A 114588-nucleotide genomic window follows, 5' to 3' on the forward strand; every position below is an offset into this window, starting at 1 on the left:
CGAACGTTGCGCGGCGAGGCCCTGAATGAATTGCACGCCGTCCATGCCCGGCATCAGCAGGTCGGTGAGCACCAGATCGAAGTCGCGTTGTTTCAGGCAGTCCAGTGCTTCTTCGCCGTCCCTCGCACAGGCCAGATCGAAGTCGCCCAACTCGCTGAACAGGTTCTGCAAGTACAGGTGCTGGAAGGGGTGATCTTCGACAATCAAAATGCTACAGGGCTTCATGGGCGACTCGTTCGTAGGGAGCCAGGACAGCGAACAAGGCTCGTAGCGTAAAAGGTTTGACCAGGCAGTGATTCATGCCGGCAGCCAGACACAGCGCATCCTCACCACGCAGGGCGTTGGCGGTCGCGCCGATGATCGGAATGCTGCAACCGAGGCGCCGCAGGGCTTTGGCCAGTTCGTAACCGTTGAGGCGGGGCATGTTGACGTCGGTCAGGACGATGTCGAACGCAGCGTCGGGCCACAGCGACAAAGCCTCTTCGCCATCGCTGGCCAGCGCTACGGTGCAGCCCAGTTCTTCGAGCTGATCGCGCAGGATCAGTTGATTGATGATGTTGTCCTCGGCCACCAGGATGTGCAGGCGTAACGGGCGCAGGGCATGGGATTCAGTGTCTTGCGGGCGTTGAACGATCTGGCCGCTCTGGGCCTGGCGAACGGCGCGTTGAATCGCCAGCAGATCATTCAGATTGACCTGCCAGCCGTCGCCGCTGAACTGCGGCTCATGGGCGCCGTCACCGCTGGCCAGTACGCGCGGCCCATGCCATACGAGGTTCGGGCGCTGTCCGAAGGCTGCGGGATAGAGTTCCAGCAGCACCGCCGTCGCATCCGGCTCGATGCCATCCGGTGCGCCGATATGCGCGCGGGCGCCCCAACGCCGCAGCCAGCCGCTGATGCTGTCGGCCAGTTCGCGGATCGGTGAGACCACATAAACGATGTCCGCTGCCAATGGCGGCAAAGCGGCGGTTGGTGCGTCGCAGGAACGTTGCTCCAGCGGCACGCTGAGGGAAAAACTGCTGCCCAGGCCCGGCTCGCTGACCATGCGCAGAGTGCCGTTCATCAAGTGCGTCAGACGTTGGCAAATGGGCAGACCGAGGCCCGTGCCGGCGACCACATTGGTGTTGCCGGCGGTCTGGTAGAACGGCTCGAAAATAAACGCCTGATCGTCATGGGCGATGCCTTTGCCGGTGTCGGAAACCTGCCATTGCAGGCACACGCGTTCGCCTTCGCGGGCGAGCAGTTTGACCCGCAATACCACCCGCCCGGAATCGGTGAACTTGACCGCGTTGCTCAGCAGATTGTTGAGGATCTGCCGTACGCGGCTGACATCGCCCAGCAGGCAATCGGGCAGTTGCGGATCGAGGCAGGCATAGAGTTGCAGGCCTTTGCTTTGCGCGGCGGCGGCATAGCCTTGCACCACTTCGTGCACCAGTCCCGGGACGGAAAACTCGCTCAGCTCCAGCGCCAGTTGTCCGGCCTCGATCTTCGATACATCGAGCACGTCGCAAATCAACTGCAGCAACGTAGCTGATGATCCTTCGATCGCGCGCAGGTAACTTTTCTGCTGAGTGTCCAGTTGCGTGCGCGCGAGCAACTCCAGGGTGCCCAGCACGCCGTAGAGCGGGGTGCGTATTTCGTGGCTCATGGTCGCCAGAAACAAAGTCTTGGCTTCGTTGGCGGCATCGGCCGATTGGCGTGCCTGTTCCAGTGCTGCTTCGATTTGTCGCCGAGCGCTGATGTCACTGAAGGCACAGAGCAAGACGTCTTCACCTTTGTAGCGGGTGGGTGAGCAGCTCAGGTACAGGTGACGACCGTCGGCGGTCTCGAAGTAGTCAGTCAGGCAGGGCGTGTTGTCGTCAAACGCATCGCGGATCCAGCCAGCCCCCAGTTGCTCGCTGCACTGGCCCAGCCATTGCCGCGCGAGGGTGTTATCCAGCACCACTTGACCGTCACTGCGGCGCAACACGCACAGCGCCACGGGGGCGGTCTGAATCACGTCGCGGCTGAACAGTTCGCTCTCCACCAGCGCCTGAATGCGCTGGATCGCCGGGGTGATGAAACGATGCTCCAGACGGCGGACCAACAGGCACACCAGGCTGATACTCAACACGCAGAACAGCAGCGCGCCGAGCATTTGCGGCCACAACGCGCGCAGCACCGCCAGCAAGTCAATGGAGTAGGTGAGCTGCCAATCCGACGATTTCAGTTGCTTGCGCAACACCAATTGCTCGGGCAACCAGCCATTGCCGACGAAGCCGAAGAAATCCTGTTGTCGCAGCAACGGCAGGTGCTGTTCTGGCGGTGGTTTGTGGCTGTTGCTGAACAGCGGTTTGCCTTGGGAGTTGAACATGGTGAACTCGCCGGCACTGTGGTCGCTAAGGGCATTGGAGACTTCACGGTCGTCCATTTCCAGACCGAGCCAGCCGGAGTGGACGTCGCGTTCATCCAGGCGGATGAAGATGTACAGCCGCGAGTGGCCGTCTGCGGCATGGGTCAGCCACAGTTCCGACAAGGTCGCCGTGAGCTTGAGCGCTTCCAGCTGATCCAGCGTGGCCTGTGGCAAACCGGCGACCAGTGGTGTCGCGTTGTATAGACGCAATACATGACCACCGTTGCTGATATACAGCAGATTGAGCTGCTTGGCTTTCAGGTAATCGCGCATGCGCTGGGTCAGCCAGATGCTCCATTGCTTGCCCGGCGTTTGCCCCAGCAGCAGACGGATTTCTTCTTCGGACACCGGCACGTTTATTTTCGCCTTGCGTGTGGCCGACAGGCTCAGGCTTTCCAGCAGCGCTTCACGGGTGGTGAAAAAGGTATGCGCTTCGGCGATGGCGCTGCTCATGTAGCTGCGCCGTTGGGAAATCTCATTGTTGAAGGTAAACAGCAGGAAGCTGTAGACGCCGCCGAGAATGCCCACCAGCAGCACCAGGGCAAAAATGCGCAGCAGACGCCGCGCCGCATCGGGCGAGGACAGGAGCGGGCTGATCTGATGGAGGTAGTTCTTCAATCTCATCCCGGCACTCTAGGGAGGGCCGGGAGCGGGGGAAATCAGACGATCCTTAGAGTGCTACAAGTAGTTCACGACGAAGGTGACTTCGGTGTTGGCGCTGCCAGCCTTGAGTTCGCCCGTGGGCAGACGGTAGTACGCGGCGGTTAACGGGATCTTGAAATCGGTGCCGGTGGTGGTAAAGGCGTTGAACGGGTAGGTGGTATCGAAGGCGATCGGCTGCCCGACGTCGTTCATCAATTGCAGGCCGATGCCGCTGGCGGTGGAGGTGCTGTTGAGCGCGACGATGCCCTTGGTCGCGTCGATGACGGGCGTGGTGGCTTTGAGCGAATAGGTGACTTTCTTGATGCCGGTCTGGCACTGGTTCAAGGCGATATCAAAGCGCACGGTGCGGGGTCTGGCGCCCGCGTCGCTAAACTCCTGGAGTTGATAGTCATCGCCCATGGCGACCGGGACGGAAGGGGTCTGGCAGGAGGCCGCATTCAACACCAGCGCATTGGTCAAATTGAAGTTATTCAGAATCAGCTCGCCGGCTTTCAGGCTGGCCAGGTTGCCGGCCGGTATCGTGATCTGCGCCGCCAATGGGCCTGACTTGACGATTTCCAGGCGGATCGAGCCTGACATCACGCCGTAGCCTTTTGGGGCGACCGAAAAGAGCGAGGGCTCATAGCGATCCAGCATACCCATCCAGATACGGAACGACAGCCCGGTCTTGCCAAGGGGGAAGGTCCTTACGGTACCGGTCGGGGTGCCAAACGCGGGATTGACCGCTATTCCGTAGAACGAGCTCGCATTGCACGACCAACTGTGCGAGCTCGATTGCTGCGCGGTTTCCTGATAAACCACCGTGCCATCCGGTGTGTCGGCGGGGATGGTCAGGCCGCCATTGGCCAGGCTGCCGCCGTAACTGAGCGTTTGCGTGGAAGGGGAACCGTTGAAGCTACAATTCGCCGCCATCGCGTCCGCCGCGCAGGTCAGCAACGTCGCCGCGACAAGGGTGAGCAGGGGGCGCTGCAGAGTTATTCGCTTCATGAAAAGGGCTATACGTGTCGGCCAAAGAGCGGCGTACGTTAAACACGCCGTTTGCCGATGGACATCAGGCGATTCTTAGAACACGTTCCCGCGCCTGCGCAAACGCGGCGATGTATTAGACTCACCACAGCCTGAAAACCGTGCAGGTTGTGCGGCCCCCGGTTCACCAGAGAGGTCATATGATCCGCTTGAGTATGGTCTTGCTCGGTCACGAATTCGTCCGCAAGCGTTGGTCTGCGCTGGCGCTGACGGGCATCGTCTGGGGCGCGGCCGGTGTGGGCATCTTCATTGATGCGCTGGACGGCGTGCTGTATTTCCCGCTGCATCTCTTCGGCTATCTGTTGTTGCTCGAAGCGCTGATCCTGCTGCTGGTGCCGGCACCGCAAGCCGGAACTGCTGCGGCCCTGCGCAGAGCGCGCGGACTGGCTTTTCTCTTGCTGGGGCTGCTGATTGTCGACCGGCAACATGCCGCCGGGCTGATTCTGGCGGTGCTGTTTGGTGGGGCTTTTCTGCTCGATGGCGGCTTTCGGTTGGCGGCGGCGCTGGTGGTGCGCTTTGTCGGTTGGCAGGTGTCGTTGCTGGCGGGGTTGTTCGAAATCGGCTTTGGCGTGTTTATCCTCGAGCCGTATCCGACGCTGTATAAGGGCACGGTGCCGTTTTGCATTGGCATGAGCCTTTTCCTGACCGGTTGCGCCTTGTTGCGGCAAGCCGTGCGCTTCAAAAACCAGCTGCCGCTGACAAGCCCTTTGTCGGTCAGTGCGCCGGCCAGCAGCGATGCGTTGGTGATTCACGTCTGGACCCCCAGTGGCACCGTCGACGACACCTTGGTGCGCAATCGCCTGCTCAACCGCTACATCGCGGCGGTCGATATCAACGGCGTGATCTCCGCCGGTCATGCGGCGCTGGAATGTGGCCCGGACATTTACATCAGCCATTACCCACAGGACGACATCGATCGTTCGGCGGGGGATTTTGTGCGATTGCTGCGGGCGACGCCGAACAACGATGTCGCCGGCAGATTTTTACCGGATTATGCGGGGGAGGTGGCTGACTGGTGTCCGTCTTCGGTGCAGGTCAGTTTTGCCCACTATGACGCCCGGCGCCTGCATGCGTTCTGGACTGAGTATCGGCAGAACAGCACTTACAACCTGACCAGTCGCAACTGTTCCAGCGCCGTCGCCCATAGCCTCGAAGCGGCCTTGGAAGGGGCGATGAACCGGGGGCATTCGAGCATGCTGGATTTCGCCCGGATCATTTTCAGTCCCGAGTTCTGGGTTGCCGCGCAAGTGCGCAAACGGGCAGAGGCGATGGCGTGGACGCCCGGACTGGTGCTCGATTATGCGCGGGCGTTGCATGCCGCCATCGAGCCGGCACCGCCGGGTTGGCACAGCATTTATGCGGTGAGCAAGCGTGCGTTTGGGTATGTGGGCACTGCGTTGCGGGGGCGTGAGGTACATCCTGTGCAGCCGCCACCTGTGCATCCTTCCGACGATTCCTGACCGACGTTACACCAAGTTGCCCCCATCGCTGGCAAGCCAGCTCCCACAGGTTTCTGCGGCGTGCATGAATTTCGTGTGCGACACGGACCCTGTGGGAGCTGGCTTGCCAGCGATGGCGTCTATGTGGGCACCACAAACCCCAGCCCATTGGTCAACAATTGCAAAGCAACCTAACTATTGCGTTGACATTCGCTGCCTAGGCAGTAACATCTCGACATACATTCACTGCCTAGGCAGTTATTAGGTGAGCAAATGAAGCATTTCACCCCGGACGAATTCAAACATTGCCATCTCGGCCTGTTGCTGGGCCGTGCGGCGCTGCTCAAGGACCGGATCATCGACACCCACATGGAACCCCACGGCATCACCGCCGCGCAGTTCAAGGTGTTGATCATCATGGCCCAGTTCGGCGTCGATACCCCGGCCGAGCTGTGCCGGCATCTGTCGCTCGACAGCGGTTCGATGACACGCATGCTCGATCGTCTGGAGCAGAAAGGCTTTCTGGCTCGCCAGCGCAGCGAAGGCGATCGCCGTCAGGTGCAACTCAAGCTGACCGAGCAAGGCCAGCAACTGGCCGATCGTCTGCCGCATATCGGCGCCGATGCGATGAATGAACTGGCCGGCGCCGTCACCCCGGACGAGTTGAAGACCCTGGAATACATCCTCAAGAAAATTCTGCTGGCAGCCGGTGACCCGATCACCATCCAGCGGTTAGGTGAACACAATGAGCGGTAAAACCTTGCGCAGCAGCCTGACGCTGGTGCTGTCGGCGATGATCCTCGCCGGTTGCGCCAACTACAGCGGCCTCGACACTTCGGGCGCGAGCCTCGATGCGAAGAACCTGAAAGTCGGCCAATCTCTCAACGGCGTGACCCTGTCGCCGGCCGCGTGGCCGAAAAGCGACTGGTGGACCAGCCTCGGCGATCCGCAACTCGACGGCTTGATCCGCGAAGCCCTGCACGACAGCCCGGACATGCAAATCGCCGAAGCGCGCGCCCATCAGGCCAGCGCCGCCGCGTATGCCGCCGACGCCGAACGCTATCCGACCCTCGACGCCAGCGCCGGCATCAGCCGTTCGCGTCTGGCCAAGGATCAGGACCCGCGAGGGCAGGGCGATGCCTACGCCACCGTGCGTAACGTCAGCGCCGGTTTCAATTACAACTTCGACCTCTGGGGCGGCCAGCGTGATGCGTGGGAAGCCGCACTGGGCCAGGCTCGCGCCGCTGAGGTCGATCGTCAGGCTGCACAACTGACCCTCGCCGCCGACGTCGCTCGCGCTTACAGCGATCTCGGTCAGGCACACATCGTTTATGACCTGGCCAACGAAGACCTCAAACGCACCAAGCAGATGCTCGACCTGAGCCAGCGTCGCCTGAGTTCCGGGATCGACAGCCAGTACCAGTTCCAGCAAACCCAGAGTCTGGAAGCCAGTTCCGAAGCCAGCCTGATCGACGCAGAAAAACGCTTGAACAGCGCCAAGATCGCCTTGGCCGTACTGCTCGGCAAAGGCCCGGATCGCGGCAACGAAATTGCCCGACCGAAAGTCCTGCAAGCCAGCGCTGTCGCCGTACCGTCGGTGTTGCCCGCTGAACTGCTCGGTCGTCGTCCGGATCTGGTCGCCGCACGTTGGCGCGTTGAAGCGGCGAGCAAGGATATCGACTCGGCGAAAACCCGCTTCTATCCCAACTTGAACCTGTCGGCCTCGGCCGGTGCCGAGTCTTTGTTGGGTGACGCGATGTTCGGTTCGGCCAGTCGCTTCTTCAACATTGCCCCGACCATTTCGGTGCCGATCTTCGACGGCGGACGCCTGCGCGCCAACCTCGATGCGCGCGACGCCGATTACGACCTGGCGGTGGCGCAGTACAACAAAAGTCTGGTGAAGGCACTGGGCGACGTCAGCGACACGCTCAACCAGTCGCGTGACATCGGCCGGCAGATCGGTGCGCAGCAACACGCCACCGACATTGCCCAGGACTCTTACAACACCGTCGTCCAGCGTTACGGTTCCGGCATCGGCAACTACCTGGACGTGCTCAGCATTGAGCAGCAATTGCTGCAGGCCCAGCGTCAACTGGCCAACCTCAATGCCGAGCAGATCGACCTGTCGATTCAACTGATGCAAGCGCTGGGCGGCGGCTTCCAGGGTGACACCCTGACCGCAGCCAACGCCAGCCCAGCCACGCCGCACAACTAATTCAAGGTACTTGTCATGGCCACTGCCGAAAACACCCAAGCTCAAGGCAACACCCCGGACACCGGTAACCCGCGCAAACGCAAAGTGATGCTGCTGGTGCTGGCCGTTGTCGTCGCGCTCGCCTGCGCCGGCGTCTGGGCGTATCACGAATTCATCGGGCGCTTTAACGAAAGCACTGACGACGCCTACGTCAACGGCAACGTTGTCGAAATCACCCCCCTGGTGACCGGCACCGTGGTCAGCATTGGTGCTGACGATGGTGATCTGGTTCACGAAGGTCAGGTGCTGATCAACTTCGACCCGAACGACGCTGAAGTCGGTCTGCAAAGTGCCCAGGCGAAACTGGCGCGCACCGTGCGTCAGGTACGCGGCCTCTACAGCAACGTTGACGGCATGAAAGCCCAGGTCAATGCGCAACAGGCCGAAGTACAGAAGGCGCAGGACAACTACAACCGCCGGAAAAACCTAGCGCAGGGCGGGGCGATTTCCCAGGAAGAACTGTCCCACGCTCGCGACGACCTGACCTCGGCGCAGAACGCCCTGGCCAACGCCAAGCAGCAGCTGAAAACCACCAGCGCGCTGGTCGATGACACCGTGGTGTCGTCGCATCCGGACGTGATGTCGGCGGCTGCAGATCTGCGTCAGGCCTACCTGACCAATGCTCGTAGCACTTTGATCGCGCCGGTCACCGGTTACGTCGCCAAACGCACCGTGCAACTCGGTCAGCGTGTGCAGCCGGGCACCGCGTTGATGGCGGTGATTCCGCTGGATCAGCTGTGGATTGACGCCAACTTCAAAGAAACCCAACTGCGTGACATGCGCATCGGCCAGCCGGTCGACATCGAATCCGACATCTACGGCAGCGACGTGAAATACAGCGGCACCGTCGACAGCCTTGGCGCCGGTACCGGTAGCGCGTTTGCTCTGCTGCCGGCGCAGAACGCTACCGGTAACTGGATCAAGATCGTTCAGCGTGTGCCGGTGCGGATTCACATCAACGCTGAAGAACTGGCCAAGCATCCGCTGCGCGTTGGCCTGTCGACCAATGTTGAAGTGAACCTGCACGACCAGAGCGGCCCGGTATTGGCACAGCAGCCTCCACAAAAGGCTTCGTTCAGCACCAACGTCTACGATCGCCAGCTGGCCGAAGCCGACGCGATGATTGCGCAGCTGATCCACGACAACAGCGCAGCGGTGAGCAAAACCGCGCAACGCTGATCCCTCACCCTGTGGGAGCGAGCCTGCTCGCGAAAGCGGTGGGTCATTCAGCATTTATTTGTCTGAAAGGCCGCCTTCGCGGGCAGGCTCACTCCTACAGAGAGCCCGGCGCTAATCAGGTTTCATAGGATTCACAATGAGCAATAACGCCTCTTTCACGCCGCCCAGCCTGTTGCTCAGCACCATCGGCCTGTCGCTGGCGACGTTCATGCAAGTGCTCGACACCACCATCGCCAACGTGGCGCTGCCGACGATATCCGGCAACCTCGGGGTGAGTTCGGAGCAGGGCACCTGGGTGATCACCTCGTTCGCCGTGAGCAACGCGATTGCGCTGCCGCTGACCGGTTGGCTCAGCCGCCGTTTCGGCGAGGTGAAGCTGTTTCTCTGGGCCACCATTCTGTTTGTGCTGGCCTCGTTTCTCTGCGGTATCTCAACATCGATGCCGGAACTGATCGGCTTCCGCGTGCTGCAAGGTCTGGTCGCCGGGCCGCTGTACCCGATGACGCAAACCCTGCTGATCGCGGTCTATCCGCCCGCGAAGCGAGGCATGGCCCTGGCGTTACTGGCGATGGTCACGGTGGTTGCGCCAATTGCCGGGCCGATCCTCGGTGGCTGGATTACCGACAGTTACAGCTGGCCGTGGATCTTCTTCATCAACGTGCCGATCGGCATCTTTGCGGTGATGGTAGTGCGCTCGCAACTGGCCAAACGTCCGGTGGAAACCAGCCGTCAGCCGATGGATTACGTCGGCCTGATCACGCTGATCATTGGTGTTGGCGCGTTGCAGGTGATCCTCGACAAGGGCAATGACCTGGATTGGTTCGAGTCGAACTTCATCATCATCGGCGCGGCGATTTCGGTGATCGCGCTGGCGGTGTTCGTTATCTGGGAAATGACCGACCAGCATCCGGTGGTCAACCTGCGGCTGTTCGCCTACCGCAACTTCCGCATCGGCACGCTAGTGTTGGTGCTCGGTTACGCCGGGTTCTTCGGCATCAACCTGATCCTGCCGCAGTGGTTGCAGACACAAATGGGCTACACCGCGACCTGGGCCGGTCTGGCCGTAGCGCCGATCGGCATTCTGCCGGTGCTGCTGTCGCCATTTGTCGGCAAGTACGCTAACAAGTTCGACCTGCGTTTGCTGGCCGGACTGGCGTTTCTGGCGATTGGCTTGAGTTGCTTTATGCGCGCCGGATTTACCAATGAAGTGGATTTCCAGCACATTGCGCTGGTGCAGTTGTTCATGGGCATTGGTGTGGCGCTGTTCTTTATGCCGACCTTGAGCATTCTGATGTCGGACCTGCCGCCGAGCCAGATTGCCGATGGTGCTGGTCTTGCGACTTTTCTGCGGACGTTGGGCGGTAGCTTTGCGGCGTCGCTGACCACGTGGATCTGGATTCGCCGCGCGGATCAGCATCATGCGTATATGAGTGAGAGCATCAGCACTTTCGAACCGGCGACTCGCGAGACCTTGAATCATTTGGGCGGGGCGAGCCAGTCGGCTTATGCGCAGATGGATCAGATTTTGACGAGCCAGGCGTACATGCTCTCCACCGTGGATTACTTCACGCTGCTGGGCTGGGGGTTTATGGGGTTGATTCTGATTGTGTGGCTGGCGAAGCCGCCGTTTGCTGCGAAGGCGGGGCCTGCGGCTTCAGGGCACTAAGGTCAAAAGCCCCTCACCCTAACCCTCTCCCGGGGGGAGAGGGGACTGACCGTGGTGTGCTTTCGAGGTACGCCGACCTGAGTCACCGATTTGAACTCCGGTTTGGGGAAAGCGTGATTTGAGATCGGGAGTCGAGCGCGGGTTTTGAGCTGCACTCGGTCGGCTCCCTTTCCCCCTCGCCCCCTGGGGGAGAGGGCTGGGGTGAGGGGGAAGCGATCTTCAGCCGTGCGGCAAAGCCAGCGGCGGGGCGAAGTCGAACGGCGCCAAGGCGTAACCGCTTTCATCCACCTGCAACGCCCACCCCTGACGATCCCAATCCCCCAACACAATCCGCTTCGCCGCTTGTTCACCAAGCTGCAACTTGTGAATCGCCGGGCGGTGGGTGTGGCCATGAATCAAGGTTTTCACGCCAAACGCCTGCATGATCCGCGGAATCTCTTCAGGCGTGACATCGACAATGTCATTGGCCTTCATCCGCGTCTGTGCACGGCTTTCACTGCGCAGCTTGCGCGCCAGTTTATGGCGGCTGCTCAAGGGCAGGTTACGCAGGATGAACAGCGTGATCGGATTACGCAGATAACGCCGCAGCTTCATGTAGCCGACGTCGCGGGTGCAGAGGCTATCGCCGTGCATCAACAGCACCGGCTCGCCGTAAAACTGCACGACACTCGGGTCCTTCAACAACGTACAGCCGGCCTGCTTGCAGAAGGCCTTGCCGAGCATGAAGTCGCGATTGCCGTGCATCAGAAAAATTGCCGTGCCGCTGTCGCTCAGTTCGCGCAGGGCCTGGCAGATGGAACGCTGGAAGGGCGTCATGGCGTCGTCGCCAATCCACGCCTCGAAGAAGTCGCCGAGGATGTACAGCGCACTCGCCGAGCGGGCGCGTCCGGCGAGTAAATCCAGAAACGCCCGGGTAATGTCCGGGCGCTCCTCTTCCAGATGCAAGTCTGAAATCAGCAATATCACGCTTCGATGATCTCGGCTTTCTCGATGATCACGTCGTCTGCTGGTACGTCCTGATGGCCGGCCTTGGAGGTAGTCGCCACGCCTTCGATCTTGTCGACAACGTCAGTGCCTGCAACGACTTTACCGAACACTGCATAACCCCAGCCCTGAGCGGTTTTGGCGGTGTGGTTGAGGAAACTGTTGTTGGTGGCGTTGATGAAGAATTGCGCCGATGCCGAATGCGGGTCCATGGTGCGAGCCATGGCCAGGGTGTACTTCTCGTTCTTCAGGCCGTTGTCGGCTTCGTTCTGGATGCTTGGACGCTTGTCTTTCTTTTCCTGCATGCCAGGCTGGAAACCACCGCCCTGGATCATGAAACCCTTGATCACACGGTGGAAAACCACGTTCTCGTAGTGACCGGCTTTAACATATTCGAGAAAGTTGGCAACGGTGATTGGCGCTTTTTCCGCGTCCAGTTCGATGACGATGTCGCCGAAGTTGGTGGTCAGTTTGACTTGAGTCATGATCGCTACTCTTTATAAGGAATTCGTGGGCAATGGGACATTTCTGCCCGTTACCGGTTCAGCCCGTAGGCCAAGGTGCGCAGTTTAGCGTGACAGGCGCGAATTTCGAGGCTGTTTTTCCAAATCCCTGCGATTAAATGCGCTCCTTTATAGGCCGTGCTCTGTCAGCCCCTTGACAGCATCGGCTATGATAGCGGCTTTGTTTTGTCTGGCCCCCTCTGCGGCCGCGCACATGTAAGTCAAGGATCCTATGAGCAAGCCCACTGTCGACCCTACCTCGAATGCCAAGTCCGGCCCTGCCGTGCCGGTCAATTTCCTGCGGCCGATCATCCAGGCAGACCTGGACTCGGGCAAGCACACCCAGATCGTCACCCGTTTCCCGCCGGAGCCCAACGGCTACCTGCACATCGGCCACGCCAAGTCGATCTGCGTGAACTTCGGCCTGGCCCAGGAGTTCGGCGGCGTCACGCACCTGCGTTTCGACGACACCAACCCGGCCAAGGAAGACCAGGAATACATCGACGCGATCGAAAGCGACGTCAAATGGCTGGGCTTCGAGTGGTCCGGTGAAGTGCGCTACGCCTCGCAGTATTTTGACCAGTTGCACGATTGGGCCGTCGAGCTGATCAAGGCCGGCAAGGCTTACGTCGACGACCTGACCCCTGAGCAGGCCAAGGAATACCGTGGCAGCCTGACCGAGCCGGGCAAGAACAGCCCGTTCCGCGACCGTTCGGTAGAAGAGAACCTCGACTGGTTTGCGCGTATGCGTGCCGGTGAGTTCCCGGACGGCGCCCGCGTGCTGCGTGCCAAAATCGACATGGCCTCGCCGAACATGAACCTGCGCGACCCGATCATGTATCGCATCCGTCACGCGCATCACCACCAGACTGGCGACAAGTGGTGCATCTACCCGAACTACGACTTCACCCACGGTCAGTCGGACGCCATCGAAGGCATCACCCACTCGATCTGCACCCTGGAATTCGAAAGCCATCGTCCGCTGTACGAGTGGTTCCTCGACGCACTGCCAGTGCCGGCGCACCCGCGTCAGTACGAGTTCAGCCGTCTGAACCTCAACTACACCATCACCAGCAAGCGCAAGCTCAAGCAACTGGTCGATGAAAAGCACGTCAATGGCTGGGACGATCCGCGCATGTCCACGCTGTCGGGCTTCCGCCGCCGTGGCTATACGCCGAAATCGATCCGCAACTTCTGCGAAATGATCGGCACCAACCGTTCCGACGGCGTGGTCGACTTCGGCATGCTCGAATTCAGCATCCGTGACGACCTCGACCAGACCGCGCCACGCGCCATGTGCGTACTGCGTCCGCTGAAAGTCGTCATCACCAATTACCCGGAAGGCCAGGTCGAGAACCTCGAACTGCCGCGCCACCCGAAAGAAGACATGGGCGTACGCGCGCTGCCATTCGCCCGGGAAATCTACATCGACCGTGACGACTTCATGGAAGAGCCGCCGAAGGGCTACAAGCGCCTGGAACCGGCCGGTGAAGTGCGTCTGCGCGGCAGCTACGTGATCCGTGCCGACGAAGCGATCAAGGACGCCGATGGCAACATCGTCGAACTGCGTTGCTCGTACGACCCGGAAACCCTCGGCAAGAACCCTGAAGGCCGCAAGGTCAAAGGCGTGATCCACTGGGTGCCGGCCGCGGCCAGCGTCGAGTGCGAAGTGCGTCTGTACGATCGTCTGTTCCGTTCGGCCAACCCTGAGAAGGCTGAAGACAGCGCGAGTTTCCTCGACAACATCAACCCTGATTCGCTGCAGGTACTCACCGGTTGTCGTGCTGAGCCATCGCTTGGCAATGCACAGCCGGAAGACCGTTTCCAGTTCGAGCGCGAAGGCTACTTCGTTGCGGATTTGAAGGACTCGAAACCAGGTCAGCCGGTATTCAACCGTACCGTGACCCTGCGTGATTCGTGGGGCCAGTGATTCAGCGTCAAGGGAAATAACGTGCTAACGATCTACAACACGCTCACCAAGAGCAAAGAAGTCTTCAAGCCGCTGGATGGCAACAAGGTGCGCATGTACGTCTGCGGGATGACCGTGTACGACTACTGCCACCTTGGCCACGGCCGCAGCATGGTCGCGTTCGACCTGGTGACCCGCTGGTTGCGGTTCAGCGGTTACGACCTGACCTACGTGCGCAACATCACCGACATCGACGACAAGATCATCAACCGGGCCAACGAGAACGGCGAATCGTTCGAAGCGTTGACCGAGCGTATGATCGCGGCGATGCACGAAGATGAAGCGCGCCTGAACATCAAGAAGCCGGACATGGAACCGCGCGCTACGGATCACATTCCGGGCATGCACGCGATGATCCAGACCTTGATCGACAAGGGTTACGCCTACGCCCCGGGCAACGGTGACGTGTACTACCGCGTCGCCAAGTTCATGGGCTACGGCAAGCTGTCGCGCAAGAAAATCGAAGACCTGCGCATAGGCGCGCGCATCGAAGTCGACGAGTCGAAACAGGACCCGCTGGATTTCGTGCTTTGGAAAGCCGCCAAGCCGGGCGAGCCAAGCTGGGAATCGCCGTGGGGCGCCGGGCGTCCGGGCTGGCACATCGAGTGCTCGGTGATGTCCACCTGCTGCCTCGGCGAGACGTTCGACATTCATGGCGGCGGCAGCGACCTCGAGTTCCCGCACCACGAAAACGAAATCGCCCAGAGCGAAGCGGCCACCGGCAAGACCTACGCCAACGCGTGGATGCATTGCGGCATGATTCGCATCAATGGCGAGAAGATGTCCAAGTCCTTGAACAACTTCTTCACCATTCGCGACGTGCTGGAAAAGTATCACCCGGAAGTCGTGCGTTACCTGCTGGTGTCGAGCCACTACCGTAGCGCGATCAACTATTCGGAAGACAACCTCAAGGACGCCAAAGGCGCACTCGAGCGTTTCTACCACGCGTTGAAAGGCCTGCCGACCGTGGCGCCGGCGGGCGGCGAAGCCTTCGTCGAGCGTTTCACCACGGTGATGAACGACGACTTCGGCACGCCGGAAGCTTGTGCTGTGCTGTTTGAGATGGTGCGTGAGATCAACCGTCTGCGTGAGAGCGATCTTGATGCAGCGGCAGGTCTGGCGGCGCGTCTGAAAGAGCTGGCGAGCGTGTTGGGTGTGTTGCAGTTGGAGGCGGATGACTTCCTGCAGGCGGGCGCTGAAGGGCGTGTCGATGCGGCAGAGGTTGATGCACTGATTGCGGCGCGTCTGGCGGCGCGGGCCGGGAAGGATTGGGCTGAGTCGGATCGGATTCGTGATCAGCTGACGGCGATGGGTGTTGTGCTGGAAGACGGCAAGGGTGGGACTACCTGGCGTCTGGCTGACTGAGATCAGGAACGCGGAGCGTCCCAGGCTGCATTCCCACGCGGAGCGTGGGAACGATCAACAAAACCCGCCTTGTGCGGGTTTTTGTTTGGCCGCCAGAAAAGCCCCTCACCCTAACCCTCTCCCAGAGGGAGAGGGGACCGAATGGGGGATGTTTAGGAAATACGCCGACTTGAACGTGCTGCTTTGAATCCATAATCGACTGTTTTTTTCAGGTCGATGCACAACGCCAGACACTTCGGTCAGCTCCCTCTCCCCCTGGGAGAGGGCTGGGGTGAGGGTTGCTTTTGACGTTCGCGTAGGTCTTGATGTCGGCAACGCCTTCAGCCGGATGCTGAGCGGCGACGAATATCGAATGGAGACACCATGGCCAATCACTACCGCGAACTGCTAACCACCCCCGGCGCCACCGGGCTAGTGCTCGCGAGTTCCATTGCACGCTTGCCGCAGGCAATGATCGGCATCGGCATCATCACCATGCTGGTGCAGCAAACCGGGGTGTACTGGCTGGCCGGCGCAGTCGCCGGTACTTTCACCCTGGCCAATGCGTTGCTCGGCCCGCACATCTCGCGACTGGTCGATCAACATGGCCAGAGTCGCGTACTGCCCATCGTCACCGCGTTCAGCATTGCCATGCTGCTGGCGCTGATCACCGCCGTTTACCTGAGAGCGCCCGCCGCGGTGTTCTTTGTACTGTCGGCCTTGGCGGGGACGATGCCGAGCATGCCATCGATGATCCGCGCGCGATGGTCGCAGTTGTTCCGGGGCAAGCCGCAGTTGCACACGGCGTTCTCGCTGGACACCGTATTGACCGAACTCGCCTACATCATCGGCCCGCCACTGGCGATCGGTCTGAGCGTGAGCTTTTTCGCCGAAGCCGGGCCGCTGGTTGCGGTCGGGCTGTTGGCTGTCGGGGTCACGGCGTTTCTGCTGCAACGCCAGACAGAGCCGAAGGTTGTCGTCGGTCACGCCAGCCATAGCGGCTCAACCTTGCTGATCCCCGGCGTGCGCACCATTGTCCTCGCGTTGTTAGCGATGGGGGTCATTGGCGGAGCAATCGATGTCGCTGTTGTCGCCTTCGCCAATGCGCAAGGCTGGCCGGGGGCGGCGACCTTCATCCTCGCGGCCTATGCGTTCGGCTCACTGGTGGCGGGCCTGACGTTTGGCGCGATGAGGGTTTCCCTGGCGATCGAAAAACAGTTCCTGATCGGGATATTGGTCACGGCGTTCACTGGCGTGCTGCCCATTTTTGCCACGGACGTTTATGTCCTTTCAGCGACGCTGTTTATTGCCGGCATCTCGTTTGCGCCGACGATGGTGGTGGTCATGAAGCTGGGGACGATCATCATCCCGCCGTCGCGGATCACCGAAGGGCTGACGTGGATGACCACCGGTATCAGCATTGGCGTTGCGCTGGGCGGCATGCTGGCGGGGCTGGTGATTGATGCGTGGGGCGCGCGGGCGGGGTTTGGCGTGGCCATTGGCGCTGGGATCATGATGGTGGTTGTTGTGATGGTGGGATTGCGCACATTGGAGGCGGCTTCGGTTGCGCATGTTGAGCCGGAATTTTCGCCCTCACCCTAGCCCTCTCCCCCAGGAGAGGGGACTGAATGGGGGATGTTCAGGAAATACACCGACCTGAGCGATTTGCGCCGAATCCATAATCGCCACGATCTTTCAGGTCGATGTCCGGCGCCATACACCTCGGTCAGCTCCCTCTCCTGGGGGAGAGGGCTGGGGTGAGGGGAACCGGATTCACTCAACCCTCAATCTGCCGCAACCGCTTGTAAAGCGTATTCCGACTCACCCCCAACCGTCGCGCCAGGTGCGAAATATTCCCCCCGGCCGCTTTCAACTCCCGGTTCAACGCTTCCAAATCATTCAAATCAACCCCCAGCGGCGCCGCGCTCTCCACCGGCTCCATCTCCAGATCAACAAAAAAATCATCCGGCAAATGCTCCAGCCTCACCGGCTGCTCCTCAGCCATCGCCAACGCCACCTGCATCACGCTACTGACCTGACGTAAATTCCCCGGCCACGGATGACGGCTGAACAACTCCAGCACCTCCTGACTCAATCCCGCCCACTGCGTCGGCTCGCGATGCTGTTCCCACAACCGTTTAAACAACGCCTCTTTATCACTGCGCTCTCGCAATGGCGGCAGCTCCAGCGTCAATCCACCAATGCGGTAATACAAATCCTCACGAAACCGCCCCAACTGCACTTGTTCACGCAAAGAGCGGTTAGTCGCCGAAATGATCCGCAAATCCACCGCAAACAACTCGCTGCTGCCCACCGGTTGCACGCAACGCTCCTGCAGCACCCGCAACAACCGCGCCTGCGTCGGCAACGGCATATCGCCGATTTCATCGAGGAATAACGTGCCTCTGTCAGCCTTGCGAATCAGTCCGATGCTGCCTTTCTGATTCGCGCCGGTGAACGCGCCTTTCTCGTAACCGAATAATTCGGATTCCACCAGTTCGGCGGGGATCGCCGCGCAGTTGACGGCGATAAACGCCTGTTTGCTGCGCGAGCTGGCCTGATGCAGAGCTTTGACGAAGACCTCTTTGCCGACACCGGTTTCGCCATGGATCAGCAGCGGAATGTCTTTCTCCAGCAAACGCTCAGCCTGGCGCACAGCTTTCTCCACGCGACTGTCGCCGAAGTGCAGGGTGCTGAGGCTGATAGCGCCCGCGGGTGGTTTTAATGGCACTTCAATGCTTTTCGGTTCGGCAAACACCCGAGGCTGAATTGGCGCCTGTTTCGGCCGCTTCAACAAACATTGAAAACGGTTACGCCCGGACGTCTGCAAGGCAAACGGCAACCCGTCGGGCTGATTGATCAACTCCAGCAGTGACACCTTGAACAGGCTTTCAACGCTGACCCGCGACAAGCGCACGCCGAGCAAATTGTCCGCCCGGCGATTGGCCGACAGCACCTGACCGCTCTCATCAAAGATCAACAACCCGGCCCACTGACTGTCGAGGTTGTTCAACCCGGTGTTGAAGGTCAGTTGAAAGTGCTGGCCATGGAACAGGTTGAGGATCAGCCGGTTCTCCACGGTCTGGCTCATCATCTTGACCATGCCCAAAGTGTGCGAGGGCGGCAGGTAGCTGTCGCTGGACACATCGAGCACCGCGATCACCTTGCGTTCGGCGTCGAAAATCGGCGCGGCGGAACCGGTCATGAAACGGTTGGCTTTCAGGAAGTGTTCATCGTGTTCGATGTGCACCGCTTGTTCACACGCCAGCGCCGTGCCGATCGCATTGGTGCCGCTGCAGCGCTCCATCCAGCTCGCCCCAGCCTGAAACCCCCGGGCCAGATTCGGCTCGATAAAGCGTTGCGTGCCCCACGAGGTCAGCACCTGGCCCTGATTGTCGGCAAGCATGATCAGGCAGTTGGAATTGCTGAGGATGTTTTCGTAATAGGGCAGGACTTCCTGGTGCGTGGTCTGCACCAGTGAATGGTGGCTGTCGAGCAACTGCGCGATGCCGGCGGCGGGCAGTTGATCGAAGGCTGGGGTGCTTTGGTGGTCGAGACCGAACGCGCGGCAACGTTGCCAGGAAGTCTGGACGATCGCGTCGTGGGACAGCGGCGGGGCAGGTGCGGCCATGGCAGTGGGCCTCTGATGCAGCGATTTTTATTGTTGTTATGAACCCGATCTTCGAAACCTGCACAGATCCCTGTAGGAGTGAGCCTGCTCGCGATAGCGGTCTATCAGACGGATTTGCATTGACTGACACACCGCTATCGCGAGCAGGCTCACTCCTACAGGGATCTTCCGTGTTTACGAGATCGGGCAAAAAGCGTTCATAGAGTGTTGTTCACTATTGTTCATTGTCAATCGCTCAACTGTTCAAATGTGTTCAGCAATGAACGCCTGTTCTCCGCGCTTTCAACGATTTTCGCGACAAATCAATCACTTGCCATTTCTGGCACGAAACTCGCTCCCGTGCACAGGTCGCTTGACTCCAATAATAAAAAGGCCGAGCCATGTCACTCACCCTGGAGCACGTCAGCCGTACCGTCGAGGGCCAGATCTGGATCGACGATGCGTGCCTGAAATTCGAACCTGGTTCTTTCAACGTTTTGCTCGGCCGCACGCTGTCCGGCAAAACCAGCCTCATGCGTTTAATGGCCGGTCTGGACAAACCGGACAGCGGCCGAATCCTGATGAACGGCGTCGACGTTACCCAACGTCCGGTGCGTCTGCGCAACGTGTCGATGGTCTATCAGCAGTTCATCAACTACCCGACGATGACCGTGTTCGAAAACATCGCCTCGCCGCTGCGCCAGGCCGGCGTTTCCAAAGAGATCATCCACAGCAAAGTGCAGGAAACCGCGAAGATGCTGCGCATCGAGAAGTTTCTGCAGCGCTATCCGCTGGAGCTGTCCGGCGGTCAACAGCAACGCACCGCCATGGCCCGTGCGCTGGTCAAGGATGCCGAGCTGATCCTGTTCGATGAGCCGCTGGTCAACCTCGACTACAAACTGCGCGAAGAGCTGCGCCAGGAAATGCGCGAGCTGTTCAAGGCGCGCCACACCATCGCGATCTACGCCACTACCGAACCCAACGAAGCGCTGGCACTCGGCGGCACCACGACCATTCTTCACGAGGGCCGGGTGATTCAGAGCGGCCCGTCGACCTCGGTGTATCACCAGCCACAAAGCGTGCTCGCCGCCGAGTTGTTCTCCGAGCCGCCGATCAACCTGATGCCTGGGCGTATTGCCGGTAATGAAGTCAGTTTCGCCAATTTCGTGCACTTCCCGTTGAACGTCGATCTACGCCCGGTGGGTGAGGGCGAGTTTCGTTTTGGCGTGCGCCCCAGCCATATCTCGCTGGTGCCGAGCAACGATGACGATCTGGAATTGGCAGTGACCGTCGAAGTCGCCGAGATCAGCGGTTCGGAAACCTTCCTGCACGTGCGCAACGAGCATTTCCTGCTGGTGCTGCACCTGCCCGGCGTTCACGAATACGACGTCGATGCGCCGATCCGCATTTACATCCCGACCCACAAACTGTTTGTTTTCGATGCGCAGGGCCGGCTGGTGCAAGCACCGGGCCGGCGTGTCGCGAGGGTTGCCTGATGGCCGAAATCCGTTTGCAGCACCTCGCCCACAGTTACAGCAAAACCCCCAGCGGCGCCGAGGATTACGCGATCCGTGAGATGGATCACGTCTGGGAGCAGGGCGGTGCCTACGCCTTGCTCGGGCCGTCGGGTTGCGGCAAGTCGACCTTGCTCAACATCATTTCCGGCCTGCTCAGCCCTTCGCAGGGCCACGTGTTGTTCGACGGCAAAGCGGTCAACGACCTGACGCCGGAGAAGCGCAACATCGCCCAGGTTTTCCAGTTCCCGGTGGTCTACGACACCATGACCGTGTTCGATAACCTCGCTTTTCCCCTGCGCAATCAGGGCATGGCCGAGGCGAAAGTGCACAGCAAGGTGCAGGAAATCGCCGAAGTCCTCGACCTGCAAAACCTCCTGAGCAAGAAGGCGCGCAACCTCACCGCTGACGAAAAACAGAAAGTCTCGATGGGCCGGGGTCTGGTCCGCGACGACGTTTCGGCGATCCTCTTCGACGAACCGCTGACGGTGATCGACCCGCACCTGAAATGGAAATTGCGACGCAAGCTCAAGCAGATCCACGAGCAGTTCAACATCACCATGGTCTACGTCACCCACGATCAGCTGGAGGCCTCGACCTTCGCCGATAAGATTGCGGTGATGTACGGCGGCCAGATCGTCCAGTTCGGCACGCCTCGGGAACTGTTTGAGCGGCCGAGCCATACTTTTGTCGGTTATTTCATCGGCAGCCCCGGGATGAACCTGATCGACGTGCAGCCACAACCCGGCGGCGTCGGTTTCGCCTCGACGCATCTGCCGCTGTCTGACGCGATGCAGCGACATATCGAACACGGCCAGTGGAAAAATCTGAAGGTCGGCATCCGCCCCGAGTTTATTCACGTGTGGGACGAGCCGTTTGATGACGCGATGCAGGCAAAGGTCGTACACGTCGAAGACCTCGGCACCTACAAGATCATGACCCTCGACCTCGACGGTGCACCGCTGAAAGTGCGTCTGGCCGAAGACAAACCGGTGCCCCAGGGTACGGCGTACATCAGTTTTCCGGCGCAGTGGCTGATGGTCTATGCCGATGAGTTTCTGCTTGAAGCCGATGAAGAGGTGCAGCCATGAACAAGGTGCAGAACAACAAGGCCTGGTGGCTGGTATTGCCGGTGTTCCTACTGGTGGCGTTCAGTGCGGTGATCCCGATGATGACCGTAGTCAACTATTCGGTGCAGGACATCTTCGACCAGTCCAGCCGCTACTTCGTCGGCGCCGACTGGTACAAGCAAGTGCTGCTCGATCCGCGTTTGCACGACTCATTGCTGCGCCAGTTCATCTATTCGGCGTGCGTGTTGCTGATTGAAATTCCGCTGGGTATTGCCGTTGCGCTGACGATGCCAACCAAGGGCCGCTGGTCGTCGGTGGTGCTGATCATTCTGGCGATTCCGCTGCTGATCCCGTGGAACGTGGTCGGCACCATCTGGCAGATTTTCGGCCGTGCCGACATCGGTCTACTGGGTTCGAGCCTCAACGCGATGGGCATCAGCTACAACTACGCGGCAAACACCATGGACGCCTGGGTGACGGTGCTGGTGATGGACGTCTGGCACTGGACTTCATTGGTGGCGCTGCTGTGTTTCTCCGGTTTGCGCGCAATTCCCGACGTGTATTACCAGGCCGCGCGCATCGACCGCGCCTCGGCCTGGGCGGTGTTCAGGCACATTCAGTTGCCCAAGCTGAAGAGCGTGCTGCTGATCGCGGTGATGCTGCGCTTCATGGACAGCTTCATGATTTACACCGAGCCGTTCGTGCTCACCGGCGGCGGGCCGGGTAACGCCACGACCTTCCTGAGTCAGACGCTGACCCAGATGGCCGTAGGGCAATTCGACCTCGGTCCGGCAGCGGCGTTTTCGCTGGTGTACTTCCTGATCATCCTGTTGGTGTCCTGGCTGTTCTACACCGCCATGACGCACTCCGACGCCAACCGCTGAGGCCCGGCCATGAGCAAAAGAAAGCTTATTCCGTTGCTGGTCTACATCCTGTTCCTGCTGGTGCCGATCTACTGGCTGCTGAACATGTCCTTCAAGAGCAACACCGAAATCCTCGGCGGCCTGACGCTTTTCCCACAGGATTTCACGCTGGCGAACTACAAGGTGATCTTCACCGATCCGAGCTGGTACACCGGTTATCTGAACTCGCTGTACTACGTGAGCCTGAACACGGTGATCTCGCTGAGCGTGGCGTTGCCGGCGGCCTATGCGTTTTCGCGCTACCGTTTTCTCGGCGACAAGCACCTGTTCTTCTGGCTGCTGACCAACCGCATGGCGCCGCCGGCGGTGTTTCTGCTGCCGTTCTTTCAGTTGTATTCGTCGATTGGTCTGTTCGACACGCACATCGCCGTAGCCTTGGCGCATTGCCTGTTCAACGTGCCGCTGGCGGTGTGGATTCTGGAGGGCTTCATGTCCGGCGTGCCGAAGGAAATCGACGAAACCGCCTACATCGACGGCTACAGTTTTCCCAAGTTCTTCGTAAAGATTTTCATCCCGCTGATCGGTTCCGGCATTGGCGTCACGGCGTTTTTCTGCTTCATGTTTTCCTGGGTCGAATTGCTGCTCGCGCGCACGTTGACCTCGGTAAACGCCAAGCCGATTGCGGCGGTGATGACGCGTACGGTGTCCGCTTCGGGCATCGACTGGGGCGTGCTGGCAGCGGCGGGGGTGTTGACCATCCTGCCGGGCATGCTGGTGATCTGGTTTGTTCGCAACCACGTGGCCAAGGGCTTTGCCCTCGGTCGGGTCTGAGGAGCTGATGATGGAATGGATGAGCTGGACCACGCCTACCGCAGCATTCTTCATCGTCATCGGCCTGATTCTGGTCGGCATGACGACGTGGGAATTGCGCTCGCCGAGCATCCTGCGGCGAGGTTTTCTGCCGATTGCCACCACCCGTGGCGATCGTTTGTTTATCGGTCTTCTCGGCAGCGCCTACCTGCATTTGCTGGTGATCGGCGCCACCGACTGGAGCATCTGGGTAGCGTCCGCGTTGTCCCTGGTGTGGCTGTTGGCTGTGATGCGTTGGGGCTAGTCGAGTCGTTCGGCAACGCGGCTCCACAACTTAAACAGGAGGTCTCTATGTTCGACAAAAACAATAAGCTGCGACATAGCATTTCATTGGCAGCCATGCTGGCACTCAGCGGTTTGAGCGCCGCCGCGTGGGCGGATGCCTACGAAGACGCGGCGAAAAAATGGATCGGCAGTGAATTCAAACCGTCGACCCTGACGGCCGAGCAGCAACTCGAAGAGTTGAAGTGGTTCATCAAAGCGGCCGAGCCGTTTCGCGGCATGGACATCAAGGTCGTTTCCGAGACCCTGACCACCCACGAGTACGAGTCGAAAGTGCTGGCCAAGGCGTTCAGCGAAATCACCGGGATCAAACTCACCCACGACCTGCTGCAAGAAGGCGACGTGGTCGAGAAAATGCAGACGGTGATGCAGTCGGACAAGAATATCTATGACGGCTGGGTCAACGACTCGGACCTGATCGGTACGCACTTTCGCTACGGCAAAACCGAATCGATCACCGACCTGATGGCCAACGAAGGCAAGAACTTCACCTCGCCAACCCTCGACATCAAGGACTTCATCGGCATCTCGTTCACCACCGCGCCGGACGGCAAGATCTATCAACTTCCCGACCAGCAATTCGCCAACCTCTATTGGTTCCGCGCCGACTGGTTCGAACGCGCCGATCTGAAAGCCAAGTTCAAGGAAAAGTACGGCTACGAATTGGGCGTGCCGGTGAACTGGTCGGCTTATGAAGACATCGCCAAATTCTTCAGCGAAGACGTCAAGGAGATCGACGGTAAACGCGTTTACGGGCACATGGACTACGGCAAGAAAGACCCGTCGCTGGGCTGGCGCTTCACCGATGCCTGGTTCTCCATGGCCGGTGGCGGCGACAAAGGGTTGCCCAACGGTTTGCCGGTGGACGAGTGGGGGATTCGCGTCGAGGACTGCCACCCGGTCGGCTCCAGCGTGACCCGTGGCGGCGACACCAACGGCCCGGCGGCGGTGTTCGCCACCACCAAGTATGTCGACTGGCTGAAGAAGTACGCGCCACCGGAAGCGGCGGGCATGACCTTCTCCGAATCCGGTCCGGTGCCGTCGCAGGGCAACATTGCGCAGCAAATCTTCTGGTACACCGCGTTCACCGCCGACATGACCAAGCCGGGCCTGCCGGTGGTCAACGCCGACGGCACGCCGAAATGGCGCATGGCACCGTCACCGCGCGGGCCGTATTGGGAAGAGGGCATGAAGCTTGGTTATCAGGACGTGGGTTCGTGGACGTTCATGAAGTCCACGCCTGAGAAACAGAAACTCGCGGCGTGGCTGTACGCGCAGTTCGTGACTTCCAAAACCGTATCGCTGAAGAAAACCATCGTCGGCCTGACGCCGATTCGTGAGTCGGACATCAACTCGCAAGCGATGACTGACCTGGCGCCGAAACTTGGCGGTCTGGTCGAGTTCTATCGCAGCCCGGCCCGCGTGCAATGGACCCCGACCGGCACCAACGTTCCGGACTATCCGCGTCTGGCGCAATTGTGGTGGAGCCACATCGCCGAAGCGGCCAGCGGCGAGAAGACTCCGCAGCAAGCGCTGGATGGGTTGGCGAAAGATCAGGACGCGATCATGACGCGCCTCGAACGCTCCAAGGTCCAGGCCACTTGCGCGCCGAAGATGAATCCGGAGCGCGATGCTCAGTACTGGTTCGATCAACCGGGCGCACCGAAGCCGAAACTGGCGAACGAGAAGCCGAAGGGCGAGACCGTGAGCTACAACGAACTGCTGAAATCGTGGGCGGATGCGCGTAAGTAAAAGCTGAAATGTGAAAGGCGAACGGCACCGGAAGGTGCCGTTTTTTTTTGCTGCCTTTGCCATTGCTATCGCGAGCAGGCGAAGGCCTACAGTTTTTTGCATCGTTCACAGATGCGGTGTACGCCGCAAACCTCTGTAGGCCTTCGCCTGCTCGCGATAGCGGTGTGTCATACGAAAAAGATATCGACTGACCCGCCGCCGTCGTCAGCAGGCTGGTTCCCACAGGTTCAGGGGAGGTGATTAGACTAAAACAGCCAGATCGGTGTACCGAGCAACCAAAGCATCGGCTGTGAGCAACTTCATCGGTTCGGTCATTGCTGTGGCCACGATAATGCGGTCAAACGGATCGCGATGATGGTGCTCAAGATCCTTCACGGCGATGGCGTGCTCTGCAGTCACTGGCAGTTCGATAAAGCCACTGTCGAGACAATATTGGCGGACTTCTTCCAGATCAACATTCAGCTTGCCGAGTCCGACCTTGATCGCCATTTCCCAGAAGGTGGCGGCGCTGATGTAGATTTCGGCGGCGTTCTCAATCAGTTTTCTGGCTTTGCCGGACAGTCTGGCGTCATCACTGAGCGTCCAGAGCAAAATGTGCGTGTCGAGCAGAAGCCTCATGCTTGAGTGCCCTCAAATGCATCAAGCATGTCATCGGGCAATGGTGAGTCGAAATCGTCCGGTAACACCAGTTTGCCTTTCATTGCGCCAATACGTTGAGCGCTGGGTTTTCCTACGGGAACGAGGCGAGCCATCGGCCGGCCATGCTTGGCAATCGTGATGACCTGGCCAGCAGCGGCATCATCGACGAGTTTGGATAAATTATTTTTGGCTTCAGCCAGCGGAACGATGATCATCAGCTCACTCCTGTATTCTGGATAAATATAGCCAGAATATTTCAGCGCTGCCAATCCATACACCTCTTCAGCCCATTCGCAAACGATATCCCTGTTCATTTTTTGCCTCTCGTCGGTATTCCATCTGCCAAGGCCTCCACCATAGAGCCATCTGCTCAAAACTGGCTGTAGGACAAAACGGAGGTTGCGGCGAGAGCTTTCGGCGTTTGTGTGGGGACGGGAGCAAATCGGTAAAAAATCGTACAAAAATATCGACTGACCCGCCGCCATCGCAGGCAAGCCAGACTCCCACAGGTTTCTGTGGCGTGCACAAAACGCTGCGTACACCGCAACTCACTGTGGGAGCTTGCCTGCAAGCGATGGGGCCATGGGCGGCACCGAAGGGAATCCGAGGCGAAACACGGTCATCGCCCCCGGCAGGCTCTTCACGTCGGCCACGCCGTGATGCAGGCTCATGATCGAGCGCACGATCGCCAGCCCCAATCCGGTACTGCCCTGCGAGCGCGAGCGGCTGCTGTCGACGCGGTAGAAGCGATCAAACAGATGCGGCAAATGCTGCGCCTCGATCCCCGCGCCAGGATTGCTGACCAGCAGTGACGTCTGCGTCGCGCCTTGCTCGATCAGCAACGTCACGGTTTTCCCGGTCGGACAATGCCGCAGCGCGTTGGACAGCAGATTGGAAATCGCCCGCTGAATCATCAACCGATCGCCCATCACCGAGGCGCTGCCGAGCACATTCAAATGAATCTGTTTGTCCTGCGCCGACAGCGAAAACATCTCCGCCACCTTCAGCGCTTCCGCCTCCAGTGCCACCGACTCAAAAGGTGCCAGCGCCGATGGATGACTCACCTGCGCCAGAAACAGCATGTCCGAGACAATCCGCGCCACGCGCTCCAGCTCTTCGGTACACGACACCAGCACATCCTTGTATTCCTCCACGCTGCGCTCGCGCGACAGTGTCACTTGCGCCTTGCCCATCAGGTTATTGATCGGCGTGCGCAACTCATGCGCCAGATCATCGGAGAACTGCGACAACTGCTGCACACCGGCATCCAGCCGATGCAGCATGACGTTGATGCCCTGCGCCAGTTCGCTCAACTCCTGCGGCATGTTCACCACTGACAGCCGATGATCCAGATCCTGGGTCGAGACCATTGCCGCCACTTTGCGAAACTCGCGCATCGGCGCCAGCCCGCGCTGCACCGCGCCCCAGGCAGTCAGGCCAATGAAGATCAGCAACAACGGCAAGGCAATCAGCGTCGAACGCAAATAGGCACTGAGCAGGGCCTCGTCATGGGCGTTGTCCATCGACAGCAGCACCGGTACGCGGGTGCCGTCCTTGAGGCCGATCAGCCTCGACGCGGTGAGGAATTTAGCGCCATCGGCGTCGGTGCTGGTCGAGTAGGCGAGGTCATCGGTGATCGCCCGCACGACCTTCAATTCAAGCCGCGGATCAGCCAGGCCGGTACCGGATTTGAGCAGTGGCGCACGTAGATTGGCGCGATCGTAAATCGTCAGTGTGAGGTTGTCGTGCCCCATCACCTGATCCAGCAGGATGTGCGGTTTTCCGCTGATTTCGTTGGCATCGGCGTACAGCGACAGGCTGTGCTCAACCTGCGCCATTTTCTTTTCCAGGCTGTCTCTGGAAAGGGCATTCAGCTCATGGGTCAGGGCGAAATACGCGAGGATCGCCAGAAACACCACTAGCAACGCGCCTAGCGTACTCACCGTCAGACCCAGGCGCATCGACAGGCTGGCCGGCTTCATTCCCGCGCCTCCAGCACGTAGCCGACACCGCGCAAAGTGTGGATCAGTTTATTGTCGAACGGCTCATCGATTTTGGCCCGCAATCGCCGGATCGACACTTCGACCACATTGGTGTCGCAGTCGAAATTCATGTCCCACACCAGCGAAATGATCTGCGTGCGGGTCAGCACTTCGCCTGACTGGCGCATGAGCAGATGCAGCAGGGCGAATTCCTTGGTGGTCAGGTCGATGCGCTGCTCGCCGCGAAACGCGCGATGACGCCCGGGATCGAGTTCCAGATCAGCGACTTTCAGTACTTGCGGTACCGGGATGTTTTCGCTGCGCCGCATCAATGTGCGCACCCGCGCCAGCAGTTCGGGAAACTCGAATGGCTTGACCAGATAGTCGTCGGCGCCCAGATCCAGCCCGCGAATCTTGTCGGCCAGACGCCCGCGCGCGGTCAGCATCATCACTCGCGTTGAGTGGGTGCGGCGCAATTGTTCCAGCACGCCCCAGCCGTCGAGTTCCGGCAGATTGACGTCGAGGATGATCAGGTCATAAACCTGTTGTTGCGCCAGATGCAGTCCATCGGCGCCAGTGGCCGCGTGGTCAACGATATAGCCACTTTCGGTCAAACCCTGATGCAAGTATTCGGCAGCTTTAAGCTCGTCCTCGATGACAAGGATTCGCATGATCTATCACCACTTTTATTTAATGGATATTTAATTAAGGGTGGCCGGGAAAGTTATTGTTTTTGTAAGGGCTTCCGGACGAGTTTTATTAACGACTAAATATGTTCTTACAGAGGTTTCTCTGTTTGCAGGCGTGCAAGGTAAAGGCTGTAGTCGCTACAGAGTCAACGAAAAACCTTTCGGTAAAGCCCTGAATAGAGCTGCTGCGACAGCCTGTCGCAGTATCCGTGAGCGTGCCTCATGAGAACTCGTTTCAGGCAAGTGCTGTTCGGCAGATAACTTCAGTGTATTTGTTTCCATGTATTGCGTAATTGCGTGCGCACTGCGCATGCTAGAGCAAAACAACTTCCTGCAACCGTGGATAACGGATTTGTAATCTTTCAGTCACCTTGTCGATAAGTTCAAAACCCTACCGTGGCGGCATCGAAAAATCCTTAATTGAAGGAAGTCTTCCATTGCCCGGTTCAAGACAACTGACGGCGCCATCACGCCTGAAAAAAGCAGCCAGCGGCATTCTGTTGTTGGCCAGTACCAGCCTTGCCAGTGCATCGACTCTGACCCTCGACCAAGCACTGCAAAGCGCCTTCGCTGGCAACCCGGATCTGGCCGCCGCCCAATGGGAAATCGGTATCGCCGAAGGTGACCGTCAACAGGCCGGGCTGATCCCCAACCCCGAAGTATCCTGGGAGGCCGAAGACACGCGCCGCGAATCCCGCACCACCACAGTGAAGCTCAGCCAGCCGATCGAACTGGGTGGCAAGCGCGGCGCGCGCATCGACGTCGCCAGCCGCGCGCAGGACGCCGCCGGCATCGAGCTGGAGCGCAAGCGCAATGCCTTGCGCGCCGACGTCATTCAGGCGTTCAACGGCGCCCAAACCGCGCAACAGCGCTTGCAGTTGTCCCGCCAATCCATGCAACTGGCCGAGCACGGTTTGCGCGTGGCACAAGGTCGAATCGAGGCCGGCAAATCCTCACCTGTCGAAGGCACGCGAGCACAGGTGCAGCTCTCGGAAGTACGCCTGGAACTGAGCCGCGCCGAACGCGATCAGGCCAACGCCTATCAACAATTGGCGCAGGTCATGGGCGCACCGTTGCCGACCTCGACAAATGTACAAGCAGCCACGCAAAGCCTCGCTGCCGTACCCCCACCGACCCGCTTGCTCGAGCGTCTGAACGAGACTGCCGAACTGCGTCTGGCCAAGTTGCAGATCGATCAGCGCGAAGCATCGCTGGGCCTGGAAAAGTCCCAGCGCATTCCCGATCTCACCGTGAGCATCGGCAGCCAGTACAGCGAAACCGAGCGCGAACGGGTCAATGTGGTCGGGCTGTCGATGCCGATTCCGCTGTTCAACCGCAATCAGGGCAACGTCCTCGCGGCCGCGCGCCGAACCGATCAGGCGCGGGATCTGCGCAACGCCACCGAGCTGCGATTGCGCACGGAAGTCCAGACCAGCCTTGAGCAATGGCAGACCGCCAACGGCGAAGTCACTGCGTTCAACCAGACCATCCTGCCCGCCGCGCAAAGTGCGGTCGACAGCGCCACGCGCGGTTTCGAAATGGGCAAGTTCGGCTTTCTCGATGTGCTCGACGCGCAACGCACCTTGATCAGCGCTCGCAGCCAATACATCCAGGCCGTCAGCGAAGCCACCGACGCCCGCGTACGCATCGAACGGATCTTCGGCGACCTCAGCGTCAGCCGTTGAATTTCACTTTTCAGACAACTGCGCGATGGCTCGGCGCAGAGGAGTTTCCATGGATAAAAAATTGATGATTGTCGCGGTGGCGACGTTGGCGCTGGGCATTGGTATCGGCTCGCAGTGGTCAGGTAACGCAAGCATCGACGCGCATGCCGACGAGACTTCTGAGCATGCCGATCACGCCGAAGAGGGTGCAGCGGCTGAGCATGCCGAAGAGGGACACATCGAATTGAGTGCGGAGCAGATCAGTGCTGCCGGCATTCAACTGGCCGAGGCAAAACCGCAAAACATCAGCCGCGGCCTGCCGTTCCCCGGCGAAGTGCGCTTCGACGAAGACCGCACCGCCCACGTTGTACCGCGCGTTCCGGGCGTGGTCGAGACGGTGGCGGTCAACCTCGGGCAGACGGTGAAGAAGGGTCAGTTGCTGGCGGTGATCGCCAGTCAGCAGATATCTGATCAACGCAGTGAGCAAGCTGCCGCGCAACGTCGTTTGGCCTTGGCGCGCACCACCTATGAGCGCGAGAAAAAGCTCTGGCAGGACAAGATCTCCGCCGAGCAGGATTTCCTCCAGGCGCGCCAGGCACTGCAAGAAGCCGAAATCGCCGTGAGCAATGCGCGGCAAAAGATCAGCGTGCTCAGCGGCAGCGTGGTCGCCACTGGCGGCAACCGCTACGAGCTGCGTGCGCCGTTCGATGGTGTGGTGGTGGAAAAACACCTGACGCCGGGGGAGGTGGTCGATGAAACCACGGCGGCTTTCACGCTCTCGGATTTGTCGCGGGTGTGGGTGACGTTCGGCGTTTCGCCCAAGGATTTGACCAAGGTGCAGGTGGGTAAAGCCGTCACCGTCAGCGCGCCGGAGTTGAACGCGCAAGTCACCGGTAGCGTGGCTTACGTCGGCAGTCTGCTTGGCGAACAAACCCGCACCGCGACCGTGCGCGTCACCCTGGAGAACCCGCAGGGCTCGTGGCGTCCGGGGTTGTTCGTCACGGCGCTGGTGGCCACCGACAGCCGTCAGGCGAAAGTCGCGGTGCCGGAAAGCGCGATCCAGACCGTCGAGGACAAACCCACGGTGTTCGTGCGCACTGACGACGGCTTCAAATCGCACGCGGTGGAGCTGGGCAGTCGCGCCGCCGGGCAGGTGGAAATCACCCAGGGCCTGGAGGCGGGCGCGCAAGTCGCCAGCGCCGGCAGCTTCGTCCTCAAGTCGGAGCTGGGCAAAGCCTCAGCCGAGCACAGCCACTGATCCGGAAGAATCCCATGTTCGAACGCCTGATCCAGTTTGCCATCGAGCAGCGCATCATCGTGCTGCTCGCCGTTCTGCTCATGGCCGGCCTCGGCATCGCCAGTTATCAAAAACTGCCGATCGACGCCGTGCCCGACATCACCAACGTCCAGGTGCAAATCAACACCGGCGCCGCCGGGTTCTCGCCGCTGGAAACCGAGCAGCGCATCACCTTTCCGATTGAAACCGCGATGGCCGGTTTGCCGGCACTTGAACAGACCCGTTCGCTGTCGCGCTCGGGCCTGTCGCAAGTCACGGTGATCTTCAAGGACGGCACCGACCTGTTCTTCGCCCGGCAATTGGTCAACGAGCGTCTGCAGATCGCCAAGGAGCAATTGCCCGAAGGCGCCGAAGCGGTGATGGGGCCGATTTCCACCGGCCTCGGCGAGATCTTTTTATGGACAGTGGAAGCCAAGGAGGGCGCACTCAAGGACGACGGCACAGCCTACACGCCGACCGACCTGCGGGTGATTCAGGACTGGATCATCAAGCCGCAATTGCGCAACGTGCCGGGCGTGGCCGAGATCAACACCATCGGCGGTTTCGCCAAGGAATATCAGATCGCTCCGGACCCGAAACGCCTGGCCGCGTACAAGCTGACCCTCACCGATCTGGTCACCGCGCTGGAGCGCAACAACGCCAACGTCGGCGCCGGTTACATCGAGCGCAGCGGCGAGCAATTGCTGATTCGCGCGCCGGGGCAAGTGGCGAGCACCGAGGACATCGCCAACATTGTCATGGCCAACGTTGACGGCACGCCGATCCGGGTGAAGAACGTCGCGACAGTGGAAATCGGCCGCGAATTGCGCAGCGGCGCGGCCACGGAAAACGGGCGTGAAGTGGTGCTCGGCACGGTGTTCATGTTGATCGGCGAGAACAGCCGCACAGTCTCGCAAGCGGTGGCCAGCAAACTCGAACAAATCAACAAATCCTTGCCGCAAGGCGTGATCGCCGTGCCGGTGTACGACCGCACGCACCTGGTCGATAAAGCCATCGCCACGGTGAAAAAGAACCTCATCGAGGGCGCGATTCTGGTGATCGCGATTCTGTTTCTGTTCCTCGGCAATATCCGCGCGGCGCTGATTACCGCGATGGTGATTCCGCTGTCGATGCTGTTCACCTTTACCGGCATGTTCAGCAACAAGGTCAGCGCCAACCTGATGAGCCTGGGTGCGCTCGACTTCGGCATCATCGTCGACGGCGCGGTGGTGATCGTTGAAAACACCCTGCGTCGACTGGCCCATGCGCAGCAGCATCACGGACGTTTGCTGACCCGTGCCGAGCGTTTCAAGGAAGTCTTTGCCGCAGCGAAAGAGGCGCGGCGACCGCTGATTTTCGGCCAGTTGATCATCATGGTGGTGTACCTGCCGATCTTCGCGTTGAGTGGTGTCGAAGGGAAAATGTTTCACCCGATGGCGTTTACCGTGGTCATCGCTTTGCTTGGCGCGATGCTGTTGTCGGTGACCTTTGTGCCGGCGGCGATTGCGCTGTTCGTGACGGGCAAGGTCAAGGAAGAAGAGGGCGCGGTGATGCGTGGCGCACGTCGCGTTTATGCGCCGGCGCTGGCCTGGGTCATGTCCCATCGCGCAATCGCAGTGGGCGCGGCGTTGGGTGTGATTGTGCTCAGCGGTATGCTCACCAGTCGCATGGGCAGCGAGTTTGTGCCGAGCCTCAGCGAAGGGGATTTTGCCCTGCAAGCGCTGCGCGTGCCGGGCACTAGCCTGACGCAATCGGTGGATATGCAGCAGCGCCTGGAGACGTTGATTCTGGCGAAAGTGCCGGAAGTCGAGCGCGTGTTTGCCCGCACAGGCACGGCCGAAATCGCCTCGGATCCGATGCCGCCGAACATCTCTGACAGCTACGTGATGCTCAAACCCAAGGACCAGTGGCCGGACCCAGGCAAGTCCCGCGAAACCCTGATGGCCGAACTGCAAGCCGCCGCCGCGACGCTGCCGGGCAGCAACTATGAACTGTCGCAGCCGATCCAGTTGCGTTTCAACGAGCTGATCTCCGGCGTGCGCAGCGACGTCGCGGTCAAGGTGTTTGGTGATGACATGGACGTGCTCAACGCCACCGCTGCGAAAATCGCTGCTGCCATGCAGAAGGTCAACGGCGCATCCGAGGTCAAGGTTGAGCAGACTACCGGGTTGCCGGTGCTGACCATCAACATCGATCGCGATAAAGCCGCGCGTTACGGACTCAACGTCGGTGATGTGCAGGACACCATTGCCGTTGCAGTTGGTGGTCGTCAGGCCGGGACGTTGTATGAGGGTGATCGGCGTTTCGATATGGTCGTGCGCCTGTCCGATGCCATGCGCAAGGACATCGACGGCTTGTCGGCACTGCTGATCCCAGTGCCGGCACTGAGTGGCGCTGCGAATCAGATCGGCTTCATCGCGCTGCAAGACGTCGCCAGCCTCGACCTGGTGCTCGGGCCGAATCAGGTCAGCCGCGAGAACGGCAAGCGACTGGTGATCGTCAGTGCCAACGTGCGTGGGCGTGACATTGGTTCGTTTGTCAGCGAGGCCGGTGAGGTGATCGAGCGTGATGTGCAAGTCCCGGCCGGTTACTGGACCAGTTGGGGCGGCCAGTTTGAACAACTGCAATCGGCGGCCAAGCGCTTGCAGATCGTGGTGCCGGTGGCGTTGCTGTTGGTGTTCGGGTTGTTGTTCATGATGTTCAACAACCTGAAGGATGGCTTGCTGGTGTTTACCGGGATTCCGTTTGCGCTGACTGGCGGGGTGATGGCGTTGTGGTTGCGGGATATTCCGCTGTCGATTTCGGCGGGGGTCGGGTTTATCGCGTTGTCCGGGGTGGCGGTGTTGAACGGCTTGGTGATGATTGCGTTTATTCGTAATTTGCGCGAGGAGGGGCGGTCGCTTTCGGACGCCATTCACGAAGGTGCTCTCACTCGTTTGCGGCCAGTGTTAATGACAGCACTGGTGGCGTCGCTGGGCTTCATCCCGATGGCGCTTGCGACCGGCACCGGCGCGGAGGTGCAGCGTCCGCTGGCGACCGTGGTGATCGGCGGGATTCTGTCTTCCACGATCCTCACGCTGCTGATCTTGCCGGCGCTCTACCAACTCGCCCATCGCCGGGATGAGGACGCCGTTCCAACTAAATAGGTAATCCCCTCTGTAGGAGTGAGCCTGCTCGCGATAGCGGTCTATCAGTCAGATCTACATTGACTGACCCACCGCTATCGCGAGCAGGCTCACTCCTACAGGTTTTGTGTTCGACTTCAGGAGAGTGCCGGGCACATAACGGATATGTAATTTCCCCGCCACCGTCACGATAGGTTCGGATTGTTACCTTGATCCCGTCAGTTACTTAAACGAGGAATCAACGATGAAACTTACCCAACTCACTGCCTTCGCAGCCGCTCTGGCGATCTCTTCCGTAGCGTTGGCAGAAGGCGGCGGCGACCGCACATTCGAGCGGATGATGACCAGCAACGACCGCTCCATGGAACGGTTCGTCGCCAAGGAAAAAGCCGCCGGCAACCCGGTGGTCGTCACCGACAAGAAGGACGACAAGACCCGCGATCTGTAAGCCTGCCGCACCTGAACAAGCCCTTCATCGCGCATCGATGCCGGGCTTTTTTTTCAAGCCCGGACGGGAAGGAAATGGATATGAACATGCTCAAGTGGATCGCGTTCGTCGGCGTAATGGCGATGTCTGCGAATGTGCTGGCCGAAGGCGGTGGTGACCGCACCTTTGAACGCGCGCTCAGCGCCAACAGCAAAGCCATGGAACAGTACGCCGCCAACCAGGGCAAAGCGCCGCCGGTGGTGAAGGATTACGAATACGGAATGAAGCTGGACGTGGTCAAAGTGGTGAGCGTGGTGAAGCCGCAGGCGGCGTGCAAAGTGGTGCCCACCGCGATGACCTACGAGGACTCCAAAGGTCTGCTCAATACCATCAAGTACAACGTGATGGGCGTGTGTCGAAACGGCGGGAGCTGAATCCTTCACGGCGAAACGCGGTCCCGTGTAGGAGCTGCCGAAGGCTGCGATCTTTTGACTTTGATTTTCAAGATCAAGATCAAGATCAAAAGATCGCAGCCTTCGGCAGCTCCTACAGGGGCCGAATTGCAATATCACGCTGCGTATTTCAATTCGTGATGTTTAAAGGTTGTGTGAGAAGTGCGGAACCTTCCCACAATGTTTTCAGGTTGTCCGTCGGACGTCAGCTCTCTAGCCTGTGCGGGTCGCTGCCAATTCAGCGATCGGGATTGGAACCCCGCGGCTCAACTGAAGCAAAACGCACTGTTCATGACGTATGCTTGCGCACTTTCATGTGTGCACTCCGTTATGGCGGCTGTGCGCGGGAGACTTCGAGTCTGTCGGGTTTGCTCAGTTGCCCGGGTTCCAACCTGCGTACAGCTGCCACCCTTTCGCGTGGAACCGAAAGGGCCAGCTCCACCTTCAAGCTGAGTAAAACATTATGAAAAAGCCAACCCCAAATCCCCCCGAAACAGACGCCATCCCCGACGCCAACTCAACATCGCCTTACGCCTCCGTCGACACCCGAAAACTCCACGAAGCCGCCGACCGCGCCCTCGATTTCTACCTCAAACCGTCGACCGCCATCATGTCCGCACCGTACATCCCCAACCAGATGTTCCTGGTCAATCCCAAAGCCGACACCGAATCATTACTGGCCAACGCCAGCGAATCTCTGGCCTCGGCCACGGTGATGCTCGGTGACTTCGCTGCGCTATTAGGCGGCACCCATCGCAAGACCCTGCTCGGTATCGCGCAGGTGGTCATGCTTGGCGAACTGGCGGTGAACAAGGCACTGGATAACGTAGATCCAAACGCGTAGTTATCAATGGCCAGTTTTTAACAGTTGTTTTTGCGTTGACCTCAAAATCCTGCCCCCTCACCCCAGCCCTCTCCCCCGAGGGGGCGAGGGGGAAGGGAGCGGATCTTCAAGCCATTCAAAATCAGAGTACGCCTCGGTTTTTCAGGTCGATGTATCTTCAACAACCAGCTCGGTCAGTCCCCTCTCACCCATGGGGCGAGGGGGAAGGGAGCAGGCTTTCAAGCCATTCAAAATCAGAGTACGCCTCGGTTTTTCAGGTCGATGTATCTTCAACAACCAGCTCGGTCAGTCCCCTCTCACCCATGGGGCGAGGGGGAAGGGAGCAGGCTTTCAAGCCATTCAAAACCAGAGTACGCCTCGGTTTTTCAGGTCGATGTATCTTCAACAACCAGCTCGGTCAGTCCCCTCTCACCCATGGGGCGAGGGGGAAGGGCGCAGGCTTTCAAGCCATTCAAAATCAGAGTACGCCTCGGTTTTTCAGGTCGATGTATCTTCAACAACCAGCTCGGTCAGTCCCCTCTCACCCATGGGGCGAGGGGGAAGGGAGCAGGCCTTCAAGCCATTCAAAATCAGAGTACGCCTCGGTTTTTCAGGTCGATGTATCTTCAACAACCAGCTCGGTCAGTCCCCTCTCACCCATGGGGCGAGGGGGAAGGGAGCAGGCTTTCAAGCCATTCAAAATCAGAGTACGCCTCGGTTTTTCAGGTCGATGTATCTTCAACAACCAGCTCGGTCAGTCCCCTCTCACCCATGGGGCGAGGGGGAAGGGAGCAGGCTTTCAAGCCATTCAAAACCAGAGTACGCCTCGGTTTTTCAGGTCGATGTATCTTCAACAACCAGCTCGGTCAGTCCCCTCTCACCCATGGGGCGAGGGGGAAGGGAGCAGGCTTTCAAGCCATTCAAAACCAGAGTACGCCTCGGTTTTTCAGGTCGATGTATCTTCAACAGCCAACTCGGTCAGTCCCCTCTCACCCATGGGGCGAGGGGGAAGGGAGCAGGCTTTCAAGCCATTCAAAACCAGAGTACGCCTCGGTTTTTCAGGTCGATGTATCTTCAACAACCAGCTCGGTCAGTCCCCTCTCACCCATGGGGCGAGGGGGAAGGGAGCAGGCTTTCAAGCCATTCAAAATCAGAGTACGCCTCGGTTTTTCAGGTCGATGTATCTTCAACAACCAGCTCGGTCAGTCCCCTCTCACCCATGGGGCGAGGGGGAAGGGAGCAGGCTTTCAAGCCATTCAAAACCAGAGTACGCCTCGGTTTTTCAGGTCGATGTATCTTCAACAACCAGCTCGGTCAGTCCCCTCTCACCCATGGGGCGAGGGGGAAGGGAGCAGGCTTTCAAGCCATTCAAAACCAGAGTACGCCTCGGTTTTTCAGGTCGATGTATCTTCAACAGCCAACTCGGTCAGTCCCCTCTACCTCTGGGAGAGGGCTAGGGTGAGGGCCGGGCCTGAACCTGGAATACATAACCACGGCAAAACGCAGAGCAAAAAAAAGCGCCCCGAAGGACGCCAAAAGATTCACCTCTTACCAAAGGAGCAAGGAGCTTCTAAAGGTGAATTTGCATCAACCGCGCAATCAAAGAATCGCCAGCGGATACTCGACAATCACCCGCACTTCATCCAGATCCGACTCGAACGCCGTGGCGCGGGTTGTGGCTTGGCGCAAGCGCAGTGACAGGTCTTTCATCGAACCGCTTTGCACCACGTATTTGACTTCGATATCGCGCTCCCAACGTTTCTGATCGGTCAGCGGATTGCCCTCGGCATCGCGGCGCATATACACGGCGTTAGCGTTGGAATAGTCGGCGTCGGTGCCGCGTGCGTAACGGGTCATGAACGTCAGACCGGGTACGCCATAAGTGCTCATGTCGAGGTCATAGCGCACCATCCACGAACGCTCTTTCGGCGAGTTGAAGTCGCTGTACTGGATCGAGTTGTCGAGGAAGATCGAATCGGACTGGCGCAGGTAATCGAAGTCGTCATTGCCGTTGTTGCGCTGGTGGGAGAGGGCGACGGAGTGGGCACCAAGCTTGACGCCAACGCGGCCGCTCCAGATGTTGTTGTCGAACTCGCCGAGCAGTTGTTTGCCCTCGTCGATGGCCTTGTAATAGTTCAGGCCACCGAACAGCGATAGGTCATCCGAGAGCGGATAGGTCCAGGCGGTGCCGGCGTAATACTGGTTCCACGCATCCTTCAGGCGACTGGAGTACAGGCTGAAACTGAGATTCTTGTTCAGCGCATAATCGCCGCCGCCATACGCGATCCACGGCGAATTGACTGGGCCTGCGTAGAAGGTCGCGAAGTTCTCGCGCATGTCGCTGGACACCGGTTGGCTCATCGCGTGCAACCGACCGCCCTGCACCGACAGACCTTCAATGCTGGTGTTGCTCGCTGTCACCCCGCGAAAACTTTCCGGCAACAAGCGCGAGTCACCCGCCGCAACCACCGGGTTGACCGGGAACACATCACCGACCTTGATCACCGTATCGAACGCCCGCACTTTCGCGGCGCCGCCGACCTTGGTGTATTCGTCCCGCGCTTCGCCGTCGCTGTTGACCGGCAACACATCAAACGAACTGCGCCCGCCATTACGGCCGTCACCGGTGTCGAGTTTCAGCCCAATCATCGCAAACGCATCGACCCCAACTCCGACGGTGCCTTGGGTGAAACCGGATTCGAACTTGCTGATCACGGCATGCGCCCAAGCCTCGGAATAACCGTTGCCGGTGGGGCTGGACTGACCATTGCGATGATCACGATTGAAGTAGAAATTGCGGTTGAGCAGCGTAAGGCTGCTGCCTTCGACAAAGCCTTCGGGTTTGTCTTCTGCAAACACCATGGACGGCCCGGCGCCGACCACCACCGCTAAAGCGGCCATCGATATTTTTGTAGGGTTAACCATCAAACACTCCTTGGGTTCGGCAGAACGGGAACGTGCTTCGGCGTGGGTTTTATTGTTCGGCGGGGCAGGGCCCGCCGGCATGGTCGCCGGGTGACATCGTTGCAAGCTGCGGATAACGTCGAGGTGATGGGGGAATTACAATTTCGTCATGTGGTTATATGGATTGAGTGAACGCCACACAAACCTGTGGGAGCGAGCTTGCTCTGGGCGGCGTTCCGACGAAAGCGGAGTGTCAGCCAATCAAGATGTTGAAAGTGTCTACGCCTTCGCGAGCAGGCTCGCTCCCACAAGTGGTCTGAGGTGTACCTGAGTGTTGGGAACGACACACAATCTGTAGGAGTGAGCCTGCTCGCGAAAGCGGAGTGCCAGGCTCTGAAGAGGGTTGATGTGCCGACGCCTTCGTCGGAACGCCGCCCGGAGCAGGCTCGCTCCCACAGTAATCCGGATGATTCTGATAGATCACATGTGAGCGGATGTGGCTTTTATCTTTCGAAGGTATCCAGCAAGCCATGTGATACAGATGCATCAATTTCGGCGGGAAGTATGAGTTTGCCTTTCATGGCGCCGATCCGTGTTACCCGGGTCTTCTTCAAGGTGATTTTGCCTTGGCGTTCTTCGGCTAACGCATCAAGGCCATTCATCAATTCTGAATAAATATCCCGCTTCATGGTTCGTGGATCTCCACTTGATATGTGATCCCCGAATTTAACGAAAAATGTCTTCTACGGAATGTCAGCCATTGCTCAGGGGTTTGCAGGCAAATTCCTAAAAAGGGGAGGGCGTTGAGATCAAAAGACCTCAGTCTTCGGCATCTCCTAAAGGCTGTGATCTTTTGACGGTAACTCTACAAAACGAAACTGGCACTCGAAGGTGCCGTTTTGCGTAGCTAGTAGACTTTTGTGCTTCTACGTTACTTGCGATCCAGCGCTATTTCTTTACGGTTAATGACTTTCTCGTTCACGACGCGACGTACAACCGGAACAGAAGGTTTATGGGGAGGTGTCGGTCTGCTCGCGTCCTCAGGTTTTGATTGGCCATTTGTGTTGTTCATTTCTGATTTCCGCTGGAGTTTTATTTTCTCGTTCCTGAAGACGGACTCGATTTGGATCGATGTCTTTTACGTCGAACAAGATAAGCAAAAAGCCAAATTCTGGCTGTAGGAGGAACCCAACAGTAGGGCGCGAGATTTCGGGGATTTCAGTAGGAAGGGCATAGCATTGGTAAAAGATCCCACAAAAACAAAAACGGCACCCGAAGGTGCCGTTTTCATTTCTAGCCAGCCAAGCAATCAGCCCGCCAGACCCGCCTGCTGAACCAGTGTCAGCAATGGCTGCGGGTACACACCCAGGAAGAACGCGACCAGGGCGATGGCCAGCAGCATCACGCCGCCTGCCTTTTGTTCCCAGTGCAGCTGGGCGTCGTGGCGACGCAGGTTTGGCTCGATCAGGTACAGGGTGACCATCACGCGCAGGTAGTAGAAGACGCCGATGGCGCTGCCCAGTACCAAGGAGCCGACCAGCCACCATTGGTGCGATTCAACACCGGTAGCGATGATGTAGAACTTGCCGATGAAGCCAGCAGTCAGCGGGATACCCGCCAGCGACAGCATCATCACGGTCAGCACGGCGGTCAGGTACGGACGGCGCCAGAACAGGCCGCGGTATTCGTACAAGGCATCCGCGTCACGGCCGTTGTACGGCGAGGACATCAGGGTGATCACGCCGAACGCGCCGAGGCTGGTGATCACGTAGGTGACCAGGTACACGCCGATGGCTTCCACCGCCAGTCCCTTGCTCGCCACCAGTGCGATCAGCAGGTAGCCGAAGTGCGCGATGGACGAGTAACCGAGCAGACGCTTGAGGTTGCTCTGGGTCAGGGCCAGCAGGTTACCGAACAGGATCGAGGCGATGGCGATAACGGTCAGCACGTCGCTCAGGACGCCGCTGCTGGCAGCAGGGGAGATCTGGAACAGACGCACCATCACCGCAAACACCGCAACCTTCGACGCAGTCGCGAGGAACGCAGCCACCGGTGCCGGAGCACCTTCGTAAACGTCCGGCGTCCACAGGTGGAACGGTACCAGCGACAGCTTGAACGCCAGACCGATCAGCATCATGCCCAGGCCCAGTTGTGCCAGCGAGCTAGGCAGGCCAGTCGCAGCCAGAGCCTGACCGATGCCAACGAAGCTCAGCGAACCCGAGTCTGCGTACAGCAGCGCCATACCGAACAACAGGAATGCAGAACCGGCGGCCGACAGCACCATGTATTTGATGCCGGCTTCCAGCGAACGCTTGTTGAAGAAGGCATAAGCCACCAGACCGTAGACCGGCACCGAGAGCAGTTCCAGACCGATGAACAAACCGGCCAGGTGCTGCGCGCTGACCAGAACCAGACCACCGGCGGCGGCCATCAGGATCAGCAGGTACAGTTCTTCACGGTTGCCCGGGTAACCCGAACCGCCATCACCCAAGTAGGCGTGGGCGAGGGTCACACAGGCGAGGGTGGCGACCAGGATCAGCGCCATGTACAGGCAAGCGAAGGTGTCGATTTGCAGCAGTGGAGTCACGGCCAGAGGCGCGACTTTCAGGGCTGGCAGGATCGACAGCAAGGCCAGGTTCAGACCGGCGACCGAGATCAGGAAGGTCTGCGAGTGGTTGCGGCGCCAGGCGATTGCCAGCATCACCACGATAATGGTGAGGCTGGTGATCAACAGTGGCGCAAGCGCAATAAAGTGTTGAATCGTGAATTCCATAGCGCTCTTACCGGGCCGAAGCGAGTTGAGTGAAGGCGGTGCCGAGCCACTGCTGCACGCCATGCATCGTGGCGGCAGAGGTGTCGAGGAACGGTTGCGGGTAGACGCCGAGGTAAACCAGCAGCACCGCAAGGCCCAGCACCATGATCAGTTCGCGAGCGTCCATACCGTGCAGGATCGAATCCGATTTCGACGGACCGAAGTAGGCACGGTGGATCATGATCAGCGAGTAGACCGAACCGAACACCAGACCGGAGGTGGCAATTGCAGTGATCCACGGCCAGCTTGCGAAGGAGCCGATCAGGATCAGGAACTCACCGACAAAGTTACCGGTACCCGGCAAGCCCAGGGATGCGGCTGCGAAGAACAGGCTGATCGCCGGCAGGTAAGCGATACGCGACCACAGACCGCCCATCTCACGCATGTCACGAGTGTGCAGACGCTCGTACAACTGACCGCTGAGGATAAACAGTGCCGCCGCCGACACACCGTGCGCCAACATCTGGATCACTGCACCTTGCAGCGCCAGTTGGCTGCCGGAGTAGATGCCGATCAACACGAAACCCATGTGGGAAACGGACGAGAAGGCGATCAGACGCTTGATATCGGTTTGTGCGAAAGCGAGGAACGCACCGTAGAAGATCCCGATCAGACCGAGGGTCATGGCGATCGGCGCAAACTCGGCCGAAGCATTCGGGAACAGCGGCAGGGCGAAACGCAGCAGACCGTAAGCAGCGGTTTTCAGCAAGATACCGGCGAGGTCGACGGAACCGGCAGTCGGCGCCTGGGCGTGGGCATCAGGCAACCACGAGTGGAACGGAACCACTGGCAGCTTGACCGCGAAGGCGATGAAGAAGCCGAGCATCAGAATGTACTCGGTGGTCATCGACATCTTGGTTTTCAACAGGTCGGCGTAGTTGAAGGTAATCACGCCAGTATTGTTGAAGTTGACCAGCACCAGACCGAGGATCGCCACCAGCATGATCAGGCCGGAAGCCTGAGTGAAGATGAAGAACTTGGTCGCTGCGTAGATCCGGGTTTTCTTGCCGTCCGAAGAACTGTGACCCCAGAGCGCGATGAGGAAGTACATCGGCACCAGCATCATTTCCCAGAAGAAGAAGAACATGAACAGGTCGAGGGCGAGGAACACGCCGACAACGCCGCCCAGGATCCACATCAGGTTCAGGTGGAAGAAGCCAACGTGACGTTGAATCTCTTTCCACGAGCAGAGTACCGAGAGGATACCCAGCAGACCGGTCAGCAGGATCATCAACAGCGACAGGCCGTCGAGGGCCAGGTGCACGTTGATGCCGAAGCGCTGGATCCAGACATGCTTGAACTCAAGCGCCCAGGTCGGATCGGCGCCAGGCGCCGGTGCAAATGAATAGTCACCGTGGGCCCACAGCCAGAGGCCGAGGGCGAGTTCCAGGGTCATGGTCAACAGCGCAATCCAGCGCGGGAGGGTAGCGCCGAAGCGCTCACCCATCCAGCACAGCAGGCCGCCGATGAAGGGGATCAGGATTAGCCAAGGCAGAATCATGACGGGCTCGTTTCCTTTCGCAAATTCGCAAGGTTCATATCAGACCGCTACCAGCACGATGGCGCCAATCACCAGCACGGCACCAGCAGCCATCGAAGCAGCGTACCAACGCAGTTGACCGGTCTCGGTGCGGCTCAGGGCAGTGTGACCACCCTTGGCCATACGCGGGATCAGACCAATGGTCTGGTCGAGCGGGTCTTTGCGCAGTACGTGGCTGATCGCCAGGTAAGGCTTGACGAACAGTTTGTCGTAGATCCAGTCGAAGCCCCAGGCAGCGAACCACCAGGCCGAAAGGAAGCGGCCGATGCCGCTATTGGCGATTGCCGTTACGAAGCGACGCTTGCCGAGGAACAGCAGCGCTGCCAGCAGGATACCGGCCAGGGCGATGGCGCCCGAAGCGATTTCCAGACTGTGCTTGGCTTCGCCACCGGCATGACCAACGCTTTCTGGCAGCACGCCGTGCAGCGGTGGCACGATCATGGCGCCGACGAAAGTCGACAGCACGATCAGCACCGACAGTGGCAGCCAGTGCGAGATGCCGTGACCGGCGTGGGCTTCAGTCTTGGCTTCACCGTGGAACGTGATGAAGATCAGGCGGAAGGTGTACAGCGAAGTCATGAACGCGCCGACCAGACCTGCGTAAAGCAGACCGTGGTTGCCGCTGGCGAACGCTTCCCAAAGGATTTCGTCCTTGGAGTAGAAGCCTGCGGTAACCAGTGGCAGAGCGGCCAGGGCGGCACCACCGACGATGAAGCTGGCGTAGGCCAGTGGCAGTTTCTTCCACAGACCGCCCATTTTGAAGATGTTCTGCTCGTGGTGGCAGGCAACGATCACCGCACCGGAAGCAAGGAACAGCAGGGCCTTGAAGAAGGCGTGGGTCATCAGGTGGAAAATCGCGCCATCCCATGCACCAACGCCCAGCGCCAGGAACATGTAGCCGATCTGGCTCATGGTCGAGTAGGCGAGGATACGTTTGATGTCGGTCTGTACCAGTGCGGCGAAACCGGCCAGAACCAGGGTCACGCCACCAACGATGCCGACCAGGTGGAGGATTTCCGGCGCCAGGGTGAACAGACCGTGGGTACGGGCGATCAGGTAGACACCGGCGGTCACCATGGTCGCGGCGTGGATCAGTGCCGAAACCGGAGTAGGACCGGCCATTGCGTCCGCGAGCCAGGTTTGCAGCGGCAGTTGTGCCGATTTACCTACAGCGCCACCCAGCAGCATCAGGGTCGCCAAGGTGATCCAGAAGTCACCGACCTGGAATTTCTGCGGTGCCAGCACCAGCAGTTCCTGGATGTTCAGCGTGCCCACTTGCTGGAACAGGATGAACAGGCCGATGGCCATGAACACGTCGCCGATCCGGGTCACGATGAAGGCCTTGAGTGCGGCGTTACCGTTGTTGCGGTTGCTGTAGTAGAAACCGATCAACAGGTACGAGCACAGGCCCACGCCTTCCCAGCCGAAGTACAGGAACAACAGGTTATCGCCGAGTACCAGGAACAGCATGCTGGCGATAAACAGGTTGGTGTACGAGAAGAAGCGCGAGTATCCCGCTTCGCCGCGCATGTACCAGGATGCGAACAGGTGGATAAGGAAACCGACGCCAACGACCACGCCGAGCATGGTGATCGACAGGCCGTCGACGTAGAGGGCGAAGTCAGGCTTGAAGCCTTCGACCGCCATCCACTTCCACAGCACCAGGGTGTAGTGACCGCCTTCGGGAGGTGCGACGTTGAATTGCCAGATGACGTAGGCGGCGACGATCGCCGACAAGCCAATGGAACCCACGCCGATCAGTGCCGAGAGGTTTTCCGACCAGCGTCCACGGGAGAACGACAGCAGCAGGAAACCGATCAGAGGGAATACGAAAGTCAGAAAGATAAGATTCATCCGCGCATCTCACTGGCAGCGTCGATATCGAGCGTGTGGAAGCGGCGATACAGTTGCAGCAGGATCGCCAGACCAATACTGGCCTCGGCGGCTGCAAGGCTGATCACCAGGATGAACATGATCTGTCCATCCGGCTGGCCCCAACGGGCGCCAGCAACAATGAACGCCAGTGCAGAGGCGTTCATCATCACTTCCAGACTCATCAACACGAACAAAATGTTGCGGCGGACCATCAGGCCGACCAGACCAAGGCAGAACAGGATGCCGGCAACTGCCAGACCATGTTCGAGAGGGATAGCAGGCATGTCTTACTCCTTCGCCTCGTTACGGCCCAAATGGAACGCCGTGACGGCTGCGGCAAGCAGCAGCATCGAGGCGAGTTCGACCACCAGCAGGTACGGACCGAACAGGCTGATGCCCACGGCTTTCGCGTCTACGGTGGTGTGGCCGATGGCCTGGCCGCTCTGGTGAGCGAACAGCACATACAGCAGTTCGGCCAGCAGCAAGGCGGCGAGAATCACCGGACCGGCCCAGATGCCGGGCTTGAGCCAGACGCGTTCTTGCTGAACCGAGGCCGGGCCGAGGTTCAGCATCATCACCACGAACACGAACAGCACCATGATGGCGCCGGCGTAGGCGATCACTTCCAGCACGCCGGCGAACGGCGCGCCGAGTGCGAAGAAGGTCATGGCCACGGCGATCAACGAGATGATCAGGTAGAGCAGGGCGTGCACAGGGTTGGTGTTGGTGACTACGCGAAGCGTGGACACAACAGCGATACCCGATGCGAAATAGAAAGCGAATTCCATCGTTCTTCCTTAAGGCAGCAAGCTCTTCACGTTGATCGGTTCGGCTTCGTTCTGCGCGGAGCCTTTCGGCTTGCCAGCGATTGCCATACCTGCAACACGATAGAAGTTGTAATCAGGGTTTTTGCCGGGGCCGGAGATCAACAGATCTTCTTTCTCGTACACCAGGTCCTGACGTTTGAACTCGGCCATCTCGAAATCCGGAGTCAGCTGGATCGCGGTGGTCGGACAGGCTTCCTCGCAGAGACCGCAGAAAATGCAGCGCGAGAAGTTGATACGGAAGAAGTCCGGGTACCAGCGACCGTCTTCGGTTTCCGCTTTCTGCAGCGAGATGCAACCCACCGGGCAAGCCACGGCGCACAGGTTGCAGGCAACGCAACGCTCTTCGCCATCGGGGTCGCGGGTCAGGACGATGCGACCACGGTAGCGTGGTGGCAGGTAAACCGCTTCTTCCGGGTATTGCAGGGTGTCGCGCTTGCGAAAGCCATGGCCGAAGACCATGACCAGGCTGCGCAACTGGGTACCAGTACCCTTAACGATGTCGCCAATATATTTGAACATGGGTCAAATCCTCACTGAACCGCGACTGCAGGCGTGTTCCACAACACGACCGCAGCGGTCACCAGCAAATTGATCAGGGTCAGTGGCAGGCAGAATTTCCAGCTGAAATCCATCACCTGGTCATAACGCGGACGCGGAATGGAAGCGCGCAGCAGGATGAACAGCATGATGAAGAACGCGGTCTTCAGTGCGAACCAGACGAACGCCAGTTGCGGCAAGATGCCGAACGGACCGTGCCAGCCACCGAAGAACAGGGTGACCAGCAGCGCCGAGATCAGGATGATGCCGATGTATTCACCGACGAAGAACATGCCCCATTTCATACCGGCGTATTCAATGTGGTAACCGTCGGCCAGTTCCTGTTCCGCTTCCGGCTGGTCGAACGGGTGACGGTGAGTCACGGCGACGCCAGCGATGAAGAAAGTACAGAAGCCGAAGAACTGCGGAATGATGAACCACAGGTTCTGCGCCTGGTACTCGACGATGTCGCGCATGTTGAACGAGCCGACCTGCACCACGATGCCCATCAGGGCCAGGCCCATGAACACTTCGTAGGACACGGTCTGCGCCGACGCACGCAAGCTGCCGAGCAGGGCGAACTTGTTGTTACTCGACCAGCCGGCGAACAGCACCGCGTAGACCGACAGACCGGCCATGGCGAAGAAGAACAGCAGGCCGATGTTCAGATCCGCGACGCCCCAGGTCGGGGTGATCGGGATGATCGCAAAGGCGATCAGCAGGGCGGACATGGCCACCACCGGTGCCAGGGTGAAGATCACCTTGTCGGCAAACGGCGGGGTCCAGTCTTCCTTGAAGAACATCTTCAGCATGTCGGCGGCGATCTGGAACATACCGAACGGGCCAACACGGTTCGGACCGTAACGGTCCTGCCACCAGCCCAGCAGGCGACGTTCGACAAAGCTGAGCAACGCGCCTGCAACCACAACGGCCAGCAGAATCACGATGGCTTTGACGACCGAGAGGATCACATCGATCACTTCAGGGGTGAACCAGGTCATTGCGCTGCCTCCTGCAGACCGTCGACGGATACGCCGGCGAATGCCGGTGGAATGCCGGCGATGCCCGCAGGCAATGCCACCAGACCGGCGCCCAGTTCTTCATTGATGCGCAGCGGCAGACGCAGGGTCTGACCGGCCACGTTCAGGCTCAGCAGGGCACCGTCGTTGACGCCCAGACGATCCGCTTCCGACTTGGCCAGAGCCACGTATGGAGCCGGAATGCGCTCTTGAACCGGGGCGGCTTTCGAAGAGTTTTCTTCGCTGCCGAACAGGTGGAAGAACGGCACGGCTTGCCAGGTGCCCGGCGCCGGGTTGAACGCGCGTGGCGCTGCAGCGAACCAGTTCAGCGAATCACCGGTGCTTTCGATCAGGCGGGTGCCCGGGTCGCCAGCGCGAATGTGACCACCGACTTCGTCCTGGAACTTGTTCCACGCTTGTGGCGAGTTCCAGCCCGGCGACCATGCAAATGGCACTTGCTGACGCGGTTCGGCAGAGCCCGAGTAACCTTCCATGGAGAAGGCAAACGCGGTGTCTTTGTCTTGCGGGGTGCGCGGTTCATGAACGCTGATGTCGGCGCGCATCGCGGTGCGACCGGAGTAACGCAGCGGCTCACGCGCCAGTTTCAGACCCTTGATGCGGAACGCGGCGGACGGTGCTGCGTCGACGATACGCGCCAGTTGCTCGGTGCTCGAAGCAACGGCAGCAGTCACGTGGTCGAGTTGCGTCCAGTCGATCGGCTGGTTCAACAGGGTCGCGCGCAGGGCGTGCAGCCAGCGCCAGCCTTCGTGAACCAGGATGCTCGCGTCCATGTATTGCGGGTCGAAAACCTGGAAGAAGCGCTGGGCGCGACCTTCCTGGCTGACCAAAGTACCGTCGCCTTCAGCGAAGCTTGCTGCTGGCAGAACCAGGTGCGCGCGGTCGCTGGTAGCCGTCTTCTGATGGTCAGCAACGATCACCACTTGCGCAGCGTTCAGTGCAGCATCGACTTTGTCTTTGGCGGTGCGGGTGTACAGATCGTTTTCCAGCACAACGATCGCGTCAGCCTTACCGTCGATGACGGCTTGCAGCGCCGCGTCGACCGATTCGCCACCGAGCATGGCCAGACCAAGGCTGTTGGCTTCCGGCACGATCAGGCTGATCGAACCGTTCTTCTCGCGCAGCTTCAGCGCCTTAGCGATGTTGGCGGCGGCTTCGATCAAGGCTTTGGAGCCCAGCGAAGTACCAGCGATGATCAGCGGACGTTTTGCCGCGAGCAGGGCGTCGGCGATGCGCTTGGCCAGTTCCAGTGCTTCAGCGTCCAGACCTTCAACGGCAGGGGCGCTGGCGTCCAGAGCGTGAGCCACGGCGAAACCGATGCGCGCCAGATCGTCTGGAGCGGCGTGTACGCATTCTTCAGCGATGTCGTCGAGCTTGGTTTCCGCCAGGCTGGCGATGAACAGCGGGTTCAGCGCGTGCTGACCGATGTTCTTCACCGCCGCGTCGAGCCAAGGCTGAACGCGCATGGCTTCGGCCATGTCTTCAGCTTTGCCTTTGACCGATTGACGCAGCGACAGCGCCATACGGGCGGCGGTCTGGGTCAGGTCTTCACCGAGGACGAAAATCGCATCGTGATCTTCGATGTCACGCATGTTCGGCACTGGCAGCGGGCTGTCTTTCAGCACTTGCAGGACCAGACGGATGCGTTCCAGCTCGGAGGCTTCGATACCCGAGTAGAAGTGCTCGGCGCCGACCAGTTCGCGCAACGCGTAGTTGCTTTCGAGGCTGGCGCGCGGCGAACCGATACCGACGATATTGCGCCCGCGCAGCAGATCAGCGGCTTTATCCAGCGCAGCGTCCAGACCGAGTTTGGTGCCGTCGGCCAGCAGCGGCTGACGTGGACGGTCGGTGCGGTTGACGTAGCCATAACCGAAACGGCCACGGTCGCACAGGAAGTACTGGTTCACCGAACCGTTGAAACGGTTTTCGATGCGACGCAGTTCGCCGTAACGCTCGCCCGGGGAAATGTTGCAACCGCTGGAGCAGCCATGGCAGATGCTCGGCGCGAACTGCATGTCCCACTTACGGTTGTAGCGCTCGGAGTGAGTCTTGTCGGTGAACACACCGGTCGGGCAGACCTCGGTGAGGTTGCCGGAGAACTCGCTTTCGAGGGTGCCGTCTTCAACGCGACCGAAGTACACGTTGTCGTGGGCGCCGAACACACCGAGGTCGGTGCCGCCGGCGTAATCCTTGTAGAAACGCACGCAGCGGTAGCAAGCGATGCAGCGGTTCATTTCGTGAGAAATGAACGGGCCCAGTTGCTGGTTCTGGTGGGTGCGTTTGGTGAAGCGATACCGGCGCTCGTTGTGGCCGGTCATCACGGTCATGTCTTGCAGGTGGCAGTGACCGCCTTCTTCGCACACAGGGCAGTCGTGCGGGTGGTTGGTCATCAGCCATTCAACAACACTGGCGCGGAACGCCTTGGATTCTTCATCGTCGATGGAGATCCAGGTGTTGTCGGTGGCCGGGGTCATGCAGGACATGACGATGCGACCACGGGTGTCGTTCTCGTCGGTGTACTGCTTGACCGCGCACTGGCGACAGGCCCCGACGCTACCAAGCGCGGGGTGCCAGCAGAAATAAGGGATGTCGAGGCCCAGCGACAGACATGCCTGTAACAGGTTGTCTGCCCCGTCGACTTCGAGCGCTTTGCCGTCTACGTGGATAGTGGCCATGGTTCAAAGGTCTTCGTTGGCCCGGTGTCAGCGGGCGTGGCTAATGGAATCTTGTTATCCGTCCGAATCCAGTCAGCCCCGAAAGGCGTCATCGGACGAAAGGCGAAGGGCACGGACCCTTCGCCTTTTTAAGCGTTTACGCGCCGATTACGATCGGCCTTGCCAGAGGCGGGACGGCGGCGCTGACTGGCGCGATACCGGCTTCGAACTCTGGACGGAAGTATTTGATGGCACTGCCCAACGGTTCCACGGCACCCGGTGCGTGAGCACAGAAGGTCTTGCCAGGGCCGAGGAAGTTGACCAGACCCAGCAGGGTCTCGATATCGCCTGGCTGACCGCGGCCTTGTTCGATGGCCATCAAGAGCTTGACGCTCCATGGCAAACCATCGCGGCACGGGGTGCAGAAACCGCACGACTCGCGAGCGAAGAACTGCTCCATGTTGCGCAGCAAGGAGACCATGTTGACGCTGTCGTCCACCGCCATGGCCAGGCCGGTACCCATACGGGTGCCCACTTTGGCGATGCCGCCGGCGTACATTTGTGCGTCGAGGTGTTCTGGCAGGAGGAAACCGGTACCGGCTCCGCCTGGCTGCCAAGCCTTGAGTTTGAAGCCGTCGCGCATGCCGCCGGCGTAGTCTTCGAACAACTCGCGACCGGTGACGCCGAAAGGCAGTTCCCACAGGCCCGGGTTTTTCACTTTGCCGGAGAAGCCCATGAGCTTGGTGCCCATGTCTTCGGAACCTTCGCGGGCCAACGATTTGTACCAGTCAACGCCGTCGGCAATGATCGCCGGCACGTTGCACAGGGTTTCCACGTTGTTCACGCAGGTCGGCTTGCCCCACACGCCGACGGCGGCAGGGAAGGGCGGCTTGGAGCGCGGGTTGGCGCGGCGGCCTTCGAGGGAGTTGATCAGTGCGGTTTCTTCACCGCAGATGTAACGCCCGGCGCCGGTGTGGACGAACAGCTCGAAATCAAAACCGCTGCCGAGAATGTTTTTACCCAGCAGGCCCGCTGCCTTGGCTTCTTCTACGGCACGGTTGAGGTGCTTGGCGGCGGTGGTGTATTCGCCACGCAGGAAGATGTAGCCACGGTAGGTTTTCAGCGCGCGAGCACTGATCAGCATGCCTTCGATCAGCAGATGGGGCAGTTGCTCCATCAGCATGCGGTCTTTCCAGGTGTTCGGCTCCATTTCATCCGCGTTGCACAGCAGGTAGCGGATGTTGATGGATTCGTCTTTGGGCATCAGGCCCCACTTCACGCCCGTGGGGAAGCCTGCACCGCCGCGACCTTTGAGGCCGGCGTCTTTCACGGTCTGGACGATGGCGTCCTGATCCATGTCGGCGAAGGCTTTGCGCGCAGCGGCGTAACCGTTCTTGGCCTGGTATTCGTCGAGCCACACGGCTTCGCCGTCATCGCGCAGGCGCCAGGTCAGCGGGTGAGTCTCGGCCGAACGCTGAATGCGGTTGGCAGGACCGAAAGATGTCAGGGTCATACGTAGCCCTCGAGCAGTTTGGCGACGCCAGCAGGCTGCACATCACCAAAGGTGTCGTCGTCGATCATCAGCGCCGGTGCCTTGTCGCAGTTGCCGAGGCAGCAGACAGGCAGCAGGGTGAAACGACCGTCGGTGGTGGTCTGACCCAAACCGATGCCCAGATTGTTCTGGATTTCGCTGACCACCGACTCGTGGCCACCGATGTAGCAGACCATGCTGTCGCAGACGCGAATGATGTGACGGCCAACCGGCTGACGGAAAATCTGGCTATAGAACGTCGCCACACCTTCAACGTCGCTGGCCGGGATGCCGAGGATCTCGCCGATCGCGTACAGGGCGCCATCCGGCACCCAGCCGCGTTCTTTCTGAACGATCTTCAGGGCTTCGATCGACGCCGCGCGCGGGTCTTCGTAGTGATGCAGCTCGTGCTCGATGGCCGAGCGCTCGGTTTCACTGAGGGTGAAACGGTCTGTCTGGATAAGCGTGCTGTTCATGCTTAGCGGTCCACGTCGGCCATAACGAAATCGATACTACCCAGGTACGCAATCATGTCCGCGACCATGCTGCCTTTGATCACCGAAGGGATCTGTTGCAGATGCGGGAAGCTTGGAGTGCGGATCCGGGTACGGTAGCTCATGGTGCCGCCGTCGCTCGTCAGGTAATAACTGTTGATACCCTTGGTCGCTTCGATCATCTGGAAGGATTCGTTGGCCGGCATCACCGGGCCCCACGAAACTTGCAGGAAGTGCGTGATCAGGGTTTCGATGTGCTGCAGCGTGCGCTCTTTCGGCGGCGGCGTGGTCAGCGGGTGATCCGCCTTGTACGGGCCTTCCGGCATGTTGCGCATGCACTGGTCGATGATCTTGATGCTCTGGCGCATCTCTTCGACGCGAACCATGCAGCGGTCGTAGGCATCGCCGTTGGCAGCCAGCGGTACTTCGAACTCGAAGTTCTCGTAGCCGGAGTACGGACGCGCTTTACGCAGGTCGAAGTCGCACCCGGTCGAACGCAGGCCAGCACCGGTGACGCCCCATTCCAGGGCTTCTTTGGTGTTGTACTGGGCGACGCCGATGGTACGGCCCTTGAGGATGCTGTTCTGCAGGGCAGCCTTGGTGTATTCGTCGAGGCGTTTTGGCAGCCATTCAACGAAGTCCTTCACCAGTTTTTCCCAGCCGCGTGGCAGGTCGTGCGCGACGCCACCGATGCGGTACCAGGCCGGGTGCAGACGGAAACCGGTAATGGCTTCAATCACCGTGTACGCCTTCTGGCGGTCGGTGAAGGTGAAGAACACCGGGGTCATCGCACCAACGTCCTGGATGTAAGTCCCGAGGAACAGCAGGTGGCTGGTGATCCGGAAGAACTCGGCCATCATGATGCGGATGACGTCGACCTTCTCAGGCACCTTGATGCCGGCCAGCTTCTCGACCGAGAGCACGTACGGCAGGTTGTTCATCACGCCGCCGAGGTAGTCGATACGGTCGGTGTACGGGATGAAGCTGTGCCAGGACTGACGCTCGGCCATCTTCTCGGCGCCACGGTGGTGGTAACCGATGTCCGGCACGCAGTCGACGATCTCTTCACCGTCCAGTTGCAGGATGATGCGGAACGCACCGTGCGCAGAAGGGTGGTTCGGGCCGAGGTTGAGGAACATGTAGTCCTCGTTCGGACCGGAACGCTTCATGCCCCAGTCTTCCGGACGGAAACGCGCGGCTTCTTCCTCAAGCTGTTGCTTGGCGAGGTTGAGGCTGTACGGATCGAATTCGGTGGCGCGCGCCGGGAAGTCCTTGCGCAGCGGGTGACCTTCCCAGGTCGGCGGCATCATGATGCGCGACAGGTGCGGGTGACCTTTGAAGTCGATACCGAACATGTCCCAGACTTCACGCTCGTACCAGTTGGCGTTCGGCCAGATGCTGGTGACGGTCGGCAAGCTGAGGTCGCTCTCGGACAAGGCGACCTTGATCATCACGTCACTATTACGCTCCAGCGACATGAGGTGATAGAACACGGTGAACTCAGCGTCGCTCGGCAGCCCTTGACGCTTGGTGCGCAGACGCTCGTCCACGCCGTGCAGGTCATAGAGCATGACGTACGGCTTGGGCAGGTTGCGCAGGAAAGTCAGGACTTCGACGAGTCTGGCACGCGCCACCCACAGCACCGGCATGCCGGTGCGGGTCGGCTGGGCGGTGAACGCCTCCGGGCCAAAACGGTTGTTCAATTCAACGACCACATCCTGGTCGTCTGCCTTATAAGGCGGGATGTACAGAGCGCTGCCTGTAGTCATGGTTATTTTTTCGCTTTCGGTCAACGTAAAGAATGAAGCCAGCTTCTCGTTTCTATTTCAGAACAGATCTGGATCAGACTTCGTCAGGGCTGCGCAGGTTGGTGACTGCGATTCGCTGTTCGCGGCGCTGTTCCTTCTGCGAAGGCATGTCGGCGCGATACACGCCTTGATCACCAACGACCCAGGAAAGCGGACGACGCTCCTGTCCAATCGATTCCTGCAGCAGCATCAAGCCTTGCAGAAATGCTTCCGGACGGGGCGGGCAGCCAGGTACGTAGACGTCCACGGGCAGGAACTTGTCCACCCCTTGAACCACAGAGTAGATGTCGTACATGCCACCGGAGTTAGCGCACGAACCCATGGAGATAACCCACTTCGGCTCGAGCATTTGCTCGTAGAGACGCTGGATGATCGGCGCCATCTTGATGAAGCAGGTGCCGGCGATAACCATGAAGTCGGCCTGACGCGGCGATGCCCGGATAACTTCGGCGCCAAAGCGCGCGATGTCGTGGGGCGCCGTGAAGGCGGTGGTCATTTCCACGTAGCAGCACGACAGGCCGAAGTTGTACGGCCACAGGGAGTTTTTACGTCCCCAGTTGACCGCGCCACTCAGCACGTCTTCCAGCTTGCCCATGAAAATGTTTTTGTGGACTTGATCTTCTAACGGATCGGAAACGGTTTCCCGTTCGCCAATCGGATATTGCTCGTTAGGAGCATCGGGGTCGATCCTGGTGAGATTGTATTGCATTGCCAAAGCCTCATTGTTTCAGCTTCGCCTGCCGCTTGCGACGAGCTTCCGGAGCCCAGTCAAGGGCGCCCACTCGGAACAGGTAGACAAGACCTGCCAACAGAATTGCTATGAAAACGAGAGCTTCGACGAATCCGGTCCAGCCGCTTTCGCGGACGGACACAGACCATGCAAAGAGAAAGAGGGCTTCGATATCGAAGATCACGAAGAGCATCGCGACCAGATAGAATTTGGCTGAGAGCCGCAAGCGGGCGCCACCGGTAGGTAGCATGCCCGACTCGAACGGTTCGTTTTTGCTGCGACCCCAGGCTTTTGACCCGAGGAGGCTGGAGACGCCAAGCATGAAGGCACACAGGCCGACGACACCCAGAAGGAAAATGGCAAAGCCCCAATTGTGGGCCATGAGTCCTGTCGCTTCGGGCATGCTGGTAATCCTTAACAGAGAGCAAAGGTCTCTGAGCTTGATAAAGAAATAGGCAGTGACGATATGTCGCAGCAATCAATCGCGCTGATTTTATGGCTAAACACCCTGCAAGTAAAATTCCTATAGCGAAATTATTTATTGGAATAAGGACATAGCGCATCTCCAATGCCCTGCAGCCCATGCGTTGCGGGCATTAGGCGGGTTTATGCAAATAATGTTTTGTAGGGAATGTAACGAACATAGTTGTGGCTAAATGATAATTAATATCGTTTGCGGGTGTTTTGTAACTGTTTAACGGGATGTCAGTCGGGAAGTTGTCTTACTTGCACGTTACTGCAATTAGCGACGGCGCCCGTTTTAGCGGATTTTTCTGACGGTTGTACCGCTCTGGATCAATGTTTTCTCCGAACGACGCCGATCCCTGTAGGAGTGAGCCTGCTCGCGATGGCGGTGGGTCAGTCACCGTATGCGCAAGCTGACACACCGCTATCGCGAGCAGGCTCACTCCTACAGGGATTTGTGGTGTTCATTAAATCGGGGCAAAAAAAACGCCCCGAACCAGTCGGGGCGTCAGTTTTGCGGCTCTGCGGTTAGCTTTCTATACGATCCGCAAAGGCCGTTTGCTCAGCGAAGCAGAATCAGTGGAACTGTTCTTCTTCAGTCGAACCGGTCAGTGCGGTTACCGAGGACGAGCCACCTTGAATCACAGTGGTCATGTCGTCGAAGTAGCCGGTGCCCACTTCCTGCTGGTGAGCCACGAAGGTGTAACCCTTGGCGGCGTCAGCGAATTCCTGCTCCTGCAGCTTCACGTAGGCAGTCATGTCGTTGCGGGCGTAGTCGTGCGCCAGGTTGAACATGCTGTGCCACATGTTGTGAATGCCGGCTAGGGTGATGAACTGGTGCTTGTAACCCATGGCGGACAGTTCGCGCTGGAACTTGGCGATGGTCGCGTCGTCCAGGTTTTTCTTCCAGTTGAAGGACGGCGAGCAGTTGTACGACAGCAGTTGGTCCGGGTATTCCTTTTTGATCGCTTCAGCGAAACGACGAGCCTCGTCCAGATCCGGCTTGGCAGTTTCGCACCAGATCAGGTCGGCGTACGGCGCATAAGCCAGGCCACGGGCGATGGCTTGATCGAGGCCGGCGCGAACCTTGTAGAAGCCTTCCTGAGTGCGCTCGCCAGTTACGAACGGCTGGTCGTACGGGTCGCAGTCGGAAGTCAGCAGGTCAGCAGCGTTAGCGTCGGTACGGGCCAGGATGATGGTCGGAGTACCGGCAACGTCGGCAGCCAGACGTGCAGCGGTCAGCTTCTGTACGGCTTCCTGAGTCGGAACCAGTACTTTGCCGCCCATGTGACCGCACTTCTTCACGGAAGCCAGTTGGTCTTCGAAGTGAACGCCAGCGGCGCCTGCTTCGATCATGCTCTTCATCAGCTCATAGGCGTTCAGTACGCCGCCGAAACCGGCTTCAGCGTCAGCCACGATCGGCGCGAAGTAGTCGATGTAGCCGTCGTCGCCCGGGTTCTTGCCGGCTTTCCACTGGATCTGGTCAGCACGACGGAACGAGTTGTTGATGCGCTTGACCACGGTTGGAACCGAATCCACCGGGTACAGCGACTGGTCCGGGTACATGGATTCTGCAGAGTTGTTGTCCGCAGCCACTTGCCAGCCCGACAGGTAGATCGCCTGGATACCGGCTTTGACCTGTTGAACAGCCTGGCCGCCAGTCAAAGCGCCCATGCAGTTGACGAAATCTTTCTCAGGACGGAAGGAAGGCTTGGCCCCCTGGGTGACCAGGTTCCACAGCTTGTCGGCGCCCATTTTTGCAAATGTGTGCTCAGGTTGAACCGAGCCACGCAGACGGACGACGTCAGCAGCGGAGTAAGTGCGAGTCACGCCTTTCCAGCGCGGGTTTTCAGCCCAGTCTTTTTCGAGGGCTGCAATTTGCTGTTCGCGTGTCAGTGCCATGGAGATAAACCTCGTCGCGTCTTTATGAAAAGTTGTTCTGCGGTGGAAAATTCCTGTGCTCGCTGACCAGAAGCTTAGGTGGTCAAGTCGGATTCGGCGGGGTAGGCGACGGGATGAACGATAGGCTCGAGGGGAAGTGAGCAGGTAGTGGCGGACTGCGGGCGCATTCGGGCGTCGTGGGCCTTTATACGGTCTACAGTGTGAAGCCGGGTTACCTAATTACGCTTCCGTCCCTCGGGACAACTTCGTTCCAGTCGGCAACCTCGTCAAACACACCTTGTGGGCGGTACAGACACGAAGCGGTTCGCGGGGTAGGTGCGAACATCGCTTCGAAGGCCCTTGCCAGGGCCTCTGATTAGCGGGAGCGAGGCCATCATGCCTTCGCTTTTTTACCCCGTCAAACGTTTTGTAGTGCTTTTTTTCAAGCACTACATCTTTCGTCTAATACGACTAATCAGTCAGTTTTCGGTGCTTTAGTCCAGGGCGTCGACTTTCACCCGCAAGGTCATGTCATCCCGGCCTTGAGTCGAGTAGCTGCGGGTCAGGCCCTGTTTGTCGGCCTGGGTCTGGCGATTGACGCCGGCGAGGGTGATCCACTCGCCGAGGCGCCCGCTGACAGTTGTGTCGGTGCTTTGCACGTTCACTACATCGGGACGTTCCTGGCTCATGCGGTCACGGTTGGTACTGATCGCCAAGTGAACGATGTCGCCGGTGACGCTGGCGGTGACATAGAAACCCTGTGTGACGTTGCGGTATTGCGTCTGGCTGTTGTAACCGCCGTAGGAATCGCTCTGAACATTGGTGATCGGAACGCTCTGGCCAACCTGAATCAGCGCCGGCATGCCATCGGTGGCCTGAACTTGCTGGACGCCGCCCTCACGGCTGGCGGTGCTGCGGCTGATGATGCGGGTCTGGTTTGGTTGAGAGCCGTTGACTGAATAGCCTTCGTCCCCACGGCCATTGTTTTCGTTGGTGTCGACGGTGATCAGTAGACGCTTGGGCGCAGTGTCGAGTTGGGTGATCAGCGCCTTGAGTTCCTGAATCTTGTCCGGCTCGGCCTTGATGATCAGTTGGTTGCCATAGGCGCTGACCTGACCGTCCTTGCCGAGGAAGTCTTGCGCCATCGGCAGCATGTCAGTGCTGGTGCGGTAATTGAGAGGCACGATTTCTGTGGCTGCCATCACCGAAAAACTGCAACCGAGCAGCAGGGTGGTGAGCAGGGTGCGTAGGGACATGTCCGTTATCTCCGCTTTCGAAAGGCTTGATATTGCCAGTTTGTCGGCCTTGGGTGGGGCAAGTTGAATCGTAGACAGCAAAACGCCCCGGCATCGGTTGATGTCGGGGCGTGATCGTTCCCACGCTCTGCGTGGGAATGCAGCCAGTGACGCTCTGCGTCACATGCCGCAAGGGGCGCGGAGCGTCCCGAGAGGCATTCCAACGCAGAGCGTGGGAATGATCAGGGCAGAGCTCAGGCCGAATGCCGAACCATGTCGACATGCGGAATCCCGGCTTCGAGGAATTCCTCGCTGACCAAGCTGAAGCCTAAGCGCTCATAGAACGCGGTGGCCTGAACCTGCGCGCTGAGCATTTGCTGCTTCAATCCACGTTCTTCAGCTTCAGCAATCACCGCTTGCATCAGCGCATCACCGACTTTCATGCCGCGCCAGTCTTTCAGCACTGAAACCCGGCCAATGTGCCCATCAGGCAACAGGCGCGCAGTACCAATCGGAAAGTCGCCTTCAAACGCCAGAAAATGCACGGCGGTCGCGTCATCCGCGTCCCATTCCAGCTCAGGTGGCACCGATTGTTCGGCGATGAACACCGTTTCACGAATGCGCCGGATCTCGGCGATGTCCTTCTGCCAGTCTGCGACACGAACGCGAATTTTATTCATCAGCGAACCCCAGGCTCCCTTGCTTGACCAACTGGCACAGCAGGCCGCAAGCGTCTTCGTCGTTCAGCCACTCACCGAGGTTGTCAGTGTGCAGGGCGTCAGCGGCGCAGATCAGCTTCAACAGTTCGCGTAGCTTGCCCGGCAGGTAACGGCTCTGGCCGCTGGCGAACAGCAGCAGGTCGTCATCGACTTCCGACCAGGCCAGGCGCGCACTCGGGTTGCGGATCAGAATGGCGCCATCCTGTAGGGCGGCGAGGAAGTCTTCTTCTTCGATTTCTTCCGGGCCGGCCACCAGTTCCGGATAGCGTGGCTCGGTCATGTACTGGCCGAACCAGGTCAGCAGCAGGCGTTCGTCGCTCATGTGCTCGGCGAGCAGGGCTTTCAGGCGATCCAGTGCATCGTGTTGAATCTGGTGTGGATCGCTGGCCGGCTGCGCATCGGCATCGGTGTAGCGCTCTTCGTCAGTCAGGAACTGGCTGAGGAAGTCGGTGAAGTGAGTCAGCACTTCGGAAGCGCTTGGTGCGCGGAAACCGACCGAGTAGGTCATGCAGTTATCGACCGCGACGCCACAGTGAGCCAGGCGCGGTGGCAGGTAGAGCATGTCGCCCGGTTCCAGTACCCATTCTTCGGTCTCGTGGAATTCAGCGAGGATGCGCAGGTCCGCGTGTTGCAGCAGCGGGCTCTCGGAATCGCACATCTGGCCGATTTTCCAGTTGCGCTTGCCGTGGCCTTGCAGCAGGAATACGTCGTAGTTGTCGAAGTGCGGACCAACGCTGCCACCCGGGGCGGCGAAGCTGATCATCACGTCATCGACCCGCCAGCTCGGCAGGAAACGGAAGTTTTCCAGCAGTTCGCTGACTTCCGGGACGAATTGGTCGACCGCTTGAACCAGCAGGGTCCACTCTTTTTCCGGCAGCTTGCTGAATTCGTCTTCAGCGAACGGGCCGCGACGCAGTTCCCATGGGCGCTCGCCATGCTCGATCACCAGGCGCGATTCGACTTCTTCTTCCAGGGCCAGGCCGGCCAGTTCGTCGGCGTCGATCGGGCTTTCGAAGTCAGGAATCGCCTGACGGATCAACAGTGGCTTTTTCTGCCAGTAGTCGCGCAGGAATTCGCGTGCTGTGAGGCCGCCCAGAAGTTGAAGAGGAATATCGGAGTTCATATGTAACCTATTGAAAAAAAGCACTTTTCAGACGGGAATAAAAACGCCCGGCGCGGCCGGGCGTCTCAAACGGATCAAGCGGTCGATCAGATGCGTTTGGCTTGCGCTACAGCGTTGCCGATGTAGTTGGCCGGAGTCAGTTGCTTGAGCTCGGCTTTCGCTTGCGCTGGCATGTCCAGGCCGTCGATGAAAGTCTGCAACGCTTCAGGGCTGATGCCCTTGCCGCGGGTCAGTTCTTTCAGCTTCTCGTACGGGTTTTCGATGTTGTAGCGGCGCATCACGGTCTGGATCGGCTCAGCCAATACTTCCCAGCAAGCGTCGAGGTCAGCGGCAATCTTCTGCTCGTTGAGCTCCAGTTTGCTGATGCCTTTGAGGCTGGCTTCGTAGGCGATCACGCTGTGGGCGAAGCCGACACCGAGATTACGCAGTACGGTGGAGTCGGTCAGGTCGCGCTGCCAGCGGGAAATCGGCAGTTTGCTCGCCAGGTGCTGGAACAGTGCGTTGGCGATGCCCAGGTTGCCTTCGGAGTTTTCGAAGTCGATCGGGTTGACCTTGTGCGGCATGGTCGACGAACCGATTTCGCCAGCGATGGTGCGCTGCTTGAAATAACCCAGGGAGATGTAGCCCCAGATGTCACGGTCGAAGTCGATCAGGATGGTATTGAAGCGCGCAATTGCGTCGAACAGCTCGGCGATGTAGTCGTGCGGTTCGATCTGCGTGGTGTACGGGTTGAAGCCCAGGCCCAGCTCGTCTTCGATGAAGGCGCGGGCGTTGGCTTCCCAGTCGATCTGCGGGTAGGCCGACAGGTGGGCGTTGTAGTTGCCGACAGCGCCGTTGATCTTGCCCAGCAGCGGCACGGCAGCGACTTGAGCAATCTGACGCTCGAGACGGTAAACCACGTTCGCCAGCTCTTTGCCCAGAGTGGTTGGCGAGGCTGGTTGACCGTGGGTGCGCGACAGCATCGGCACGTCAGCGAAACGGATGGCCAGTTCGCGGATGGCGTTGGCGGTCTGGCGCATCAGCGGCAGCATCACGTCGTCACGGCCTTCGCGCAGCATCAGGGCGTGGGACAGGTTGTTGATGTCTTCGCTGGTGCAGGCAAAGTGGATGAACTCGCTGACCTTGGCCAGCTCCGGCAGCTTGGCCGCCTGCTCTTTGAGCAGGTATTCGATCGCTTTGACGTCGTGGTTGGTGGTGCGCTCGATCTCTTTGACGCGCTCGGCGTGCTCCAGCGAGAAGTTTTCAGCCAGTTCATTGAGAACGGCGTTGGCCTCGGCGGAGAAGGCTGGCACTTCAGGAATGCCAGCGTGGGCGGCCAGACGCTGGAGCCAGCGCACTTCAACCAGAACACGGGCACGGATCAGGCCGTACTCGCTGAAAATCGGGCGCAGGGCCTGGGTTTTGCCGGCGTAGCGGCCGTCAACAGGGGAAACCGCAGTGAGCGAAGAAAGCTGCATGGGGTGTTCTCGGACAGTCGGGCAACGAAATGGGGCGCGTATCATACATGAAAAAATCCGCCGGTCCGTTGCCAACTGACCGGCGTATTACGCGTTACAGACTACAAAGCTTTTATTGCAGGGCGATTTACTCGCTGCGCATCAACGGATACAGCTCTTTGAGCAGCTTGCGCCGGCTGATCACCAACTGCCAGCGATGGCCGCCGAGCTGCCGCCACAGGCGCGCCGAACGAATGCCGGCAAGCAACAGAGCGCGAATTTTCGAGGCATTGCTCGGCTGCTGCAGATTGCGCATGTCGCCATGCACCTGAATGCGTTGGCGCAAGGTGCTCAGGGTGTCCTGGTACAGCGCGCCGCAAGCCGCGACCACGTTTTCGTGGGCCGGGCCGAAATGCTCGACCTGCGACTGGATCTGCGGCAAGCGCTTGCCGATGATGTCGAGCATGTCGTTGCGCTTGGCCAGTTGACGTTCCAGGCCGAGCATCGACAGGGCATAACGCAGTGGCTCGCGCTGCAATGTGCTTGGGTCGCGCTCGAGGGCGCCGATCAGTGCACGGTAACCTTCGCGCAAATTGATGTCGTCGCCGCCGTACACGTCCAGCGTGTCCTTCGGGTCGCGCACGAGCAGGCTGCCGAGCATGCAGCTCAGGCCGGCTTCGTTGGTCTGGCCGGTCTTGGCGATCCGGTCGACCAGCACGGCGGCGAGAAACACGCCGCCGAGCGCCGTCAGTTGCTCCTGAGTCGGGCTCATGCCTGGCCGCTCCACGGCTCGGCCACTTCGATCACGCCGCCGCCGAGGCAGATTTCACCGTCGTAGAACACCACCGATTGACCCGGCGTCACCGCGCGTTGCGGCTCGTCGAACACGGCGCGGTAGCCACTGGCGGTTTTTTCCAGGGTGCAGGTCTGGTCGCTCTGGCGATAACGCACTTTCGCGGTCAGGCGCAGCGGCTGGCTCAGGTCGATCGGGTTGACCCAATAGATTTCCGAAGCGAGCAGGGCGCTGGAAAACAGCCACGGATGGTTGTTGCCCTGGCCGACGATCAGTTCGTTGGTGTCGAGATCCTTGCGCAGCACGTACCACGGCTCATCGCCGGCGTCTTTCAAACCACCAATGCCAAGGCCTTGGCGCTGACCGATGGTGTGGTACATCAAGCCGTGATGACGGCCGATGACTTCGCCTTCGGTGGTCTTAATCTCGCCCGGTTGCGCTGGCAGGTATTGCTTGAGGAAATCGCTGAAGCGACGCTCGCCGATGAAGCAGATCCCGGTGGAATCCTTCTTCTTGGCGGTGGCCAGCTCGTATTTCTCGGCAATGGCGCGCACTTCCGGCTTTTCCAGTTCGCCGACCGGGAACAGGGTCTTGGCAATCTGTTCGCCGCCAACGGCGTGCAGGAAATAGCTCTGATCCTTGTTCGGATCGAGGCCTTTGAGCAGTTCGGTACGACCATCAATGTCGCGGCGGCGCACGTAGTGGCCGGTGGCAATCAGGTCGGCGCCGAGCATCATGGCGTAGTCGAGGAACGCCTTGAACTTGATCTCGCGGTTACACAGGATGTCCGGGTTCGGCGTACGGCCGGCCTTGTATTCGGCCAGGAAGTGCTCGAACACGTTGTCCCAGTATTCAGCAGCGAAGTTGGCGGTGTGCAGCTTGATGCCGATCTTGTCGCAGACAGCCTGAGCATCCGCCAGGTCGTCCATGGCGGTGCAGTATTCCGTTCCGTCGTCTTCTTCCCAGTTCTTCATGAACAGGCCTTCCACCTCGTAACCCTGCTCGATCAGCAGGAGAGCGGAAACGGAAGAGTCCACGCCGCCGGACATGCCGACAATGACGCGCTTCTTGGATGTGTCAGAAGGGGCTGGATCACGCATAGGGATTCAATGAGTGTCTTGAAAAAGGACGCGATTCTAGCAGGCTCGCGGCCTCAAGGCTAAAGAGAAGGGCGGATCAGTTCGAGGCTGAAGTGATGGCCGGCCAAATAATCGTCGATGCAACGGATGATCAGCTCGCTGCGCCAGTTATCGCGCTGGGCGATTAATTCGTCGCGGGTCAGCCACTTGGCGCCGACGATGCCGGCGTCGAGTTGGTAATCGGGGTGGTGTTGCACGGCTTTGGCGCTGAAGCACACGCGCTGGTAGGTCACACCATTGCTCGGTGCGGTGTACAGGTAAATGCCGATCACGCCGGTAGGTTCGACGTCCCAGCCGGTTTCTTCGAGGGTTTCGCGCACGGCGGCGTCGATCAGGGTTTCGTCCGGGTCGAGATGGCCGGCGGGCTGGTTGAGCACGTTACGCCCGGCCTTGTGTTCCTCGACCATCAGGAAGCGGCCGTTGTCCTCGACGATGGTGGCGACGGTGATGTGGGGGAGCCATTCCATACGGTGTCCTCGTTTCTGAATATTGGAACCCGATCCCTGTGGGAGCTGGCTTGCCAGCGATGGCGGCCTATCATTCAGCATTGAAGGTGACTGATCCACCGCTATCGCTGGCAAGCCAGCTCCCACAGGGTTTTGTGGTGATCATAAAGCCCGGAAACACAAACCCCGGCACGAGGCCGGGGTTTGTGATGTTCCCTTTACAACCTTAAACCAGCGCAGCAATCGCCGCGTTGAGGGTTGCGCTTGGGCGCATGGCCTTGCTGATCAGCTCGGCATTGGCGTGGTAGTAACCGCCGATGTCGACTGGCTTGCCCTGAACGGCGTTGAGCTCGGCAACGATGGTTGCTTCGTTCTCGGTCAGGGTTTTGGCCAGGGTCGCGAACTGCGCTTGCAGTGCAGCGTCTTCAGTCTGGGCAGCCAGGGCCTGAGCCCAGTACATCGCCAGATAGAAGTGGCTGCCGCGGTTGTCGATGTTGCCGACTTTGCGCGATGGCGACTTGTTGTTGTCGAGGAACTGGCCGGTGGCCTGATCCAGGGTTTTCGACAGCACCAGGGCTTTCGGGTTGTTGTAGTTCACACCCAAATGCTCAAGGGACGCTGCCAGTGCAAGGAATTCACCCAGCGAATCCCAGCGCAGGAAGTTCTCTTCAACCAGTTGCTGCACGTGCTTCGGAGCCGAGCCGCCGGCGCCGGTTTCGAACAGGCCACCGCCGTTCATCAGCGGCACGATCGACAGCATCTTGGCGCTGGTGCCCAGTTCCATGATCGGGAACAGGTCGGTCAGGTAGTCGCGCAGTACGTTGCCGGTCACCGAAATGGTGTCCTTGCCTTCGCGGGTGCGCTGCAGGGTGTACTTCATGGCGTCGACCGGCGCCATGATCTGGATGTCCAGACCGGTGGTGTCGTGATCCTTCAGGTAAGCCTGAACTTTCTCGATCACTACGCCATCGTGAGCGCGCATCGGGTCCAGCCAGAAGATCGCTGGAGTGCTGCTCGCGCGAGCGCGGTTGACGGCCAGTTTGACCCAGTCCTGGATCGGCGCGTCTTTGGTCTGGCACATGCGGAAGATGTCGCCGGCTTCAACAGCCTGTTCCATCAGCAGGTTGCCCTTGCTGTCGGTGACGCGAACCACGCCGTCAGCCTTGATCTGGAAAGTCTTGTCGTGCGAGCCGTACTCTTCGGCTTTCTTCGCCATCAGGCCAACGTTTGGCACGCTGCCCATGGTGGTCGGGTCGAAAGCGCCATTGGCTTTGCAATCTTCGATCACAGCTTGGTAGATAGTCGCGTAGCAACGATCCGGGATCACCGCCTTGGTGTCGTGCAGCTGACCGTCAGTGCCCCACATTTTGCCGGAGTCACGGATCATCGCTGGCATCGAGGCGTCGACGATCACGTCGCTCGGCACGTGCAGGTTGGTGATGCCTTTGTCGGAGTTGACCATCGCCAGCGATGGACGAGCAGCGTAGACCGCGGCCATGTCAGCTTCGATCTGAGCTTGCTGCTCGGCCGGCAGGGCCTTGATGCGCGCGTACAGATCGCCGATGCCGTTGTTCAGGTTGAAGCCGATCTCGGCCAGCACGTCAGCGTGCTTGGTCAGGGCGTCTTTATAGAACTCGGCAACGATCTGGCCGAACATGATCGGGTCGGAGACCTTCATCATGGTTGCTTTCAAGTGAACCGAAAGCAGCACGCCTTGAGCCTTGGCGCTTTCGATTTCAGCAGCGATGAACGCGCGCAGGGCGTTTTTGCTCATTACGGCGCAGTCGAGGATCTCGCCGGCCTGAACGGTGGTTTTTTCTTTCAGAACGGTAGCGGTACCGTCTTTGGCGATCAGCTCGATCTTCACGGCGTCAGCGGCGTCGATCAGGGCAGCTTTTTCGCTGCCGTAGAAATCGCCGGTGCTCATGTGAGCGACGTGGGATTTGGAGTCTTTGGCCCAGGCGCCCATTTTGTGCGGGTGCTTGCGCGCATAGTTCTTCACCGACAGCGGTGCGCGACGGTCAGAGTTACCTTCACGCAGAACCGGGTTCACGGCACTGCCCTTGACCTTGTCGTAACGCGCCTTGGCATCTTTGTCGGCGTCGCTGGTCACGGTTTCCGGGTAGTCCGGGAGGTTGTAACCCTGAGCTTGCAGCTCTTTGATCGCGGCTTGCAGCTGTGGCACCGAAGCGCTGATGTTCGGCAGCTTGATGATGTTGGCTTCAGGCGTAACGGCCAGGTCGCCCAGTTCGGCGAGGTGGTCGGCTACGGCTTTGTCGCCCAGTTGCTCGGGGAAGCTGGCCAGAATACGTGCTGCAAGAGAGATATCGCGGGTTTCCACGGCGATATCGGCCGAGGCGGTGTAAGCCTCGATGATCGGCAGCAGGGAATAGGTGGCGAGGGCTGGAGCTTCGTCGGTGAAGGTATAGATGATCTTCGAGCGGGTGGGCATATTCGGATTAACTCTCTCTTCTTTGCTAAAGCGTGCGCAGAAACTCGAGGGGCGCCGGGTAAGCGCGTTCGTTCAAAGTCATCCATGAACCGAATGTCGAGATTCTTCGCGGTGATGTTGGGTGCATCAGTAGAGCGTCAAGCAGTCGGACTGCGGTAACAACCCGACCAATCAGGCGGAAAGTCTCGTGCTAGAGAGGCCAGCCGTCGTGACCCTGTGGTCAGCGGGCGGCATTATACATAGGTAGCTGGCAATCTGCCGATGGTTCATATGCAACGATTCTCGTCCATTGGTCTAAAGGTCGCAGGGCGGGGTCGGGCGTAGAGTCGTCGCGAATGCTTGAGTTTGGCGCTTTTCCCTTTGCTTTCAGGCTTGTACGAAACGAGATGTAGGCGCGCCACGAACAGAGGGTTTGCGTGTTGATTTAACTGGGTTACGCTCGGACCAAGCCAGATGTTCAATCCAAACAATGGAGTTCAGCATGGGTTACAAGAAGATTCAGGTTCCAGCCGTCGGCGACAAAATCACCGTCAATGCAGACCATTCTCTCAATGTTCCTGATAACCCGATCATCCCCTTCATCGAAGGTGACGGCATTGGTGTCGACATCAGCCCGGTGATGATCAAGGTTGTCGATGCTGCAGTTCAAAAGGCATACGGCGGTAAACGCAAGATTTCCTGGATGGAAGTCTACGCCGGGGAAAAAGCCACTCAGGTTTACGATCAGGACACCTGGTTGCCTCAGGAAACTCTCGATGCCGTCAAGGATTACGTGGTTTCCATCAAAGGCCCGCTGACCACCCCGGTCGGTGGCGGCATCCGCTCGCTGAACGTGGCCCTGCGTCAGCAACTCGACCTGTACGTCTGCCTGCGCCCGGTGCGCTGGTTCGAAGGCGTACCAAGCCCGGTGAAAAAGCCCGGCGACGTCGACATGACCATTTTCCGCGAGAACTCCGAAGACATCTATGCGGGCATTGAGTGGAAGGCCGGTTCGCCGGAAGCCACCAAGGTCATCAAATTCCTTAAAGAAGAAATGGGCGTCACCAAGATCCGTTTCGACGAAAACTGCGGCATCGGCGTCAAGCCGGTTTCGCTGGAAGGCACCAAGCGTCTGGCGCGCAAGGCCCTGCAATATGTGGTCGACAATGACCGCGATTCGCTGACCATCGTGCACAAAGGCAACATCATGAAGTTCACCGAAGGTGCCTTCAAAGAGTGGGCCTACGAAGTGGCCGCTGAAGAATTCGGCGCGACCCTGCTCGACGGCGGACCGTGGATGCAGTTCAAAAACCCGAAAACCGGCAAGAACGTTGTGGTCAAAGATGCCATCGCCGACGCCATGCTCCAGCAGATCCTGCTGCGCCCGGCCGAATACGATGTGATCGCGACCCTCAACCTCAACGGCGACTACCTCTCCGACGCCCTGGCGGCGGAAGTGGGCGGTATCGGTATTGCACCGGGCGCCAACCTGTCCGACACCGTGGCGATGTTCGAAGCGACCCACGGTACTGCGCCGAAGTATGCCGGCAAGGATCAGGTCAACCCGGGTTCGCTGATTCTCTCTGCAGAGATGATGCTGCGCCACATGGGCTGGACCGAAGCGGCGGATCTGATCATCAAGGGCACCAACGGTGCTATTTCGGCCAAGACTGTGACCTATGACTTTGAGCGTCTGATGGACGGAGCCAAATTGGTTTCGTCTTCGGGTTTCGGCGATGCGCTGATTTCGCATATGTAAAACGCGGGCACATAAAAACCGCCTGACTCTTCATTGAGTCAGGCGGTTTTTTATTGCTTGGGATATTCAGGTGAAGATCAGTCAGCTCACGCTTTGGCAGTTGCGGCGGCAGCAGCGGCGGCAGCGCCAAAAGCAGCACTCTCAGCGGGGCTGGATGGTTCAATGATGACGTTTGTGATTTTTAGGGCATGCAGCCCCTTGGGACCTTGAACAATCTCAAAACTCACCAGTTGTCCGGCCTTTAGCGTTTTATACCCCTCCATCTCAATGGCGGAGTAGTGCGCAAAGAAATCAATCTCTTTTCCGTCTTCATCGCGGCCTTCGCGGGCGTCGGTATTGATAAAGCCGAATCCCTTGGCATTGTTGAACCATTTCACCTTGCCGACAGCCATGCTCAAATCCCTCTGCAACAGACTCCATCGCTGGAGTATCATCCAATTCATCCGCAATCTAATCCGTTAAAAGGATTGACTCCGCGGATCTTTTTTACCCACTGTGGGCTCTATTGGTTGTAACACCGTTTTCCCGATAGTCAAGGTGACCGGGCAGTCGGAGTTGAAAACGTGGACAACCGCCCCCACCACTGTATTTGCACAACTGACGAACCTTTCTTTCCATGCATGCAATCAGCCAGATTCGACTAACATTCAATCAGGATCGCCCGCTTCTCCAAAAGGATCTTCCACAGGAGCACGACGACGATTCGGCAGGCGTTGCTGTTCAGGAAGCAAAGCCTGCGTTACAGGCGCCGCCGATGTACAAGGTGGTTTTGTTTAATGATGACTACACACCGATGGATTTCGTCGTCGAAGTGCTCGAGGTGTTTTTTAACCTGAATCGCGAGCTGGCGACCAAGGTCATGCTGGCCGTTCACACAGAAGGACGGGCAGTATGTGGAGTGTTTACCCGCGACATCGCCGAGACAAAGGCCATGCAGGTCAACCAGTACGCCAGGGAAAGCCAGCATCCGCTACTCTGTGAAATCGAGAAGGACGGTTAATCGCCGACCACTTGGGTATGAGGTGAAGCTATGTTAAACCGCGAGCTCGAAGTCACCCTCAATCTAGCCTTCAAGGAGGCTCGTTCGAAACGTCATGAATTCATGACCGTCGAACACCTTTTGCTGGCCCTATTGGACAATGAGGCTGCCGCCACCGTTTTGCGTGCCTGCGGCGCAAACCTCGACAAACTCAAGCATGACCTGCAGGAGTTCATCGACTCCACCACGCCATTGATCCCCGTTCATGACGAAGATCGCGAAACCCAGCCAACCCTGGGCTTCCAGCGTGTACTGCAACGTGCTGTTTTCCACGTACAGAGCTCGGGCAAACGCGAAGTAACCGGCGCCAACGTGCTGGTTGCCATCTTCAGTGAGCAAGAGAGTCAGGCAGTGTTCCTGCTGAAACAGCAGAGCGTTGCGCGCATCGATGTCGTCAATTACATCGCACACGGCATTTCCAAAGTGCCGGGGCATGGCGATCACTCTGAAGGTGAACAAGATATGCAGGACGACGAGGGCGGTGAGTCTTCTTCTTCAGGCAATCCTCTGGATGCTTATGCCAGCAACCTCAACGAACTCGCGCGTCAGGGTCGCATCGACCCGCTGGTCGGCCGTGAGTCGGAAGTCGAGCGTGTCGCGCAGATTCTCGCGCGTCGGCGCAAAAACAATCCGCTGCTGGTGGGCGAGGCGGGCGTGGGTAAAACCGCGATTGCCGAAGGTCTGGCCAAACGTATTGTCGACAACCAGGTGCCGGATCTGTTGGCCAACAGCGTTGTTTACTCGCTCGACCTCGGTGCTCTGCTCGCGGGCACCAAGTATCGCGGTGATTTCGAGAAGCGCTTCAAGGCGCTGCTCAATGAACTGAAAAAACGTCCGCAGGCGATCCTGTTTATCGATGAGATCCACACCATCATCGGTGCCGGCGCTGCGTCTGGTGGCGTGATGGACGCCTCGAACCTGCTCAAACCGTTGCTGTCGTCTGGCGACATCCGTTGCATCGGTTCGACCACGTTCCAGGAATTCCGCGGCATCTTCGAGAAGGATCGTGCCTTGGCGCGTCGCTTCCAGAAGGTCGATGTCGTCGAGCCATCGGTGGAAGACACCATCGGTATCCTGCGCGGCCTGAAAGGGCGTTTCGAGCAGCACCACAACATCGAATACAGCGATGAGTCATTGCGTGCTGCGGCAGAACTCGCGTCGCGCTACATCAATGACCGGCATATGCCGGACAAGGCCATCGACGTGATCGACGAGGCGGGCGCCTATCAGCGCCTGCAACCGGTCGAAAAACGTGTGAAGCGCATCGAGGTGCCGCAGGTTGAAGACATCGTCGCGAAAATCGCGCGGATTCCGCCGAAGCACGTCACCAGTTCCGACAAGGAGCTGCTGCGTAACCTGGAGCGTGACCTGAAGCTGACGGTGTTTGGTCAGGACGCGGCGATCGATTCGCTGTCGACTGCGATCAAACTGTCGCGTGCCGGCCTGAAGTCGCCTGACAAGCCCGTCGGTTCGTTCCTGTTCGCAGGCCCGACCGGTGTTGGTAAAACCGAGGCTGCGCGGCAATTGGCCAAGGCGTTGGGGATCGAGCTGGTTCGCTTCGACATGTCCGAGTACATGGAGCGTCACACCGTATCGCGCCTGATCGGTGCGCCTCCGGGCTATGTCGGCTTTGATCAAGGCGGTCTGTTGACCGAAGCGATCACCAAGCAACCGCATTGCGTATTGCTCCTCGATGAGATCGAGAAGGCACATCCGGAAGTCTTCAACCTGCTGTTGCAGGTGATGGACCACGGTACGCTGACCGACAACAACGGGCGCAAGGCGGACTTCCGCAACGTGATTGTGATCATGACCACCAACGCCGGTGCCGAAACGGCGGCGCGTGCTTCGATCGGTTTCACCCATCAGGACCACTCGTCTGATGCGATGGAAGTGATCAAGAAGAGCTTTACGCCGGAGTTCCGTAACCGTCTGGACACCATTATCCAGTTTGGTCGCCTCAGCCATGAGGTCATCAAAAGTGTGGTGGACAAGTTCCTCACCGAGCTTCAGGCGCAGTTGGAAGACAAGCGTGTGTTGCTTGAGGTCACTGATGCTGCGCGTAGTTGGCTGGCGGCGGGTGGTTATGACTCGGCGATGGGTGCGCGTCCGATGGCACGTCTGATCCAGGACAAGATCAAGCGTCCGTTGGCGGAGGAGATTCTGTTTGGCGAGCTGGCCGAGCATGGCGGTGTGGTGCACATCGACATCAAGGATGGTGAGTTGACGTTTGACTTCGAGACCACTGCAGAAATGGCCTGACGGCCTTGGATCAAGAGGGCGCCTTCGGGCGCCTTTTTGTTGTCTGGGGTTTTTGGGTGAATATCCGTTGCTGCGGTGATGGCTGATTAGGGTTCCGCCCTTACGGCGGGTCACTTTTTCCAGACGCCGAAAAAGTAACCAAAAAGGCTTGCTCCTACGTGCGGCCCACTCGCTAAAGCTCGGGGTTCCTTCGCTCCGGGATCGATCCGGGGGCAGCGCCTACGGTTTGCTTCGCTGCACCTCCTCTCGCTGTGTTTGGCTTCGCCAAACGGTCGCTGCGCTCCCACACCCGGATCAATCCCTCCACTCAGCCTTCCGACGTCGCCTTGCAGATCAAGATCAAGAGCAGGCGAGCTGACACTCGGCCTATTGAGTGGTCAAGAGCGCGGGTGTTCGGCTTTTGATTTGGGTTGTTGCTGCCCCTCACCCCAGCCCTCTCCCGAGGGAGAGGGAGCCGATTTGTGAGCATTTCAAAGTCTGAGTTCAACTCGGTATTTCATGTCGGCGTACGTCACCTAAACACCTCGGTCAGTCCCCTCTCCCTCCGGGAGAGGGCTAGGGTGAGGGGCTCTTGATCTAGCTTTGGCTTTTGATCTTTTGCCCCATCGGCAGGCCGAGCGGAGGTGTTCATCCGGGGGTAGGCGCGCAGCGCCGTGCGGCGTAGCCGCATACATCGAGAGGAGGTGCAGCGAAGCAAACCGTAGGCGATGCCCCCGGATGGACACCGTAGCGAGGGAACGCTGAGCCTAGGCGAAGTGCCGTACGCCAGGGGCAAAGCCTTTTGGTTCCTTTTTGGCGTTTGAAAAAGGGACTCGCTGTAAGAGCGAAACCGCCAGCGGCCGCACCCGAAAAAACGGATATGCCCCCAAACCCCAAACCCCAAACCCCAAACCCCAAAACCCAAAACCCAAAACCCAAAACGCAGACAAACAAAAACGCCCGGCATAAACCGGGCGTTCTGTATTGACTTGATTAACGAGCGCGGTAAGTGATGCGCCCTTTGCTCAAGTCATAGGGCGTCAGCTCGACGCGCACTTTGTCACCGGTAAGAATACGAATGTAGTTCTTGCGCATCTTGCCGGAAATATGCGCGGTTACGACGTGCCCATTTTCCAACTCCACACGAAACATGGTGTTGGGCAGGGTGTCGACGACAGTGCCTTCCATTTCGAAGCTGTCTTCTTTCGACATGCAGTAAAGCCCTCGGTATCCAATGAATGGCCCGGTGCAACTGCGCCAGGCAAAAGCGGCGTGCATTGTGCCCGAAAAATGGGGTTTACGCCAAGGGGTTTACGGCTTGGGTTTAGTTGAGGATCACCCAGCGCTGATTAATCAGCAGTTCGATGGGGCGATATTGCGTCTTGTAGTTCATCTTTTTGCAGTTCTTGATCCAGTAACCGAGGTACACCGCCTCAAGCCCGAGGCGCTGGCTCTCGGCGATTTGCCAGAGGATGGCAAATCGGCCAAGGCTGCGGCGTTCTTCGGCGGGTTCGTAAAAGGTGTACACCGCTGACAAACCGTTCGGCAGTAAATCGGTGACCGCCACGGCGAGCAACCGTCCGTCGAGTCGGAACTCATAGAAGCGCGAGAAGGGCAGATCGCGTACCAGAAAAGTCGAGAATTGATCCCGGCTCGGCGGGTACATGTCGCCGTCTGCGTGACGCTGTTCGATGTAACGCTGATACAGATCGAAATATTCTTCGCTGAATTGCGGTTTGGCCGGGCGCACCTGCAAATCCGTATTGCGCTTGAGAATCCGCTTCTGCTGACGATTGGGCATGAACTGCGCCACGGGAATGCGCGCAGGTACGCACGCATTGCAGTTCTGGCAATGCGGCCGGTACAGATGATCGCCGCTGCGACGAAAGCCCATTTCCGACAGGTCTGCGTAGACATGCACATCCATGGGCTGACTCGGATCGAGAAACAGGGTCGTGGCCTGCTCCTCGGGCAGATAACTGCAAGAGTGAGGCTGAGTGGCATAGAACTTCAATCGCGCCAACTCGGTCATGATCAACCCTCGGGATAAGCTGGTGAATTAAGTGTAAGCCACGCGCGCAAAAGTCGCTCAGCAAACCCAGGTGGCACGATTGGGTTGGTCCAGATGGCGGGCCAGATAGTCGGCGAATTCCTGGCGGGGAATGGCTCTGGCGCCGAGGCTGTGCAGATGATCGGTCGGCATCTGGCAATCGATCAGCACGAATCCCGCGTCTTTCAGGTGCCGCACAAGGGTGGCAAAGCCGAATTTCGAGGCATTGTCGGCGCGGCTGAACATCGATTCACCAAAAAACAATTGGCCCATCGCCAGGCCGTACAGGCCACCGACCAGTTCGCCCTGATCCCAGACCTCCACCGAATGCGCGAAGCCGCGACGATGCAGTTCGACATAGGCGTCCTGCATCGCCTCGGTGATCCAGGTGCCATCGGCGTAATCCCGTGGTGCGGCACAGGCGCGGATCACGGCATCGAAATCCTGATCGAAGGTCACTTGATAGCGTTCCTGACGCAGCAGTTTGCCGAGGCTGCGCGAGACATGCAGTTCGTCGGGAAACAATACCGTGCGCGGATCCGGCGACCACCAGAGAATCGGCTGACCCTCGGAAAACCATGGAAAGCAGCCATGGCGATAAGCTTGAATCAGCCGGTCGGCCGACAAATCGCCACCCGCAGCCAGCAATCCGTTGGGGTCGCGCATGGCCTTTTCCAGTGGCGGAAAAGTCAGGGAATTACGTTGTAACCAAGTCAGCATGGCATCCAGGCTTACAGAAGGGGAGGGCGGTGGGGCGCCTGGCCCGCGATAAAGTGTGCCGTTAAATGACAGGAATGTCGTCCAGATACTTCTCGGCATCCAGTGCGGCCATACACCCGGCACCGGCTGATGTTACCGCCTGGCGGTAAACGTGGTCAGCCACGTCACCGGCGGCAAATACCCCGGGAATCTCGGTGGCGGTGGCGTCGCCGTCGCTGCCGCCCTTGACCCGCAAGTAGCCGTCGCGCATCGGCAACTGGCCTTGGAACAGGTCGGTGTTGGGCTTGTGACCAATGGCAATGAATACGCCGGCCAACGCCAGTTCGCGGGTTTCGCCGGTATGACTGTCCCGCAGTCGCGCGCCGGTGACGCCGCTGGCATCGCCGAGCACTTCGTCGAGATTCTGGTTCCAGTGCAGGCGCACGTTGCCGTTCGCAGCTTTCTCGAACAGTTTGTCCTGAAGGATTTTCTCCGAACGCAGCTTGTCGCGACGATGGATCAGGTGCACCTCCCTGGCGATGTTCGACAGATAAAGTGCCTCCTCAACCGCCGTATTGCCGCCGCCGACTACGGCGACCACCTGATTGCGATAGAAGAAGCCGTCACAGGTCGCACAGGCGGAAACGCCTTTGCCGGCGAAGGCTTCTTCCGAGGGCAAGCCGAGATACTGCGCCGAGGCGCCGGTGGCAATGATCAGTGCGTCGCAGGTGTAAGTGCCGCTGTCGCCGATAAGCTCGAACGGGCGCTGCTGCAACTTGGCGGTGTGGATGTGGTCGTAAACGATCTCTGTGGCAAAGCGTTCGGCGTGTTTTTGCATACGTTCCATCAGCGCCGGGCCGGTGAGGCCTTCGACGTCACCGGGCCAGTTGTCGACCTCGACGGTGGTGGTGAGCTGGCCACCGGCCTGCAGGCCGGTGATGACCACGGGTTTGAGGTTGGCGCGGGCGGCATACACGGCAGCGCTGTAACCGGCCGGGCCGGAGCCAAGGATGATCAGGCGTGAATGCTTCGCTACGTTCATCAAATAGACCTCATAAGCCTTTGTCACAAAAGGTAATGCATGCTCAAATTGAGTCGCGGCCTCTGTGTGCTTGACTATGCTCAATCCTGGGGCTTGAAGCATGGCATCGGACGCACAAACCCGTACAATGCCGGGCTGTTACAGAATGTTCGCCGTGTGCTGTATTTATAAAAGCGGCAGCACAGTGTTAAAAGTAGTCTCAGTTGCGCTCGTTCACTTTTTTACCTGCCTGGATTGGGCAGTTTTTTATCGTCATTCAATAGATGGACGCGCCTTGGGCGCAGGAAAAGAAGCGTTTTGAAGAAATCCACCGAAGCACCAAAAACAGTCGTCCCGCTCTGGCGCCAACAGTTGCACTACCGGCTCAAGGAAGGTGCATTGATCGCCATCGGCGCCTTGTGCCTGTTCCTGATGATGGCTTTGCTGACCTACGGCAAGGACGATCCAGGCTGGAGCCACAACAGCAAGATCGATGACGTACAGAATTTCGGCGGCCCGGCGGGCTCCTACAGCGCCGACATCCTGTTCATGGTGCTGGGTTACTTCGCCTATATCTTCCCGTTGCTGCTGGCGATCAAGGCGTACCAGATTTTCCGCCAGCGCCACGAGCCGTGGCAGTGGAGCGGCTGGCTGTTCTCCTGGCGTCTGATCGGTCTGGTGTTTCTGGTGCTGTCTGGCGCTGCGCTGGCGCATCTGCACTTTCACGCGGCCTCGGGCCTGCCGGCGGGAGCTGGTGGCGCGCTGGGCGAAAGCCTCGGCAATCTGGCGAAGAATGCACTGAATATTCAGGGCAGCACCCTGTTGTTTATTGCGTTGTTCCTGTTCGGTCTGACGGTGTTCACTGATCTGTCGTGGTTCAAGGTGATGGATATCACCGGCAAGATCACCCTTGATCTGTTCGAACTGTTTCAAGGCGCGCTCAATCGCTGGTGGTCGGCCCGTACCGAGCGCAAGCAGTTGGTTGCGCAATTGCGTGAAGTCGACGATCGCGTGCATGACGTGGTCGCGCCGACGGTCACTGACAAGCGCGAACAAGCCAAAGTCAAAGAACGCCTGATCGAACGTGAGCAAGCCCTGAGCAAGCACATGTCCGACCGCGAGAAACAAGTGCCGCCGGTTATCGCCCCGGCCCCGGCCAAGGCGCCCGAGCCAAGCAAGCGCGTGCAGAAAGAGAAACAGGTGCCGTTGTTCGTCGACAGCGCCGTGGAAGGCACTTTGCCGCCGATTTCGATTCTTGATCCGGCGGAAAAGAAACAACTCAATTACTCACCGGAATCCCTGGCGGCGGTCGGCCATTTGCTGGAGATCAAGCTCAAGGAGTTCGGTGTCGAGGTCACGGTGGATTCGATCCACCCGGGTCCGGTGATTACCCGTTACGAAATTCAGCCTGCCGCCGGCGTGAAAGTCAGCCGCATCGCCAACCTCGCCAAAGACCTCGCGCGTTCGCTGGCCGTGACCAGCGTACGTGTGGTCGAGGTGATTCCGGGCAAGACCACCGTCGGTATCGAGATTCCCAACGAAGACCGGCAGATCGTGCGCTTCTCCGAAGTGCTGTCGACGCCTGAATACGACAATTTCAAATCGCCGGTCACCCTGGCGCTGGGTCACGACATCGGCGGTAAGCCGGTCATTACTGACCTGGCGAAGATGCCGCACTTGCTGGTGGCCGGTACGACCGGTTCCGGTAAGTCGGTGGGTGTGAACGCGATGATCCTGTCGATCCTGTTCAAGTCCGGCCCGGAAGACGCCAAGCTGATCATGATCGACCCGAAAATGTTGGAACTGTCGATCTACGAAGGCATTCCGCACTTGCTGTGCCCGGTCGTTACCGACATGAAGGACGCCGCCAACGCCTTGCGCTGGAGCGTTGCCGAGATGGAGCGCCGCTACAAGCTGATGGCGAAAATGGGCGTGCGCAACCTGTCCGGCTTCAACGCCAAGGTCAAGGAAGCGCAGGATGCCGGCGAGCCATTGAGCGATCCGCTGTACAAACGCGAAAGCATCCACGACGAAGCACCGTTGCTGCAGAAGCTGCCAACCATCGTTGTAGTGGTCGACGAATTCGCTGACATGATGATGATCGTCGGCAAGAAGGTTGAAGAACTGATCGCCCGTATCGCCCAGAAGGCCCGTGCTGCCGGTATTCACTTGATCCTCGCCACCCAGCGGCCATCGGTGGACGTGATCACCGGTCTGATCAAGGCCAACATTCCGACGCGTATGGCGTTCCAGGTATCGAGCAAGATCGACTCGCGCACCATCATCGATCAGGGTGGCGCCGAACAGCTGCTCGGTCACGGTGACATGCTCTACATGCCGCCGGGCACCAGCCTGCCGATCCGGGTTCACGGTGCGTTCGTATCCGACGATGAAGTACACCGTGTGGTCGAAGCGTGGAAACTGCGCGGCGCTCCGGAATACAACGATGACATCCTCAACGGTGTCGAAGAAGCCGGCAGCGGTTTTGAAGGCAGCAGCGGTGGCGGCGACGGCGATGATCCGGAAGCCGACGCGCTGTACGATGAAGCTGTACAGTTTGTACTGGAAAGCCGTCGTGCCTCGATTTCCGCTGTACAGCGCAAGCTGAAGATCGGCTACAACCGCGCCGCACGGATGATCGAAGCCATGGAAATGGCCGGGGTCGTCACCTCGATGAACACCAACGGTTCCCGTGAAGTCCTGGCCCCAGGCCCGGTACGCGACTGATTGCAAACGCAAGAGGCGGGACAATGATGTGCCGCCGCTCTCCCAACGAGTATTCAAGAGGACTCCCATGCGTCTTATCCGCATGCTGCTGCCAGTACTGGCGCTGACCACTCTCACGGCCCACGCCGATCAAAAGGACGTGGCGCGTCTGACCCAATTGCTGGAAACATCCAAGACCCTGAGCGCGAACTTCTCGCAGCTGACCCTCGACGGCAGCGGCACGCAGTTGCAGGAAACCACCGGCAACATGACCCTGCAGCGTCCGGGCCTGTTCTACTGGCACACCAATGCGCCAAACGAGCAGACCATGGTTTCCGACGGCAAGAAAGTCACCCTGTGGGACCCGGATCTGGAACAGGCGACCATCAAGAAGCTCGACGAGCGTCTGACCCAGACCCCGGCGCTGCTGCTGTCCGGTGATGTGTCGAAGATCAGCCAGAGTTTTGATATCAGCGCGAAAGAGGCGGGCGGCGTGATCGACTTCACCCTCAAGCCGAAAACCAAAGACACTCTGTTCGATAACCTGCGTCTGTCGTTCCGCAACGGTCTGCTCAACGATATGCAACTGATCGACAGCGTCGGCCAGCGCACGAACATCCTGTTTACCGGGGTCAAGGCCAACGAGCCGGTATCGGCATCGAAGTTCAAGTTCGACATCCCCAAGGATGCCGACGTGATCCAGGAATAAACACGTAAACCCTGTGGGAGCGAGCCTGCTTGCGAAAGCGATATTTCATCCAGCATTAATAGTGGCTGATACACCGCTTTCGCGAGCAGGCTCGCTCCCACAAGGGCAAAGATCGACCTGATCAAATAGAGGTTTCAACGCTACGTGATGGATCTGTTTCGCAGTGCACCGATTGCCCAGCCACTGGCCGCGCGTTTGCGTGCGACCAATCTGGATGAGTACGTCGGTCAGGAGCACGTGCTCGCTCGCGGCAAGCCTCTGCGTGAGGCGCTGGAGCAGGGTGCCCTGCATTCGATGATCTTCTGGGGGCCGCCCGGAGTGGGTAAAACCACTTTGGCGCGGTTGCTCGCGGAAGTCTCCGATGCGCACTTCGAAACGGTCTCGGCAGTGCTCGCCGGGGTCAAAGAGATCCGTCAGGCTGTTGAAATCGCCAAGCAGCAGGCCGGCCAGTACGGCAAGCGCACGATTCTGTTCGTCGATGAAGTGCACCGTTTCAACAAATCCCAGCAGGATGCGTTTCTGCCGTACGTTGAAGACGGCACGCTGATCTTCATCGGCGCCACCACCGAAAACCCTTCCTTCGAACTCAACAATGCTCTGCTGTCGCGTGCCCGCGTCTACGTGCTGAAAAGCCTCGACGAAGCGGCGCTGCGCAAACTGGTGCATCGCGCACTCACTGAAGAGCGTGGGCTGGGCAAGCGCAACCTGACGCTCAACGATGAAGGCTTCCAGATGCTGCTGTCCGCCGCCGATGGCGATGGCCGGCGTCTGCTCAATCTGCTGGAAAACGCCTCGGACCTGGCTGAAGACAACAGCGAAATCGGCACCGAGTTGCTGCAGAGCCTGCTCGGCGATACGCGTCGGCGTTTCGACAAGGGCGGCGAGGCGTTCTACGACCAGATATCGGCGCTGCACAAGTCCGTGCGCGGCTCCAACCCCGACGGCGCGCTGTATTGGTTTGCGCGGATGATCGACGGTGGTTGCGATCCGCTGTACCTGGCCCGCCGTGTGGTGCGCATGGCCAGTGAAGACATCGGCAACGCCGACCCGCGCGCCCTCAGCCTGTGCTTGGCGGCGTGGGAGGTGCAGGAGCGTCTCGGCAGTCCGGAAGGCGAGTTGGCCGTGGCCCAGGCCATCACCTATCTGGCCTGTGCGCCGAAAAGCAACGCGGTGTACATGGGCTTCAAAACCGCGCTGCGTGCCGCCGCTGAAAACGGTTCGCTGGAAGTGCCGTTGCACCTGCGCAACGCACCGACCAAACTGATGAAACAATTGGGCTACGGTGACGAATACCGCTATGCCCACGACGAGCCGGACGCTTATGCCGCTGGCGAAGACTATTTCCCGGAAGAGCTTGATCCCATCCCGTTCTACCAACCGGTGCCGCGTGGCCTGGAATTGAAGATCGGCGAGAAGCTCAACCACCTCGCCCAACTCGATCGTTTAAGCCCTCGGCAGCGGAGAAAATAGTGTTTCCATTGATCATTGCGGTCTCCGCCGGCGGGGTTGCCGGCACCTTGTTGCGCTTCGCCACCGGTAATTGGGTCAACGCCAATTGGCCGCGGCACTTCTATACCGCGACGCTGGCCGTTAATATCGTGGGCTGTCTGCTGATTGGCGTGTTGTACGGCCTGTTTTTGATACGCCCGGAAGTGCCGATCGAGGTACGCGCCGGGTTGATGGTCGGCTTCCTTGGGGGGCTGACGACATTTTCATCCTTTTCACTGGATACGGTGCGCCTGCTGGAAAGCGGGCAAGTGCCGCTGGCCCTGGGCTATGCGGCACTCAGCGTATTCGGCGGGCTGCTCGCGACGTGGGCTGGCCTGTCTTTGACCAAACTTTGATAACGAGAAACCGACATGCTCGATTCCAAACTGTTACGTAGCAACCTTCAGGACGTAGCGGACCGCCTGGCTTCCCGTGGCTTTGCCCTGGATACCGCGCGCATCGAAGCGCTGGAAGAACAGCGTAAGACCGTCCAGACCCGCACCGAAGCACTGCAGGCTGAGCGTAACGCGCGTTCCAAATCCATCGGTCAGGCCAAGCAGCGCGGCGAAGACATCGCGCCGTTGATGGCGGACGTTGAGCGCATGGCGGGCGAACTGAGTGCCGGTAAAGTCGAGCTGGACGCGATCCAGACCGAACTGGACTCGATCCTGCTCGGTATCCCCAACCTGCCGCACGAATCCGTGCCGGTCGGCAAAGACGAAGACGACAACGTTGAAGTGCGCCGCTGGGGCACGCCGACCGCGTTCGACTTCGAAGTGAAAGATCACGTTGCCCTGGGCGAGAAGTTCGGCTGGCTGGATTTCGAAACCGCCGCCAAGCTGTCCGGTGCGCGTTTCGCCCTGCTGCGTGGCCCGATCGCGCGTCTGCACCGCGCCCTGGCGCAGTTCATGATCAACCTGCACGTCAACGAGCACGGCTACGAAGAGGCTTACACGCCTTATCTGGTTCAGGCGCCGGCGCTGCAAGGCACCGGTCAACTGCCGAAGTTCGAAGAAGACCTGTTCAAGATCGCTCGCGAAGGCGAAGCCGATCTGTATCTGATCCCGACCGCTGAAGTGTCGCTGACCAACATCGTTGCGGGCGAAATCGTCGATTCGAAACTGCTGCCGATCAAGTTCGTCGCGCACACTCCGTGCTTCCGCAGTGAAGCCGGCGCGTCGGGCCGTGACACTCGCGGCATGATCCGTCAGCACCAGTTCGACAAAGTTGAAATGGTCCAGATCGTTGAGCCATCGCAATCGATGGAGGCGCTGGAAGGCCTGACCGCCAACGCAGAAAAAGTCCTGCAACTGCTCGGTCTGCCTTACCGCACTCTGGCGCTGTGCACTGGCGACATGGGTTTCAGCGCGGTCAAGACTTACGATCTGGAAGTGTGGATCCCGAGCCAGGACAAGTACCGCGAGATTTCGTCGTGCTCGAACTGCGGCGACTTCCAGGCCCGTCGTATGCAAGCGCGTTTCCGCAACCCGGAAACCGGCAAGCCTGAGCTGGTGCACACCCTGAACGGTTCCGGTCTGGCGGTTGGTCGTACGCTGGTTGCCGTGCTGGAAAACTACCAGCAGGCCGACGGCTCGATCCGTGTGCCGGACGTACTCAAGCCGTACATGGGTGGCCTTGAGGTCATCGGCTAAATGAAATATCTGCCGCTGTTTCACAACCTGCGCGGCAGTCGTGTGTTGGTCGTCGGTGGGGGGGAAATTGCCTTGCGCAAATCCCGCCTGCTGGCCGATGCCGGTGCGCTGCTGCGGGTGGTCGCACCTGAAATCGAAACGCAACTGCGTGAACTGGTCGCCGCTTCTGGCGGTGAATGCCTGTTGCGCGGTTACGTCGAGGCGGATCTCGACGGTTGCGGGCTGATTATTGCCGCCACCGACGATGAGACGCTGAACGCCCAAGTCTCCACCGATGCGCACAAGCGCTGCGTGCCGGTCAACGTGGTCGACGCGCCTGCCTTGTGCAGTGTGATCTTCCCGGCGATCGTCGACCGTTCGCCGCTGATCATAGCCGTGTCCAGCGGCGGCGATGCGCCGGTGCTGGCGCGTTTGATCCGCGCCAAGATCGAAACCTGGATTCCATCGACCTACGGCCAATTGGCCGGGCTCGCCGCGCGTTTCCGCAATCAGGTGAAAAGCCTGTTTCCGGATGTGCAGCAGCGTCGTGGTTTCTGGGAAGACGTGTTTCAGGGGCCGATTGCCGACCGGCAACTGGCCGGGCAGGGCGCCGAAGCCGAGCGTCTGCTGCAAGCCAAGATCGATGGTGAAGCCATGGTCACGACCGGTGAGGTGTATCTGGTCGGGGCAGGCCCGGGCGATCCAGACCTGCTGACCTTCAAGGCGTTGCGTCTGATGCAGCAAGCCGACGTGGTGCTGTACGACCGCTTGGTGGCGCCAGCGATTCTTGAGCTGTGCCGTCGTGATGCCGAGCGGGTCTACGTCGGCAAACGTCGGTCTGATCACGCCGTGCCACAGGATCAGATCAACCAGCAACTGGTCGACCTGGCCAAGGCCGGCAAGCGTGTGGTGCGGTTGAAGGGCGGTGATCCGTTTATCTTCGGCCGGGGTGGCGAAGAGATCGAAGAACTGGCCGCTCACGGCATTCCGTTTCAGGTTGTGCCGGGTATCACGGCGGCCAGTGGTTGCGCGGCATATGCCGGGATTCCGCTGACGCATCGTGATCACGCGCAGTCGGTGCGCTTTGTTACCGGCCATCTGAAGGACGGCTCCACCGATCTGCCTTGGGCCGACCTTGTCGCGCCGGCGCAGACGCTGGTGTTCTACATGGGCCTGGTCGGGTTGCCGGTCATCTGCGAACAACTGATCAAACATGGTCGTTCAGCCGATACCCCGGCGGCATTGATTCAGCAGGGCACCACGGTCAATCAGCGCGTCTTCACCGGCACGCTGGCTGACCTGCCGCGACTGGTGGCGGAGCATGAAGTGCATGCGCCGACACTGGTCATCGTCGGTGAAGTGGTGCAACTGCGCGAGAAGCTGGCGTGGTTCGAAGGGGCTCAGGCGCAGGTCTGAAAACCGAGTTGACCCCATCGCTGGCAAGCCAGCTCCCACAGGTTTTGTGTTGAAGCTGCAATCTTCAGTATCACCAAAATCCCTGTGGGAGCTGGCTTGCCAGCGATGGGGCCCTCAAAAACAATACAAATCTCAGCCCCGGTACCAAACCCCTTTGCCGCTCAAACGCGCCCGATCATGGGCCACGGTGAAATCCTGCTCCGGCCCTTTCGGCACAACCCCTGTCGGATTGATCGTCTTGTGACTGCCGTAGTAGTGGTTCTTGATGTGCTGGAAATCCACCGTCTCGGCGATCCCCGGCCACTGATACAGCTCACGCAGCCAGTTCGACAGATTCGGGTAATCGGCAATCCGCCGCAGGTTGCACTTGAAGTGGCCGTGGTACACCGCGTCAAAACGAATCATCGTGGTGAACAAACGGATGTCCGCTTCCGTCAGGTACTCACCCGACAAGTAGCGATTGGCACCCAGCAGCCGGTCCAACTGATCCAGCTCGGCAAACACCTCATCGAACGCTTCTTCATAAGCCTGTTGCGACGTCGCAAAACCTGCGCGATACACGCCGTTGTTCACCGCCGGATAAATCCGCTCGTTCAGCGCATCGATCTCGCCGCGTAATGGCGCCGGGTAGAGATCCAGATCATTGCCGGTCAAACCATCAAACGCGCTGTTGAACATGCGGATGATCTCCGCTGATTCGTTGCTGACGATGCGCTTGAGCTTTTTGTCCCACAGCACCGGCACGGTGACGCGGCCGGTGTAATCGGCAGTGTCGGCGGTATAGCGCTGATGCATGAATTCAAAACCATCGAGCTTATCGCCGGTTGAGCCGAGCGCCGTGTCGAAGGTCCAGCCATTTTCCAGCATCAACCAACTGACCACCGAGACGTCGATGAGACTCTCCAGTCCTTTGAGTTTGCGCAGGATTAGCGTGCGATGCGCCCACGGACAGGCGAGGGAAACATAGAGGTGATAGCGCCCGGCCTCCGCGGCAAAACCGCCTTCACCGCTGGGGCCGGGTTCGCCGTTGGCGGTTACCCAGTTGCGGCGCTTGGCCTGTTCGCGCTGGAAGGCGCCGTCCTTGCTGCTTTCGTACCACTTGTCCTGCCAGTGGCCATCGACGAGTAAACCCATGATCAAGACTCCGTAAACCAATAATCGTTGGAGTCGAGTCTATTCCGATGAGTTCGAACAAAAAGCGCAAAGATCGGGCGCGAATGATCGGTTAAATCGATTTGTTCCGCGCGGCCCAGTAGTGCTCGGCGGTTGCGAAGGCTTGCTCACGGCTTTGACCGAGACCGCGCAAGGCCAGCGCCATGGTCGCAATCAACGCCATTTGCGGGTAACTGTCGACCACCTCGCCACGCCATACGGCTTTCAGGTGTTCGACGTCCAGGGTCGCCGGTTTGACGTGGCGTTGCGCCGACAATTGCGGCCATTCCTCGTCCCAGCTCTCGCCGCCGGTGGTGCCGTAGAGGTGGCTGTCGGCATCCGGGTTGATCTCGATTTCGCCGCCATCGCCTTTGACCACAATCGCCGTGTCGCCAAGCAAACCACTGGCATCGCGATGCACGGCTTGATACCCAGGATGGAAAATGCTTTGCAGGCCGCAACGCGCGCCCAGTGGATTGAGAATCCGCGCCAGGGAATGAATCGGTGAGCGTAGGCCCAGGGTGTTGCGCAAATCGATCATCTTTTGCAGTTGCGGCGCCCAGTCCACCAGCGGCATGAAGGCCAGGCCACCGTTATCCAGCGCCGTGCCGACCTGCTGCCAAGTGCGGCACAGCGGAATGTTCAATTCACCAAGCAATTGCTCGCTGTACAGACGCCCGGCGGTGTGTGCGCCGCCGCCGTGCATGAAAATGCGCACGCCGTTCTGTGCCAGACACTTGGCTGCCAGCAGATACCACGGCAGATGACGCTTCTTGCCAGCGTAAGTCGGCCAGTCCAGATCGACGTTCAGCGCCGGCGCCTGCAAGCGCTCGCGCAGGGCTTCGGTGAAGCCGGCCATCTCCTCGGCGCTTTCTTCCTTGTGTCGCAGCAACATTAGAAAAGCGCCGAGCTGGGTGTCTTCAACCTTGTCGTCGAGCACCATGCCCATGGCTTCGCGGGCTTCTTCGCGCGTCAGGTCGCGCGCACCGCGTTTGCCCTTGCCGAGAATGCGCACGAATTGGGCGAACGGATGCTCGGCAGGGGTTTCGAGGGTCAGCGCTGGAAAGTCGGTCATAAGCAATTCGTCGGTTTGGGCAGGCCCGCCAGTTTCGCGGCGAGTTTGGCAGGGGTGCCTTTGAACAGTCGGTTGAGGTGCAGGCTGTTGCCTTTGTCCGGGCCGAGTTTCAGTGCGGTGTACTTGATCAATGGGCGGGTGGCCGGGGACAGCTGGAATTCGGCATAGAAGCTGCGCAGCAGTTCGAGGACTTCCCAGTGTTCGGGCGTCAACTCGATTTCTTCGGCGGCAGCGAGGGCGCTCGCGACGTCTGCCGACCAGTCGCTGAGGTCGACCAGAAATCCGTCCTTGTCCAGTTCGATGGCGCGGGCGCCGACGGTCATGGCATTCATAACCAGCTGTTGACCTTGTCGTGATGGATCGACAGCTCGACGAAGGCCGGGTAATCAATGGCCTCAGCCCAGTCCGGGACTTCGATGGCGCGAGCCTGTGCATCTTCGGCCAGAACCAACAATTTGATCTGGCGGCTTTGCATTGCGGTGAACGGCGCGGTGCCCGGTTGCAGAGCATAGACCGCGTCGCCGGACAGCAACACAGCATCAGCGCTGCCGATCAGGCGCAGGCAACTGGTCAGGCGATCGTCGCCAAACGGGGAATGAGACAACACATGCAAAGTCGACATCAGAGGGTGATCACCTGGTCGTAACGGTCAATAAGGGCGGTGATTTGCTCGGCGGCCAGCGGCTGCGCTTCGTCCAGCGACAGAGTGCCGAGGCCACGAGTGCTGGCGCTCTCTGCGCAGTAGAACAACTCTTCGACACCAAACATCGGTAGCGCTTGCAGGTTAGCGCTCAAGTCTTTCTGTTGCAGGGCCTTGGCGCTCTGCCCGGCGGCGAGTTGTAAGACGCCATCATCGAGAAACAGCAAGCCAATGGGCAGATCGAAGGCGCCACCGGCCAGCACGATGTCCAGCGCTTCGCGGGCCGCGGGGCCAGACCATGGCGATTGACGGCTGATGATCAACAGGGATTTAGCCATCTCACGCACCTCCGAAGCAGATCAAGCGGTCAGCGTCTTGTACCGCGTCATGCAACTGACCGAGGCCGGACAATTCCCACGGCGCGCTGACGGAAACGGCGTCACGCTGATAGCGCTTGGCTTCTTCAGCGTCCAGCACGCCACGGCGCAGGGCGGCGGCGATGCACACCACGCCGTCGAGCTTTTGTTCGGTGATGAAGGTGCGCCATTGTTTGGGCAGGTCCAGTTCGTCCTGCGGGGTGACCACCGCGTCCGAAGCGTTGTAAACGCCGTCCTGATAGAAAAACAGCCGGACAATTTCATGCCCACCGGCCAGCGCGGCTTGTGCAAACAGCAGGGCGCGGCGCGAGGAGGGCGCATGGGCGGCGGAAAACAGCGCAATGGCGAACTTCATGACGGACTCGATCAGCAAAACTGCGGCCATGATAAAGCATTGCAGACCGCAAAGGATCGCAGCGCTTGCAGCGAAACACGATCTCTGTAGGAGCTGCGGTACGCTGCGATCTTTTGATCTTGATCTTTAAAAGCAAGATCAAAAGATCGCAGCCTCGTTTCACTCGACAGCTCCTACATGAGCGTTGGTTGAGGAGTCCGTTAACGGGGCATGTAGCCCAGTTGCCAGCGGCGCGGGATTTTCAGGGAGAACAGCCCGATGATTGCAGCCAGCAAACCGCTGACAAACATCGCCTGGAGTCCCAAGTGGTGTTCCAGCACCGCCCCCAGAATCGCGCCGATAAACATCCCGCTCCACGGCACCAGTTGCACCCGCCAGCCGCTGCGTCGTTCGCCGAGCATCCAGCGTCCCAAACCACGGCCGAACCGCGACAATGCGCCAGTCACGTAAGTCAGTCCGACCGGCAAGCCGTTCACCTCTTCAACCGACGCGTTGAGCATGCCCATCGCAATGATCGCCGCCATCAGCGCCGGCAGTTGGGTGTCGAATGGCCAGGCGGCCGCCGCACACAGCAGGGTGGCGATACACAGCAGCAGCGGCAGCGCCCGGCGGCCACCGAAACGGGCAACGATAACGCCCAAGGCGTTCCCGGCTATAAAAGTGGCGACGAGGATCAACAAACGCAGGGTCAGCCCGATATCACCATCGCTTATCGCCACGGCAAGTCGGGTGGTGTTGCCGCTCATGAACGAGACGAAGTCGCCGCTGGCCATAAAGCCGATGGCGTCGGTCATGCCGGCCAGTACCGAGAGGCTGGCCACCAGCGCCAGACCAATCCGCCCGCGCCACTTCTGAGTGTGCAGATGCCCGGGGCTGGCGCGGTGAGTCGAGGCGGATGGCAGCATCGGTAGAAGTGTCCTTGGGCGGCGGTTATGGTTCTATGCCATACAGATCGCAATACTCCGGCCAACCCATCCCGGCCATTTCCGCGACTTCACGGTGTACTTCCAACCGCTGCGCCTGATACTCCTCAGGCGAATCAGCCGTCAGTTGCAAGGTCAACTCCCAGGCAAAAAGTCCGAGACTTTCCGCTTCGGCCTCAAATGCTTCATGCAGTCGCTCCTCACGATACTGCGCCTGCGTTTCGCCTTTGGCCTGAGCCAGTAGCGGGTTGAGGTGGTCGAGGGATACGCGTAGTTCGGGACGCGCCTCGAGAAATACTTTCAGGGCGTGTTCATGTCGCTGGTCGGTAGGCGCCATGTGTTTTCCTTGTGAGGCTGATGACCTTAGGTTGCCGCAGCGGCCTGCGCCTGTCGCGCTATAAATGCAGTAAAGCAGAACGATTCCTGCTGCTGCGATGATACAGTCCGCTTTTTTCTGAATGAGCGAATGCAATGCGAATTCTGATGGTAGCGCTGGCCGCGACACTGCTGGCCGGTTGCGCAGGCTCGGTGATGGACGATGCTCGCACGAAAACCCCGTACAAAGTGTTGACGTCGGACAAAGCCGAAAAAGACGTGGCGCGTTGTGTGCAGTTCGGCTGGCAGGACGAAGCGGTGTTTGGCGTGGATGCGGCGGCGTATCTGGAACCGCGTAGATCGGGCGGTACGACGGTGTATACCCGTTCGGCAGAGTCTTTTGTCGATGTGCTCACCGAAGCATCGGGTACGACGCTGAATTACTACGCGCAGAAGGATGACTTTGTCGCCAAGCGCCGGTTGGCCGCGTTGGCGACTTGCCTCTGATCATGCGTTGACGTGGCTGTCGGCATCGTCGGAACGCCGCCCGGAGCAGGCTCAATCCTACCGTGGAATGCATTCCAAATGTGGGAGCGAGCCTGCTCGCGAAGGGGTCGGTACATTCAACCTACAAGTCGCTTCTGGAAAAAATGCCGCTTGTGCCCCGGCGGATAATCGACAATCTCACCAAACTGGCTGTACCCGAGTTTCTTGTAGAACTCCGGTGCCTGAAAGTCGAACGTGTCGAGCCATGCGCCGATGCAGCCTTTCTCCCGCGCCAGCTCTTCGGCCATACGCATCAGTTTCGAGCCAATACCCTGGCCCCGGCCTGCTTCAGGCACTGACAGCAAATCGATGAACAACCACTGGCAGACCAGCCGGCCATAGAGTCCACCCAGAATCTGATCGTGATCGTCACGCACCAGCAGGGTGAGCGGTTCGGATACCGCGATCCCGGCCTTGGCCACGTTATAGGCATGCAGGGGGGCGAGAATCGCTTGGCGTTCTTCTTCTGTGGAATGTTGTGACAACTCGATGCGCAAGTTCATGCCCGACTTCCTTGTGGTTTGAACCCGCAGCCTATCCTGCCCGGCGGTGATCTTCCAAGCCCCTCTCAACCCGGTGGAACTGCCGCTCACGCGCCGGGGTCTAGCTTTTACAGCGTCATTCCAGCACGCGGTTGATGAGGATCCCCCATGAATATTTTCGAAGCCCTTCGCGAAAGCCATGAGCGCCAGCGTAGCTACGCCAAAACCCTGATCGAAACCAGCGGCGACACCCCGGAGCGGGTCGAGGCGTACAAACAACTCAAAGCCGAACTCCAAGCCCACGAAACCGCCGAAGAACGCCATTTCTACATTCCGTTGATGGAGCTAGACGAGGGTGTCGATCTGAGCCGCCATGCCATCGCTGAACACCATGAAATGGACGAGATGATGGAAGAACTCGACGAGACCGAGATGTCCAGTCCCGCGTGGTTGGCAACCGCGAAGAAGCTGTCGGACAAGGTTCATCATCATTTGAAGGAAGAAGAGCAGAAGTTCTTCCAGATGGCCGGCAAATTGCTCAACGAGAAACAGAAAGTACAACTCGCCGGGCAGTACGAAAAGGAGTTCAAGGCACAGTTGCCGTGAGTACTGAATGGCAGTTTTTGCAGCATCGGCGTGTAATCTTTTGGCGTCATCTCGGGTGGGTATTATCGTAAACGACTGGATATGCATCCAGTATTTGCAGTGTTTTGCTGGCCTTCATCCGCTGACTGCGACAAAACCGCCGATGGACAAAAAATTCGCCTCCGTTAGCTTGAAGGCCTCTCCTCGGAAAGGAGAGTTCTTAAATCAACGGAGTGAAAAACATGAATCAACCACAAGCACAAACCCAACTGCGACATGGTCGCGTCATCTCTCCTGCCAGCCGCGGTGCGGTGGCCATTGAGCAAGGACTGCTCGGTGCCTGGCAGGTCAATGAAATGGAAGGCGGGAAAAATTTCCCGGCGCTGGCAGCGGGGCCGTTTCCGGCGCCATTCCAGAGCGACTCGGACAGTGTCACGCCACCGGCCGACGGCTACATCCTCAGCGGTGGCAAGAGTGATGCCCGCGACTGCGTTAACTTCACCCATGAAGAAATGAGCAAGAAACTCGGTCGTCCATTCACCTGGCCGCTGCTCAATGTCACCCCGGGACAAACCCTCGAAATCAAGTGGGAATACACCGCGCCGCACACCACTCGCGGCTATCGCTGGCTGATCACCAAGGATGGCTGGGACCCGAAACAACGCATCAGCCGCGCGCAACTGGAAGCCCAACCGTTCTTCGAGGACTTCTACACTCAGGTGCCGTATTACAGCTACCCGAATGAGCTGAAGGCCAAGGTCAATCACGCGGTGAAACTGCCGGCCAACAAAAAAGGCCATCACGTGATCGTGCTGATGTGGATCGTCGCCAACACCGGCAACGCTTTCTATCAGGCCTTCGACGTCGACTTCAAATAACGGCGCTGCGTCGCCAAACCCACACGTTCTGAAGGATTAGAACATGTCAAAAATCGATTTCTCTTTAGTGCAAAACGCCGCGAGCGATGCCGCCTCGCTGATGCCGAGCATTGCCGGCAAAAAGATCCTCATGGGCTTCTGGCACAACTGGCCCGCAGGCCCGAGCGATGGTTATCGTCAGGGCCGCTTCGCCAGCCTGTCGCTGGAGCAAGTGCCCAAGGAGTACAACGTGGTCGCGGTGGCCTTTATGAAGGGCAGCGGGATTCCGACCTTCAAGCCGTTCAACGTTTCCGATGCCGAGTTCCGCCGTCAGGTCGGCGTGCTCAACAGCCAAGGGCGGGCCGTGTTGATCTCCCTCGGTGGCGCCGATGCGCACATCGAGTTGCGCAGCGGTCAGGAACAACCGCTGGCCAATGAAATCATCCGTCTGGTGGAAACCTACGGCTTCGACGGCCTGGATATTGATCTTGAACAGAGCGCGATTGATTTCGCGGCCAACAAGACCGTCCTGCCGGCCGCACTGAAACTGGTCAAGGATCACTACGCAGGCCAAGGCAAGCACTTCATCATCAGCATGGCCCCGGAGTTTCCATACCTGACCAGCACCGGCAAATACCTTAGCTACCTGCAGGCCCTGGAAGGCTACTACGACTTCATCGCCCCGCAGTTCTACAACCAGGGTGGCGACGGGGTCTGGGTGCAGGAAGCCAACAACGGCGCGGGCGCGTGGATTGCGCAGAACAACGATGCGTTGAAAGAGGATTTCCTCTACTACCTGACCGAAAGTCTGGTAACCGGCACACGCGGTTTCACCCGCATCGCGGCGGACAAATTCGTCATAGGCCTGCCGGCCAACAACGATGCGGCGGCAACCGGTTATGTGATCGACAAAACCGTGGTCGGTAACGTCCTCAAACGTCTGGCGATCAAAGGGCTGCCGATCAAAGGCCTGATGACCTGGTCGGTAAACTGGGACAACGGCACCAGCAAGGATGGCGTGCCGTACAACTGGGAGTTCAGCCGGCGTTATGGGCCGTTGATTCACGGGGTTCGTTCAGTCGAGCAGGATGTCGATGACTCGCGGTCGCACGTCGCTCGTTAGTTGCAAATAAAGAAGCCCGGTAGCGCTGCCGGGCTTTTTTTGTTGGCGCAATTATTCGACCATGGCGGCTTATTCAGGAAACAGGATCAAGCGTCATGTCCAACACAGCCGAGCGGGTCAGCATCGTCGACACTCAGGTGTTGTCCCACGACTGGTACCTGCTGAAGAAAATTACCTTCGACTATCACCGCAACAACGGTGAGTGGCAGCGTCAGACCCGTGAGGTCTACGACCGTGGTAACGGCGCAGCGATTCTGCTGTTCAACCGTGAAAAGCGCACGGTGGTACTGACCCGGCAGTTTCGTTTGCCGGTATTCGTCAATGGTCATGATGGTTTGTTGATCGAGGTGGCTGCAGGCTTGCTCGAGGGCGCTGCGCCGGAGCAGCGGATTCGCGATGAAGCCGAGGAGGAAACCGGTTATCGCGTGCACGATGTGAAGAAGGTGTTCGAGGCTTACATGAGTCCGGGTTCAGTGACCGAGAAGCTGCACTTTTTCATTGCCGAATACGACGCGGCATCGAAGGTCAGCGAAGGTGGTGGTCTGGAAGAAGAGACTGAAGAACTTGAGGTGCTGGAGTGGAGCTTCGACGAAGCGCTGGCGGCGTTTCAGCGCGGCGAGATCTGCGACGCCAAGACCATCATGCTGTTGCAGTACGCGGCGATGAATAACGTGTTTACCTGATAAATCAAAAGATCGCAGCCTTCGGCAGCTTCTACAGGAAAACGCATTCCAGGGTAGGAGCTGCCGAAGGCTGCGATCTCTTGATCTGTATTGACTGACTAGAACAAATCCCCGGTTTTGCCAACCGTCGACCAGTCGCCACCCTCCAGGGTCAGCAAGTGCTCTTTCGCCTCTAGCCCCCCGGCGAACCCGGTGAGCTTCCCCGAGGCGCCGATCACCCGATGACAAGGCGCCACAATGGAAATCGGGTTGCGTCCGTTGGCGGCGCCTACTGCCCGCACAGCAGCGGGATTGCCAATCTGTCTGGCAATCTGGCTGTAGGTGCGCGTCTGGCCGAAGGGAATGGTCAGCAGCGCCGCCCAGACCTTTTTCTGAAAATCGGTGCCAGCGAAATCCAGTTCCAGATCAAAACAGTCACGCGTCCCGGAAAAATATTCTTCAAGTTGTCGAGCCGTTCGAATCAGGATCGGATTGTCGTGTGCCTCGCTCATCGGCCCGAGGCGCACGCGGTCGGGTTTATCGTTTTCCCAGAGGATGGCCGCCAGTCGTGAGCCGTTCGCGACCAGCTTCAGCTCGCCGACGGGCGATGGCACGGTGATGAACGTATAAGACATGACGGCAGACTCCGGAGCAGGGCGGCAACAGCGCCCAGCATACTGCCTGATCGGGGAGGCGCAATACGCAAAGCCGACCATACTGCTTGGTGCTTTTGCAGCGTTCCCCCCTTCTGTTCTGCACAGACCCTGAAAACAAAAAAGAGATCGACTCATGAAGTACGAACCTTTGGCCAAATCGCTGATAGCGACCTCACTGGCACTCAGCTGTCTCATGGCTCACGCGGCGTCGGTGGCACCGGTTGCCGCAGAAAACGGCATGGTGGTCACCGCGCAACATCTGGCCACCCATGTCGGCGTCGACGTATTGAAAAGTGGCGGTAATGCCGTCGATGCGGCGGTCGCCGTGGGTTACGCGCTGGCGGTGGTCTATCCCGCAGCAGGCAACCTGGGCGGAGGCGGCTTCATGACCATTCAACTGGCAGACGGGCGCAAGACCTTCCTCGATTTTCGTGAGAAAGCACCACTGGCGGCCACTGCCAACATGTACCTCGACAAGGAAGGCAACGTCATTCCCGACTTGAGTACCCGTGGCCACCTGGCGGTGGGCGTGCCGGGCACCGTGTCCGGCATGGAGCTGGCGCTGAGCAAATACGGGACCAAACCGCGCAAGGAAATGATTGCGCCGGCGATCAAACTGGCGGAAGACGGTTTTGCGCTGGAGCAGGGTGACGTCGAGTTGCTGGAGTACGCCACCGACGTGTTCAAGAAGGACATGCGCGACTCCGGTTCGATCTTCCTGCATAACGGCGAGCCGATGCAGGTCGGGCAGAAACTGGTGCAGAAGGATCTCGGCAAAACCCTGCGGACCATTTCCGAAAAAGGCGCCGACGGCTTCTATAAAGGCTGGGTTGCCGACGCCATCGTCACCTCCAGCCAGGCCAACAAAGGCATCATCACCCAGGCTGACCTCGATAAATACAAGACCCGCGAACTGGCTCCGGTGGAATGCGACTACCGTGGTTATCACGTGGTCTCGGCGCCGCCGCCAAGCTCTGGCGGGGTAGTGATCTGCCAGATCATGAACATCCTCGAAGGCTTTCCGATGAAGGATCTGGGCTTCCATTCGGCCCAGGGCATGCATTATCAGATCGAAGCCATGCGCCACGCCTATGTTGATCGCAACAGCTACCTGGGCGATCCGGATTTCGTCAAAAATCCGATTGAGCATCTGCTGGACAAGAACTACGCGACCAAACTGCGCGACGCCATCCAGCCGCAAAAGGCCGGCGTGTCGGCTGAACTCAAACCCGGCGTAGCCCCCCATGAAGGCAGCAACACCACTCACTACTCGATCGTCGACAAGTGGGGCAATGCGGTGTCGGTCACTTACACCCTCAATGACTGGTTCGGCGCGGGCGTGATGGCGAGCAAGACCGGGGTGATTCTCAACGATGAAATGGACGACTTCACCTCCAAGGTCGGTGTGCCGAACATGTACGGCCTGGTGCAGGGCGAAGCCAATGCGATTGCTCCGGGCAAGGCACCGCTGTCGTCGATGAGCCCGACCATTGTCACCAAGGATGGCAAAGTGGTGATGGTGGTCGGTACACCGGGCGGCAGCCGTATTATCACGGCGACTTTGCTGACCATGCTCAACGTCATCGACTACGGCATGGGCCTGCAGGAAGCGGTCAATGCGCCACGCTTCCACCAGCAGTGGATGCCGGAGGAAACCAACCTCGAAGACTTCGCCGCCAGCCCCGACACGAAGAAGCTCCTCGAGAGCTGGGGTCACAAGTTCGCCGGTCCGCAGGACGCCAACCACATCGCCGCGATTCTGGTGGGTGCACCTTCCCTGGGCGGTAAGCCGGTCGGCAAAAACCGTTTCTACGGCGCCAACGATCCACGCCGCAACACGGGCTTGTCACTGGGTTACTGAGGAGCGTAAAAAGGGGGCGGGCTTACGTCCGCCCCTGTCTCAAGGACTGATCAAGGAAGGCTCATCATGACCACCGCATTACTGATCATCGACGTCCAGCGCGCCCTCTGCTCGGGCGAATATCAGTGCTACGACATTCAGCGTGTGATCGACACCATCAACGGCCTCAGTGCTCGCGCACGCAAGGCTGGCGTGCGCGTGGTGCTGATCCAGCATGAAGAAGAGGACAGCCCGTTGGCCCATGGTGCCGAAGGCTGGCAACTGGCTGATGAACTGTTAACCGTCGCCAGTGACTTGCGCGTACGCAAGACCACCCGGGACTCGTTTTACCAGACTGACCTGGGTAAATTTTTGCCAAGCGAAGACTTCGAACGACTGGTTATTTGCGGTCTGCAAACCGATTACTGTGTCAATGCGACCGTACGCCGGGCCCATGAGCTGGGTTATGACGTAGTGCTTGCCGCCGACGCGCATTCCACCGTCGACAACGGCAATATGAGCGCCGAAGACATCATCGCCGAGCACAACAAGGATCTGGCGCATCTGACTGGCTCGGTGGCGCGTATCGACGTCAAACCCGCAGCCAGCATCACGTTCTGACCATCCACACAAAACCTGTAGGAGTGAGCCTGCTCGCGATAGCGGTGTGGCATTTGATGCAACATCGTCTGACCGAACGCTATCGCGAGCAGGCTCACTCCTACAGTGATTGCGAAATCCTGATTGCTATGTACATCAGGGATTTCCGCTGGCAGCACTGGCATACTGCGCGCCGTCCGAAGAATGGAATCTCTCGATGTTCGCTATCTCCCTGCGTCATGCCTTGGCGCTGATGTGCCTTGCGTTTGCCTCTATCACCCACGCCAGCAGTTTTGATTGCACCAGTGCCGCCAGCAAAACTGAAAAAGCCATTTGTGGCGACCCGCAGATCTCGCAACTCGATGAGAAGCTGGGCAAGCTCTGGCACTCGACATCGGCTGATGTCCCCGATGCCAAAGCCCTCAAGTCAGACCAGCGACAGTGGCTGAAAAACCGCAACGCCTGTGGCGATCAGACAGCCTGTTTGCGTCGGCAGTATTTAATGCGCCTGACCGAACTTGAACACGCCACCCAGCCCTTCAGTTGGGACGCGACCTGGCAGCTCATTCCGCCAGGGACCGCAACCTCGGCGACAGTCATAACCCAGCGCCGCGATCCCACGCACATCAGCATCGACATCACGGCGGCTGAGGGCGCCAACTCCGGTGATCTGGATGGCGTTGCCACACTCAAGGACGGTAAAGCCGTTTACTCGGAAGACCAGTGCACCCTGTTGTTCACCCCCATCAATGGTGTGCTGGATATTTCTATCGTCGGTGCAGGCGGATATTGCAGTGCCGGGTTGGGCGTCTACTACACCGGTCGTTTTGTCGCTTCGCAGCAACCGCTGACGCTGGATTACGACATGCTCAGCCTGGGCCTGGCGCAAACACCGGAAGAAAACCAGGCACTGCACACGTTGCTCAAGACTGATTATCAGACGCTGGTGGAAAAGTCCGGTTCGTTGATGACCGCTGAACCTTCCGCTGATGTGCCGGGTAGTCAGGTCTGGGAGATGTGGATGCGCGGCCTGGGTGGCACCGGCATCGTGATGCGGTCAGCCGATGGCCATTTCTGGGTCTTGTTGGTTACCTACGACAACACCGGACACTCGCGGCTGCGCTATTACACCGATGTTGCGAAATGGAAAAAACGTCTACCTGGCGCCTTGCACGACTGGAACGAGCGCATGAAAGATCATCTGGAACTCCCCGTAGACTTCATGCCCTGATCGGCGCAGCACTGCGCCATCACGTCGCAAACAACACCCCACGAATCTCGCCCACCCGCGGCGCTACGACCACGCCCTCCAGCACCATACGCGTGATCGTCTGTGCCGCCGTTTGATAATCCTCGTCCTGCGGCACTTCGCGCCCCATGATCCGGCCCATCTGCCAGCCGATATTGGTGTACGTGCGCGTCGCCGACCAGATGAACAGCATCAAATGCTCCGGATCCACCGGAGCGAGCAAACCGCGCTCGATCCAGCTGCGCAGACATTCAACGTTGCGCCGCGCTTCGGCCTGCAAAAGATCGTGGCACTCATCCGGCAACTGGCGACCGCCCAATAGCAACTCGCCACTGAATACCTTGGCAATCGCCGGATGTTCGCGGGCGATGCGAATGCGTGCGGCCACGTAGGCGCGCAGTCCCGTCAGCGGATCATCACTTTCACGCAGCACCGCCGAGGCTTCCAGCAGCGGCTCGACAAACCCCAGCAGCACTTTGCTGTAGAGGTTTTCCTTGCTCTGGAAGTAGTAATACAGATTGGCTTTGGGCACCCCGGCACGCGCCGCGATATCGCGGGTCTGGGTGGCGTTGAAGCCGTTGGCGGCGAATTCCTCGCTGGCAGCGGCGAGGATCAACTGCTCGTTGCGTACGCGGATGGCACTCATGGCAATACAGGTTGGCTGGACGGCATGGAAAGATTCTGGCGATTTCGGTTTCGCAATATACAAAACTATATAGCGATGAAGCCAGTACACTCGAAGGGCGGCGCTATGCTGGTTCGATCATTGACTGGAAACGGAGCGGGCACATGACCCTTCAGGCATTGCGGGCCGACGCGACACACCTGGATGCGGTGGCGCAGTTGTTCGACGCTTACCGAGGCTTTTACCAGCAGCCGTCGAACCTTGAGCAATCACGAACCTTCATCGCCGCGCGCATGGCCGGCGATGACTCCGCGATTTTTCTGGTTCAGGATGAAAAGGGCGAAGCGCTGGGTTTCGTGCAGTTTTATCCGACGTTCTCGTCCATCGATGCCCACCGCACCTGGCTGCTCAGCGACCTGTTCACCACGCCCGCCGCACGTGGGCGTGGGGTTGGCCGCTTGTTGATGAACACGGCACGCGACTTTGCCTTGGCGACCGGTGCCAAAGGGCTGGTACTGGAAACCGCAACCGACAACTTCACGGCTCAAGGTTTGTACGAATCCCTCGGCTACGAGCGTGACAGCGGTTATTACACCTACAACCTCGACTTGCGGCAGGGCTGAGCAAAATTTTTTTGCTGATTTCCTCAATTCAAGCTTTCGCCCGAAGGCCGCTCTCTCTAGAATCCGCCCGGCCTTCACAATGAAGGCGCAATGCCATCATTTGGTCTTGTACACATAGGGACGGACATCATGCAATTCGGGAAAATGCTGGCGCTGGGGCTGGTACTTGCGCTGGGCGGTTGTGCCAGTTTCACCAAAGACGAAGTGGCGCCGGTGACCATGCCGTCGATGGCCAGCTACACCAACAAGCCAAACGTCTACGTCGATTTCGACTTCTACCAGGGCGAACCGAAAAGCGGCTCCGCTGTGGAAGTGCCGCAAGCGCGCGATCAACTGAAACCACAGCTGCAAAAAATCCTCACTGACTCGGGTCTGTTCGGCCGTGTCACCCTGGACGAGTTCCAGAAGCAGCCGGGCGATTACAGCCTGCGTCTGAAAATGTACAACCATCCGCCGAATGCCGGTTCCATGGTGCTGGCCTTCATCAGCGGCTTCAGCATGATGGTGATCCCGGCGTACGGCACCGATCAGTACACCATGAGCCTGGAAGGCATGGATGGACAAGGTCAGGCCCTGACCACCGCGAGCAACCACGATGCGGTCGGCACCTGGATTGGTATCTGGTTCATTCCACTGATGGCCAACACACCGAAAGACGCGGTGAATGACACCTTCACCCGTCAGGTCAACGCGCTGCTCAAGCAGATGGTTGATAGCAAGAACCTGAAGTACTCGGCACTCGAAACCCGCACTCCACGGGCCTGAAGCAAAAAAGAGCCGCAATCGCGGCTCTTTTTTTGGTCCTTACTTCAGGGCCTGAATGAACTGTGGATCGCTGTACAGTTCCTTGAGCAAGTCACGCACCATCGGGTTGTAAGCGTTGACCGCGTTCGGAATCGCAATGAACCCGAAGAAGCTGCTGCTCCACTGACTGCTGACATCTTTGGTGGCGTCATACACCACATCGTTGCCGTTCAGCAGGGTAAAGCGAGCGGCCAGTTTGCCGTCGCCCGTGCCCATGCCGGCGGACAGTTCGTTCTTCACCACCAGCACTTTCAACTGACGCTGAGCCTGCGGATCGAGCAGACCGGCCTTGCGCAGTTCTTCGGTGATCGCATCCTGAATGTGTGCCGGGATGCTGCCGGACGGCGAGCGAACCGGGTTGGCACGGACCACCAGCGAACCTTCACCGGATTCGGCCGTGACCTGAGGATTGCTGATCGCGTGCAGCGGCGGGGTTTGTTTTAGCTTCTGCACGTTCTCGAAGCTTGGTTCGTAACGGGTCATGGTCATGCCACAGCCTTGCAGGAGCAGGGCCAGCATCGGGATCAACAACAGCGACTTCTTCACGGCAGTTCCTTGCGTGGGAATAGAGGAGGGCGCGAATTATGGGCAGAGTGCCATCATTGAGCAACCTCGTTCGTTTGCGCGTTGAGCATTTGCTCGATCTGCGCCAATTCCCAGGTACTGAGCAAACTCACCGGATCGGTGCCGTAACGCTGCCAGCTCTCCAGCGCACCTTCTTGCCCATCGTCGCTGCGGGCAAATTCACAGTGGTGTAACCGCCCACCTTCAACATCCAGCCGCAACTGCCAGCCCCCGATATCGACCGTGACCAGCCCGGCCTCGGCAGGCCGCTCGCAGATTTTCAAAACGAGCACGCCCAACGCCGCTTCACGCAAACGCTGAGACACCTCGCGGGCGCTCAGAAATGCAGACATGTCGAACTCAATGACCAGAGGAGCGGGCCAGCATAAAGGTCGGGCCGACAAGTGTCAGCGTTCACTGGCCCGATCCGCGACAATTCCGTAACATCCGCAACCCTCTTTTTCCCGAACACCTGCAGCCGCGCTCGGTGGCTGCTCGATAGGTAAGCCATGAAACCGATTCGTCTGCGCGCCGATGTCCTGGCCGGACTCACCACCTCGTTTGCCCTGTTGCCCGAATGCATTGCGTTCGCACTGGTGGCGCACCTCAATCCGCTGATGGGCCTGTATGGCGCGTTCATCATTTGCACGCTGACGGCGTTGTTCGGCGGGCGGCCGGGCATGGTCTCCGGCGCGGCCGGTTCGATGGCCGTGGTCATCGTTGCGCTGGTGGTGCAGCACGGTGTGCAGTATTTGCTGGCGACGGTGTTGCTTGGCGGTTTGATCATGATGGCGTTCGGCTTGCTGCGCTTGGGCAAACTGGTGCGCATGGTGCCGCACCCGGTGATGCTCGGCTTCGTCAACGGCCTGGCGATCATCATTGCGCTGGCGCAACTGGAACATTTCAAGAACGGTGAGGACTGGCTCAGCGGTACGCCGTTGTACCTGATGGCCGGGCTGGTGGCGCTGACCATGGCCATCGTCTATATCCTGCCGCGCCTGACCCGTGCGGTGCCGCCAGCACTGGTGGCAATCCTCGGCGTCGGTCTGCTGGTCTATCTGTTCGGCCTGCCGACCCGCACCCTCGGCGACATGGCGCACATTGCCGGCGGCTTGCCGACGTTCGCTTTGCCGGACATCCCGTGGAATCTTGAAACCCTGCGCATCATCGCGCCTTACGCGATTCTGATGGCGCTGGTCGGTCTGCTGGAAACCCTGCTCACCCTCAACCTCACCGACGAAATCACCGAAACCCGTGGCTACCCGGATCGCGAGTGCGTGGCGCTCGGTGCGGCCAATATGGTCTCGGGCGCATTCGGTGGCATGGGCGGTTGCGCGATGATCGGCCAGACCGTGATCAACCTCAGTTCCGGTGGGCGCGGGCGCTTGTCTGGCGTTGTCGCTGGGGTGCTGATTCTGTTGTTCATTCTGTTTCTGTCGCCGCTGATCGAGCGTATTCCGCTGGCGGCGCTGGTGGGTGTGATGTTTGTGGTGTCGCAGCAGACTTTTGCCTGGGCGTCGTTGCGGGTGGTGAACAAAGTGCCGCTCAATGATGTGCTGGTGATCATTGCTGTGACTACCATCACTGTGTTCACTGATCTGGCCACCGCGGTGTTGTGCGGCATCATCATCGCTGCGCTCAACTTTGCCTGGCAGCAGGCTCGTGAGCTGTATGCCGATGAGCATCTGGAGGCTGACGGCAGCAAGCTTTATCGTTTGCATGGCACGTTGTTTTTTGCTTCGACTACGCCGTTTCTCAATCAGTTTGATCCGGCTAATGATCCGGCTCGGGTGACTTTGGATTGTCGGCATTTGAGTTTTGTCGATTATTCGGCGATTGCGGCGTTGAAGACTCTGCGCGAGCGCTATGCCAAGGCGGGTAAGCATTTGCAGGTGTTTCATTTGTCTGAGCGGTGCAAGAAGTTGCTTAAGCGGGCGGGGGAGGAGCATCACTGATCAGTCGTGGGCGTTGGCTATGGTTGTCTGGATTACTGAGTACATATCCGTTGCTGCGGTAACGGCCACTTAGGGTTTCGCCCTGACGGCGACTCACTTTTTTTACAAACGCCTAAAAAAAGTAAGCAAAAAAACGCTTGCTCCTACGTGCGGCCCGCTCGCTGGGGCTCGGGGTTCCTTCGCTCCGGGATCCATCCGGGCGCATCGCCTACGGTTTGCTTCGCTGCACCTCCTCTCGCTGTGTTTGGCTGCGCCAAACGGTCGCTGCGCTCCAACGCCCGGATGAATCCCTCCACTCAGCCTTCCGACGTCGCCCGTGGATCAAGATCAAGATCAAGAGCTGCAGCCGAGCTAACGCTCATCCTGTTGAGTGGGGCGGCTTTGCCGCTGGGGTTGTACGCACGTTAAAACTGTGGGAGCGAGCCTGCTCGCGAAGGCGGCCTGACAGCCGACCTGTTTCTGGCGGGTTGTAGGCGATCCAATTGTAGGAGTGAGCCTGCTCGCGATGGCGTCGGGTCGGTCAAAGATGCTTTGAATGACACGCCGCTAGCGCTTGCAGATTCGCTCCCACTGGTGTTGTTGTGTGGCCAGACTTCAGATGGCCGGGAAGTCGATATCGGTCAGCGCCGCATTGTTCAGGTAGTTGGTCAGGCTCTGCACGGCCACCAGTGCAATCACTTCAATGATCTTCACGTCGTCGATGCCGGCAGCGCGGGCGGCGGCGATTTGTTCATCACTCAAGTGGCCACGGCTTTCAGTCAATTGGCGGGCGAGGGTTGCGTAGGCGTTGAGCTCGCCCTGGCGTGCGGCGACGATGTCCTGCGCCGAGAGCCCGGCTTTGCCGGCAAACAAGGTGTGTGCCGCCAGGCAGTAGTCGCAACCGTTGACCTGTGAGGTGGCGAGGTACACCGCTTCTTTTTCCTGGGCGTTCAGCGAGGTCTTGCCGAGGATGGCCGAGGCTTGTACGTAAGTTTCGAGGGCCACCGGTGCTTTGGCCAGGGTGGTGAAGACGTTGGGCAGGAAACCGATTTTCTTTTTCACGCCTTCCAGCACAGGGCGGCTGGCGTCGGCGGCGGTTTCGAGGCTGATAGCGTGGATGCGGCTCATGTTGATTCTCCGAAAGTCCGGTGCGAAGTGCGCCGGGGATGGAGGTCATGTTATGCAGTGAGGCTGGTGGATTGGCGGCAAATCGTCGAGGATATGCGGCAGATCGTCCAGATATGCCCTCGGAGTCGTCCATGGATCGCCTTTCAACATTGCTCAGCCATTTCGGCGTGAATGCCGGTACGTTCCACAGCGGCGCGTTTTGCGGCGTCAGCGTTCATGACAACGAGCCGGTGGGGCATGTGCATCTTTTGCAGGCCGGTGAATTGCTGCTCAAACCGGGCAACGAGCGTGAGATTCGCCTGAGCGAACCGTCGCTGATCTTCTTCCCCCGACCCTTTACCCATCGCATGTTTGCCGATGAAGCCATGGACACCCGATTGGTCTGCGCCACGCTGACGTTTGATGGCGGCTCCGGCAATGCCCTGGCGGCGGCGCTGCCGGATTATCTGGTGCTGAAACTGACGGACATCCCGGAGTTGGGTAACACCGTGGAATGGCTGTTCAAGGAAGCGTTCGAAGGTCATTGCGGGCGGGTGGCGGTGATGGATCGCCTGTTCGAACTGCTGGTGATTCTGTTGCTGCGGCACTTGATCAGCAGTCGCGAACAACAACCGGGGATGATCGCCGGGCTGGCCGATCCACGCCTGTCCCGTGCCTTGAACCTGATGCACGAGCAACCGCAAAAACCGTGGAGCGTGGCGGATCTGGCCGCTGTCGCCAACCTGTCCCGCGCCGGGTTTGCCGAGCAGTTTCGCCGGGTTGTCGGGCAAACGCCGGCCGATTATCTGCTGAGTTGGCGCGTCAGCCTGGTGCAGAAACGCCTGCGCGAAGGCAGACCGATTGCGCTGATTGCCGAAGAGGTCGGTTACGAAAGTCCTTCGGCGCTGGCCCGGGCGTTTCGGCGCAAGACCGGGCTCAGCCCACGCGAGTGGAAGGCGGGTGCCTGAAGATCATTTGGCGAACTTCTTCGCCCCGGCGACACACAGGATCACGCCAAACGTCACGGCGAGCATGCCGAGGCTGACCTGTTCATGTAGCAGGGTCGCCGCCAGCGCCAGACCGAAAAACGGCTGCAGTAATTGCAACTGACCGACCGCGGCAATCCCGCCCTGAGCCAGGCCGCGATACCAGAACACAAAACCGATCAGCATGCTGAACAGCGACACGTAACCCAGGCATAGCCACGCCGACAGACTGATTGTGTTGAACGAGGCGGGCGCCAGCCACACACTCAACACCGCCATGAGTGGCAGCGAAAGCACCAGCGCCCAGCAAATCACCTGCCAGCCGCCGAGAGTGCGCGACAACTTCGCGCCTTCGGCGTAACCGAGACCGCAGGCCAGAATCGCCGCGAGCATCAGCAGATCGCCAGTGGGCGAGGCAGTCAGACCTTGTGCCAGCGCGAAGCCGACCACCAGCGCGCTGCCGAGCATCGAGAAAATCCAGAACACCGGTCGCGGCCGCTCACCGCCGCGCAGCACAGCAAAAATCGCTGTGGCCAGTGGCAGCAAGCCGACAAACACAATCGAATGCGCCGACGTCACATGTTGCAGCGCCAGGGCGGTCAACAGCGGAAAACCAAGCACCACGCCCAGCGCGACAATCAACAGCGACAACCACTGATTGCGCGCCGGGCGCCGCTCGCGAAACAGCCACAACAGCGCCACCGCCAACACCCCGGCGATGGCGGCGCGAACCACCGTGAGAAACACCGGATCGAACTCCAGCACCGCCATACGCGTGGCCGGCAGCGAACCGCTGAAGATCACCACGCCGATAAAACCGTTGATCCAGCCACTGGTTTTTTCCAGTGCCGGGGTCGTCAGATTCGAAGTCCTTTCCATCACCGTTCACGCTCGGAAGTGGGTTGCATTGCAGCCATGCTAGAGCCGAGAATCAGCACAATCAAAGAATTGTCATGGATACATCCGGCATGCCACGTTCGCGCTACAAGACACTGGTTGATGCCTTTGCTGCGGACATTCGCTCGGGGATGTTGCCGCCAGGTACACGGTTGCCGACCCATCGGCAATTGGCGGCTCAGGAAGGGTTGGCGCTGGTCACGGCTTCGCGGGTGTACGCGGAGCTGGAGGCCATGGGCCTGATCAGCGGCGAGACCGGGCGCGGCACGTTTGTCCGCGAAACCTCGCTGTCGCCGGGGCAGGGCATCGATCAGAAACAAGTGGCGGTCGGCATGATCGACCTCAATTTCAATTATCCGTCGTTGCCCGGTCAGGCGGATTTGTTGCGCACTGCGCTGCGCCAATTGGCGTTGTCGGGCGATCTGGAGGCGTTGCTGCGTTATCAACCGCACGCCGGGCGCGGCCACGAGCGCGCGTCGGTCGCGCGGCACCTGCTGACGCGCGGGGTGAGGGTCGAGGCCGAGCAAGTGCTGATCGTCAACGGCGCCCAGCAAGGCCTCGCAGTGACGCTGATGACGCTGCTCAAACCCGGCGATGTGATTGCCGCCGACGCGCTGACCTATTCCGGGTTCAAGGTGCTGGCCGAAGCGCTGCATCTGGAAGTCGTAGCCATTCCGCTCGGTGATCAAGGGCCGGATCTCGTCGCGCTGGAGAAACTCTGTCGCAGCCGCTCGGTGCGCGCCGTGTACAGCATGCCGACGTTGCACAACCCGTTGGGTTGGGTGATGCCGCTGGCGCAGCGCGAGCAGTTGGTGGCTATTGCCCGGCGACATGATCTGACAATAATCGAAGACGCGGCCTACGCCTTTTTGGTTGAAAACCCACCGCGTACGCTGATCGATCTGGCGCCGGAGCGCACGGTGTACGTGTCGGGCCTGTCGAAAAACATCGCCACAGGCCTGCGTGTCGGTTTCATCGCCGCCCCGACCGACGTGGTGCCAGCACTGGAACGCATCATCCGCGCCACGACCTGGAACACCCCAGGCGTCATGACTGCCATCGCCTGTGGCTGGCTCGACGACGGCACGGTGACGGTGCTTGAGGAACAGAAGCGCAACGACGCCAAGGTGCGGCAGGCACTGGCCACCGAAGTGTTGAAAGGACTGCCGAGCATTGGCCATCCGGCGTCGTATTTCCTGTGGCTACCGCTGCCGGAAGACGTGCGCGCCGATCAGATTGTCGTCGAGCTGATGCACGAGCAGATTTCCGTCACCACGGCTGAACCGTTTTCGGTGGCGGGTCATGTGCCACATGCGATTCGCTTGGCGTTGGGCTCGGTAGAGATGGACGTGTTGCGTCAGGCGTTGAGCAAAGTCAGAAAGATCATTGGCGCTTACCTGTAAAAACATAATGCTACCCTTGCGTCGCCCGATGCAGACCGATCCGGAACTCTCGATGAAAAACACCGCTGCACTGTCACTCGCCCTGATGCTCGCCACTGGCCTGTCCAGTACGTTCACCCTCGCCGCAGGCGACCCCGAAGCCGGCGCGAAAATTTTTCCGCGTCTGTGCGGCGGCTGCCATCAGGTCGGCGAATCGGCCCGCCCCGGATTCGGTCCGCAACTCAATGGCATCATCGGTCGGCCCGCCGGTACGTCAGCGAATTACGTGTATTCAGATGCGATGAAGAACTCGGGAGTGACCTGGGATCGCGAAACGCTGATCGCCTATCTGAAGGATCCGAAAGGCGTGGTGCCCGGTACGCGGATGATTTTCTGGGGCTTGAGCGACGAAGAAAAACTCGACAATTTGCTGGCGTACCTCCAGACCTTCACGCAATAACGGCAGCTCCTACAGGGCGTGCGTGTTTTTGAGGTGCAGCGATGTCGGTTGATGCTCTCTGTGGCAACCCCCTCCATCACGCTCGATTGATTCCGCCGCCAGGGTCATGACCGTCACCACTACGTCTTCTTCGCGACTCAAGTATTGCGGTGCTCGGGCGATATGCCGGACACCCAAGTCCCTGATTGAAAAATGACATGAAAAAGCTACTCGTCGCTGTTGCTGCCCTCGTTTTGCTGACGGGTTGCGTGACCAAAGATCTCAGCGTTGAAGACCGCCAGCAGATCAAAACCGTGAAAGTGCTGCCGGTGTTTGTTGCCGTCGATAACTTTCAATACACCAGCATGACGCAGGCCTGGGGCGCCGGCCTGGGTGCTGGAGCCGGCGCAGCGGCAGGTATGGCCTCAGGTGCTTCGACTTCTGGCGCCGGTGCGTTAACGGGGGCGGGCTCTGTGGCAGGGACGAAAGCGGCGGACGTGGCCACCGGCGATATCACTCTGGCGATTCGCAACAACATGAAGGCCAATGGCATCGACCTGAGCCAGTTGATCCGGCAAAGCTTCGAAAAACGCGTACAGCAGGAGCATCTGTTTACCGTGGTGGGCGAGGGTGAGCGAGCCGATGCCGAGGTCGAAATTCTGGTCTCGCAATGGGGCCTCTGCCTGAAGAACTTCAGCACCGTGTTATATCCCGTCATCGGTGCCACGGCGCAAATCAAGCGCAACGGCTCAGCGGTATGGCGTAATTTCGACACGATCTCTGTATCCAACGATGCCAACACCATCGCCTATACACCGGAGCAGTACGCCACGGATCCCGAGGCGTTGCGCAAAGCGTTCAGCCATGTGTCCGATCTGGTGGTCAACAAGCTGGTCGATCACTTGAAACAGTAATTGGCACAAGGCGATCGTGTTCGCGGAACGCTGCGGTCGGTCACGGGTCGATAGGGTACTTGTGCGGTATTTCCCTATCGTCCGGCACACCGTTGCACTCAAGGAGCTCACCATGAAATCTCTGCTACTGGCAGCCCCGCTGTTGCTTGTCAGCGCAATCGCCCATGCCGGCATCCCTATGCTCAACGCGACGTGCCCGGGCAAGATCGAAGTGCACGCCGATGAAGGCGGCCCGATCTACATCAATGGCAAGGAAGGCCAGTTGAAGAAGTTCAATGAGAACTACTTCGAAGCCAAAGGCGCGGGCGTGACCATTTCCCTGAGCATCAATCCCGACGGTTCGCCTGCGGTGTCGTACACCGGGAAGAACCGGGCCAACGGGATTTGCGAAGTGAAGAAGGGCTGATCACGCCACCTGATTACGACCTGCCGCCTTGGCCTGATACAACTGCTGATCGGCGCGTTTGATCAGTGCGTTGTGGTTGTTATCGGCCGGGTCCGCCAGGCCGATGCCGATGCTGACCGTCACTTGCCCGATCACCGGGAAGTGAGCTTCGGCGACCGCCACGCGGATCTTCTCGGCGACGACTTCCGGAGTGTCGGGTTTGGCGATTTCCGGCAACAGCACAGCGAACTCTTCGCCGCCGTAACGGGCGACGAAATCGGTGGTGCGCAAGCTGCTCTGAATCAACTGCGCCAATTGTTGCAGCACATCATCACCCACTGCGTGGCCGTGGGAATCATTGATGCGCTTGAAGTGATCGGCATCGATCAGCAGCAGGGAGAACGGACGTCCGGTGCGGCGGAACAGCAGTGTGTATTCGGTGAGTTTCTCGTCGAAACGGCGACGGTTGTAAACGCCGGTCAAACTGTCGTGGGTCGCCAAGCTGAGCAATTCGGCATTGGCCTGCGTCAGCGCAGCGGTGCGTTGCGCGACGGTTGCTTCCAGCGAGGCATTGGCCTCTTGCAGCTCGCGCTCTTTGCCGAGCAGCGATTGCGTCATGGCATCAATGGACTGGCCGAGCTGGGCAATTTCCAGCACCGGGTGTTGCAGCGGGAATTGCGCACCGGGTTGTTGGTTTTGCACCTGCCGCGCCGAGCGCGCGAGCTGTTCGATCGGTCGGCTCAGGTACAGCGCCAGGTAGTAAGCCACCAAGCCGAACAGCACCGCCGCGACCACACCCAGAATCAGCAATTTGTACATCAGCAGGCGCGCCGGTTGCAGTGCGGTTTCCAATGGCTGGCGCACGGCAATCGACCATGACAGCACCGTACTCGATGGCGTCGGTACGATGACCACGCTGGTGAGGAATCCGTTGCCCGCCGTCCAGCCTTGCCTTTTGGTGTCAATTGCCAGTTGCTGACCCATCAGCGCTTCCGGGTAGAGCACTTTGCCATCGTGATCGATGATCAACGCTTCGATATCCGGCGTTGAGTTTTTATGCGAAAGCGCCGCCGACTCAACAATGCGCGTCACCCAGCTCCAGTGTGCGTGGGCGCCAAGAACACCAATCACCTGGCCGTCTGCGTTGCGGATCGGTGCGGCGAAATCGATGAAGCGCAGCGGTTCACCGTTCGGCAGGGCCGGCAGCATTTTCGCCAGCAACACCGCCTCATGAGGATCGCCGGTGTACTCGCCGCGCAACCCGGCCTGGAACCAGGGCCGTTGCTGCACCGATTGGCCGACCAGCAAGTCGTTCACCGCCTGATGCACCTTGCCCTCGGCATCGGTGACGCCCATCCACGCATACTCGGTGCGGGCCTGGGTGCGCAGTTGCATCGATTTCAGAATCGCCGGGTTATCCAGATCACCACGCTCCAGATGCGGCGCACGGCTGAGCAGATACACCTCCAACTGGCGTTCGCGCAGTCGTTCACCCAACAACGATGCGGCCGAGCGCGCGGTGTTGAGCAACGCATTGCCGCTGGCTTGCTTCATTTGTTCCGTGGCGATATGGCCGACATAGAAGCCCACGCTCAGCAGCGTCAGCAGGGATAAACCGGCAAACCAAAGGGTGAGGTGGCTACGCAGACTGGCTTTGAGCATGGGCAGTCGAGGTCTGTTTTGGAGTTGTGGCCGCATGGTATGCGCAATGGGCGGTGGGTGGCCAGTCGGGAAATGGATGGCGCCGGACGTGAAAAAGCCCGGCTGATCAGGCCGGGCTTTCATTGTGATTGCGATGAAGCCGCAGAGTTATGCGACGCGGCGTTCGATCAGGCGATCAGCGCCACCTTCAGCAACACGACGTTCGATCAGGCGATCAGCGCCACCTTCAGCAACACGACGTTCGATCAGGCGATCAGCGCCACCTTCAGCAACACGACGTTCGATCAGGCGATCAGCGCCACCTTCAGCAACACGGCGTTCGATCAGGCGATCAGCGCCACCTTCGGCAACACGGCGTTCGATCAGGCGATCAGCGCCACCTTCAGCAACACGACGTTCGATCAGGCGATCAGCGCCACCTTCAGCAACACGACGTTCGATCAGGCGATCAGAACCGCCCTCAGCAACACGACTTTCAATCAACTTGTCCGAGCCGCCTTCTGCGACTTGGGTGTGTGCCGGGGTGGCGGCAAAAGCGTTAATGGCGAAAACCGAGAAAGCGATGCTGAGAAGGGTCTGGCGTTTCATGATCGTGTGCTCCGGGGTGTTGTTGGTTGGTATGGAGCTGATGTTACGCCGTGGAATTTTTATGAGAACTTCATTGCCGTGATGGTGAACATCGACCGCAATGATGGTTCACCAATCCCCCTTGTAGGAGCTGCCGCAGGCTGCGATCTTTTGATCTGGCCGTTTCTCAGCGCGAGTTCGCCGCCCGCACACACAACTCACCGGTCGCCCGTGTCAGGGCCAGTTCATGCAGCGCGTCGTGGGTCAGGCCGCTGCGCGCCTTGGCCAGCCACGCCGGGCAATTCGCATCATGGCGATACGGCGCGAAATCGGCGTATTGCTGCAGCAGGCGGGTTTGCAGTTCATCCAGACGCGGGCGAATCTGTTTTCCCAGGTCGGGGCGCGGGGTGTCCGGCGCGGCGCCGGACGCTTGCCATTGTGCGAGCAAACCGTACTGCACCAGTTTATTCGCCTCCATTTGCGCGGCGATCAGTTGCGCCACGTCTTCCGCGTCGAGCTGGCGCTCGGTGGCCAGCGTTCGCGCGTTGGCGATGACCTGCGCCTCACGAGGGCTGTCCTGAATTGGCTTGCCGCTGTCCCATTTGGTCAGCGCGACGAGGTCGCCAATGTTCAGGCGTTCGTTGAGTGTTTCCAGCAACGGCTTCAACGTTTCGGCGGGCGCGGCGGCGTGAGCGCTGGTGGTGAGCACGGCGAGGAGGGTGGCGGTCAGCAGATGGGCAAAGCGCGGCATGAACAGAGCCTCAATGAGAGAAGTGAAAGTGGGCAGTTGTTTACCACAGCTCTGAACTTGCACCTACAGAACCGTGTCCGTTACACAAGCGCGGTCACCGGTCATAAACACCCAATTGAAATGTTAATTGCGCCCCGCGTGCAACTCACCGAAGCTATCCTCCATCAGCCCTCCCGCCGTCGAGATGGACCTCTATTCAATGCAAGCCGTCGCCCAACGCCCACTCTGGCACACCTACCTGCTGTTCCTCGCGCCGATGGTGCTGTCCAACTTTCTGCAATCGATGTCGGGCACGGTCAACAGCATCTACATCGGCCAGATGCTCGGCACCCAGGCGTTGGCGGCGGTGTCGGGGATGTTTCCCATCGTGTTCTTCTTTATCGCACTGGTGATCGGCCTCGGCGCGGGCGCCGGTGTGTTGATCGGTCAGGCGTGGGGCGCGCGTGAGCCGCACATGGTCAAGGCGATTGCCGGGGCGACGCTGTTACTCGGGGTGTTGATCGGTCTGGTGGCGGCGGTGTTGGGCAGCGTGTTCGCGCGGCAGGCGCTGGCGGGGCTGGGGACGCCGGCGGATGTGCTCGACGATGCGGTGGCGTATGCCCATGTGATGATGTGGATCTTGCCGTCGCTGCTGGTGTTTGTGTTGTTCACCCAGCTGTTGCGCGGGGTCAGCGATACGCTGTCGCCGTTGCTGGCGCTGATGGTCTCGACCTGCGTCGGGCTGGCCTTGACCCCGGCGCTGATTCGCGGCTGGTTCGGCTTGCCGCAATTGGGTATTCAGAGTGCGGCGTACGCCGGGCTGGCCGGTAACCTCGCGGCGATGGCGTGGCTGGCGTGGCGCCTGATTCGCAAGGGGCACCCGTTGGCGCCGGATCGGGAGTTCTTCGCCGCGCTGCGCCTTGACGGGGCGATTCTCGGCAAGGTCTTGCGCATCGGTCTGCCGACCGGCGTGCAGATGATTGTGCTGTCGCTGTCGGAGCTGGTGATTCTGGCGCTGGTCAACCAGCACGGCTCGCAAGCGACCGCCGCGTATGGCGCGGTGACGCAGATCGTCAACTATGTGCAGTTTCCGGCGTTGTCGATTGCGATCACCGCGTCGATCCTCGGTGCGCAGGCCATCGGCGCCGGGCGGCTGGAGCGCATGGGGCCGATTCTGCGCACCGGGCTGTTGATCAACGTGTGCCTGACCGGCGGCTTGATCGTGCTCGGCTATCTGCTGTCGCACTGGTTGCTGGGGCTGTTCCTGACCGAGGATTCGACCCGGGCAATGGCTGAGCATCTGCTGCACATCATGCTGTGGAGCCTGTTGGTCTTTGGCTTCCAGGCCATCATCGGCGGGATCATGCGCGCCAGCGGCACAGTGTTGGTGCCGGTGATCATTGCGATCATTTGCGTTGTCGGTGTGCAACTGCCGGCGGCGTACTGGCTGGACGGCCAATATGGTTTGCAGGGCGTGTGGATGGCGTTTCCGGTGGCCTATCTGGGCATGCTGGTGTTGCAGACTCTTTATTACAAACTGGTCTGGCAGCATCAGAAGATCGAGCGGCTGGTGTAGGCGCTGGCGTAACAGTCGGATGTTTGCTTAATTCAATCGAGGCCCTCGACGGCAAGCCCCGCCTGGAGAATCCGATGTCGATCCGAATACTGCTGGCTGCCGCGAGTTCGCTGTGCGTCGTCTGTGCCGCGCAGGCTGACGAATACACGCGGGTCAACACCACCGCCAGCCAGATCAGCTTCACCTACAACCAGATGGGCTCGCGGGTTTACGGCACCTTCGGCAAGTTCGAGGCGACGCTGGACTTTGACACCGACAACCTCGCCGACGCCCACACCTCGTTGCATATCGACCTCACCAGCATTGATGCCGGCAGCGAAGACGCCAACACCGAGCTGGTGAAACCGGCATGGTTCGACACTGAAAAATTCCCCGTGGCGGTGTTCGAATCCAAGCGTTTTACCCAAGATCCAAAAATCAAAAATCTTTACTTGATCTACGGCCAGCTCACCCTCAAAGGCATCACCCGTGAGGTTCAGGTACCGGTGGAATTGAAACCGGACAACGCCATCGGCGTTTTCGACGGTGAGCTGGTGCTCAACCGTGACGAGTTCGGCCTCGGCGCGGGGGAGTGGGCGGACACCGTGGTGTCCAAGGACATCGCCATCAAATTCAAAGTGGTGGCGCCACAGCAGTGACGCCCGCCGTTGCAATCAATAGGCCCGCCAGTGCCCCGGCACCCAGCGCCATTGGTTGCCGCCCCAGCGATAGTGCCCGGCAACCCAGTGATAACCCGGCGCCGGCATCACCGGAACGACTTCGACCAGCGGCGGAGGCCGATGCGGACGGGCCGGCTCGACGACGCAACCGGACAACGTAACGGCCACCAGCGTGGCGGCCAGCAATGCTTTAACGGTCTTCGACATGGAGGTGTTCTCGCAAGAAGTGATGGTCAGGCTGTCGCGCATTCATCGCACCCAATGCCCCTCGACCCAGAACCAGTTTGGTCCGCGTGCCTGCCAGTGCCCGGGTTTCCAGCGCGCGCCGTACCTCACCGGTTGCCAGTGGCCGGGTATCCACACGTAACCGCGTCCTTGCCAGCGCCAATGACCTTGATCCCAGACATAACCGGGACGTGCGCCGGGCATCACTTCCATGCGCATCGGCGGTGGAGCTTGCTGGACGATCACCACCGGTTGCGCAAACACCGGGGCACTGCTCAGCGCCGCCAGCGTCAACGACACCAGCAGTAGGGTTTTTCGCCATTTGGACAGGGAACGCAAAACGCTCATGACAACTCCTCAAGGCCTGCGTTGAAAAGTGAACGCAGCTGCAGAATTGGATGCCTGATTTGCGAAAGATCCCGTCTGAGGTGGATGAAATTTTTTTCAGGGAGGGCGATGCGAGAACGTCAGGATGGCGCCGCAGCAAGACGCCCGGCGCGCGTGATGGTTGTTGCCTGTGAGGCTGGACTCAATAAAACCGGTCTTGTTCTTTCATTGCCTGAATCTGCCAGAACGTCCTGCCCGAGATCAGCAGAAACAGCAGTGCGAGCAACACACCGCCGGTCATGATGTAGAAGCTCGTACGGTAACTCTGCAACTGGCTGGCGATACAGCTTTTATCCGGCATCCACGGCGACACCAGCAGGGTGATGGGGCCGTCGACTTCATATTGGGTATGCTCGACGTAGCGTTCGTCGGCGTGTTGCCCTTCATGGGTCTGGCCTTGGGCATCGGTGTATTGATAGTGAATGACCTTGCCATTGGCGTTCATTGGAATCTTTTCCAGTGCCGTGACGCTGCCGCGGGTTTCCACACCGTTGAAACTCAGCGCCCCATAAAGCATGCCCGACTTGTGCGCCATTGCAGCGAGCAGCAAAACCACGCAGCAAGCAACGGTCAGCATGACGATACGGTTGTAAAGGTGATCCTTGGCAGCTTCGCGCGGGTAGTACATGGCCGATCCCTGGTGGTGACATTTGTAGGAGACCGTTACATCGGCGCTCGGAACAGGAACTTTAGACGTCGAGCGCGTGCGTCACGGTATGATGTCGCGGCTCGTCGACCGCTGCGGCGGTCGGCAACGCTTTTTACCGTCGGAGTTCGTCATGCCACGCATCACCCACTACAAATCCCCATGCCCCGAGGCCGTCAACAGCCAGATCCTGCAGATGGTCGTCGACTACCTGACCGACATCAGCGCGGTCGGCCTCGGCCCGAGCAACCTGCTGTACAACGTCTATCAGTACGCAGTTGGCTATGAGGTGCATCTGTATCTCGAAGCGTTGAATGGCGAGAAGGGTATCGACGTGGAGTTGCTGGTGGCCACCGACGAGGATGATCCGGAGCAAGTGATCGGTTTTCTGTTGTACCTGCCGGTGCAG

At 59.3% G+C, this 114588-nt stretch carries 106 protein-coding genes and 2 pseudogenes (2 of these 108 only partly in view); 48 read left to right on the top strand and 60 right to left on the bottom strand.

All coding sequences use genetic code 11. The features are described from left to right. The 3 genes in view from CKW14_RS01580 to CKW14_RS01590 are tightly spaced (at most 54 nt apart) and all read right to left on the bottom strand, a layout consistent with a single transcriptional unit that may run on beyond the window. Positions 1-225 carry the beginning of an EAL domain-containing protein gene (locus tag CKW14_RS01580; RefSeq protein ID WP_095124478.1) on the bottom strand. It extends 963 nt beyond the left edge of the window, so 225 of the gene's 1188 nt are visible here — the first part of the coding sequence; its start codon is at positions 223-225; the stop codon falls past the left edge of the window. Beyond that, positions 212-3013, bottom strand: a complete 2802-nt coding sequence (locus CKW14_RS01585; protein ID WP_095124479.1) for an ATP-binding protein — start codon at positions 3011-3013, stop codon at positions 212-214. Before CKW14_RS01585 ends, CKW14_RS01580 begins: the two co-directional genes overlap by 14 nt. A gap of 54 nt (positions 3014-3067) precedes the next feature. Further along, entirely contained in the window at positions 3068-4039 is a 972-nt protein-coding gene (locus tag CKW14_RS01590) for a fimbrial protein (RefSeq protein WP_095050768.1), read from the bottom strand. Between the two features lie 179 nt (positions 4040-4218). On the opposite strand from CKW14_RS01590, the gene CKW14_RS01595 reads away from it, so the two are divergent. The 5 genes from CKW14_RS01595 (at position 4219) to CKW14_RS01615 (ending at position 10616) form a co-directional block, all read left to right on the top strand. Beyond that, a complete protein-coding gene (locus tag CKW14_RS01595) occupies positions 4219-5538 on the top strand; it encodes a hypothetical protein (RefSeq protein WP_095124480.1) in 1320 nt (439 codons plus the stop codon). Positions 5539-5790: 252 nt separating this feature from the next. Then, positions 5791-6273: a MarR family winged helix-turn-helix transcriptional regulator gene (locus tag CKW14_RS01600; protein ID WP_077573642.1), complete on the top strand. Its 483-nt coding sequence runs from the start codon at positions 5791-5793 to the stop codon at positions 6271-6273. Then, the gene (locus CKW14_RS01605; protein ID WP_095124481.1) at positions 6263-7732 is read left to right on the top strand and encodes an efflux transporter outer membrane subunit; all 1470 of its coding nucleotides are present in this window, start codon (positions 6263-6265) and stop codon (positions 7730-7732) included. Before CKW14_RS01600 ends, CKW14_RS01605 begins: the two co-directional genes overlap by 11 nt. 15 nt (positions 7733-7747) lie before the next feature. Then, positions 7748-8950: an efflux RND transporter periplasmic adaptor subunit gene (locus CKW14_RS01610; RefSeq protein WP_008082123.1), complete on the top strand. Its 1203-nt coding sequence runs from the start codon at positions 7748-7750 to the stop codon at positions 8948-8950. A 136-nt stretch (positions 8951-9086) separates the two neighbouring features. Continuing rightward, positions 9087-10616: a DHA2 family efflux MFS transporter permease subunit gene (locus CKW14_RS01615; protein WP_095050765.1), complete on the top strand. Its 1530-nt coding sequence runs from the start codon at positions 9087-9089 to the stop codon at positions 10614-10616. Positions 10617-10835: 219 nt separating this feature from the next. Here the strand turns inward: CKW14_RS01615 and lpxH are convergent, their stop codons facing one another. After that, on the bottom strand, positions 10836-11582 hold the full coding sequence (gene lpxH / locus CKW14_RS01620; RefSeq protein ID WP_095050764.1) for a UDP-2,3-diacylglucosamine diphosphatase: 747 nt from the start codon (positions 11580-11582) through the stop codon (positions 10836-10838). Then, positions 11579-12085, bottom strand: coding sequence for a peptidylprolyl isomerase (locus CKW14_RS01625; protein ID WP_095050763.1), 507 nt, complete (start codon positions 12083-12085; stop codon positions 11579-11581). The genes lpxH and CKW14_RS01625 overlap by 4 nt, the downstream gene beginning before the upstream one ends. A gap of 250 nt (positions 12086-12335) precedes the next feature. Here CKW14_RS01625 and CKW14_RS01630 point away from each other — a divergent pair, with 250 nt between their 5' ends. The 3 genes from CKW14_RS01630 (at position 12336) to CKW14_RS01640 (ending at position 17018) form a co-directional block, all read left to right on the top strand. Further along, positions 12336-14033 carry a glutamine--tRNA ligase/YqeY domain fusion protein gene (locus CKW14_RS01630; RefSeq protein WP_016986557.1) on the top strand — a complete coding sequence of 566 codons (1698 nt, stop codon included), beginning with the start codon at positions 12336-12338 and terminating at the stop codon, positions 14031-14033. A gap of 21 nt (positions 14034-14054) precedes the next feature. Then, positions 14055-15437 carry a cysteine--tRNA ligase gene (gene cysS / locus CKW14_RS01635; RefSeq protein ID WP_016986558.1) on the top strand — a complete coding sequence of 461 codons (1383 nt, stop codon included), beginning with the start codon at positions 14055-14057 and terminating at the stop codon, positions 15435-15437. Between the two features lie 363 nt (positions 15438-15800). Continuing rightward, entirely contained in the window at positions 15801-17018 is a 1218-nt protein-coding gene (locus CKW14_RS01640) for an MFS transporter (RefSeq protein ID WP_095048094.1), read from the top strand. 175 nt (positions 17019-17193) lie between these two features. Here the strand turns inward: CKW14_RS01640 and CKW14_RS01645 are convergent, their stop codons facing one another. Next, positions 17194-19047, bottom strand: coding sequence for a sigma-54-dependent Fis family transcriptional regulator (locus CKW14_RS01645; protein WP_095124482.1), 1854 nt, complete (start codon positions 19045-19047; stop codon positions 17194-17196). 380 nt (positions 19048-19427) lie between these two features. Between CKW14_RS01645 and CKW14_RS01650 the strand changes: the two genes are divergently transcribed. From CKW14_RS01650 to CKW14_RS01675, 6 genes are read left to right on the top strand one after another with little or no spacing between them, the layout of a single operon-like run. Beyond that, positions 19428-20522, top strand: coding sequence for an ABC transporter ATP-binding protein (locus CKW14_RS01650; protein ID WP_095048092.1), 1095 nt, complete (start codon positions 19428-19430; stop codon positions 20520-20522). Further along, positions 20522-21631 carry an ABC transporter ATP-binding protein gene (locus CKW14_RS01655; protein WP_095124483.1) on the top strand — a complete coding sequence of 370 codons (1110 nt, stop codon included), beginning with the start codon at positions 20522-20524 and terminating at the stop codon, positions 21629-21631. Before CKW14_RS01650 ends, CKW14_RS01655 begins: the two co-directional genes overlap by 1 nt. After that, complete coding sequence (locus CKW14_RS01660) at positions 21628-22494, top strand: carbohydrate ABC transporter permease (RefSeq protein ID WP_007912484.1); 867 nt, start codon at positions 21628-21630, stop codon at positions 22492-22494. The genes CKW14_RS01655 and CKW14_RS01660 overlap by 4 nt, the downstream gene beginning before the upstream one ends. A gap of 9 nt (positions 22495-22503) precedes the next feature. Continuing rightward, positions 22504-23304, top strand: a complete 801-nt coding sequence (locus CKW14_RS01665) for a carbohydrate ABC transporter permease (RefSeq protein ID WP_003192012.1) — start codon at positions 22504-22506, stop codon at positions 23302-23304. Between the two features lie 10 nt (positions 23305-23314). Continuing rightward, on the top strand, positions 23315-23587 hold the full coding sequence (locus tag CKW14_RS01670; RefSeq protein WP_007912485.1) for a DUF2160 domain-containing protein: 273 nt from the start codon (positions 23315-23317) through the stop codon (positions 23585-23587). 47 nt (positions 23588-23634) lie between these two features. Then, positions 23635-25377, top strand: coding sequence for an ABC transporter substrate-binding protein (locus CKW14_RS01675; RefSeq protein ID WP_095124484.1), 1743 nt, complete (start codon positions 23635-23637; stop codon positions 25375-25377). A gap of 240 nt (positions 25378-25617) precedes the next feature. Here the strand turns inward: CKW14_RS01675 and CKW14_RS01680 are convergent, their stop codons facing one another. The 4 genes from CKW14_RS01680 to CKW14_RS01695 all read right to left on the bottom strand — a co-directional run bounded on the left by CKW14_RS01680 (position 25618) and on the right by CKW14_RS01695 (position 28669). After that, on the bottom strand, positions 25618-25995 hold the full coding sequence (locus CKW14_RS01680; protein WP_008083738.1) for a type II toxin-antitoxin system VapC family toxin: 378 nt from the start codon (positions 25993-25995) through the stop codon (positions 25618-25620). Continuing rightward, positions 25992-26330 (bottom strand): type II toxin-antitoxin system Phd/YefM family antitoxin, encoded by a 339-nt coding sequence (locus CKW14_RS01685; protein WP_256587172.1) that lies wholly within the window; start codon positions 26328-26330, stop codon positions 25992-25994. The genes CKW14_RS01680 and CKW14_RS01685 overlap by 4 nt, the downstream gene beginning before the upstream one ends. 234 nt (positions 26331-26564) lie before the next feature. Continuing rightward, on the bottom strand, positions 26565-27998 hold the full coding sequence (locus CKW14_RS01690) for a heavy metal sensor histidine kinase (RefSeq protein ID WP_095124485.1): 1434 nt from the start codon (positions 27996-27998) through the stop codon (positions 26565-26567). Further along, positions 27995-28669 (bottom strand): heavy metal response regulator transcription factor, encoded by a 675-nt coding sequence (locus tag CKW14_RS01695; RefSeq protein WP_095124486.1) that lies wholly within the window; start codon positions 28667-28669, stop codon positions 27995-27997. The genes CKW14_RS01690 and CKW14_RS01695 overlap by 4 nt, the downstream gene beginning before the upstream one ends. Before the next feature lie 455 nt (positions 28670-29124). Between CKW14_RS01695 and CKW14_RS01700 the strand changes: the two genes are divergently transcribed. The 6 genes from CKW14_RS01700 to CKW14_RS01725 all read left to right on the top strand — a co-directional run bounded on the left by CKW14_RS01700 (position 29125) and on the right by CKW14_RS01725 (position 36475). Continuing rightward, the gene (locus CKW14_RS01700) at positions 29125-30372 is read left to right on the top strand and encodes a TolC family protein (RefSeq protein ID WP_095124487.1); all 1248 of its coding nucleotides are present in this window, start codon (positions 29125-29127) and stop codon (positions 30370-30372) included. 49 nt (positions 30373-30421) lie between these two features. After that, on the top strand, positions 30422-31609 hold the full coding sequence (locus CKW14_RS01705; RefSeq protein ID WP_095124488.1) for an efflux RND transporter periplasmic adaptor subunit: 1188 nt from the start codon (positions 30422-30424) through the stop codon (positions 31607-31609). Between the two features lie 14 nt (positions 31610-31623). Beyond that, entirely contained in the window at positions 31624-34773 is a 3150-nt protein-coding gene (locus CKW14_RS01710; protein ID WP_095124489.1) for a CusA/CzcA family heavy metal efflux RND transporter, read from the top strand. A 223-nt stretch (positions 34774-34996) separates the two neighbouring features. Then, the gene (locus CKW14_RS01715; RefSeq protein ID WP_095124490.1) at positions 34997-35200 is read left to right on the top strand and encodes a co-regulatory protein PtrA N-terminal domain-containing protein; all 204 of its coding nucleotides are present in this window, start codon (positions 34997-34999) and stop codon (positions 35198-35200) included. Positions 35201-35280: 80 nt separating this feature from the next. Beyond that, positions 35281-35613, top strand: a complete 333-nt coding sequence (locus CKW14_RS01720) for a DUF2790 domain-containing protein (protein ID WP_095124491.1) — start codon at positions 35281-35283, stop codon at positions 35611-35613. Between the two features lie 481 nt (positions 35614-36094). Beyond that, the gene (locus tag CKW14_RS01725; RefSeq protein WP_095124492.1) at positions 36095-36475 is read left to right on the top strand and encodes a DUF6124 family protein; all 381 of its coding nucleotides are present in this window, start codon (positions 36095-36097) and stop codon (positions 36473-36475) included. A 1578-nt stretch (positions 36476-38053) separates the two neighbouring features. On the opposite strand, the gene CKW14_RS01730 is transcribed toward CKW14_RS01725, so the two are convergent. The 24 genes and pseudogenes from CKW14_RS01730 to CKW14_RS01845 all read right to left on the bottom strand — a co-directional run bounded on the left by CKW14_RS01730 (position 38054) and on the right by CKW14_RS01845 (position 66892). Beyond that, a complete protein-coding gene (locus CKW14_RS01730; RefSeq protein WP_095124493.1) occupies positions 38054-39379 on the bottom strand; it encodes an OprD family porin in 1326 nt (441 codons plus the stop codon). A 575-nt stretch (positions 39380-39954) separates the two neighbouring features. Further along, positions 39955-40047: pseudogene (locus CKW14_RS30130) on the bottom strand (transcriptional regulator); the annotation flags it as partial. Between the two features lie 620 nt (positions 40048-40667). Next, positions 40668-42131, bottom strand: a complete 1464-nt coding sequence (nuoN, locus tag CKW14_RS01740; protein ID WP_007920173.1) for an NADH-quinone oxidoreductase subunit NuoN — start codon at positions 42129-42131, stop codon at positions 40668-40670. Between the two features lie 7 nt (positions 42132-42138). Next, positions 42139-43671, bottom strand: a complete 1533-nt coding sequence (gene nuoM, locus CKW14_RS01745) for an NADH-quinone oxidoreductase subunit M (RefSeq protein WP_016986254.1) — start codon at positions 43669-43671, stop codon at positions 42139-42141. Positions 43672-43710: 39 nt separating this feature from the next. After that, positions 43711-45564 carry an NADH-quinone oxidoreductase subunit L gene (gene nuoL, locus CKW14_RS01750; RefSeq protein WP_007920175.1) on the bottom strand — a complete coding sequence of 618 codons (1854 nt, stop codon included), beginning with the start codon at positions 45562-45564 and terminating at the stop codon, positions 43711-43713. Beyond that, a complete protein-coding gene (nuoK, locus tag CKW14_RS01755) occupies positions 45561-45869 on the bottom strand; it encodes an NADH-quinone oxidoreductase subunit NuoK (RefSeq protein WP_003223790.1) in 309 nt (102 codons plus the stop codon). The genes nuoL and nuoK overlap by 4 nt, the downstream gene beginning before the upstream one ends. 3 nt (positions 45870-45872) lie before the next feature. Then, positions 45873-46373, bottom strand: a complete 501-nt coding sequence (nuoJ, locus tag CKW14_RS01760; RefSeq protein ID WP_007920176.1) for an NADH-quinone oxidoreductase subunit J — start codon at positions 46371-46373, stop codon at positions 45873-45875. A 9-nt stretch (positions 46374-46382) separates the two neighbouring features. After that, positions 46383-46931: an NADH-quinone oxidoreductase subunit NuoI gene (gene nuoI / locus CKW14_RS01765; protein ID WP_007920177.1), complete on the bottom strand. Its 549-nt coding sequence runs from the start codon at positions 46929-46931 to the stop codon at positions 46383-46385. 11 nt (positions 46932-46942) lie between these two features. Beyond that, positions 46943-47950 carry an NADH-quinone oxidoreductase subunit NuoH gene (gene nuoH / locus CKW14_RS01770; RefSeq protein ID WP_007920179.1) on the bottom strand — a complete coding sequence of 336 codons (1008 nt, stop codon included), beginning with the start codon at positions 47948-47950 and terminating at the stop codon, positions 46943-46945. Next, the gene (gene nuoG, locus CKW14_RS01775; RefSeq protein ID WP_095124495.1) at positions 47947-50661 is read right to left on the bottom strand and encodes an NADH-quinone oxidoreductase subunit NuoG; all 2715 of its coding nucleotides are present in this window, start codon (positions 50659-50661) and stop codon (positions 47947-47949) included. The genes nuoH and nuoG overlap by 4 nt, the downstream gene beginning before the upstream one ends. 136 nt (positions 50662-50797) lie before the next feature. Beyond that, positions 50798-52153 (bottom strand): NADH-quinone oxidoreductase subunit NuoF, encoded by a 1356-nt coding sequence (nuoF, locus tag CKW14_RS01780; protein ID WP_007920184.1) that lies wholly within the window; start codon positions 52151-52153, stop codon positions 50798-50800. After that, positions 52150-52647: an NADH-quinone oxidoreductase subunit NuoE gene (gene nuoE, locus CKW14_RS01785; RefSeq protein ID WP_007920186.1), complete on the bottom strand. Its 498-nt coding sequence runs from the start codon at positions 52645-52647 to the stop codon at positions 52150-52152. The genes nuoF and nuoE overlap by 4 nt, the downstream gene beginning before the upstream one ends. Before the next feature lie 2 nt (positions 52648-52649). Continuing rightward, positions 52650-54434: an NADH-quinone oxidoreductase subunit C/D gene (gene nuoC, locus CKW14_RS01790; RefSeq protein WP_093434270.1), complete on the bottom strand. Its 1785-nt coding sequence runs from the start codon at positions 54432-54434 to the stop codon at positions 52650-52652. A gap of 73 nt (positions 54435-54507) precedes the next feature. Then, a complete protein-coding gene (locus CKW14_RS01795) occupies positions 54508-55182 on the bottom strand; it encodes an NADH-quinone oxidoreductase subunit B family protein (RefSeq protein ID WP_003223809.1) in 675 nt (224 codons plus the stop codon). A gap of 10 nt (positions 55183-55192) precedes the next feature. After that, positions 55193-55606 (bottom strand): NADH-quinone oxidoreductase subunit A, encoded by a 414-nt coding sequence (locus CKW14_RS01800; protein ID WP_003223812.1) that lies wholly within the window; start codon positions 55604-55606, stop codon positions 55193-55195. A gap of 638 nt (positions 55607-56244) precedes the next feature. Continuing rightward, positions 56245-57570 carry an isocitrate lyase gene (aceA, locus tag CKW14_RS01805; RefSeq protein ID WP_007920195.1) on the bottom strand — a complete coding sequence of 442 codons (1326 nt, stop codon included), beginning with the start codon at positions 57568-57570 and terminating at the stop codon, positions 56245-56247. Between the two features lie 473 nt (positions 57571-58043). Next, positions 58044-58805: a secretin N-terminal domain-containing protein gene (locus CKW14_RS01810; RefSeq protein WP_095048076.1), complete on the bottom strand. Its 762-nt coding sequence runs from the start codon at positions 58803-58805 to the stop codon at positions 58044-58046. A gap of 233 nt (positions 58806-59038) precedes the next feature. Beyond that, positions 59039-59464, bottom strand: a complete 426-nt coding sequence (locus CKW14_RS01815) for a GNAT family N-acetyltransferase (protein ID WP_034155132.1) — start codon at positions 59462-59464, stop codon at positions 59039-59041. Then, positions 59457-60626, bottom strand: a complete 1170-nt coding sequence (locus CKW14_RS01820) for a cupin domain-containing protein (protein ID WP_095124496.1) — start codon at positions 60624-60626, stop codon at positions 59457-59459. Before CKW14_RS01820 ends, CKW14_RS01815 begins: the two co-directional genes overlap by 8 nt. A gap of 86 nt (positions 60627-60712) precedes the next feature. Then, entirely contained in the window at positions 60713-62083 is a 1371-nt protein-coding gene (gene purB, locus CKW14_RS01825) for an adenylosuccinate lyase (RefSeq protein ID WP_016987412.1), read from the bottom strand. 127 nt (positions 62084-62210) lie between these two features. Beyond that, the gene (hflD, locus tag CKW14_RS01830) at positions 62211-62834 is read right to left on the bottom strand and encodes a high frequency lysogenization protein HflD (protein ID WP_095048074.1); all 624 of its coding nucleotides are present in this window, start codon (positions 62832-62834) and stop codon (positions 62211-62213) included. After that, positions 62831-63955: a tRNA 2-thiouridine(34) synthase MnmA gene (gene mnmA / locus CKW14_RS01835; protein ID WP_095048073.1), complete on the bottom strand. Its 1125-nt coding sequence runs from the start codon at positions 63953-63955 to the stop codon at positions 62831-62833. The genes hflD and mnmA overlap by 4 nt, the downstream gene beginning before the upstream one ends. Positions 63956-64014: 59 nt before the next feature. After that, positions 64015-64461: an NUDIX hydrolase gene (locus CKW14_RS01840; RefSeq protein ID WP_095124497.1), complete on the bottom strand. Its 447-nt coding sequence runs from the start codon at positions 64459-64461 to the stop codon at positions 64015-64017. Positions 64462-64666: 205 nt separating this feature from the next. Next, on the bottom strand, positions 64667-66892 hold the full coding sequence (locus CKW14_RS01845) for an NADP-dependent isocitrate dehydrogenase (protein ID WP_095124498.1): 2226 nt from the start codon (positions 66890-66892) through the stop codon (positions 64667-64669). Between the two features lie 481 nt (positions 66893-67373). Between CKW14_RS01845 and icd the strand changes: the two genes are divergently transcribed. Further along, positions 67374-68630 (top strand): NADP-dependent isocitrate dehydrogenase, encoded by a 1257-nt coding sequence (gene icd, locus CKW14_RS01855; RefSeq protein WP_007920207.1) that lies wholly within the window; start codon positions 67374-67376, stop codon positions 68628-68630. An 86-nt stretch (positions 68631-68716) separates the two neighbouring features. Here icd and CKW14_RS01860 read toward each other — a convergent pair whose 3' ends face one another. Continuing rightward, positions 68717-69022: a cold shock domain-containing protein gene (locus CKW14_RS01860; protein ID WP_095124702.1), complete on the bottom strand. Its 306-nt coding sequence runs from the start codon at positions 69020-69022 to the stop codon at positions 68717-68719. Positions 69023-69246: 224 nt separating this feature from the next. Between CKW14_RS01860 and clpS the strand changes: the two genes are divergently transcribed. Together clpS and clpA are read left to right on the top strand one after the other, a co-directional pair. Continuing rightward, on the top strand, positions 69247-69630 hold the full coding sequence (clpS, locus tag CKW14_RS01865) for an ATP-dependent Clp protease adapter ClpS (RefSeq protein ID WP_011334948.1): 384 nt from the start codon (positions 69247-69249) through the stop codon (positions 69628-69630). Between the two features lie 30 nt (positions 69631-69660). Further along, complete coding sequence (clpA, locus tag CKW14_RS01870; RefSeq protein ID WP_016987404.1) at positions 69661-71931, top strand: ATP-dependent Clp protease ATP-binding subunit ClpA; 2271 nt, start codon at positions 69661-69663, stop codon at positions 71929-71931. A gap of 972 nt (positions 71932-72903) precedes the next feature. On the opposite strand, the gene infA is transcribed toward clpA, so the two are convergent. From infA to trxB, 4 genes are all read right to left on the bottom strand, one after another. Then, positions 72904-73122, bottom strand: a complete 219-nt coding sequence (gene infA, locus CKW14_RS01875) for a translation initiation factor IF-1 (RefSeq protein ID WP_002553999.1) — start codon at positions 73120-73122, stop codon at positions 72904-72906. A 112-nt stretch (positions 73123-73234) separates the two neighbouring features. After that, on the bottom strand, positions 73235-73942 hold the full coding sequence (locus CKW14_RS01880) for an arginyltransferase (RefSeq protein WP_095048070.1): 708 nt from the start codon (positions 73940-73942) through the stop codon (positions 73235-73237). A gap of 57 nt (positions 73943-73999) precedes the next feature. Continuing rightward, positions 74000-74680 (bottom strand): leucyl/phenylalanyl-tRNA--protein transferase, encoded by a 681-nt coding sequence (gene aat, locus CKW14_RS01885; protein ID WP_095124499.1) that lies wholly within the window; start codon positions 74678-74680, stop codon positions 74000-74002. A 61-nt stretch (positions 74681-74741) separates the two neighbouring features. Further along, positions 74742-75701: a thioredoxin-disulfide reductase gene (trxB, locus tag CKW14_RS01890; protein WP_095048069.1), complete on the bottom strand. Its 960-nt coding sequence runs from the start codon at positions 75699-75701 to the stop codon at positions 74742-74744. Between the two features lie 297 nt (positions 75702-75998). Between trxB and CKW14_RS01895 the strand changes: the two genes are divergently transcribed. The 6 genes from CKW14_RS01895 to cysG all read left to right on the top strand — a co-directional run bounded on the left by CKW14_RS01895 (position 75999) and on the right by cysG (position 83630). After that, positions 75999-78407 (top strand): DNA translocase FtsK, encoded by a 2409-nt coding sequence (locus CKW14_RS01895; protein ID WP_034155142.1) that lies wholly within the window; start codon positions 75999-76001, stop codon positions 78405-78407. A gap of 67 nt (positions 78408-78474) precedes the next feature. Continuing rightward, positions 78475-79095, top strand: coding sequence for an outer membrane lipoprotein chaperone LolA (gene lolA / locus CKW14_RS01900; RefSeq protein WP_095048068.1), 621 nt, complete (start codon positions 78475-78477; stop codon positions 79093-79095). A gap of 147 nt (positions 79096-79242) precedes the next feature. Continuing rightward, the gene (locus CKW14_RS01905) at positions 79243-80565 is read left to right on the top strand and encodes a replication-associated recombination protein A (protein WP_034155144.1); all 1323 of its coding nucleotides are present in this window, start codon (positions 79243-79245) and stop codon (positions 80563-80565) included. Continuing rightward, positions 80565-80939 (top strand): fluoride efflux transporter CrcB, encoded by a 375-nt coding sequence (gene crcB / locus CKW14_RS01910; RefSeq protein WP_095048067.1) that lies wholly within the window; start codon positions 80565-80567, stop codon positions 80937-80939. Before CKW14_RS01905 ends, crcB begins: the two co-directional genes overlap by 1 nt. A 15-nt stretch (positions 80940-80954) precedes the next feature. Further along, positions 80955-82235: a serine--tRNA ligase gene (gene serS, locus CKW14_RS01915; RefSeq protein ID WP_038369693.1), complete on the top strand. Its 1281-nt coding sequence runs from the start codon at positions 80955-80957 to the stop codon at positions 82233-82235. Continuing rightward, on the top strand, positions 82236-83630 hold the full coding sequence (gene cysG / locus CKW14_RS01920) for a siroheme synthase CysG (RefSeq protein ID WP_095124500.1): 1395 nt from the start codon (positions 82236-82238) through the stop codon (positions 83628-83630). Positions 83631-83762: 132 nt separating this feature from the next. On the opposite strand, the gene CKW14_RS01925 is transcribed toward cysG, so the two are convergent. The 8 genes from CKW14_RS01925 to CKW14_RS01960 form a co-directional block, all read right to left on the bottom strand. Next, positions 83763-84764 (bottom strand): glutathione S-transferase family protein, encoded by a 1002-nt coding sequence (locus tag CKW14_RS01925; protein ID WP_095124501.1) that lies wholly within the window; start codon positions 84762-84764, stop codon positions 83763-83765. Between the two features lie 91 nt (positions 84765-84855). Beyond that, entirely contained in the window at positions 84856-85857 is a 1002-nt protein-coding gene (locus CKW14_RS01930) for a glycosyl transferase family protein (RefSeq protein WP_095124502.1), read from the bottom strand. Further along, positions 85854-86189 (bottom strand): TusE/DsrC/DsvC family sulfur relay protein, encoded by a 336-nt coding sequence (locus CKW14_RS01935; RefSeq protein ID WP_095124503.1) that lies wholly within the window; start codon positions 86187-86189, stop codon positions 85854-85856. The genes CKW14_RS01930 and CKW14_RS01935 overlap by 4 nt, the downstream gene beginning before the upstream one ends. Then, positions 86186-86479: a sulfurtransferase complex subunit TusB gene (gene tusB / locus CKW14_RS01940; RefSeq protein WP_095124504.1), complete on the bottom strand. Its 294-nt coding sequence runs from the start codon at positions 86477-86479 to the stop codon at positions 86186-86188. The genes CKW14_RS01935 and tusB overlap by 4 nt, the downstream gene beginning before the upstream one ends. Beyond that, the gene (gene tusC, locus CKW14_RS01945; RefSeq protein WP_095048061.1) at positions 86479-86835 is read right to left on the bottom strand and encodes a sulfurtransferase complex subunit TusC; all 357 of its coding nucleotides are present in this window, start codon (positions 86833-86835) and stop codon (positions 86479-86481) included. The genes tusB and tusC overlap by 1 nt, the downstream gene beginning before the upstream one ends. 1 nt (position 86836) lies before the next feature. Next, positions 86837-87229, bottom strand: coding sequence for a sulfurtransferase complex subunit TusD (gene tusD, locus CKW14_RS01950; RefSeq protein WP_095124703.1), 393 nt, complete (start codon positions 87227-87229; stop codon positions 86837-86839). A 200-nt stretch (positions 87230-87429) separates the two neighbouring features. Beyond that, a complete protein-coding gene (locus CKW14_RS01955; RefSeq protein WP_095048060.1) occupies positions 87430-88134 on the bottom strand; it encodes a YoaK family protein in 705 nt (234 codons plus the stop codon). 25 nt (positions 88135-88159) lie between these two features. After that, the gene (locus CKW14_RS01960) at positions 88160-88489 is read right to left on the bottom strand and encodes a DUF6388 family protein (protein WP_095124704.1); all 330 of its coding nucleotides are present in this window, start codon (positions 88487-88489) and stop codon (positions 88160-88162) included. 134 nt (positions 88490-88623) lie between these two features. On the opposite strand from CKW14_RS01960, the gene CKW14_RS01965 reads away from it, so the two are divergent. Then, positions 88624-88974: a hypothetical protein gene (locus CKW14_RS01965; protein ID WP_095124505.1), complete on the top strand. Its 351-nt coding sequence runs from the start codon at positions 88624-88626 to the stop codon at positions 88972-88974. A gap of 116 nt (positions 88975-89090) precedes the next feature. On the opposite strand, the gene CKW14_RS01970 is transcribed toward CKW14_RS01965, so the two are convergent. Further along, positions 89091-89516, bottom strand: a complete 426-nt coding sequence (locus CKW14_RS01970) for an N-acetyltransferase (protein ID WP_095048058.1) — start codon at positions 89514-89516, stop codon at positions 89091-89093. A 147-nt stretch (positions 89517-89663) separates the two neighbouring features. Between CKW14_RS01970 and CKW14_RS01975 the strand changes: the two genes are divergently transcribed. From CKW14_RS01975 to CKW14_RS01990, 4 genes and pseudogenes are all read left to right on the top strand, one after another. Beyond that, the gene (locus CKW14_RS01975) at positions 89664-90101 is read left to right on the top strand and encodes a hemerythrin domain-containing protein (protein WP_093434348.1); all 438 of its coding nucleotides are present in this window, start codon (positions 89664-89666) and stop codon (positions 90099-90101) included. A 221-nt stretch (positions 90102-90322) separates the two neighbouring features. Beyond that, positions 90323-90958 (top strand): lytic polysaccharide monooxygenase auxiliary activity family 9 protein, encoded by a 636-nt coding sequence (locus tag CKW14_RS01980; protein ID WP_095124506.1) that lies wholly within the window; start codon positions 90323-90325, stop codon positions 90956-90958. Between the two features lie 43 nt (positions 90959-91001). Then, positions 91002-92003 (top strand): annotated as a pseudogene (locus CKW14_RS01985) (chitinase); the annotation flags it as partial. Positions 92004-92155: 152 nt separating this feature from the next. Further along, positions 92156-92743 carry an NUDIX domain-containing protein gene (locus tag CKW14_RS01990; RefSeq protein ID WP_095124508.1) on the top strand — a complete coding sequence of 196 codons (588 nt, stop codon included), beginning with the start codon at positions 92156-92158 and terminating at the stop codon, positions 92741-92743. Between the two features lie 98 nt (positions 92744-92841). On the opposite strand, the gene CKW14_RS01995 is transcribed toward CKW14_RS01990, so the two are convergent. Further along, positions 92842-93357, bottom strand: coding sequence for a methylated-DNA--[protein]-cysteine S-methyltransferase (locus CKW14_RS01995; protein WP_095048054.1), 516 nt, complete (start codon positions 93355-93357; stop codon positions 92842-92844). Between the two features lie 154 nt (positions 93358-93511). On the opposite strand from CKW14_RS01995, the gene ggt reads away from it, so the two are divergent. The 3 genes from ggt to CKW14_RS02010 all read left to right on the top strand — a co-directional run bounded on the left by ggt (position 93512) and on the right by CKW14_RS02010 (position 97049). Beyond that, the gene (gene ggt / locus CKW14_RS02000; RefSeq protein ID WP_095124509.1) at positions 93512-95239 is read left to right on the top strand and encodes a gamma-glutamyltransferase; all 1728 of its coding nucleotides are present in this window, start codon (positions 93512-93514) and stop codon (positions 95237-95239) included. Between the two features lie 66 nt (positions 95240-95305). Continuing rightward, a complete protein-coding gene (locus tag CKW14_RS02005) occupies positions 95306-95839 on the top strand; it encodes a cysteine hydrolase family protein (RefSeq protein WP_095048053.1) in 534 nt (177 codons plus the stop codon). A 196-nt stretch (positions 95840-96035) separates the two neighbouring features. Continuing rightward, positions 96036-97049, top strand: coding sequence for a lysozyme inhibitor LprI family protein (locus CKW14_RS02010; protein WP_095048052.1), 1014 nt, complete (start codon positions 96036-96038; stop codon positions 97047-97049). A 19-nt stretch (positions 97050-97068) separates the two neighbouring features. Here CKW14_RS02010 and CKW14_RS02015 read toward each other — a convergent pair whose 3' ends face one another. Beyond that, positions 97069-97713, bottom strand: coding sequence for a TetR/AcrR family transcriptional regulator (locus tag CKW14_RS02015; protein WP_095124510.1), 645 nt, complete (start codon positions 97711-97713; stop codon positions 97069-97071). A gap of 143 nt (positions 97714-97856) precedes the next feature. Here CKW14_RS02015 and CKW14_RS02020 point away from each other — a divergent pair, with 143 nt between their 5' ends. Together CKW14_RS02020 and CKW14_RS02025 are read left to right on the top strand one after the other, a co-directional pair. Then, positions 97857-98315, top strand: coding sequence for a GNAT family N-acetyltransferase (locus CKW14_RS02020; protein WP_095124511.1), 459 nt, complete (start codon positions 97857-97859; stop codon positions 98313-98315). Between the two features lie 129 nt (positions 98316-98444). Beyond that, entirely contained in the window at positions 98445-99080 is a 636-nt protein-coding gene (locus tag CKW14_RS02025; RefSeq protein WP_095124512.1) for a hypothetical protein, read from the top strand. A gap of 39 nt (positions 99081-99119) precedes the next feature. Here the strand turns inward: CKW14_RS02025 and CKW14_RS02030 are convergent, their stop codons facing one another. Both CKW14_RS02030 and CKW14_RS02035 read right to left on the bottom strand, forming a co-directional pair. Beyond that, positions 99120-99665 carry a hypothetical protein gene (locus tag CKW14_RS02030; protein WP_064390640.1) on the bottom strand — a complete coding sequence of 182 codons (546 nt, stop codon included), beginning with the start codon at positions 99663-99665 and terminating at the stop codon, positions 99120-99122. Positions 99666-99718: 53 nt separating this feature from the next. Continuing rightward, on the bottom strand, positions 99719-100036 hold the full coding sequence (locus CKW14_RS02035; RefSeq protein ID WP_095048047.1) for a hypothetical protein: 318 nt from the start codon (positions 100034-100036) through the stop codon (positions 99719-99721). A 156-nt stretch (positions 100037-100192) separates the two neighbouring features. On the opposite strand from CKW14_RS02035, the gene CKW14_RS02040 reads away from it, so the two are divergent. Continuing rightward, positions 100193-101638 carry a SulP family inorganic anion transporter gene (locus CKW14_RS02040; RefSeq protein WP_095124513.1) on the top strand — a complete coding sequence of 482 codons (1446 nt, stop codon included), beginning with the start codon at positions 100193-100195 and terminating at the stop codon, positions 101636-101638. A gap of 594 nt (positions 101639-102232) precedes the next feature. Here the strand turns inward: CKW14_RS02040 and CKW14_RS02045 are convergent. Continuing rightward, the gene (locus tag CKW14_RS02045; RefSeq protein WP_093441201.1) at positions 102233-102745 is read right to left on the bottom strand and encodes a carboxymuconolactone decarboxylase family protein; all 513 of its coding nucleotides are present in this window, start codon (positions 102743-102745) and stop codon (positions 102233-102235) included. Positions 102746-102876: 131 nt separating this feature from the next. Here CKW14_RS02045 and CKW14_RS02050 point away from each other — a divergent pair, with 131 nt between their 5' ends. Then, entirely contained in the window at positions 102877-103692 is an 816-nt protein-coding gene (locus CKW14_RS02050; protein WP_095124514.1) for an AraC family transcriptional regulator, read from the top strand. A 3-nt stretch (positions 103693-103695) separates the two neighbouring features. Here CKW14_RS02050 and CKW14_RS02055 read toward each other — a convergent pair whose 3' ends face one another. After that, complete coding sequence (locus CKW14_RS02055; protein WP_095124515.1) at positions 103696-104589, bottom strand: DMT family transporter; 894 nt, start codon at positions 104587-104589, stop codon at positions 103696-103698. Positions 104590-104678: 89 nt separating this feature from the next. On the opposite strand from CKW14_RS02055, the gene CKW14_RS02060 reads away from it, so the two are divergent. The 4 genes from CKW14_RS02060 to CKW14_RS02075 all read left to right on the top strand — a co-directional run bounded on the left by CKW14_RS02060 (position 104679) and on the right by CKW14_RS02075 (position 107748). After that, entirely contained in the window at positions 104679-106010 is a 1332-nt protein-coding gene (locus tag CKW14_RS02060; RefSeq protein ID WP_095048043.1) for a PLP-dependent aminotransferase family protein, read from the top strand. Positions 106011-106062: 52 nt separating this feature from the next. Further along, positions 106063-106449: a cytochrome c family protein gene (locus CKW14_RS02065; protein WP_095048105.1), complete on the top strand. Its 387-nt coding sequence runs from the start codon at positions 106063-106065 to the stop codon at positions 106447-106449. A gap of 197 nt (positions 106450-106646) precedes the next feature. Beyond that, the gene (locus CKW14_RS02070; protein WP_093441166.1) at positions 106647-107342 is read left to right on the top strand and encodes a hypothetical protein; all 696 of its coding nucleotides are present in this window, start codon (positions 106647-106649) and stop codon (positions 107340-107342) included. Between the two features lie 112 nt (positions 107343-107454). After that, positions 107455-107748, top strand: coding sequence for a hypothetical protein (locus CKW14_RS02075; protein WP_095048041.1), 294 nt, complete (start codon positions 107455-107457; stop codon positions 107746-107748). Here the strand turns inward: CKW14_RS02075 and CKW14_RS02080 are convergent, their stop codons facing one another. From CKW14_RS02080 to CKW14_RS02090, 3 genes are all read right to left on the bottom strand, one after another. Further along, complete coding sequence (locus CKW14_RS02080; RefSeq protein ID WP_095048040.1) at positions 107749-109389, bottom strand: sensor domain-containing diguanylate cyclase; 1641 nt, start codon at positions 109387-109389, stop codon at positions 107749-107751. A gap of 147 nt (positions 109390-109536) precedes the next feature. Then, positions 109537-109977: a phage infection protein gene (locus CKW14_RS02085; RefSeq protein WP_095124516.1), complete on the bottom strand. Its 441-nt coding sequence runs from the start codon at positions 109975-109977 to the stop codon at positions 109537-109539. Positions 109978-110143: 166 nt separating this feature from the next. Continuing rightward, positions 110144-110707, bottom strand: coding sequence for a chorismate mutase (locus CKW14_RS02090; protein WP_095048038.1), 564 nt, complete (start codon positions 110705-110707; stop codon positions 110144-110146). A gap of 199 nt (positions 110708-110906) precedes the next feature. On the opposite strand from CKW14_RS02090, the gene CKW14_RS02095 reads away from it, so the two are divergent. Both CKW14_RS02095 and CKW14_RS02100 read left to right on the top strand, forming a co-directional pair. After that, on the top strand, positions 110907-112262 hold the full coding sequence (locus CKW14_RS02095; protein WP_095124517.1) for an MATE family efflux transporter: 1356 nt from the start codon (positions 110907-110909) through the stop codon (positions 112260-112262). Positions 112263-112336: 74 nt separating this feature from the next. Beyond that, the gene (locus CKW14_RS02100) at positions 112337-112900 is read left to right on the top strand and encodes a YceI family protein (RefSeq protein WP_095048036.1); all 564 of its coding nucleotides are present in this window, start codon (positions 112337-112339) and stop codon (positions 112898-112900) included. Between the two features lie 15 nt (positions 112901-112915). Here the strand turns inward: CKW14_RS02100 and CKW14_RS02105 are convergent, their stop codons facing one another. The 3 genes from CKW14_RS02105 to CKW14_RS02115 form a co-directional block, all read right to left on the bottom strand. Continuing rightward, entirely contained in the window at positions 112916-113128 is a 213-nt protein-coding gene (locus CKW14_RS02105) for a YXWGXW repeat-containing protein (RefSeq protein ID WP_007908149.1), read from the bottom strand. A gap of 42 nt (positions 113129-113170) precedes the next feature. Next, on the bottom strand, positions 113171-113494 hold the full coding sequence (locus CKW14_RS02110) for a YXWGXW repeat-containing protein (RefSeq protein WP_095048035.1): 324 nt from the start codon (positions 113492-113494) through the stop codon (positions 113171-113173). Positions 113495-113675: 181 nt separating this feature from the next. Continuing rightward, positions 113676-114161 carry a DUF3592 domain-containing protein gene (locus tag CKW14_RS02115; RefSeq protein WP_093441138.1) on the bottom strand — a complete coding sequence of 162 codons (486 nt, stop codon included), beginning with the start codon at positions 114159-114161 and terminating at the stop codon, positions 113676-113678. 151 nt (positions 114162-114312) lie between these two features. Here CKW14_RS02115 and CKW14_RS02120 point away from each other — a divergent pair, with 151 nt between their 5' ends. Beyond that, on the top strand, positions 114313-114588 hold the 5' end (the start) of the coding sequence (locus tag CKW14_RS02120) for a GNAT family N-acetyltransferase (protein ID WP_095048104.1). 411 nt of this gene lie beyond the right edge of the window; the window shows 276 of its 687 coding nt (coding positions 1-276); it begins with the start codon at positions 114313-114315; its stop codon lies off the right edge, out of view.

This window comes from Pseudomonas sp. Irchel s3a12, assembly GCF_900187485.1.
Taxonomy (GTDB): Bacteria; Pseudomonadota; Gammaproteobacteria; order Pseudomonadales; family Pseudomonadaceae; genus Aquipseudomonas; species Aquipseudomonas neuropathica.

Excerpts from the sequence above, each read along its gene's own strand:
- CKW14_RS01585 (WP_095124479.1), bottom strand. The coding sequence starts at position 3,013 with ATGAGATTGAAGAACTACCTCCATCAGATCAGCCCGCTCCTGTCCTCG.
- CKW14_RS01590 (WP_095050768.1), bottom strand. The coding sequence starts at position 4,039 with ATGAAGCGAATAACTCTGCAGCGCCCCCTGCTCACCCTTGTCGCGGCG.
- CKW14_RS01595 (WP_095124480.1), top strand. The coding sequence starts at position 4,219 with ATGATCCGCTTGAGTATGGTCTTGCTCGGTCACGAATTCGTCCGCAAG.
- CKW14_RS01600 (WP_077573642.1), top strand. The coding sequence starts at position 5,791 with ATGAAGCATTTCACCCCGGACGAATTCAAACATTGCCATCTCGGCCTG.
- CKW14_RS01605 (WP_095124481.1), top strand. The coding sequence starts at position 6,263 with ATGAGCGGTAAAACCTTGCGCAGCAGCCTGACGCTGGTGCTGTCGGCG.
- CKW14_RS01610 (WP_008082123.1), top strand. The coding sequence starts at position 7,748 with ATGGCCACTGCCGAAAACACCCAAGCTCAAGGCAACACCCCGGACACC.
- CKW14_RS01615 (WP_095050765.1), top strand. The coding sequence starts at position 9,087 with ATGAGCAATAACGCCTCTTTCACGCCGCCCAGCCTGTTGCTCAGCACC.
- CKW14_RS01625 (WP_095050763.1), bottom strand. The coding sequence starts at position 12,085 with ATGACTCAAGTCAAACTGACCACCAACTTCGGCGACATCGTCATCGAA.
- CKW14_RS01630 (WP_016986557.1), top strand. The coding sequence starts at position 12,336 with ATGAGCAAGCCCACTGTCGACCCTACCTCGAATGCCAAGTCCGGCCCT.
- CKW14_RS01640 (WP_095048094.1), top strand. The coding sequence starts at position 15,801 with ATGGCCAATCACTACCGCGAACTGCTAACCACCCCCGGCGCCACCGGG.
- CKW14_RS01645 (WP_095124482.1), bottom strand. The coding sequence starts at position 19,047 with ATGGCCGCACCTGCCCCGCCGCTGTCCCACGACGCGATCGTCCAGACT.
- CKW14_RS01650 (WP_095048092.1), top strand. The coding sequence starts at position 19,428 with ATGTCACTCACCCTGGAGCACGTCAGCCGTACCGTCGAGGGCCAGATC.
- CKW14_RS01655 (WP_095124483.1), top strand. The coding sequence starts at position 20,522 with ATGGCCGAAATCCGTTTGCAGCACCTCGCCCACAGTTACAGCAAAACC.
- CKW14_RS01660 (WP_007912484.1), top strand. The coding sequence starts at position 21,628 with ATGAACAAGGTGCAGAACAACAAGGCCTGGTGGCTGGTATTGCCGGTG.
- CKW14_RS01665 (WP_003192012.1), top strand. The coding sequence starts at position 22,504 with ATGAGCAAAAGAAAGCTTATTCCGTTGCTGGTCTACATCCTGTTCCTG.
- CKW14_RS01670 (WP_007912485.1), top strand. The coding sequence starts at position 23,315 with ATGGAATGGATGAGCTGGACCACGCCTACCGCAGCATTCTTCATCGTC.
- CKW14_RS01675 (WP_095124484.1), top strand. The coding sequence starts at position 23,635 with ATGTTCGACAAAAACAATAAGCTGCGACATAGCATTTCATTGGCAGCC.
- CKW14_RS01680 (WP_008083738.1), bottom strand. The coding sequence starts at position 25,995 with ATGAGGCTTCTGCTCGACACGCACATTTTGCTCTGGACGCTCAGTGAT.
- CKW14_RS01685 (WP_256587172.1), bottom strand. The coding sequence starts at position 26,330 with ATGAACAGGGATATCGTTTGCGAATGGGCTGAAGAGGTGTATGGATTG.
- CKW14_RS01690 (WP_095124485.1), bottom strand. The coding sequence starts at position 27,998 with ATGAAGCCGGCCAGCCTGTCGATGCGCCTGGGTCTGACGGTGAGTACG.
- CKW14_RS01695 (WP_095124486.1), bottom strand. The coding sequence starts at position 28,669 with ATGCGAATCCTTGTCATCGAGGACGAGCTTAAAGCTGCCGAATACTTG.
- CKW14_RS01705 (WP_095124488.1), top strand. The coding sequence starts at position 30,422 with ATGGATAAAAAATTGATGATTGTCGCGGTGGCGACGTTGGCGCTGGGC.
- CKW14_RS01710 (WP_095124489.1), top strand. The coding sequence starts at position 31,624 with ATGTTCGAACGCCTGATCCAGTTTGCCATCGAGCAGCGCATCATCGTG.
- CKW14_RS01715 (WP_095124490.1), top strand. The coding sequence starts at position 34,997 with ATGAAACTTACCCAACTCACTGCCTTCGCAGCCGCTCTGGCGATCTCT.
- CKW14_RS01720 (WP_095124491.1), top strand. The coding sequence starts at position 35,281 with ATGAACATGCTCAAGTGGATCGCGTTCGTCGGCGTAATGGCGATGTCT.
- CKW14_RS01725 (WP_095124492.1), top strand. The coding sequence starts at position 36,095 with ATGAAAAAGCCAACCCCAAATCCCCCCGAAACAGACGCCATCCCCGAC.
- CKW14_RS01730 (WP_095124493.1), bottom strand. The coding sequence starts at position 39,379 with ATGGTTAACCCTACAAAAATATCGATGGCCGCTTTAGCGGTGGTGGTC.
- nuoN (WP_007920173.1), bottom strand. The coding sequence starts at position 42,131 with ATGGAATTCACGATTCAACACTTTATTGCGCTTGCGCCACTGTTGATC.
- nuoM (WP_016986254.1), bottom strand. The coding sequence starts at position 43,671 with ATGATTCTGCCTTGGCTAATCCTGATCCCCTTCATCGGCGGCCTGCTG.
- nuoL (WP_007920175.1), bottom strand. The coding sequence starts at position 45,564 with ATGAATCTTATCTTTCTGACTTTCGTATTCCCTCTGATCGGTTTCCTG.
- nuoK (WP_003223790.1), bottom strand. The coding sequence starts at position 45,869 with ATGCCTGCTATCCCTCTCGAACATGGTCTGGCAGTTGCCGGCATCCTG.
- nuoJ (WP_007920176.1), bottom strand. The coding sequence starts at position 46,373 with ATGGAATTCGCTTTCTATTTCGCATCGGGTATCGCTGTTGTGTCCACG.
- nuoI (WP_007920177.1), bottom strand. The coding sequence starts at position 46,931 with ATGTTCAAATATATTGGCGACATCGTTAAGGGTACTGGTACCCAGTTG.
- nuoH (WP_007920179.1), bottom strand. The coding sequence starts at position 47,950 with ATGACCTGGTTCACCCCTGAAGTGATCGATGTGATCCTCTCGGTCGTC.
- nuoG (WP_095124495.1), bottom strand. The coding sequence starts at position 50,661 with ATGGCCACTATCCACGTAGACGGCAAAGCGCTCGAAGTCGACGGGGCA.
- nuoF (WP_007920184.1), bottom strand. The coding sequence starts at position 52,153 with ATGACCCTGACATCTTTCGGTCCTGCCAACCGCATTCAGCGTTCGGCC.
- nuoE (WP_007920186.1), bottom strand. The coding sequence starts at position 52,647 with ATGAACAGCACGCTTATCCAGACAGACCGTTTCACCCTCAGTGAAACC.
- nuoC (WP_093434270.1), bottom strand. The coding sequence starts at position 54,434 with ATGACTACAGGCAGCGCTCTGTACATCCCGCCTTATAAGGCAGACGAC.
- CKW14_RS01795 (WP_003223809.1), bottom strand. The coding sequence starts at position 55,182 with ATGCAATACAATCTCACCAGGATCGACCCCGATGCTCCTAACGAGCAA.
- CKW14_RS01800 (WP_003223812.1), bottom strand. The coding sequence starts at position 55,606 with ATGCCCGAAGCGACAGGACTCATGGCCCACAATTGGGGCTTTGCCATT.
- aceA (WP_007920195.1), bottom strand. The coding sequence starts at position 57,570 with ATGGCACTGACACGCGAACAGCAAATTGCAGCCCTCGAAAAAGACTGG.
- CKW14_RS01810 (WP_095048076.1), bottom strand. The coding sequence starts at position 58,805 with ATGTCCCTACGCACCCTGCTCACCACCCTGCTGCTCGGTTGCAGTTTT.
- CKW14_RS01815 (WP_034155132.1), bottom strand. The coding sequence starts at position 59,464 with ATGAATAAAATTCGCGTTCGTGTCGCAGACTGGCAGAAGGACATCGCC.
- CKW14_RS01820 (WP_095124496.1), bottom strand. The coding sequence starts at position 60,626 with ATGAACTCCGATATTCCTCTTCAACTTCTGGGCGGCCTCACAGCACGC.
- purB (WP_016987412.1), bottom strand. The coding sequence starts at position 62,083 with ATGCAGCTTTCTTCGCTCACTGCGGTTTCCCCTGTTGACGGCCGCTAC.
- hflD (WP_095048074.1), bottom strand. The coding sequence starts at position 62,834 with ATGAGCCCGACTCAGGAGCAACTGACGGCGCTCGGCGGCGTGTTTCTC.
- mnmA (WP_095048073.1), bottom strand. The coding sequence starts at position 63,955 with ATGCGTGATCCAGCCCCTTCTGACACATCCAAGAAGCGCGTCATTGTC.
- CKW14_RS01840 (WP_095124497.1), bottom strand. The coding sequence starts at position 64,461 with ATGGAATGGCTCCCCCACATCACCGTCGCCACCATCGTCGAGGACAAC.
- CKW14_RS01845 (WP_095124498.1), bottom strand. The coding sequence starts at position 66,892 with ATGCCCACCCGCTCGAAGATCATCTATACCTTCACCGACGAAGCTCCA.
- icd (WP_007920207.1), top strand. The coding sequence starts at position 67,374 with ATGGGTTACAAGAAGATTCAGGTTCCAGCCGTCGGCGACAAAATCACC.
- CKW14_RS01860 (WP_095124702.1), bottom strand. The coding sequence starts at position 69,022 with ATGGCTGTCGGCAAGGTGAAATGGTTCAACAATGCCAAGGGATTCGGC.
- clpS (WP_011334948.1), top strand. The coding sequence starts at position 69,247 with ATGCATGCAATCAGCCAGATTCGACTAACATTCAATCAGGATCGCCCG.
- clpA (WP_016987404.1), top strand. The coding sequence starts at position 69,661 with ATGTTAAACCGCGAGCTCGAAGTCACCCTCAATCTAGCCTTCAAGGAG.
- infA (WP_002553999.1), bottom strand. The coding sequence starts at position 73,122 with ATGTCGAAAGAAGACAGCTTCGAAATGGAAGGCACTGTCGTCGACACC.
- CKW14_RS01880 (WP_095048070.1), bottom strand. The coding sequence starts at position 73,942 with ATGACCGAGTTGGCGCGATTGAAGTTCTATGCCACTCAGCCTCACTCT.
- aat (WP_095124499.1), bottom strand. The coding sequence starts at position 74,680 with ATGCTGACTTGGTTACAACGTAATTCCCTGACTTTTCCGCCACTGGAA.
- trxB (WP_095048069.1), bottom strand. The coding sequence starts at position 75,701 with ATGAACGTAGCGAAGCATTCACGCCTGATCATCCTTGGCTCCGGCCCG.
- lolA (WP_095048068.1), top strand. The coding sequence starts at position 78,475 with ATGCGTCTTATCCGCATGCTGCTGCCAGTACTGGCGCTGACCACTCTC.
- CKW14_RS01905 (WP_034155144.1), top strand. The coding sequence starts at position 79,243 with ATGGATCTGTTTCGCAGTGCACCGATTGCCCAGCCACTGGCCGCGCGT.
- serS (WP_038369693.1), top strand. The coding sequence starts at position 80,955 with ATGCTCGATTCCAAACTGTTACGTAGCAACCTTCAGGACGTAGCGGAC.
- cysG (WP_095124500.1), top strand. The coding sequence starts at position 82,236 with ATGAAATATCTGCCGCTGTTTCACAACCTGCGCGGCAGTCGTGTGTTG.
- CKW14_RS01925 (WP_095124501.1), bottom strand. The coding sequence starts at position 84,764 with ATGGGTTTACTCGTCGATGGCCACTGGCAGGACAAGTGGTACGAAAGC.
- CKW14_RS01930 (WP_095124502.1), bottom strand. The coding sequence starts at position 85,857 with ATGACCGACTTTCCAGCGCTGACCCTCGAAACCCCTGCCGAGCATCCG.
- CKW14_RS01935 (WP_095124503.1), bottom strand. The coding sequence starts at position 86,189 with ATGAATGCCATGACCGTCGGCGCCCGCGCCATCGAACTGGACAAGGAC.
- tusB (WP_095124504.1), bottom strand. The coding sequence starts at position 86,479 with ATGTCGACTTTGCATGTGTTGTCTCATTCCCCGTTTGGCGACGATCGC.
- tusC (WP_095048061.1), bottom strand. The coding sequence starts at position 86,835 with ATGGCTAAATCCCTGTTGATCATCAGCCGTCAATCGCCATGGTCTGGC.
- tusD (WP_095124703.1), bottom strand. The coding sequence starts at position 87,229 with ATGAAGTTCGCCATTGCGCTGTTTTCCGCCGCCCATGCGCCCTCCTCG.
- CKW14_RS01955 (WP_095048060.1), bottom strand. The coding sequence starts at position 88,134 with ATGCTGCCATCCGCCTCGACTCACCGCGCCAGCCCCGGGCATCTGCAC.
- CKW14_RS01960 (WP_095124704.1), bottom strand. The coding sequence starts at position 88,489 with ATGGCGCCTACCGACCAGCGACATGAACACGCCCTGAAAGTATTTCTC.
- CKW14_RS01965 (WP_095124505.1), top strand. The coding sequence starts at position 88,624 with ATGCGAATTCTGATGGTAGCGCTGGCCGCGACACTGCTGGCCGGTTGC.
- CKW14_RS01970 (WP_095048058.1), bottom strand. The coding sequence starts at position 89,516 with ATGAACTTGCGCATCGAGTTGTCACAACATTCCACAGAAGAAGAACGC.
- CKW14_RS01975 (WP_093434348.1), top strand. The coding sequence starts at position 89,664 with ATGAATATTTTCGAAGCCCTTCGCGAAAGCCATGAGCGCCAGCGTAGC.
- CKW14_RS01980 (WP_095124506.1), top strand. The coding sequence starts at position 90,323 with ATGAATCAACCACAAGCACAAACCCAACTGCGACATGGTCGCGTCATC.
- CKW14_RS01990 (WP_095124508.1), top strand. The coding sequence starts at position 92,156 with ATGTCCAACACAGCCGAGCGGGTCAGCATCGTCGACACTCAGGTGTTG.
- CKW14_RS01995 (WP_095048054.1), bottom strand. The coding sequence starts at position 93,357 with ATGTCTTATACGTTCATCACCGTGCCATCGCCCGTCGGCGAGCTGAAG.
- ggt (WP_095124509.1), top strand. The coding sequence starts at position 93,512 with ATGAAGTACGAACCTTTGGCCAAATCGCTGATAGCGACCTCACTGGCA.
- CKW14_RS02005 (WP_095048053.1), top strand. The coding sequence starts at position 95,306 with ATGACCACCGCATTACTGATCATCGACGTCCAGCGCGCCCTCTGCTCG.
- CKW14_RS02010 (WP_095048052.1), top strand. The coding sequence starts at position 96,036 with ATGTTCGCTATCTCCCTGCGTCATGCCTTGGCGCTGATGTGCCTTGCG.
- CKW14_RS02015 (WP_095124510.1), bottom strand. The coding sequence starts at position 97,713 with ATGAGTGCCATCCGCGTACGCAACGAGCAGTTGATCCTCGCCGCTGCC.
- CKW14_RS02020 (WP_095124511.1), top strand. The coding sequence starts at position 97,857 with ATGACCCTTCAGGCATTGCGGGCCGACGCGACACACCTGGATGCGGTG.
- CKW14_RS02025 (WP_095124512.1), top strand. The coding sequence starts at position 98,445 with ATGCAATTCGGGAAAATGCTGGCGCTGGGGCTGGTACTTGCGCTGGGC.
- CKW14_RS02035 (WP_095048047.1), bottom strand. The coding sequence starts at position 100,036 with ATGTCTGCATTTCTGAGCGCCCGCGAGGTGTCTCAGCGTTTGCGTGAA.
- CKW14_RS02040 (WP_095124513.1), top strand. The coding sequence starts at position 100,193 with ATGAAACCGATTCGTCTGCGCGCCGATGTCCTGGCCGGACTCACCACC.
- CKW14_RS02045 (WP_093441201.1), bottom strand. The coding sequence starts at position 102,745 with ATGAGCCGCATCCACGCTATCAGCCTCGAAACCGCCGCCGACGCCAGC.
- CKW14_RS02050 (WP_095124514.1), top strand. The coding sequence starts at position 102,877 with ATGGATCGCCTTTCAACATTGCTCAGCCATTTCGGCGTGAATGCCGGT.
- CKW14_RS02055 (WP_095124515.1), bottom strand. The coding sequence starts at position 104,589 with ATGGAAAGGACTTCGAATCTGACGACCCCGGCACTGGAAAAAACCAGT.
- CKW14_RS02060 (WP_095048043.1), top strand. The coding sequence starts at position 104,679 with ATGCCACGTTCGCGCTACAAGACACTGGTTGATGCCTTTGCTGCGGAC.
- CKW14_RS02065 (WP_095048105.1), top strand. The coding sequence starts at position 106,063 with ATGAAAAACACCGCTGCACTGTCACTCGCCCTGATGCTCGCCACTGGC.
- CKW14_RS02070 (WP_093441166.1), top strand. The coding sequence starts at position 106,647 with ATGAAAAAGCTACTCGTCGCTGTTGCTGCCCTCGTTTTGCTGACGGGT.
- CKW14_RS02075 (WP_095048041.1), top strand. The coding sequence starts at position 107,455 with ATGAAATCTCTGCTACTGGCAGCCCCGCTGTTGCTTGTCAGCGCAATC.
- CKW14_RS02080 (WP_095048040.1), bottom strand. The coding sequence starts at position 109,389 with ATGCTCAAAGCCAGTCTGCGTAGCCACCTCACCCTTTGGTTTGCCGGT.
- CKW14_RS02085 (WP_095124516.1), bottom strand. The coding sequence starts at position 109,977 with ATGAAACGCCAGACCCTTCTCAGCATCGCTTTCTCGGTTTTCGCCATT.
- CKW14_RS02090 (WP_095048038.1), bottom strand. The coding sequence starts at position 110,707 with ATGCCGCGCTTTGCCCATCTGCTGACCGCCACCCTCCTCGCCGTGCTC.
- CKW14_RS02095 (WP_095124517.1), top strand. The coding sequence starts at position 110,907 with ATGCAAGCCGTCGCCCAACGCCCACTCTGGCACACCTACCTGCTGTTC.
- CKW14_RS02100 (WP_095048036.1), top strand. The coding sequence starts at position 112,337 with ATGTCGATCCGAATACTGCTGGCTGCCGCGAGTTCGCTGTGCGTCGTC.
- CKW14_RS02105 (WP_007908149.1), bottom strand. The coding sequence starts at position 113,128 with ATGTCGAAGACCGTTAAAGCATTGCTGGCCGCCACGCTGGTGGCCGTT.
- CKW14_RS02110 (WP_095048035.1), bottom strand. The coding sequence starts at position 113,494 with ATGAGCGTTTTGCGTTCCCTGTCCAAATGGCGAAAAACCCTACTGCTG.
- CKW14_RS02115 (WP_093441138.1), bottom strand. The coding sequence starts at position 114,161 with ATGTACTACCCGCGCGAAGCTGCCAAGGATCACCTTTACAACCGTATC.